Origin of the sequence: Proteus genomosp. 4 str. ATCC 51469, assembly GCF_003144375.1 — a bacterium.
GTDB lineage: Bacteria > Pseudomonadota > Gammaproteobacteria > Enterobacterales > Enterobacteriaceae > Proteus.
The window spans coordinates 1-115,343 of record NZ_PENV01000011.1 but is presented as its reverse complement, the minus strand read 5'-3'; the positions used below and the strand labels follow the sequence as shown (position 1 = coordinate 115,343).

The 115,343-nt window shown below is 38.3% G+C and carries 107 protein-coding genes and 1 tRNA gene (1 of these 108 running past the window's edge); 59 read left to right on the top strand and 49 right to left on the bottom strand.

The annotated features are described in order from the left end of the window. Nucleotides 1–1,228 carry the 3' portion of a glycosyltransferase family 39 protein gene (locus DK866_RS11370; protein WP_109408982.1) on the top strand. Its footprint begins 245 nt before the window's first position, so the window shows 1,228 of its 1,473 coding nt (coding positions 246–1,473); the start codon falls outside the window, past its left edge; its stop codon occupies nucleotides 1,226–1,228. 2 nt (nucleotides 1,229–1,230) lie between these two features. After that, nucleotides 1,231–1,779 carry a GNAT family N-acetyltransferase gene (locus DK866_RS11365; RefSeq protein ID WP_109408981.1) on the top strand — a complete coding sequence of 183 codons (549 nt, stop codon included), beginning with the start codon at nucleotides 1,231–1,233 and terminating at the stop codon, nucleotides 1,777–1,779. 49 nt (nucleotides 1,780–1,828) lie between these two features. Here the strand turns inward: DK866_RS11365 and DK866_RS11360 are convergent, their stop codons facing one another. Together DK866_RS11360 and DK866_RS11355 are read right to left on the bottom strand one after the other, a co-directional pair. Further along, complete coding sequence (locus DK866_RS11360; protein WP_109408980.1) at nucleotides 1,829–2,140, bottom strand: monooxygenase; 312 nt, start codon at nucleotides 2,138–2,140, stop codon at nucleotides 1,829–1,831. 80 nt (nucleotides 2,141–2,220) lie between these two features. Further along, on the bottom strand, nucleotides 2,221–3,579 hold the full coding sequence (locus DK866_RS11355) for an NCS2 family permease (RefSeq protein WP_075671246.1): 1,359 nt from the start codon (nucleotides 3,577–3,579) through the stop codon (nucleotides 2,221–2,223). Between the two features lie 303 nt (nucleotides 3,580–3,882). Here DK866_RS11355 and DK866_RS11350 point away from each other — a divergent pair, with 303 nt between their 5' ends. Further along, nucleotides 3,883–4,179: a DUF1778 domain-containing protein gene (locus tag DK866_RS11350; RefSeq protein WP_109408979.1), complete on the top strand. Its 297-nt coding sequence runs from the start codon at nucleotides 3,883–3,885 to the stop codon at nucleotides 4,177–4,179. Beyond that, nucleotides 4,157–4,669 carry a GNAT family N-acetyltransferase gene (locus DK866_RS11345; RefSeq protein WP_109408978.1) on the top strand — a complete coding sequence of 171 codons (513 nt, stop codon included), beginning with the start codon at nucleotides 4,157–4,159 and terminating at the stop codon, nucleotides 4,667–4,669. Before DK866_RS11350 ends, DK866_RS11345 begins: the two co-directional genes overlap by 23 nt. Nucleotides 4,670–4,725: 56 nt before the next feature. On the opposite strand, the gene DK866_RS11340 is transcribed toward DK866_RS11345, so the two are convergent. From DK866_RS11340 to greB, 11 genes are all read right to left on the bottom strand, one after another. Then, a complete protein-coding gene (locus DK866_RS11340) occupies nucleotides 4,726–5,478 on the bottom strand; it encodes an amino acid ABC transporter permease (RefSeq protein WP_109408977.1) in 753 nt (250 codons plus the stop codon). 1 nt (nucleotide 5,479) lies between these two features. Then, nucleotides 5,480–6,217 carry an amino acid ABC transporter permease gene (locus DK866_RS11335; protein ID WP_109408976.1) on the bottom strand — a complete coding sequence of 246 codons (738 nt, stop codon included), beginning with the start codon at nucleotides 6,215–6,217 and terminating at the stop codon, nucleotides 5,480–5,482. A 106-nt stretch (nucleotides 6,218–6,323) separates the two neighbouring features. Then, nucleotides 6,324–7,163: an ABC transporter substrate-binding protein gene (locus DK866_RS11330; RefSeq protein WP_036933789.1), complete on the bottom strand. Its 840-nt coding sequence runs from the start codon at nucleotides 7,161–7,163 to the stop codon at nucleotides 6,324–6,326. A gap of 215 nt (nucleotides 7,164–7,378) precedes the next feature. Beyond that, complete coding sequence (gene phoU, locus DK866_RS11325; RefSeq protein ID WP_109408975.1) at nucleotides 7,379–8,113, bottom strand: phosphate signaling complex protein PhoU; 735 nt, start codon at nucleotides 8,111–8,113, stop codon at nucleotides 7,379–7,381. Nucleotides 8,114–8,127: 14 nt separating this feature from the next. Further along, nucleotides 8,128–8,904, bottom strand: coding sequence for a phosphate ABC transporter ATP-binding protein PstB (gene pstB, locus DK866_RS11320; protein WP_006534565.1), 777 nt, complete (start codon nucleotides 8,902–8,904; stop codon nucleotides 8,128–8,130). Nucleotides 8,905–8,934: 30 nt separating this feature from the next. Next, entirely contained in the window at nucleotides 8,935–9,837 is a 903-nt protein-coding gene (gene pstA / locus DK866_RS11315) for a phosphate ABC transporter permease PstA (RefSeq protein WP_109408974.1), read from the bottom strand. Between the two features lies 1 nt (nucleotide 9,838). Continuing rightward, nucleotides 9,839–10,798, bottom strand: coding sequence for a phosphate ABC transporter permease PstC (gene pstC, locus DK866_RS11310; RefSeq protein ID WP_098941662.1), 960 nt, complete (start codon nucleotides 10,796–10,798; stop codon nucleotides 9,839–9,841). A 76-nt stretch (nucleotides 10,799–10,874) separates the two neighbouring features. Further along, nucleotides 10,875–11,915 (bottom strand): phosphate ABC transporter substrate-binding protein PstS, encoded by a 1,041-nt coding sequence (gene pstS / locus DK866_RS11305; RefSeq protein ID WP_109408973.1) that lies wholly within the window; start codon nucleotides 11,913–11,915, stop codon nucleotides 10,875–10,877. Nucleotides 11,916–12,124: 209 nt separating this feature from the next. Further along, nucleotides 12,125–13,465: a two-component system sensor histidine kinase EnvZ gene (envZ, locus tag DK866_RS11300; protein WP_109408972.1), complete on the bottom strand. Its 1,341-nt coding sequence runs from the start codon at nucleotides 13,463–13,465 to the stop codon at nucleotides 12,125–12,127. Then, nucleotides 13,462–14,184, bottom strand: a complete 723-nt coding sequence (gene ompR, locus DK866_RS11295) for an osmolarity response regulator transcription factor OmpR (RefSeq protein WP_036933800.1) — start codon at nucleotides 14,182–14,184, stop codon at nucleotides 13,462–13,464. The genes envZ and ompR overlap by 4 nt, the downstream gene beginning before the upstream one ends. A gap of 150 nt (nucleotides 14,185–14,334) precedes the next feature. Continuing rightward, a complete protein-coding gene (gene greB, locus DK866_RS11290) occupies nucleotides 14,335–14,814 on the bottom strand; it encodes a transcription elongation factor GreB (protein ID WP_006534574.1) in 480 nt (159 codons plus the stop codon). 180 nt (nucleotides 14,815–14,994) lie between these two features. Here greB and DK866_RS11285 point away from each other — a divergent pair, with 180 nt between their 5' ends. From DK866_RS11285 to hemN, 5 genes are all read left to right on the top strand, one after another. Further along, nucleotides 14,995–17,337: a Tex family protein gene (locus tag DK866_RS11285; protein ID WP_109408971.1), complete on the top strand. Its 2,343-nt coding sequence runs from the start codon at nucleotides 14,995–14,997 to the stop codon at nucleotides 17,335–17,337. A 479-nt stretch (nucleotides 17,338–17,816) separates the two neighbouring features. Further along, nucleotides 17,817–18,491, top strand: a complete 675-nt coding sequence (locus DK866_RS11280; RefSeq protein ID WP_109408970.1) for a CsgG/HfaB family protein — start codon at nucleotides 17,817–17,819, stop codon at nucleotides 18,489–18,491. An 18-nt stretch (nucleotides 18,492–18,509) separates the two neighbouring features. Beyond that, complete coding sequence (locus DK866_RS11275; RefSeq protein ID WP_409076896.1) at nucleotides 18,510–18,869, top strand: DUF4810 domain-containing protein; 360 nt, start codon at nucleotides 18,510–18,512, stop codon at nucleotides 18,867–18,869. Further along, on the top strand, nucleotides 18,866–19,522 hold the full coding sequence (locus tag DK866_RS11270) for a DUF799 domain-containing protein (RefSeq protein ID WP_109408968.1): 657 nt from the start codon (nucleotides 18,866–18,868) through the stop codon (nucleotides 19,520–19,522). The genes DK866_RS11275 and DK866_RS11270 overlap by 4 nt, the downstream gene beginning before the upstream one ends. 862 nt (nucleotides 19,523–20,384) lie before the next feature. Further along, nucleotides 20,385–21,758: an oxygen-independent coproporphyrinogen III oxidase gene (gene hemN, locus DK866_RS11265; protein WP_109408967.1), complete on the top strand. Its 1,374-nt coding sequence runs from the start codon at nucleotides 20,385–20,387 to the stop codon at nucleotides 21,756–21,758. Between the two features lie 19 nt (nucleotides 21,759–21,777). On the opposite strand, the gene glnG is transcribed toward hemN, so the two are convergent. The 3 genes from glnG to glnA all read right to left on the bottom strand — a co-directional run bounded on the left by glnG (nucleotide 21,778) and on the right by glnA (nucleotide 25,854). Next, nucleotides 21,778–23,202, bottom strand: a complete 1,425-nt coding sequence (gene glnG, locus DK866_RS11260) for a nitrogen regulation protein NR(I) (protein WP_109408966.1) — start codon at nucleotides 23,200–23,202, stop codon at nucleotides 21,778–21,780. Between the two features lie 10 nt (nucleotides 23,203–23,212). Continuing rightward, nucleotides 23,213–24,259, bottom strand: a complete 1,047-nt coding sequence (gene glnL, locus DK866_RS11255; protein ID WP_109408965.1) for a nitrogen regulation protein NR(II) — start codon at nucleotides 24,257–24,259, stop codon at nucleotides 23,213–23,215. A 185-nt stretch (nucleotides 24,260–24,444) separates the two neighbouring features. Continuing rightward, nucleotides 24,445–25,854, bottom strand: a complete 1,410-nt coding sequence (gene glnA, locus DK866_RS11250; protein WP_072068833.1) for a glutamate--ammonia ligase — start codon at nucleotides 25,852–25,854, stop codon at nucleotides 24,445–24,447. Nucleotides 25,855–26,213: 359 nt separating this feature from the next. Here glnA and typA point away from each other — a divergent pair, with 359 nt between their 5' ends. The 5 genes from typA to rluF all read left to right on the top strand — a co-directional run bounded on the left by typA (nucleotide 26,214) and on the right by rluF (nucleotide 31,713). Continuing rightward, nucleotides 26,214–28,049, top strand: coding sequence for a ribosome-dependent GTPase TypA (gene typA / locus DK866_RS11245; protein WP_072068832.1), 1,836 nt, complete (start codon nucleotides 26,214–26,216; stop codon nucleotides 28,047–28,049). 514 nt (nucleotides 28,050–28,563) lie between these two features. Next, the gene (gene yihX / locus DK866_RS11235; RefSeq protein ID WP_109408963.1) at nucleotides 28,564–29,181 is read left to right on the top strand and encodes a glucose-1-phosphatase; all 618 of its coding nucleotides are present in this window, start codon (nucleotides 28,564–28,566) and stop codon (nucleotides 29,179–29,181) included. A 67-nt stretch (nucleotides 29,182–29,248) separates the two neighbouring features. Further along, nucleotides 29,249–29,686 (top strand): D-aminoacyl-tRNA deacylase, encoded by a 438-nt coding sequence (dtd, locus tag DK866_RS11230; protein ID WP_072068830.1) that lies wholly within the window; start codon nucleotides 29,249–29,251, stop codon nucleotides 29,684–29,686. Between the two features lie 36 nt (nucleotides 29,687–29,722). Further along, complete coding sequence (fabY, locus tag DK866_RS11225; RefSeq protein ID WP_109408962.1) at nucleotides 29,723–30,637, top strand: fatty acid biosynthesis protein FabY; 915 nt, start codon at nucleotides 29,723–29,725, stop codon at nucleotides 30,635–30,637. A 194-nt stretch (nucleotides 30,638–30,831) separates the two neighbouring features. After that, complete coding sequence (rluF, locus tag DK866_RS11220) at nucleotides 30,832–31,713, top strand: 23S rRNA pseudouridine(2604) synthase RluF (RefSeq protein ID WP_109408961.1); 882 nt, start codon at nucleotides 30,832–30,834, stop codon at nucleotides 31,711–31,713. A gap of 81 nt (nucleotides 31,714–31,794) precedes the next feature. Here the strand turns inward: rluF and DK866_RS11215 are convergent, their stop codons facing one another. From DK866_RS11215 to DK866_RS11205, 3 genes are all read right to left on the bottom strand, one after another. After that, entirely contained in the window at nucleotides 31,795–32,034 is a 240-nt protein-coding gene (locus tag DK866_RS11215; protein WP_072068827.1) for a hypothetical protein, read from the bottom strand. Between the two features lie 87 nt (nucleotides 32,035–32,121). Further along, on the bottom strand, nucleotides 32,122–33,798 hold the full coding sequence (locus tag DK866_RS11210) for an AsmA family protein (RefSeq protein WP_109408960.1): 1,677 nt from the start codon (nucleotides 33,796–33,798) through the stop codon (nucleotides 32,122–32,124). Between the two features lie 201 nt (nucleotides 33,799–33,999). Further along, nucleotides 34,000–35,391, bottom strand: a complete 1,392-nt coding sequence (locus DK866_RS11205) for a uracil-xanthine permease family protein (protein WP_072068824.1) — start codon at nucleotides 35,389–35,391, stop codon at nucleotides 34,000–34,002. Nucleotides 35,392–35,632: 241 nt separating this feature from the next. Between DK866_RS11205 and gltS the strand changes: the two genes are divergently transcribed. Then, nucleotides 35,633–36,847, top strand: coding sequence for a sodium/glutamate symporter (gene gltS / locus DK866_RS11200; RefSeq protein ID WP_088494334.1), 1,215 nt, complete (start codon nucleotides 35,633–35,635; stop codon nucleotides 36,845–36,847). A 148-nt stretch (nucleotides 36,848–36,995) separates the two neighbouring features. Here gltS and recG read toward each other — a convergent pair whose 3' ends face one another. The 6 genes from recG to DK866_RS11170 all read right to left on the bottom strand — a co-directional run bounded on the left by recG (nucleotide 36,996) and on the right by DK866_RS11170 (nucleotide 43,845). Next, nucleotides 36,996–39,083, bottom strand: coding sequence for an ATP-dependent DNA helicase RecG (recG, locus tag DK866_RS11195; RefSeq protein ID WP_109408959.1), 2,088 nt, complete (start codon nucleotides 39,081–39,083; stop codon nucleotides 36,996–36,998). 4 nt (nucleotides 39,084–39,087) lie between these two features. After that, a complete protein-coding gene (trmH, locus tag DK866_RS11190; RefSeq protein WP_109408958.1) occupies nucleotides 39,088–39,810 on the bottom strand; it encodes a tRNA (guanosine(18)-2'-O)-methyltransferase TrmH in 723 nt (240 codons plus the stop codon). Nucleotides 39,811–39,812: 2 nt separating this feature from the next. Continuing rightward, nucleotides 39,813–41,939 carry a bifunctional GTP diphosphokinase/guanosine-3',5'-bis pyrophosphate 3'-pyrophosphohydrolase gene (gene spoT / locus DK866_RS11185; protein WP_109408957.1) on the bottom strand — a complete coding sequence of 709 codons (2,127 nt, stop codon included), beginning with the start codon at nucleotides 41,937–41,939 and terminating at the stop codon, nucleotides 39,813–39,815. Nucleotides 41,940–41,968: 29 nt separating this feature from the next. Further along, nucleotides 41,969–42,244, bottom strand: a complete 276-nt coding sequence (gene rpoZ, locus DK866_RS11180; protein WP_006534607.1) for a DNA-directed RNA polymerase subunit omega — start codon at nucleotides 42,242–42,244, stop codon at nucleotides 41,969–41,971. Between the two features lie 54 nt (nucleotides 42,245–42,298). Continuing rightward, complete coding sequence (gene gmk / locus DK866_RS11175) at nucleotides 42,299–42,922, bottom strand: guanylate kinase (RefSeq protein ID WP_006534608.1); 624 nt, start codon at nucleotides 42,920–42,922, stop codon at nucleotides 42,299–42,301. Nucleotides 42,923–43,227: 305 nt separating this feature from the next. Continuing rightward, nucleotides 43,228–43,845 carry a trimeric intracellular cation channel family protein gene (locus DK866_RS11170; protein ID WP_072068818.1) on the bottom strand — a complete coding sequence of 206 codons (618 nt, stop codon included), beginning with the start codon at nucleotides 43,843–43,845 and terminating at the stop codon, nucleotides 43,228–43,230. 136 nt (nucleotides 43,846–43,981) lie between these two features. Between DK866_RS11170 and DK866_RS11165 the strand changes: the two genes are divergently transcribed. From DK866_RS11165 to DK866_RS11155, 4 genes are all read left to right on the top strand, one after another. Further along, nucleotides 43,982–45,268, top strand: a complete 1,287-nt coding sequence (locus DK866_RS11165) for a DUF3748 domain-containing protein (RefSeq protein WP_109408956.1) — start codon at nucleotides 43,982–43,984, stop codon at nucleotides 45,266–45,268. A 164-nt stretch (nucleotides 45,269–45,432) separates the two neighbouring features. Next, nucleotides 45,433–45,807 carry a hypothetical protein gene (locus DK866_RS20165; RefSeq protein WP_244179692.1) on the top strand — a complete coding sequence of 125 codons (375 nt, stop codon included), beginning with the start codon at nucleotides 45,433–45,435 and terminating at the stop codon, nucleotides 45,805–45,807. Then, a complete protein-coding gene (locus DK866_RS20160; RefSeq protein ID WP_244179691.1) occupies nucleotides 45,776–46,321 on the top strand; it encodes a hypothetical protein in 546 nt (181 codons plus the stop codon). The genes DK866_RS20165 and DK866_RS20160 overlap by 32 nt, the downstream gene beginning before the upstream one ends. Further along, nucleotides 46,311–46,736 (top strand): hypothetical protein, encoded by a 426-nt coding sequence (locus DK866_RS11155; RefSeq protein WP_109408955.1) that lies wholly within the window; start codon nucleotides 46,311–46,313, stop codon nucleotides 46,734–46,736. The genes DK866_RS20160 and DK866_RS11155 overlap by 11 nt, the downstream gene beginning before the upstream one ends. 116 nt (nucleotides 46,737–46,852) lie before the next feature. On the opposite strand, the gene glyS is transcribed toward DK866_RS11155, so the two are convergent. Both glyS and glyQ read right to left on the bottom strand, forming a co-directional pair. Beyond that, nucleotides 46,853–48,925, bottom strand: a complete 2,073-nt coding sequence (glyS, locus tag DK866_RS11150) for a glycine--tRNA ligase subunit beta (protein WP_109408954.1) — start codon at nucleotides 48,923–48,925, stop codon at nucleotides 46,853–46,855. A gap of 9 nt (nucleotides 48,926–48,934) precedes the next feature. Next, nucleotides 48,935–49,840, bottom strand: coding sequence for a glycine--tRNA ligase subunit alpha (glyQ, locus tag DK866_RS11145; protein ID WP_004246832.1), 906 nt, complete (start codon nucleotides 49,838–49,840; stop codon nucleotides 48,935–48,937). 237 nt (nucleotides 49,841–50,077) lie between these two features. Between glyQ and DK866_RS11140 the strand changes: the two genes are divergently transcribed. Further along, nucleotides 50,078–50,662, top strand: coding sequence for a DNA-3-methyladenine glycosylase I (locus DK866_RS11140; RefSeq protein ID WP_109408953.1), 585 nt, complete (start codon nucleotides 50,078–50,080; stop codon nucleotides 50,660–50,662). 170 nt (nucleotides 50,663–50,832) lie between these two features. Beyond that, a complete protein-coding gene (locus DK866_RS11135; protein ID WP_109408952.1) occupies nucleotides 50,833–52,092 on the top strand; it encodes a valine--pyruvate transaminase in 1,260 nt (419 codons plus the stop codon). Nucleotides 52,093–52,357: 265 nt separating this feature from the next. Here DK866_RS11135 and DK866_RS11130 read toward each other — a convergent pair whose 3' ends face one another. Continuing rightward, entirely contained in the window at nucleotides 52,358–54,016 is a 1,659-nt protein-coding gene (locus DK866_RS11130) for a putative transporter (protein WP_109408951.1), read from the bottom strand. Nucleotides 54,017–54,403: 387 nt separating this feature from the next. Between DK866_RS11130 and DK866_RS11125 the strand changes: the two genes are divergently transcribed. Beyond that, nucleotides 54,404–54,739 (top strand): YceK/YidQ family lipoprotein, encoded by a 336-nt coding sequence (locus tag DK866_RS11125; protein ID WP_208105078.1) that lies wholly within the window; start codon nucleotides 54,404–54,406, stop codon nucleotides 54,737–54,739. Nucleotides 54,740–54,813: 74 nt separating this feature from the next. Here the strand turns inward: DK866_RS11125 and DK866_RS11120 are convergent, their stop codons facing one another. After that, entirely contained in the window at nucleotides 54,814–55,119 is a 306-nt protein-coding gene (locus tag DK866_RS11120) for a DUF5339 family protein (RefSeq protein WP_109408950.1), read from the bottom strand. A gap of 300 nt (nucleotides 55,120–55,419) precedes the next feature. Here DK866_RS11120 and DK866_RS11115 point away from each other — a divergent pair. The 8 genes from DK866_RS11115 to DK866_RS11080 all read left to right on the top strand — a co-directional run bounded on the left by DK866_RS11115 (nucleotide 55,420) and on the right by DK866_RS11080 (nucleotide 64,978). Next, a tRNA-Pro gene (locus DK866_RS11115) sits at nucleotides 55,420–55,496 on the top strand. Nucleotides 55,497–56,371: 875 nt separating this feature from the next. Continuing rightward, entirely contained in the window at nucleotides 56,372–57,979 is a 1,608-nt protein-coding gene (dppA, locus tag DK866_RS11110; protein ID WP_109408949.1) for a dipeptide ABC transporter periplasmic-binding protein DppA, read from the top strand. A 153-nt stretch (nucleotides 57,980–58,132) separates the two neighbouring features. Next, entirely contained in the window at nucleotides 58,133–59,152 is a 1,020-nt protein-coding gene (dppB, locus tag DK866_RS11105; protein WP_109408948.1) for a dipeptide ABC transporter permease DppB, read from the top strand. A 10-nt stretch (nucleotides 59,153–59,162) separates the two neighbouring features. Continuing rightward, nucleotides 59,163–60,065 carry a dipeptide ABC transporter permease DppC gene (gene dppC / locus DK866_RS11100; protein WP_072068807.1) on the top strand — a complete coding sequence of 301 codons (903 nt, stop codon included), beginning with the start codon at nucleotides 59,163–59,165 and terminating at the stop codon, nucleotides 60,063–60,065. A gap of 12 nt (nucleotides 60,066–60,077) precedes the next feature. After that, nucleotides 60,078–61,061 (top strand): dipeptide ABC transporter ATP-binding protein, encoded by a 984-nt coding sequence (gene dppD, locus DK866_RS11095; RefSeq protein ID WP_109408947.1) that lies wholly within the window; start codon nucleotides 60,078–60,080, stop codon nucleotides 61,059–61,061. Beyond that, complete coding sequence (gene dppF, locus DK866_RS11090; protein ID WP_109408946.1) at nucleotides 61,054–62,055, top strand: dipeptide ABC transporter ATP-binding subunit DppF; 1,002 nt, start codon at nucleotides 61,054–61,056, stop codon at nucleotides 62,053–62,055. The genes dppD and dppF overlap by 8 nt, the downstream gene beginning before the upstream one ends. A gap of 523 nt (nucleotides 62,056–62,578) precedes the next feature. Further along, nucleotides 62,579–63,289 carry a HAMP domain-containing protein gene (locus DK866_RS11085; protein WP_109409039.1) on the top strand — a complete coding sequence of 237 codons (711 nt, stop codon included), beginning with the start codon at nucleotides 62,579–62,581 and terminating at the stop codon, nucleotides 63,287–63,289. 174 nt (nucleotides 63,290–63,463) lie between these two features. Further along, nucleotides 63,464–64,978, top strand: a complete 1,515-nt coding sequence (locus DK866_RS11080) for an insulinase family protein (RefSeq protein WP_244179690.1) — start codon at nucleotides 63,464–63,466, stop codon at nucleotides 64,976–64,978. Between the two features lie 102 nt (nucleotides 64,979–65,080). Here the strand turns inward: DK866_RS11080 and DK866_RS11075 are convergent, their stop codons facing one another. From DK866_RS11075 to DK866_RS11060, 4 genes are all read right to left on the bottom strand, one after another. Continuing rightward, a complete protein-coding gene (locus DK866_RS11075; protein ID WP_109408945.1) occupies nucleotides 65,081–66,091 on the bottom strand; it encodes a serine hydrolase domain-containing protein in 1,011 nt (336 codons plus the stop codon). An 80-nt stretch (nucleotides 66,092–66,171) separates the two neighbouring features. After that, nucleotides 66,172–66,381 carry a 2-hydroxymuconate tautomerase family protein gene (locus DK866_RS11070; protein ID WP_109408944.1) on the bottom strand — a complete coding sequence of 70 codons (210 nt, stop codon included), beginning with the start codon at nucleotides 66,379–66,381 and terminating at the stop codon, nucleotides 66,172–66,174. Between the two features lie 70 nt (nucleotides 66,382–66,451). Continuing rightward, on the bottom strand, nucleotides 66,452–67,471 hold the full coding sequence (gene yhjD / locus DK866_RS11065; RefSeq protein ID WP_109408943.1) for an inner membrane protein YhjD: 1,020 nt from the start codon (nucleotides 67,469–67,471) through the stop codon (nucleotides 66,452–66,454). A gap of 327 nt (nucleotides 67,472–67,798) precedes the next feature. Beyond that, the gene (locus tag DK866_RS11060; RefSeq protein ID WP_109408942.1) at nucleotides 67,799–68,188 is read right to left on the bottom strand and encodes a DUF1090 domain-containing protein; all 390 of its coding nucleotides are present in this window, start codon (nucleotides 68,186–68,188) and stop codon (nucleotides 67,799–67,801) included. Nucleotides 68,189–68,368: 180 nt separating this feature from the next. Here DK866_RS11060 and DK866_RS11055 point away from each other — a divergent pair, with 180 nt between their 5' ends. From DK866_RS11055 to fic, 5 genes are all read left to right on the top strand, one after another. Further along, nucleotides 68,369–69,211 carry a 23S rRNA (adenine(2030)-N(6))-methyltransferase RlmJ gene (locus DK866_RS11055; protein WP_109408941.1) on the top strand — a complete coding sequence of 281 codons (843 nt, stop codon included), beginning with the start codon at nucleotides 68,369–68,371 and terminating at the stop codon, nucleotides 69,209–69,211. A 144-nt stretch (nucleotides 69,212–69,355) separates the two neighbouring features. Beyond that, nucleotides 69,356–70,711 carry a glutathione-disulfide reductase gene (gorA, locus tag DK866_RS11050; protein WP_109408940.1) on the top strand — a complete coding sequence of 452 codons (1,356 nt, stop codon included), beginning with the start codon at nucleotides 69,356–69,358 and terminating at the stop codon, nucleotides 70,709–70,711. Between the two features lie 608 nt (nucleotides 70,712–71,319). Continuing rightward, nucleotides 71,320–72,738: an NAD(P)/FAD-dependent oxidoreductase gene (locus DK866_RS11045; protein WP_109408939.1), complete on the top strand. Its 1,419-nt coding sequence runs from the start codon at nucleotides 71,320–71,322 to the stop codon at nucleotides 72,736–72,738. A 48-nt stretch (nucleotides 72,739–72,786) separates the two neighbouring features. Continuing rightward, nucleotides 72,787–73,284, top strand: a complete 498-nt coding sequence (locus DK866_RS11040; RefSeq protein WP_072068788.1) for a RidA family protein — start codon at nucleotides 72,787–72,789, stop codon at nucleotides 73,282–73,284. Between the two features lie 206 nt (nucleotides 73,285–73,490). After that, complete coding sequence (fic, locus tag DK866_RS11035) at nucleotides 73,491–74,567, top strand: protein adenylyltransferase Fic (protein WP_109408938.1); 1,077 nt, start codon at nucleotides 73,491–73,493, stop codon at nucleotides 74,565–74,567. Nucleotides 74,568–74,630: 63 nt separating this feature from the next. On the opposite strand, the gene DK866_RS11030 is transcribed toward fic, so the two are convergent. After that, nucleotides 74,631–75,611 carry a LacI family DNA-binding transcriptional regulator gene (locus tag DK866_RS11030; protein WP_109408937.1) on the bottom strand — a complete coding sequence of 327 codons (981 nt, stop codon included), beginning with the start codon at nucleotides 75,609–75,611 and terminating at the stop codon, nucleotides 74,631–74,633. 216 nt (nucleotides 75,612–75,827) lie between these two features. Here DK866_RS11030 and DK866_RS11025 point away from each other — a divergent pair, with 216 nt between their 5' ends. Further along, nucleotides 75,828–77,486 carry an alpha-glucosidase gene (locus DK866_RS11025; RefSeq protein ID WP_109408936.1) on the top strand — a complete coding sequence of 553 codons (1,659 nt, stop codon included), beginning with the start codon at nucleotides 75,828–75,830 and terminating at the stop codon, nucleotides 77,484–77,486. Nucleotides 77,487–77,544: 58 nt separating this feature from the next. Here DK866_RS11025 and mobB read toward each other — a convergent pair whose 3' ends face one another. Together mobB and mobA are read right to left on the bottom strand one after the other, a co-directional pair. Beyond that, nucleotides 77,545–78,063, bottom strand: a complete 519-nt coding sequence (mobB, locus tag DK866_RS11020; RefSeq protein ID WP_109409038.1) for a molybdopterin-guanine dinucleotide biosynthesis protein MobB — start codon at nucleotides 78,061–78,063, stop codon at nucleotides 77,545–77,547. Nucleotides 78,064–78,074: 11 nt separating this feature from the next. Next, nucleotides 78,075–78,659 (bottom strand): molybdenum cofactor guanylyltransferase MobA, encoded by a 585-nt coding sequence (gene mobA / locus DK866_RS11015; RefSeq protein ID WP_109408935.1) that lies wholly within the window; start codon nucleotides 78,657–78,659, stop codon nucleotides 78,075–78,077. Between the two features lie 220 nt (nucleotides 78,660–78,879). Between mobA and DK866_RS11010 the strand changes: the two genes are divergently transcribed. The 4 genes from DK866_RS11010 to polA all read left to right on the top strand — a co-directional run bounded on the left by DK866_RS11010 (nucleotide 78,880) and on the right by polA (nucleotide 84,242). Then, on the top strand, nucleotides 78,880–79,149 hold the full coding sequence (locus DK866_RS11010; RefSeq protein ID WP_109408934.1) for a YihD family protein: 270 nt from the start codon (nucleotides 78,880–78,882) through the stop codon (nucleotides 79,147–79,149). Between the two features lie 14 nt (nucleotides 79,150–79,163). Next, nucleotides 79,164–80,159, top strand: coding sequence for a serine/threonine protein kinase (locus DK866_RS11005; RefSeq protein ID WP_109408933.1), 996 nt, complete (start codon nucleotides 79,164–79,166; stop codon nucleotides 80,157–80,159). 20 nt (nucleotides 80,160–80,179) lie between these two features. Further along, complete coding sequence (gene dsbA, locus DK866_RS11000) at nucleotides 80,180–80,803, top strand: thiol:disulfide interchange protein DsbA (protein WP_109408932.1); 624 nt, start codon at nucleotides 80,180–80,182, stop codon at nucleotides 80,801–80,803. Nucleotides 80,804–81,443: 640 nt separating this feature from the next. Next, nucleotides 81,444–84,242, top strand: coding sequence for a DNA polymerase I (gene polA, locus DK866_RS10995; protein WP_109409037.1), 2,799 nt, complete (start codon nucleotides 81,444–81,446; stop codon nucleotides 84,240–84,242). 53 nt (nucleotides 84,243–84,295) lie between these two features. Here polA and DK866_RS10990 read toward each other — a convergent pair whose 3' ends face one another. The 3 genes from DK866_RS10990 to yihA form a co-directional block, all read right to left on the bottom strand. Beyond that, a complete protein-coding gene (locus DK866_RS10990) occupies nucleotides 84,296–84,754 on the bottom strand; it encodes a hypothetical protein (RefSeq protein WP_109408931.1) in 459 nt (152 codons plus the stop codon). Between the two features lie 167 nt (nucleotides 84,755–84,921). Beyond that, a complete protein-coding gene (gene def, locus DK866_RS10985) occupies nucleotides 84,922–85,440 on the bottom strand; it encodes a peptide deformylase (protein WP_109408930.1) in 519 nt (172 codons plus the stop codon). A gap of 483 nt (nucleotides 85,441–85,923) precedes the next feature. After that, on the bottom strand, nucleotides 85,924–86,556 hold the full coding sequence (yihA, locus tag DK866_RS10980; RefSeq protein WP_109408929.1) for a ribosome biogenesis GTP-binding protein YihA/YsxC: 633 nt from the start codon (nucleotides 86,554–86,556) through the stop codon (nucleotides 85,924–85,926). A gap of 270 nt (nucleotides 86,557–86,826) precedes the next feature. Between yihA and ppiA the strand changes: the two genes are divergently transcribed. The 3 genes from ppiA (at nucleotide 86,827) to argD (ending at nucleotide 89,679) form a co-directional block, all read left to right on the top strand. Beyond that, the gene (gene ppiA, locus DK866_RS10975) at nucleotides 86,827–87,396 is read left to right on the top strand and encodes a peptidylprolyl isomerase A (RefSeq protein ID WP_072068777.1); all 570 of its coding nucleotides are present in this window, start codon (nucleotides 86,827–86,829) and stop codon (nucleotides 87,394–87,396) included. A gap of 375 nt (nucleotides 87,397–87,771) precedes the next feature. Beyond that, on the top strand, nucleotides 87,772–88,347 hold the full coding sequence (locus tag DK866_RS10970) for an aminodeoxychorismate synthase component II (RefSeq protein WP_036933913.1): 576 nt from the start codon (nucleotides 87,772–87,774) through the stop codon (nucleotides 88,345–88,347). A 117-nt stretch (nucleotides 88,348–88,464) separates the two neighbouring features. Beyond that, nucleotides 88,465–89,679: a bifunctional acetylornithine/succinyldiaminopimelate transaminase gene (gene argD, locus DK866_RS10965; RefSeq protein WP_109408928.1), complete on the top strand. Its 1,215-nt coding sequence runs from the start codon at nucleotides 88,465–88,467 to the stop codon at nucleotides 89,677–89,679. A 95-nt stretch (nucleotides 89,680–89,774) separates the two neighbouring features. Here argD and crp read toward each other — a convergent pair whose 3' ends face one another. Then, on the bottom strand, nucleotides 89,775–90,407 hold the full coding sequence (gene crp / locus DK866_RS10960; protein ID WP_004246872.1) for a cAMP-activated global transcriptional regulator CRP: 633 nt from the start codon (nucleotides 90,405–90,407) through the stop codon (nucleotides 89,775–89,777). Nucleotides 90,408–90,720: 313 nt separating this feature from the next. On the opposite strand from crp, the gene DK866_RS10955 reads away from it, so the two are divergent. After that, nucleotides 90,721–91,128 (top strand): OsmC family protein, encoded by a 408-nt coding sequence (locus DK866_RS10955; protein ID WP_036933917.1) that lies wholly within the window; start codon nucleotides 90,721–90,723, stop codon nucleotides 91,126–91,128. Between the two features lie 88 nt (nucleotides 91,129–91,216). Here DK866_RS10955 and DK866_RS10950 read toward each other — a convergent pair whose 3' ends face one another. The 3 genes from DK866_RS10950 to DK866_RS10940 all read right to left on the bottom strand — a co-directional run bounded on the left by DK866_RS10950 (nucleotide 91,217) and on the right by DK866_RS10940 (nucleotide 93,347). Next, nucleotides 91,217–92,086 carry a phosphoribulokinase gene (locus DK866_RS10950; RefSeq protein WP_109408927.1) on the bottom strand — a complete coding sequence of 290 codons (870 nt, stop codon included), beginning with the start codon at nucleotides 92,084–92,086 and terminating at the stop codon, nucleotides 91,217–91,219. Between the two features lie 62 nt (nucleotides 92,087–92,148). Further along, nucleotides 92,149–92,370, bottom strand: a complete 222-nt coding sequence (locus tag DK866_RS10945; protein WP_109408926.1) for a YheU family protein — start codon at nucleotides 92,368–92,370, stop codon at nucleotides 92,149–92,151. Beyond that, a complete protein-coding gene (locus DK866_RS10940; RefSeq protein WP_072068773.1) occupies nucleotides 92,367–93,347 on the bottom strand; it encodes a hydrolase in 981 nt (326 codons plus the stop codon). Before DK866_RS10940 ends, DK866_RS10945 begins: the two co-directional genes overlap by 4 nt. Before the next feature lie 99 nt (nucleotides 93,348–93,446). On the opposite strand from DK866_RS10940, the gene DK866_RS10935 reads away from it, so the two are divergent. The 3 genes from DK866_RS10935 to DK866_RS10925 all read left to right on the top strand — a co-directional run bounded on the left by DK866_RS10935 (nucleotide 93,447) and on the right by DK866_RS10925 (nucleotide 97,315). Further along, complete coding sequence (locus tag DK866_RS10935) at nucleotides 93,447–94,052, top strand: LysE family translocator (protein ID WP_109408925.1); 606 nt, start codon at nucleotides 93,447–93,449, stop codon at nucleotides 94,050–94,052. 708 nt (nucleotides 94,053–94,760) lie between these two features. Continuing rightward, nucleotides 94,761–95,621, top strand: a complete 861-nt coding sequence (locus DK866_RS10930; RefSeq protein ID WP_109408924.1) for an SIS domain-containing protein — start codon at nucleotides 94,761–94,763, stop codon at nucleotides 95,619–95,621. A gap of 149 nt (nucleotides 95,622–95,770) precedes the next feature. Further along, on the top strand, nucleotides 95,771–97,315 hold the full coding sequence (locus DK866_RS10925) for a methyl-accepting chemotaxis protein (protein WP_109408923.1): 1,545 nt from the start codon (nucleotides 95,771–95,773) through the stop codon (nucleotides 97,313–97,315). A 97-nt stretch (nucleotides 97,316–97,412) separates the two neighbouring features. Here the strand turns inward: DK866_RS10925 and DK866_RS10920 are convergent, their stop codons facing one another. From DK866_RS10920 to DK866_RS10910, 3 genes are all read right to left on the bottom strand, one after another. Then, nucleotides 97,413–99,155: a methyl-accepting chemotaxis protein gene (locus DK866_RS10920; protein ID WP_109408922.1), complete on the bottom strand. Its 1,743-nt coding sequence runs from the start codon at nucleotides 99,153–99,155 to the stop codon at nucleotides 97,413–97,415. Nucleotides 99,156–99,692: 537 nt separating this feature from the next. Beyond that, nucleotides 99,693–101,375 carry a methyl-accepting chemotaxis protein gene (locus DK866_RS10915; RefSeq protein WP_109408921.1) on the bottom strand — a complete coding sequence of 561 codons (1,683 nt, stop codon included), beginning with the start codon at nucleotides 101,373–101,375 and terminating at the stop codon, nucleotides 99,693–99,695. 331 nt (nucleotides 101,376–101,706) lie between these two features. Further along, nucleotides 101,707–103,638, bottom strand: coding sequence for an ABC transporter ATP-binding protein (locus DK866_RS10910; protein WP_109408920.1), 1,932 nt, complete (start codon nucleotides 103,636–103,638; stop codon nucleotides 101,707–101,709). A 121-nt stretch (nucleotides 103,639–103,759) separates the two neighbouring features. On the opposite strand from DK866_RS10910, the gene kefG reads away from it, so the two are divergent. The 4 genes from kefG to slyD all read left to right on the top strand — a co-directional run bounded on the left by kefG (nucleotide 103,760) and on the right by slyD (nucleotide 107,109). Then, nucleotides 103,760–104,311 (top strand): glutathione-regulated potassium-efflux system ancillary protein KefG, encoded by a 552-nt coding sequence (kefG, locus tag DK866_RS10905; protein ID WP_109408919.1) that lies wholly within the window; start codon nucleotides 103,760–103,762, stop codon nucleotides 104,309–104,311. After that, a complete protein-coding gene (gene kefB / locus DK866_RS10900) occupies nucleotides 104,311–106,173 on the top strand; it encodes a glutathione-regulated potassium-efflux system protein KefB (protein ID WP_109408918.1) in 1,863 nt (620 codons plus the stop codon). The genes kefG and kefB overlap by 1 nt, the downstream gene beginning before the upstream one ends. Before the next feature lie 4 nt (nucleotides 106,174–106,177). Next, nucleotides 106,178–106,381: a YheV family putative zinc ribbon protein gene (locus tag DK866_RS10895; protein WP_109408917.1), complete on the top strand. Its 204-nt coding sequence runs from the start codon at nucleotides 106,178–106,180 to the stop codon at nucleotides 106,379–106,381. Between the two features lie 89 nt (nucleotides 106,382–106,470). Next, nucleotides 106,471–107,109, top strand: a complete 639-nt coding sequence (slyD, locus tag DK866_RS10890; protein WP_072068764.1) for a peptidylprolyl isomerase — start codon at nucleotides 106,471–106,473, stop codon at nucleotides 107,107–107,109. 81 nt (nucleotides 107,110–107,190) lie between these two features. Here slyD and DK866_RS10885 read toward each other — a convergent pair whose 3' ends face one another. Beyond that, the gene (locus DK866_RS10885; protein WP_109408916.1) at nucleotides 107,191–107,409 is read right to left on the bottom strand and encodes a SlyX family protein; all 219 of its coding nucleotides are present in this window, start codon (nucleotides 107,407–107,409) and stop codon (nucleotides 107,191–107,193) included. Nucleotides 107,410–107,824: 415 nt separating this feature from the next. On the opposite strand from DK866_RS10885, the gene fkpA reads away from it, so the two are divergent. Continuing rightward, nucleotides 107,825–108,574, top strand: a complete 750-nt coding sequence (gene fkpA / locus DK866_RS10880; protein ID WP_109408915.1) for an FKBP-type peptidyl-prolyl cis-trans isomerase — start codon at nucleotides 107,825–107,827, stop codon at nucleotides 108,572–108,574. Between the two features lie 97 nt (nucleotides 108,575–108,671). Here fkpA and DK866_RS10875 read toward each other — a convergent pair whose 3' ends face one another. Continuing rightward, nucleotides 108,672–109,553, bottom strand: a complete 882-nt coding sequence (locus DK866_RS10875) for a DMT family transporter (RefSeq protein WP_109408914.1) — start codon at nucleotides 109,551–109,553, stop codon at nucleotides 108,672–108,674. A gap of 144 nt (nucleotides 109,554–109,697) precedes the next feature. Further along, a complete protein-coding gene (locus tag DK866_RS19825) occupies nucleotides 109,698–109,856 on the bottom strand; it encodes a hypothetical protein (RefSeq protein ID WP_162557004.1) in 159 nt (52 codons plus the stop codon). A gap of 347 nt (nucleotides 109,857–110,203) precedes the next feature. On the opposite strand from DK866_RS19825, the gene DK866_RS10870 reads away from it, so the two are divergent. The 7 genes from DK866_RS10870 to fusA all read left to right on the top strand — a co-directional run bounded on the left by DK866_RS10870 (nucleotide 110,204) and on the right by fusA (nucleotide 115,274). Continuing rightward, nucleotides 110,204–110,908, top strand: a complete 705-nt coding sequence (locus DK866_RS10870; protein WP_023583301.1) for a helix-turn-helix transcriptional regulator — start codon at nucleotides 110,204–110,206, stop codon at nucleotides 110,906–110,908. Nucleotides 110,909–110,917: 9 nt separating this feature from the next. After that, nucleotides 110,918–111,313 carry a sulfurtransferase complex subunit TusD gene (gene tusD, locus DK866_RS10865; protein ID WP_109408913.1) on the top strand — a complete coding sequence of 132 codons (396 nt, stop codon included), beginning with the start codon at nucleotides 110,918–110,920 and terminating at the stop codon, nucleotides 111,311–111,313. Beyond that, on the top strand, nucleotides 111,313–111,681 hold the full coding sequence (gene tusC / locus DK866_RS10860) for a sulfurtransferase complex subunit TusC (protein WP_109408912.1): 369 nt from the start codon (nucleotides 111,313–111,315) through the stop codon (nucleotides 111,679–111,681). The genes tusD and tusC overlap by 1 nt, the downstream gene beginning before the upstream one ends. Before the next feature lie 31 nt (nucleotides 111,682–111,712). Further along, nucleotides 111,713–112,006: a sulfurtransferase complex subunit TusB gene (gene tusB / locus DK866_RS10855; protein WP_100159732.1), complete on the top strand. Its 294-nt coding sequence runs from the start codon at nucleotides 111,713–111,715 to the stop codon at nucleotides 112,004–112,006. A gap of 127 nt (nucleotides 112,007–112,133) precedes the next feature. Beyond that, a complete protein-coding gene (rpsL, locus tag DK866_RS10850) occupies nucleotides 112,134–112,508 on the top strand; it encodes a 30S ribosomal protein S12 (protein ID WP_004236497.1) in 375 nt (124 codons plus the stop codon). Between the two features lie 98 nt (nucleotides 112,509–112,606). Continuing rightward, entirely contained in the window at nucleotides 112,607–113,077 is a 471-nt protein-coding gene (gene rpsG, locus DK866_RS10845) for a 30S ribosomal protein S7 (protein ID WP_004246897.1), read from the top strand. A gap of 82 nt (nucleotides 113,078–113,159) precedes the next feature. After that, nucleotides 113,160–115,274 carry an elongation factor G gene (gene fusA, locus DK866_RS10840; protein WP_109408911.1) on the top strand — a complete coding sequence of 705 codons (2,115 nt, stop codon included), beginning with the start codon at nucleotides 113,160–113,162 and terminating at the stop codon, nucleotides 115,272–115,274. The last annotated feature ends 69 nt before the right edge of the window (nucleotides 115,275–115,343 follow it).

Genomic DNA, 115,343 nt, shown 5'->3' with positions numbered 1-115,343 from the left:
TATTGTGATTGCCATTGGGTTATTAGGTGTCTGGAATTTAGCTTATAAATTGACACGCAACACTAATCTTGCATGGTTTGCCATGTTAGGGCTTAATTTATCTGGCATTATTAACTTCGATATTATCCCTTATAACGATAACTATATTCTAGTCGGTTGCTGGGCTTGGGCTCTTTATTTTTTCCTCTGTGCAATCAATGACAATCAAAAATATTGGATTGGCTTTGCTATTGTTATGGGTATTGCCACAATGGGGAAATACTCATCACTAGCTTTTATGGGTTCTGTCTTCTTATTAAGCCTATTTGTACCTAAAGTACGAGTGAGCTATCGTTCTCCTTATTTTTATTTGGCGATTGCGATTTGGTTTGCTTTTGTTATCCCTAATTTTATTTGGTTATGGCAAACCGACTTTGCCGCGTTTAAATGGGTTGATTCTCAAATAGAGAGCCGTTTTAATTTGCGTACAACGCGTGCTGCACTGACGGTTTTTTATCCTATTATCTTGATGTGGGCAATATTACGTCTTTATGGTGGTCGATTAAGTTGGTCTGCATCTCCAGATAGCCAATTATTGAATTTTATTTTGTTATTCCCATTAGCAATTATTTTTACTTGGTTTAGCTTTCATGAAGGTGGCCGTATTACGGAGTGGTTACAGCCATTTATGTCGATAGCGACTGCACTTTTTGTGGGTTCAATTAGTGTCATGCCTAAGCGTTCATTGCGTGGTGTATTGTACGGTTTAGGTGTGTTTGGCATGTTGGTTGTTTCTGGCTATACCGTCGTACAAGCAGCTAATGTGCGTAATGCGGGTCAAAAATTTATTGGTATCAAAACATTTGTGCAAGAGGTTGAACAAGCTTGGCATCAACATTATCACACCCCGTTAGCGTATGTGGGTGGTGAATATATGCATGAATGGGTAACTTTTTATGGTAAAGATAGGCCTCTATCTTCACAGCCTTGGATATTAGAAGAAAATGTGCAACCACCTAATATCTATAATCGGCATATCACGCTTCAACAATTAGAAGAGAAAGGCGTCGTATTGATCAGCGAAGTGGGCTATTACTGTGAAAAAGCCTCTTTTGATAAAGGATTAAAATACTGGCCAAGTTTAAAAATAGTTGATACTCAAGAGATAATGTTTCGTTCTGAGCCAAATGCTATTGCAGAGCCCGTTTGTATTGCATTTGTAGCTCCAAGGACTCATAAGGAAAAGTAGAAATGCGTTACGCTGATATTCAGGTTGAAACACCAAGATTGATTTTACGTCCCTTTAAAATGGGAGACGCTGAAAATTGGTTTAATATTATGAGTTCACCTGAAGTCACTCGCTACTGGAGCCATCTTCCTTGGCAATCACTGCAAGAAGCGCAAGAAGATATCATTCAAGATATTACGCATATGGAAAGAAAAGAGTATCTGCGCTTAGCGGTCATAGAGAAAGAGACAAATACACTAATGGGAATGTGTGTTTTCTTTAATCATTATCCTAGCTCCCGACGAGGCGAAATAGGGTATTGCCTTGATACACCATATCAAGGGAAAGGGATCATGAAGGAAGCCATGGTTGCCTTTATCACGTACCTACAAACACATTTATCTGTTCGTCGTTTAGAAGCGGATATTCATCCGAATAATAAAGCATCAGCTGCTTTATTAGCGAAGTTAGGTTTTGAACAGGAAGGATATCTTAAACAGCGTTGGATAGTGGGTGATGAGGTTTCTGATTCTATTGTTTTTGGTTTGTTGTTGCCCACAAAAGCAGAGTAATTGCAGAAAATAGAAAGGCACAAGTGGCATATAACACTTGTGCTTTTAGCTACTTAGCCAAAAAATAGGCTTGATTTTTTAAGCTTAAAGCTTGGTTTACTGCAAAAATATCACCACGTATTTCTGGAATACCAAACGATTTTAACCGAGCACTATGTTTCTCTAAATAAGCTTGAGCATTTTCTTTTGAATCAAAAAGATAAATCCCACCTGCTTTTTGGGTTTCTTTATTTTCAGTCCAAATTTTCCAAATAAAGCCAGGCTCTTGATTGATTGATGCAGATAATGCATCCATAGCTTGTGTCATTCCATCTCCGAAAGGACCATGATAAGGGAAATCTACTTGTAAAAGTACGTGCATAATCACCTCTTTTCTTATAAAAAACGGCACGTTATTGGTGCCGTTTTATCTGTATCATGATGATCTTAATTTATTGAATATTAGAATAAAGAATTCAAATCAATCACATGAGTATCAATCAGCAATATTTTTAAAATAAATAGTAGTGAAACAATCACAACACATAGATTAATTTCTTTCCAGCGGAAAGTACCCACTTTCATAACACAATAAGCAATAAAGCCTAGTGCGATACCTTCTGTAATTGAGAAGCTAAATGGCATCATGACTGCGGTGATAAAAGCAGGAACAGATTCTGTTAAATCATCCCATTTCACGCGTGTAAGGCTGGATGTCATTAATACACCCACATAAATCAGTGCACCTGCTGTCGCATAGCTTGGCACCATACCTGCTAGTGGTGATAAGAAGATAGCGAGTAAGAACAAAATACCGACGACAACTGCAGTTAAACCTGTGCGACCGCCAACAGAAACACCAGAAGTACTTTCGATAAAGGCGGTTACGGAAGATGTTCCCATTGCAGAGCCTGCAACAGAACTTAAGCTATCGACGTATAACGCTTGTTTCATTCGTGGAAACTTACCTTTGTCATCAGTTAAACCTGCTTTATCAGTAACACCGATTAATGTGCCTGAAGAGTCAAATAGGTTCACCAACATAAAAGCAAAGATCACGCCAGAAAGACCGATATCTAAGGCGCCCATAATATCAACTTTACCAACAACGGTGGTGATAGAAGGAGGAACAGCGAAGATACCTTGATATTGAACATCACCTAAAAGAAGGCCAATTACAGTGGTGATAACAATTGAGATAAGAATAGCGGCATGAATATTACGAGCAGCAAGAATAGCGATAATAAAAAAGCCTAACGCACCTAATAATACGTTATGAGAAGCAAAATTACCGATAGTAACGATAGTGTCATTATTAGGAATAATAATACCGGAGTTTTTTAAGCCCATCATGGCGATAAAAAGACCGATACCGCTAGTAATACCAACACGTAAGCTCAGTGGAATATGGGCAATTATCCAGTAGCGAATACGAAAGAGAGTCAGTAAAAATAGCCCTACTGCACCCCAAAAGATCGCACCCATAGCGACTTCCCATGAGTAACCCATAGCACCAACGACGACGAAGGCAAAGAATGCGTTTAAGCCCATCGCAGGTGCAACGGCAATAGGTAAATTTGCCACTAATCCCATTAAAATACTGCCGAAAGCCGCAATTAAGCAGGTCGTCACGAAGACGGCTTTGATATCCATATTGGCAGCAGCAAGAATTTGAGGGTTAACGAAGATAATATAAACCATCGTTAAGAAAGTCGTGATACCCGCAATCAGTTCGGTGCGAGCGTTTGTGCCGTGTTCTTGTAGCTTAAACAGGCGTTGGAGCAAACCCTGTGATCCAGAATTTGGTGATGACATGCTCATAGACAAAAGATCCCAAAAAAAATGTTTTTCGCTTTATCCTACACAAATAAAACAATAACTGCACCTAAAAAAGTAATCGATTGCGTAGAGCGCTACAGCGAAGGCATTAAAAATAGATGGAGATATTTAATAAACTAAGTGTAGTTTAGTGCTAATAATTGTATGACGTCAAAATGGCACATTTTATTTACTTTGTTAAAATTTGATCATATTATTTTGCTTGAAAAGTGAGCTGTTTTGAAGTTTTACTAGTTTTATAAATAACAGCTATTCAATAAGTTTTAATAAAGAGGTGGAGGAATTATGCCTACTTTATCAAATGAAAGGATCACAACACGTATTAGCCCCGAAATGAAAATTTTGTTAGAAAAGGCTTTATCATTATCAGGTTATACGAGTTTAAATAGTTTTATTGTACAAGCAGCTATTGCTGAAGCTAAACGGCTAATCGAGCAAGACATGCGTATTAAACTTTGTCAGGAAGACGCTTTAGATTTTATTAATGCATTGGAAAAACCAATCGAAATAAATGATCGCTTCCTTCGTGCCGCGCGCAAGCATAAGGAAACAATTCTTGATGAAAATAAGTCCTCTGAATAGAAAAATACATGATAGAACATCTTTTGATTGTGGCGATAAAACACTTAATAACTACTTGAAAGCAATATCCAATCAACATCATGAAAAAGATTTAGCACGTACTTTTGTATTAACAAGTGAAATCGAGCCTACAAAAATTAAAGGATTTTATTCATTAGCATTGTGTACTATCGATTTAGATGAATTACCGCAAGAAATCGGGAAAAAATATCCCAAAGAGCTCTATTGCGTATTAATCGGGCGGTTAGCAATTAGTCAGCAGTATCAACGCCAAGGTTTAGGATCTATTTTATTAGTTGATGCTGTAAGAAAAGCAATAAATTCATCTGGTAATATTCCGATACCCATGATTATCGTAGATGCAAAGCATGATATTGCAAAAAGTATGTATCAAGGATTAGGTTTTTCTTCATTTAGCCAAAATGAATATCGTTTATTTATGACTATGGCGAATGCTAAAGCGGTAATCAGTCTAGTTGATAATGAATAAATCAATTATAAAGAGACTAACTTATTTTATTAAAACAATAAGTTAGTCTCTTTTGTTTATCCCATTTCTTTCTTAACAAATGATTGTTGTTTAAACGGCAACACTATCTGCCAAAAAGGGCGCTTTTCTTTTTGTGTGGAAAATAATTTCGCTACTCTATTGGCAATAATTTCCAATGAAAAACAGAGAATAAAATAGATAAAAGCAACGAATAGAAAAACTTCCATTGGATAAACCATACTGCGGTTATTAACTTGGGTCGCTAAGAATGAAAGTTCACCTACACCCACCACATAAGCTAATGAAGTATCTTTAATTAAGGCTATCCACTGATTAATAAACGAAGGCACCATCATGCGTAATGCTTGTGGTAATACGATATACCACAACACTTGCCAGCGATTAAAGCCTAACGATAATCCTGCCTGCCATTGCCCTTTTCCAATCGCTAAAATACCGGCTTTAACGCCATGCGCAATATAAGACGATGTAATTAAAGCCAATGCACAAATTACGGTGGTGATTTCAGGTATTTCCATTCCTAATACTACGGGCAATAAAAAATAGACCCAAAATATCAACATAATGACAGGAATAGCGCGGAAAAAGCCTAAAAAAGCTGCGAAAAGGTTAACCCAGATACCTCTGAGCATAGCCAAAGCAATGCCACCTAATGTACCCAAAATAATTGATGCAATACCTGCAATGATACTGATAAAGACGGTCAGGGCTGCACCTTCTAAAGGTCCATCAGGATAAGCACCAAAGAGTAAGTACTGCCAGTTATCAGCAATAACAGTAAAATCCATCTTAATATCCTTGTGCTAATTTACGTTGCTGATGCCATTGACCCCAAGCTTCCATCAATGCGATTGCTGCAATATAGAGAACCGTTGCAACACCAAAGGCTTCAAAGGTACGTAAAGACTCTGTTTCGACTTGTCTTGATGCGTAAGAAAGCTCTGCAACACCAATAGCCATAGTTAGTGATGAGTTTTTTATCACATTCATGTATTGACCCAGCAAAGGGGGCAGAGCAATACGAAAGGCTTGAGGTAGGATCACATAACGCATAGATTGCCATTGTGTTAAACCTAATGCCAAAGAAGCATATTTTTGCCCTTGTTTAACACCTTGAATACCAGCTCTTAGCTCTTCGGCAATAAATGGTGTTGAATAAAATGTCAGACCTACAATACCCGCTAAAAACTCAAAAGAAGGCCAAGAAAGCGTTACACCTAAAAATGCAATCTCATGAGATGTGTTTAACCATAACATGGCGCTTTGTGGCAGAATTTCTCCAGATGCGAAATACCAAAAAAATAGCTGTACTAACAGTGGAGTATTACGAAATAGCGATGTATAAGCCGTGGCTAACCAGCGTAATGGTGCAAAAGTGCTGTCTCTTGCAGCACTAAGGGCAAAGCTCATTAATGTTGCAATGACAATAGTCCAAAAAGAGATAAGCAAGGTGATTAAAAAACCACTCCAAAGCCAACTTAAATAATGTGGCTCAAGAAGGTAATGTGATAGAAATTGCTCAAACATATAATAGGCCTATTGTAGACACCAAACCCCGCAAAGGCGGGGTAGGTGTTTTAATAAAGGAATAACTTTATTTTGATGAAAGAAGAAAGTTATTACGCTTTAAAGATCAAGATTGTGGTGTTTGCTCTGATAGTGGGGCAAATTTAAAATCACCACGAGGTTGAGCTGATTTTGTTTCAGGGCCAAACCAACGATTGTAGATCTCGTCTGCTTTACCTTCCTTTTCCAATCTTAATAGGGTGTTATTGATTTCATTAATTAAACGCTCTTCACCTTTAGCTGCTGCAACTGCTTGGTATTCACGAGTGATACTAAATGATGACACTTCAAAATCTGCTTTTATGGCATCAGGAAGATTTGCTAATAAACCGACTAATTTTGCATCATCTTGTGTGATAGCTTGTACATTACCGTTACGTAATGCAGCGAAAGCCAGTGGTGTATCGTCATAAGAGATAACTTTGGTGTCGGGATAGCGTTCACGTAGCGTAATTTCTTGAACAGTACCTTTATCTGCACCAATACGTAGTGAGTGAATTTGTTCTGGGTTAGTTAAAACCCCTTTACGTGCAATAAATTTTTGTCCGGTTGCAAAGTAAGGAACAGAGAAGTCAACTTGCTTAGCGCGTTCGTCGGTAATGGTGAAGTTAGCTGCGATTAAATCGACTTTCTTAGAGCTTAACAGTGGGATACGGTTTGCTGGGTTTGTTGGACGCAGTTCCAGTTTTACACCTAGATCTTTGGCTATTTCATTGGCGATATCCGCATCATAACCTGCGAGCTTTTTGGTTTGAGGATCAATAAACCCAAAAGGAGGATTGCTGTCAAAAATCGCGATACGTACTACACCTGCTTTTTTTATATCATCAAGTTTATCTGCTTTTGCAATACCAGAGAAAAGCACAGAGCCTGCAATTAATGCGGTTGCCAAAACACGTAGTTTCATTATTCACCCCAAAGAAAAGAATTATCATCGTTATGTTGGATATCACGCTATCAAGTTGATCTAAGTTCATAAAATAATAAAAATTGATATGGATATACTTTTAAGGAATAAGGTGAGAAAAAGCGTTGAGCTAACATGGTATTAAATTTATGAGGGAATAAAAAAACAGCGACATAATTATCGCTGTTTGTAAGAAAAGAGAAGAAGAGAGAAATTTATTTGGTGGTATTGTTACCATCACTTTTTGTTAGCATTTTTTCTACTTGGTCGCCCCCTAAATGGCGGAAATCATGACCTTTTACGTAATAGAAAATAAACTCACAAATATTCTGACAACGGTCGCCAATGCGTTCAATAGAACGAGCACAAAATAAGGCGGTTAACACACTGGGAATAGTGCGAGGATCTTCCATCATATAAGTCATTAATTGACGAACGATACCTTCATATTCGTTATCAATTTTGGCGTCTTCACGATAGATACGCACTGCTTCATCCAAGTCCATACGCGCAAAGGCATCAAGAACATCGTGAAGCATTTGTATCGCATGTTGGCCTAAAGATTCTAAACTGACTAATAATGGCTGATGTTGATGTGAAAACTTTTCAAGTGCTGTTTTACAGATTTTTTCAGCAACATCACCAATACGTTCTAGCTCAGCGATCGTTTTTGATATCGCCATAATTAAACGTAAGTCACTCGCTGTTGGCTGGCGTTTAGCAATAATTCGCATACACGCATCATCAATGGCAACTTCCATCATATTGACGTTATGATCACCTTGAATAACTTCATTTGCCAGTGCTTGGTCTTGATTGTGCATTGCCATAATGGCTTTTTTCAGTTGTTCTTCAACAAGCCCACCCATAACCATCAGCTCAGTACGGATATGCTCTAACTCAGCATTAAATTGACCAGAAATATGCTTATTGTGATTTAAATTATCCATTTATTGCCTCGTTATCAGCCATAACGCCCAGTGATATAATCTTCAGTTTGTTTTTTCGCAGGACGCGTAAATAACGTATCCGTATCGCTAAATTCAATTAACTCGCCTAAATACATAAATGCAGTGTAATCAGAACAACGTGCTGCTTGTTGCATGTTATGTGTCACGATAACCACGGTATATTCTGATTTGAGCTCGCTGATAAGTTCTTCAATACGACCTGTAGAGATTGGATCAAGTGCTGAACAAGGCTCATCAAGCAATAATACTTCAGGGCGAATAGCGATACCGCGTGCAATACATAAACGCTGTTGCTGACCGCCTGATAAACTATATCCACTCTGATGTAATTTATCTTTGGTTTCGTTCCATAATGCGGCTTTTGTTAAAGCCCATTGAACACGTTCGTCCATATCAGCGCGAGATAACTTTTCGAATAAGCGTACACCAAAAGCGATATTGTCATAAATTGACATCGGGAAAGGAGTTGGTTTTTGGAACACCATACCGACTTTTGCACGTAATAGCGCGATATCTTGCTTATCAGTCAAGATGTTGTTGCCATCAAGCAGAATTTCGCCTTCTGCACGCTGTTCGCCATAAAGCTCATACATTTTATTAAAAGTACGCAGTAAGGTGGATTTACCACAGCCAGAAGGTCCGATAAAGGCGGTCACCTTATTTTTGGCAATATCTAAAGAGATATTTTTCAGCGCATGGAATTTACCGTAATAGAAGTTCAAGTCACGAACTTGGATTTTATTTCCTGCGTTATCATTAGCCATAATCATTCAACGTTCTCTCTTGCTTAACTTTCTGCGTTAACCGTGCTTGCGTTTAGCAAACAGCACGCGCGCGATAATATTGATAAATAGAACACAGAGGGTGATAAGTAATACGCCAGCCCAGGCAAGCTCTTGCCACTGTGCAAAAGGACTCATGGCGAACTTAAAGATAGTCACAGGTAAGTTAGCTATCGGTTCGTTTAAGTCTGTGCTCCAGAATTGGTTCGATAGTGAAGTAAATAACAGTGGTGCCGTTTCACCTGCAATACGTGCAATCGCTAATAACACACCTGTAATAATGCCTGATACCGAGGCTTTTAAGGTGATTTTAGAGATCATCTTCCACTTTGGTGTTCCTAATGCATAAGCAGCTTCGCGTAAACTATCAGGCACTAACTTCAACATATTTTCAGTGGTACGAATAACGATAGGAATTTGCAGTAAGGCAAGAGCAATAATACCTGCCCATCCTGAAAAGTGCTGCATCTGTGCGACCACAATGGTGTAGACAAAGAGCCCGACAACAATTGATGGCGCTGACAGCAAAATATCGTTAATAAAGCGGGTGGTTTCAGCAAGCCATGAGCGACGGCCATATTCTGCAAGATAAATCCCTGCAAGAATACCTAATGGTGTGCCAATCACTGTGGCCCAAAGAATGAGTAATCCACTACCGACAATGGCGTTCGCCAATCCACCACCATCAGTATTTGGCGGCGGTGTCATTTCGGTGAAAAGCGCAAGGGACATGCCATCAACGCCTTTTGTGATTGTTGAGAATAAAATCCACGTTAACCAGAAAAGACCAAATGCCATAGTAGATACAGATAAAAACAGTGCGATACGGTTTTTTTGACGACGCCAAAGTTGGCGTTTATGACGTACTTGCAGTTCGCTCTCTGTTTGAACTTGTAATGAAGAAGGGGATGTTTTAGACATATTAACGCGCTCCTTCATTCTTAGATAAACGTAATGTCATAAACTTAGAAATCGCAAGTACGATAAAGGTGATGACAAACAGGATAAGCCCTAATTCCATTAATGCCGCAGTATGTAATCCCGTTTCAGCTTCAGCAAACTCATTGGCTAATGCAGACGTGATACTGTTACCTGGCATAAATAGCGAGGCAGAATCTAATTGGTAGGTGTTACCGATGATAAAGGTCACCGCCATGGTTTCACCTAAGGCTCGACCTAATCCCAACATAACGCCACCGATGACACCGTTACGGGTATAAGGTAGAACGATATTCCAAATCACTTCCCATGTTGTACAGCCAATACCGTAGGCAGATTCCTTCATCATGACAGGCGTCTGTTCAAACACATCACGCATCACAGAGGCGATATAAGGAATGATCATGATAGCGAGGATAACCCCCGCTGCTAAGATACCAATACCAAAAGCAGGGCCTGAGAAAAGCTCACCAACGATAGGAATAGAAGAAAGCACATTGCCTACCGGCTCTTGGAAATAGGTTGCAAACAGTGGTGCGAAGACAAACAGTCCCCACATACCATAAACAATACTTGGGATAGCCGCGAGTAACTCAATTGCAATACCTAATGGGCGTTTTAGCCAATTAGGTGCTAATTCAGTGAGGAAAAGGGCAATACCAAAACTGACAGGAACAGCAATAACCAGTGCGATGATTGACGTTACAATGGTGCCGTAAATAGGCACTAATGCACCAAATTCCTGTGCTGGTGGGTCCCACTCTTTTGTCCATAAGAATGAAAGGCCAAACTGCTGAATACTTGGCCATGAGGCAAAAATCAGTGAAACAATGATACCTGTTAAAAGCAAAAGCGTAATCAACGCAGCTAGACGGACTAGTGCGCTGAAAATAACGTCCCCTCGTTTACTAGGGGCCTTTATTACCGTTGTGTGCTCGGCCATAAAGCCTCTTTTAATTTATTACCCCCTGTTAGCAGGGGGTGAACGTTAACTTATCTCTTAATGGTTACCGGTTTTATTAGTAAATCGGTTTGCCATTACTGTCTTTAATACTTGTTTTCCATGCAGCACGAATTTGTTCTACAACTTCTGCAGGTAATACTGCGTAATCTAGATTTTTCGCTTCTTGATTACCTTTGTCATAAGCCCAGTTGAAGAAATTCAGCACTTCTTTACCTTTTTCTGCATTTTGTTGTTTTTGATGCACTAAGATAAAGGTGGTTGAAGTAATCGGCCATGCGTTTTCACCTTTCTGATTAGTCAGGTCTTGTGCAAAGCTTTTGCTCCAATCAATTTTTCTTGCTGCGGCACTAAAGCTGTCTGCTGTTGGTGTGATTGCTTCGCCATCAGCTGTGACTAATTTAGTATAAGCAAGGTTGTTTTGTTTCGCGTAAGCATATTCAACATAACCAATTGAACCTGGTACACGTTGAACGAATGCAGCGATGCCATCATTTCCTTTACCACCTAAGCCTGTTGGCCATTTAACGGTAGAGCCCGCGCCTACTTCATCTTTCCATGCGCTATTTACTTTTGATAAGTAGCTAGTGAAAACGAAAGAAGTTCCAGAACCATCAGCACGACGAATAACCGCGATATTCTGGTCTGGTAATTTTACGCCTGGATTGAGTTTTGTGATGGCAGGGTCATTCCATTTTTGGATCTTGCCTAGATAGATATTACCGATAGTGTCGCCATCTAAGGTCAGTTCACCTGATTTGATACCAGGAATATTGACCGCCATAACAACGCCACCAATCACGGTTGGGAATTGAAATAAACCGTCAGCTTGTAACTTGTCATCCGCTAATGGAGCATCTGAAGCACCAAAATCAACGGTATTTGCAATAATCTGTTTTACACCACCAGAGGAGCCAATGCCTTGGTAGTTAATTTTGTTACCCGTTTCTTTCTGATAGGAATCTGCCCATTTAGCATAAACTGGGGCAGGGAACGTTGCGCCAGCACCAGTCAGCGAGGTCGTTGCCTGTGCAGAAAGAGCGGTCATTGAAAACGCAGCGGCAATGACACTAGTCAGGGTGGTACGCATCAGTTTCATAATCCCTCCTGTGGGATAGGTAGAATAATTTTCGACATCTATCAACTTCGGTTACGGTACGCACAGACAATAGGTCAGTTAGATGACAATTAAATGTCTTAATTGTGACAGTTTTATGACAAAGTAAAAAAATGATGAAATATTTAGAGGGAGAAGAAAAGATAGAGCAAAAGTAGCGGAATAAAAAAGGGTTTTATCAGAAAGAAAAATTAATCATCCTCATCATCACGCTCTTTTAATGGAAAATTAGCACGGATAAGTAATCCACCTTTAACGCTATCATCAAGTTCAACATAACCACCGTGAGCATCCATAATACGGCGAATAATGGATAACCCTAAACCTGCACCTGTTGAGCTACGCGCTTGTTCACCTTGAACAAAAGGTTGGAAAAGACGTTGTCGGTCTTCTTGTGGAATACCAGGGCCGTCATCTTCGACTTGAAACCATGCATATTCTTCATTTTTTCCACTTGAAACACTTATCCAGCCATGGCCATAGCGGGTCGCATTTACAATCATATTGGCAAGTGCTCGTTTCACAGCGATAGGATTAGCCGTAATATTAATGGGTTCAGGATGAAGATGATCTTCACTTATTTTACCTGAATTAGATTCAGCCGAAATCACTTCTTGTAATAGATTATTCATATCGCACAGTTCTAAAGACATTTCTTTACCTGTGCGCATATAGTCTAGAAACTGGCCAATAATGGCATCGCAATCTTCAATATCTTTATTGATAGAGTCAGCAAGATAGCTATCCTCTGGGCTCATCATTTCAGTGGCAAGGCGAATACGGGTAAGAGGTGTACGCAAGTCATGACTGACACCAGCCATAACGAGTGTTCTATCATTATCTAATGAACGAATACCCGATGACATCTGATTAAATGCGCGAATGATTGATCGCATTTCAGAGGAGCCAGATTCAGGAATAGGTGGTGGAATAACCCCTTTACCGATACGACGTGCAGCATATTCTACTTCATTGAGTGGGCGATTTTGAAAACGGTTATATAGCCAAAAAAAAGCGACAACGATGATAATAAAAATAATCGCTTGTCGATAAACTGGCAGTAGGAAATTTTGCCCTAACTCAGTGAGAGGAACGCGGATCCAAAGAGAGGGGGAAATATGTGTATTAACCCATAAAACAGGGTATTCCAGCGTGTTTTCAATCCAAATTTCAGTTTCGCCACCCAGATATTCAGACATCTGTTCACTTAAATCGTCATCGATTTTAGCCCAATAAAGTCCTTCCTCAAGCGCGCTCTCTTTATCAAAAAAAGAGATACCTAATTCGCTATAGATTTTATTGCGTAAAGCCGGGGAGATTTTGAGTGGAGTGCCATCAACTAAAATAAGTTCTTCAGGCATTAATGTGCGTATTTCATACGCTAAAACTTTATTAAATTGCTGAAGGCTTGGCCCAACAATAAGGTGCTGTACAACGATATAACTGGCTATCAAGCTAAAAAAAAGTAGCGAGATAACCAGAAATAACGAACGTGTCAGTTTATTGTGAGGGGAAAGCCTCAGCCTTCTCATTGAGCACTGGTTCCATCAGGAACAAAGACGTAACCAAGACCCCAAACCGTTTGAATATAGCGAGGATGTGTTGGGTCCTCTTCAATCATTCGGCGTAAACGAGAAATTTGAACGTCGATTGAACGTTCCATAGCACTGTATTCGCGACCACGAGCAAGGCTCATTAATTTGTCACGAGAAAGAGGCTCACGAGGGTGAGATACCAGTACTTTTAATACAGCAAATTCACCACTCGTTAGAGGCATATGCTCTTCTTCATGGAACATTTCGCGTGTACCAAGGTTTAGCTTGAATTTACCAAAGGAGATAATGGCATTATCTTGTGAAGGAGCACCCGGCAATTCGTTCGCTTGACGGCGAAGTACTGCGCGAATGCGAGCCAGTAATTCTCTTGGATTAAATGGTTTTGAGATGTAATCATCAGCACCAATTTCAAGCCCAACAATTCTATCAACCTCTTCCCCTTTTGCTGTAACCATAATAATAGGGATAGGGTTGTTTTGGCTTCTTAAGCGACGGCAAATGGATAAGCCATCTTCACCTGGAAGCATTAAGTCGAGCACGATAAGGTGGATAGATTCGCGAGTGAGCAGACGATCCATTTGATCAGCGTTTGCAGCAGTACGGATTTGAAAACCCTGCTCTGTCAAATAGCGCTCTAATAGTGAACGTAGACGTAAATCATCATCCACGATTAGCACTTTATAACTTTCTTGCATTTTTTTAAGCTCCCGAAGTGCAAATGCTTTTGTTAGCGAATTCTATCATCGTTAAGAATATTAAACCAAAACCAAAGAATAAATGTTAATAATTTATAGATAAAACTTGTTCTTTAGTGATAATAAAGGTAATAAATCTATATATTTGTCTTATTCCGAATGATATTTGATAGATAATACGCAGTAATTAACTTCACCACCTGGTGTTTGCACACTAATTTCATCATCAACTTGTTTACCAATGAGAGCTCGGGCAACAGGAGAATCTATAGAAATCCACTGTTTTGCCGGATCAAACTCATCAGGCCCCACAAGTCTGAAAGTTTTGACATTTTCGTCATCATCTTCAAGCGTGACCCAAGCACCAAAATAAACTTTTCCTTCTTGGCGAGGATCGGGATCAACAATTTTTAGCTCATCAAGACGTTTTGATAAAAAGCGAACACGTCTGTCAATTTCACGTAACCGCTTCTTTCCATAAATATATTCAGCATTTTCTGAACGGTCACCTTGTGCCGCTGCCTCTGAAACTGATTGTGTGACACGAGGACGTTCTTCTTTCCAAAGATATTTTAGCTCTTTGTCTAAGGCATACCAGCCATCACGAGTAATATAGTTACTTTTTGCCATTACGAATTAAAACTATCATCAACATTGAATTTCATAAAGATACTATAGCGTGAATGATAAATTAATCTGTTATTTTCCTCATAATTGTCGAGTGTAATCGGAAATTTGCCAAATTTTTTTAGTGTGGCGTGTGTATAATAGCCCTCTTTAAAATTATTCCTCTCGGTAGGTAAATATATTATGAATGAATCATTAAGCCGAATTATTGCAGAAGAGCTCACGGTTAAGCCTCAGCAAGTCCTTTCGGCCATAACGTTACTGGATGAAGGGAATACGGTGCCATTTGTTGCCCGTTACCGTAAAGAGGTCACTGGTGGGTTAGATGATACGCAACTACGTCAGTTAGAAACTCGCCTTAGTTATTTACGAGAACTCAATGATCGCCGCCAAACCATTTTAAAATCAATTGAAGAACAAGGAAAATTAACACCTGAGTTACGTTCTTCAATTAATGAAACGCAAAGTAAAACAGAGCTTGAAGATCTTTATCTTCCTTATAAGCCTAAACGCCGTACTCGTGGGCAAATCGCCATTGAAAATGGGTTAGAGCCCTTAGCAGACTTGTTGTGGAATGAGCCACAAAATAACCCAGAAGATGCAGCAACCGCTTATATCAACGCAGAAAAAGGCGTGAATGATACTAAAGCCGCTTTAGATGGTGCGCGTTATATTTTAATGGAGCGTTTTTCTGAAGATGCTGGATTATTGGCGAAAGTTCGTCAATATTTATGGAAAAATGCACATCTTGTTTCCAAAGTAGTGGAAGGAAAAGAAGCCGAAGGTGCGAAGTTTAGTGATTATTTTGACAGTCATGAGCCGATTGCCAATGTTCCTTCTCACCGTGCGTTAGCCATGTTTCGTGGTCGTAATGAAGGTATTTTACAATTATCACTTAATCCTGAGCCGCAATTTGAAGAAGCACCTAAAGAAAGCTACGGTGAACAACTTATCACAGAGCATTTAGGATTACGCTTAAACAACCAACCAGCAGATAGCTGGCGCAAAGCGGTTGTAAGCTGGACTTGGCGTATTAAAGTTTTAATGCATATTGAAACAGAATTGATGAGCCAATTACGAGAAAAGGCGGAAGAAGAAGCTATTAATGTTTTTGCTCGAAACCTAAATGATTTACTGATGGCGGCACCTGCGGGTATGCGAGCCACTATGGGGCTTGATCCTGGTTTACGTACCGGTGTGAAAGTTGCCGTTGTAGATAGCACTGGTAAGTTAATTGCAACCGATACGATTTATCCACATACAGGCCAAGCTGATAAAGCGGCTGCCAGTGTCGCGGAGTTATGTATTAAGCATAATGTTGAACTGGTGGCGATTGGTAATGGTACTGCTTCTCGTGAAACCGAACGCTTTTTTGCTGAAACAGTAAAACGTTACCCAGACGTCAAAGCACAAAAGGTAATTGTGAGCGAGGCGGGAGCGTCCGTATATTCCGCATCAGAGCTTGCTGCTAATGAGTTTCCTGATTTGGATGTGTCTATTCGTGGTGCGGTATCTATCGCTCGCCGTTTACAAGATCCGTTGGCTGAGCTTGTAAAAATTGATCCTAAATCAATTGGTGTTGGCCAATATCAGCATGATGTTAGCCAAACATTATTAGCCAGAAAACTTGATACTGTTGTTGAAGACTGTGTGAATGGTGTTGGTGTGGATTTAAATACAGCGTCAGTACCATTATTAACGCGAGTTGCGGGGCTTAGCCAATCTATCGCTCAAAATATTATTAATTGGCGTGATGAGAACGGCCGCTTTATTGATAGAAAACAGTTACTCAAAGTCGCACGCTTAGGGCCAAAAGCCTTTGAGCAATGTGCAGGATTCTTGCGTATTCGTGATGGTAAAAATCCGCTGGATGCGTCAACAGTTCACCCAGAAGCGTATCCAGTTGTTGAAAATATCCTGCAATCTACGCAGCAAAAGATTGACGATTTAATGGGAAATAGCGCTTTGATCTCACAGGTTGATGCAAGAGCGTTTATCACAGAGCAATTTGGTCTACCAACAATTAATGACATTTTAAAGGAGTTAGCAAAACCAGGGCGCGACCCTCGTCCTGAGTTTAAAACTGCGACTTTTGCTGAAGGTGTCGAAACAATGAATGACTTAGTTAGTGGCATGATCCTTGAAGGAACCGTGACTAATGTGACTAATTTCGGTGCATTCGTTGATATCGGTGTACACCAAGATGGCTTGGTTCATATCTCCTCTTTAGCTGACCGATTTATTGATGATCCGCATACTGTGGTAAAAACAGGTGATATTGTTAAAGTCAAAGTTCTTGAAGTTGATTTAGCTCGTAAGCGTATTGCATTAACTATGCGTTTAGATGAAGTTGCTGGTGATAGTGAAAATAGACAATCATCACCGAGTAATAGTAATAATCACCCTAGAAATAATAAAGGGCAGAAGCCAGCTCGTAATAACCGTCAATCAACAAATAGCGGTAATAATGCGGGAAATAGTGCAATGGGTGACGCGTTAGCCGCTGCATTTGGAAAAAAACGCTAATAACATATTTATGGTTATGGTGTTAATGAGCTAGGGGCTCTAACGTTGTTGAATGTGGTGTCATGAATATCGATGGCACCACATTTTTTATTTTGCCTTATTCAAGCTATTTTCTAATAACAAAACATTGATAAAGAAGAGCGCAAACTAAATATCCTCTCATTTACTTTTCATTTTTGCTCGGTTTAGTTTTAATCTGACTTAAGCGATATTAAAAAAATAATAAATAAAGTATTCTCTATTTCATCTCTATATTTATTTATTATTGTTTTTATCATCTATCTTCTATTCTCCCCATCGCTGATTACCTTTATATTATAAATATGAGTTGATCGTCTTATAACCTTATTACTAATAAGGTTTTTAAGTGAACTTCTATGAGCTAAAACTGAAAACCATTTTTTCTGTTTATATCAACTCTATTTTAATTAATAGAATGAATATCTATGGATTTATTTCACCTTTATTAGGTTATTAATATGAATTTAAATAAATTATCACTTGGCTTGATTTTAGTTTCTGCAACATTACTTGCAGGGTGTGCTTCAGAGTCTTCACGCTCTTTAGATGTTGCTAAAGTCGCAACCTATAACACGACTTATACAGGGACAAAAAGCGCTATTTCAATTGGTAAGTTTGATAACCGTTCTAGTTATATGAATGGAATATTCTCTGATGGTGTTGATAGATTAGGTAACCAATCCAAAACTATTTTAATGACACATTTACAACAGACTGGGCGTTTTAATGTATTAGATAGAGCTAACTTATCTGAATTAAAAGAAGAAGCGGGTATTAAAGGCCAAAATCAGCAATTAAAAGGTGCAACCTATGTTATTACTGGTGATGTCACTGAATTTGGTCGTAAAGAAGTGGGTGATCGCCAATTATTTGGTATTTTAGGTCGCGGTAAAACTCAAGTTGCTTATGCCAAAGTGAATTTAAACGTTGTGAATGTAAACACATCAGAAGTGGTGTTCTCATCTCAAGGTGCAGGTGAATATGAACTTTCTAACCGTGAAATCATCGGGTTTGGTGGAACAGCAAGCTATGACTCAACCCTTAACGGTAAAGTGCTTGATCTCGCTATTCGTGAAGCGGTTAATAATTTAGTAGCTGGTATTGAGAGCAATGCTTGGCAGCCTTCGAAATAATGCTCATTTTATAAGGATATAACAATGTTAAAATCATTAATGAGCCTTGCTTTTGGCGCGCTATTATTAACAGGGTGCGCAAGTGGCCCTAAACCGCTTTATAACTGGGATAGCTATCAACAAGTGGTTTATCAACACTATCAACAAAGTGAAAGTGACCCTCAAGCACAGATTGATGCATTAAAGAAAAGTATTGAACTTTCCCGCGCTAAATCATTAGGTATTCCTCCAGGATTACATGCGCATTTAGGCATGTTATATGGTGCAACAGGTGCATTAGATTTAGCGATGGCTGAATTTAATGAGGAAAAAGCACTTTACCCTGAATCAGCAGAATTTATGGATCGCCTGATGAAAAACAAAGGAATGCAAAAATGAGTCGTTTATTTGCTTTAATGTGTTTTGCGTTTGCGTTGGTATTAACGGGTTGTGCTCAACCTGTCAAAACAGATTACACCGCCTTTAAACAAAGTAAGCCAAAAAGTATTTTAGTTTTAGTGCCACAAAACCACACAACAGAGGTTGGTGCGGGGCATAGTTTCTTATCTCAAGTGACGTATCCTTTGGCTGAAGCGGGCTATTATGTTTTCCCGGTTGCGGTTGTTGAAGAGACATTTAAGCAAAATGGTCTATCAATGGCTGGAGATATTCACGCAGTAAGTCCGAATAAATTGCGTGAAATCTTTGGTGCTGATGCGGTTTTATACTTAGATATCACTGAATTCGGCACGTCATACCAAGTTATTTCCAGCGATACACGAGTCACTGTTAGCGCTAAACTTGTTGATCTCCGTAATGGTGGTGTGTTGTGGAGCAGTTCTGCAACCGCATCAAGTACAGAGACAGAAAGTTCATCAAGCAGCTTAGTGGGAATGTTGGTTTCTGCTGTTGTGAATCAAATCGTTAATACCGTTTCTGATAAGAGTTATCAAATTGCAGGAATAACCAGTGTGCGGTTACTTTCAGCAGGTAAAGCAAATGGTATTTTATACGGCCCTCGCTCACCTAATTATGGTAAAGAAGCAAAATAATTTAATGCTATAAATTAACCATAATAAAGAAAAAGGCTCTGTTTTATGTGTTCATAATAAACAGAGCCTTTCTATTTGTTATTATCAAATAATAATAATTCTTATTAGCCATTAAAGGAATGCAGATATTTTAATCAAAGAAATTAGATTAATAATAAAGAAAATAAAATAGAGGATTATTTTTATTGAAAAGAGAAACCATCCTTGGTTGCTAGTCCGTTTCCTTCCATGGTTAATAATCCATAATTCGGGTATATAAAAGAGACTGATAAAATAAGAGAATGGTCAATTAGAATAAGATAAGGTATGGGGGATGCTATCTTTCCTTGTAATATAGCGACCTTTATTCTTTAAATGACTCTCAAATTTAAATCAAAACACGACTGATTTGGATATTAATCAATGTTTTGTTCTAGGGTATGTAATATTATAATTTAGGTAAAGATATAATTATGGCTATTATTATAATCATCGAATTACGAGAGAATAAAAAAATAATAAAATTAATATAACGAGATATTTAATTAATTTAAATCGTATTTTGAGTAATATATCGTTTTAAACTCTGGGTAAAAGTTGATAAGCGTTATTTTAAAATAATAAACGTTAACTAACATATTGAATAAACTTAATTTATTCATGAATATCTTTTATGGGTAAGACTATTTTTGTGTAATGTGATTTATATCACATCCTGTGTTCGAGCAGGATAGCCTATCAATAAGAAGATAAGGGGATCTATACGATACCCTTTTCGATCATATTCAGTTATCGATTTATTGGTTACACTATTATTTCAGATATTCATAATGTCTGTTTGCTGGTATGAGATATCAGCGGTTCACTTTTGGAAGGTAGAGGCATGTCAGAACAAACAATTATTTGGGATCTTGACCTGATCCATAAGTATAACTATTCAGGTCCTCGCTATACATCATACCCAACAGCATTGGAATTTAATCAACAATATGGTGATGCTGATTTTATCAAAGCGACTCAACGTTATCCTGAGCGCCCTTTATCACTTTATATCCATATTCCTTTCTGCCATAAGCTGTGTTATTTCTGTGGTTGTAATAAAATTATTACGCGGCATAAACATAAAGCAGACGAGTATCTTGATGTTTTAGAAAAAGAAATTATTAATAGAGCTCGTTATTTTAAAGACCGAAAAGTAACTCAAATGCATTGGGGTGGGGGTACGCCTACTTTTCTGGATAAGCAACAAATTAGTCGATTGGTTTCGTTATTACGTCAGCATTTTCATTTTGTCGATAATGCAGAGCTTTCTATTGAAATTGACCCGCGTGAGATTGAATTAGATGTTATCGATCATTTGCGTAATGAAGGCTTTAACCGCCTGAGTATGGGCGTGCAAGATTTCAATAAAGAAGTACAACAAAAAGTAAATCGTGAGCAAGATGAAGCATTTATTTTTGCATTAGTAGAGCGTGCGCGTGAAGTGGGTTTTCACTCTACTAGTATTGATTTAATTTATGGCTTACCTAAGCAAACCAAAGAGAGTTTTGCCTTTACATTAAAACGTGTCATTGAATTATCGCCAGATAGATTAAGTGTATTTAATTATGCTCATTTGCCTAATTTATTTGCGGCTCAACGTAAAATTAAAGATGAAGATCTCCCTTTAGCGGAAGAAAAATTAGAAATATTACAAGAAACCATTTCTACGCTAACGACAAATGGCTATCAATTTATTGGAATGGATCATTTTGCTAAGCCTGATGATGAATTAGCCGTGGCTCAGCGCAAAGGTATTTTACATCGTAATTTCCAAGGATATACCACTCATGAAGAGTGTGATTTATTAGGTATGGGTGTTTCTGCAATTAGTATGTTAGGGGATAACTATGCGCAAAATGAGAAGGTATTGAAAGAGTATTATGCGCGTGTAAATAGTGAAGGTAATGCACTATGGCGAGGTTTATCACTGACTAGTGATGATTGTATTCGCCGTGATGTAATTAAGACCTTAATTTGTAATTTTAATTTGCATTTTTCTGATATTGAAAAAATGCACGATATTGTCTTCCATGACTATTTTAAAGAAGATTTAGAATTACTTGTGCCAATGAAAGATGATGGTTTAGTTGAAATAACAGCTGATAGCATTCAAGTGACACCAAGAGGACGTTTGCTTATTCGTAATATCTGCATGTGTTTTGATACCTATTTACGAAATCAAATGCGCCAACGCCAATTCTCTCGTGTTATTTAAATAAAAGAGGGGTAGAGGACTAATATTCTTCTATCCCTAATTCTTTTAATTTTCGGGTTAATGTATTTCTTCCCCAACCTAATAATCGTGCGGCATCTTGTTTATGGCCTTGTGTATAGGCTAGGGCGCTGAGTAAAAGTGTCCGTTCAAACTGAGGTAATGCATTCGTTAGGATATTGTCTTTTCCTTCAGCTAATGCTTCATCTGCCCATAATGAAAGATGTTGTGACCAATGTTGAGATGAAGCAATGCGACTGATATTTTTTGCTTTCTCATCGGGTTGGCGAATTTCTTGTGGTAAATCTTGAGGCATAATTTCTTGGCTTGCCGTCATTACCGTTAACCAGCGACACACATTCTCTAATTGTCTTACGTTACCTGACCAGTTGTATTCCATCATTATTTGCAAACTTTGCTGATGAAGAGCTTTGGCTTCGACGCCCAATTCTTTTGCTGTTTTTTGCAGAAAATAGCGCGCTAAGCTGGGAATATCTTCAGTTCTATCACGTAATGGTGGTAATTGAATACGTATTACATTAAGTCGATGATAGAGATCTTCACGAAAATCACCTGCTTGAACGCGTTTTTCTAAGTCTTGATGTGTAGCGGCAATAATACGCACATCAACTTTAACAGGAGCATAGCCGCCTACTCGGTAAAATTGTCCTTCAGCAAGCACTCGTAGTAACCGAGTCTGAATGTCGAGGGGCATATCACCAATTTCATCAAGAAAAAGAGAACCCCCATTTGCTTGTTCAAATCGCCCTTGGCGTACTTGAGACGCACCTGTAAATGCCCCTTTTTCATGACCAAAAAGCTCTGATTCAATTAAATCTTTAGGAATAGCTGCCATATTGAGAGCAATAAAAGGAGATGAAGCTCTTGGGCTGTGGCGATGTAATGCATGTGCGACTAGCTCTTTTCCGGTACCTGATTCACCATTAATAAGTACACTGATTGAGGAGCGAGAAAGTCGACCAATAATACGGTAAACCTCTTGCATTGCAGGCGCTTCACCAATCATATCAGAAACAGATTGCAGAGTAGGTTCAGTCGTATTGGGCTGTTTTTGCTCGCGATAATGCGTAATTGCACGATCAATTAATGCTAAGGTTTCATCAATATCAAAGGGTTTTGGTAAATAATCAAAAGCCCCTTGTTGATAAGCATTTACTGCGGCATCCAGATCAGAATGCGCAGTCATAATTATCACGGGTAAAGTAGGGTAGCTTTCTTTAATGATTTTAAGAAGAGATAAACCATCGATATCAGGCATACGAATATCAGATAGCAAGACATCTGGCATTTCTGTATTGAGGGCGTTAAGTACATCATTTGCATGTTCGAAAGTTTTACATACAAGGCCTTCACGAGAAATTGCACGTTCCAGTACCCAGCGAATAGAGCTGTCATCATCGACAACCCACACATTTCCTTTTTGCATTAGTTATCTCCTACTTAATTGGTAAATAAATAGAAAATTCGGTATTCCCAGGCCAACTGGTAAATTCAATTTTACCTGCATGCTGATCCACTAAATTACGCGCAATTGATAATCCCAATCCATTTCCTCCTTCTCTACCGCTTACCATGGGATAAAAAAGAGTATCTTGTAAGTGAGAAGGTATCCCATCGCCAGTATCAATTACATCAATACGAGCAACAAGGCGATGACGTTCACCATGGAGTGTGACTTGAAAAGCAGTACGGGTACGCAAGATAATCGTCCCTCCTGTTTTTTCAACGGCTTGTAAAGCATTGCGTGTAATATTTAGGAGTACTTGTTCTATTTGATCTGGGTAATGTGATAACTCAGGCAAACTAGGATCGTAATCTTTTAACAAGGTGACATTGTCAGGGCATTCAAGTGAAATAAGTTGAGCCACTCGCTCAACAACATGATGAATACTCTGATATGTTTTTGTTCCTGGGTGTTGTGGGCCAAGTAGTCTGTCCACCAGCACACGAAGGCGATCAGCTTGTTCAATAATAACTTGCGTATATTCTGTTAAGGCAGGATCGGGCAATGATTTTGCCAGCAATTGTGCCGCGCCCCTTAACCCACCTAACGGGTTTTTAATTTCATGTGCCAGCCCCCTAACCAATTCCCTCGCTGCCATTTGCTGTGCTTGTTGTATCTGCTCTTGGCTTAACCGGCGTTGACTATCCATAGGCGCCAGTTCCAGCAAAATGTGTTGCTCGGAAATAGGTTGGGCACTGAGCGACATTGTGTGTGATTGGTTATTAACAACCAATATCACTTCATTGTCAGTAAAGCTTTGTCCACTCGCTAACGTTTCACGCATTAAATCAGCATCAAAAGAGTAATAGCTGAATAAGGCAGTAAAAGGCGTTTCAAATAATTTTCGGCGGCTTTGTGCTAAAACCTGTAACGCAGAATGATTCGCATAACAAATAATAAACTCTTTGTTGATAACCAATACTGAGTGTATCAATGAGTCCAGAATTAATGTGTTATCAGGTAAGTCTGCCGTTTCCATATTGAATACCTCTTTGCACCATTTTAGTGCATCTTACCTTTATTGCATTAATGAACCAATGCGTAAGTGAATAGACGGACTCCTTAAGTGGGAGAAAAGTGCCCATCCGAAGATGGGCAAAATAGCTTCACGGCAAAAAAAACAGTTTTACATCTTGGCTTAAGTTTTTATCGGTAAAACTTATCTTAAGCGCTGTAATACATTTCAAATTCAAGAGGATGTGGAGCCATACGTACACGTTGAACATCTGCACGTAATAATTCTAAATAAGCATCAATAGCATCGTCGGTAAATACACCACCACGAGTTAAGAACTCACGATCAGCATTCAGTGTATTTAATGCTTCCTCTAGTGAACCTGCGACAGTTGGGATCTCTTTTGCTTCTTCTGGTGGTAAGTCATAGAGATTCTTATCCATAGCATCACCAGGGTGAATTTTATTGATAATTCCATCAAGACCAGCCATTAACTGAGCTGCAAACGCGAGATAAGGGTTTGCTAAAGGATCAGGGAAGCGTACTTCAATACGGCGTGCTTTCATGCTGGCAACCACTGGAATACGAATTGATGCCGAGCGGTTACGTGCGGAATAAGCCAACATAACAGGAGCTTCAAAACCCGGAACTAAACGTTTATAAGAGTTAGTTGTTGGGTTAGTAAACGCATTGAGTGCACGAGCATGTTTGATAATACCGCCGATGTAATACAGCGCCATTTCAGATAATCCGCCGTATTTATCGCCCGCGAACAGGTTTACACCGTTTTTAGACAGTGACATATGGCAGTGCATACCTGAACCGTTATCACCCACAAGAGGTTTTGGCATAAAGGTCGCTGTTTTACCAAATACGTGAGCTACATTTTGTACCACGTATTTATAAATTTGGGTTTCATCTGCTTTTTTGGTCATGGTATTGAAGCGAGTCGCCACTTCGTTTTGACCTGCTGTTGCCACTTCATGATGGTGTGCTTCAACCACTAAGCCCATTTCTTCCATAATGTTACACATGGTAGAACGAATATCTTGTGATGAATCAACAGGTGGCAGCGGGAAATAACCGCCTTTAACCATAGGGCGGTGCCCTTTGTTACCGTCTTCATATTTTGTGTTGGTGTTCCAAGCAGCTTCAATATCGTTGATAGCGTAAGAAGCACCTGAAATATCGTTTTTAAAACGAATATCATCAAACAGGAAGAATTCAGGTTCTGGCCCAAATAATACGGTGTCTGCAATACCACTTGATTTTAAATAATCTTCAGCACGTTTTGAGATAGAGCGTGGATCGCGGTCATAACCTTTCATTGTGCCCGGTTCTAGCACATCACAACGAATAATCAGGGTTGGATCTTGAAAGAATGGGTCGAGCATTGCGGTTGTTGCATCTGGCATCAGTACCATGTCTGATTCGTTAATGCCTTTCCAGCCACCAATAGAGGAACCATCGAACATTTTTCCTTCTTCAAAGAAATCATCGTTAACCTGATGAGCCGGAATAGTAAGATGTTGTTCTTTACCGCGGGTATCAGTGAAACGTAAGTCAATATATCTAACTTTATGTTCTTCAATCATGGATAACACATGTTCAAGGGACATAGGAACTCTCCTGGCGAATGGTTTTATTGAGTGCAGTGGCCTTACACATTTTTCGGTGAATTTTTTGCTCACCTAAATTCTATTGCGAAAAGCATGCCAACTTATCTAAAAAGGGATATATACTGTATTGATGAAGTTTAGTGTAGAATATCTCCTGTGATTTTTTAATTATTGCACAAAGTTGGTGCAAATTAAGCCTAATTAGTTGCACTATTTTGGTGCAATCGAACGGATGCTACTAAATTCTGAGGCGTGAAAAGGATCACAATTCAATTAATTGCATATTGTTAAGCAATCATTATTGTGATCTTGTTTAGTCTCTCGTCTAAAGCGTGTACAATACTGCGCTTATTTCTACAATGCCTGAGGCAAATTTTGTGATCGAAAACTTGCGTAATATCGCCATCATCGCCCACGTTGACCATGGTAAAACAACTATCGTCGATAAATTACTACAGCAATCTGGTACGTTCGGTGAACGTGAAACCGTTGCTGAGCGCGTGATGGACTCAAATGATCTCGAAAGAGAGCGCGGAATTACTATTCTTGCGAAAAATACAGCGATTAAATGGAATGACTATCGTATCAATATCGTAGATACCCCAGGACACGCCGACTTCGGTGGTGAGGTAGAACGCGTTATGTCTATGGTAGACTGCGTTCTATTGCTGGTTGACGCGATGGATGGCCCAATGCCACAAACTCGTTTTGTGACACAAAAAGCATTTGCTAACAACTTAAAACCTATTGTTGTTATCAATAAAGTTGACCGCCCTGGTGCGCGTCCAGACTGGGTTGTTGATCAGGTATTTGACCTGTTCGTAAACTTAGGTGCAACTGACGAACAACTTGATTTCCCAATTATCTATGCATCTGCATTAAATGGTATTGCGGGAACAGATTACAATGACATGGCTGAAGATATGACTCCGTTATATGAAGCTATTGTCAAATATGTAGAGCCACCAAAAGTGGATCTGGAAGGTACATTCCAGATGCAAATTTCTCAGTTGGACTACAACAACTACATGGGTGTTATCGGTATCGGTCGTATTAAGCGTGGTAAGGTTAAACCTAACCAACAAGTGACTATCATCGATAGCGAAGGTAATACCCGTAACGGTAAAGTCGGTAAAGTTTTAGGCCATTTAGGCTTAGAGCGTATCGAAGTTGATGTTGCTGAAGCTGGCGATATCATTGCAATCACTGGTTTAGGTGAACTGAATATCTCTGATACGATTTGTGAAGTCGGTGCTGTTGAAGCGCTACCTGCATTAGCCGTTGATGAACCAACTGTTAGCATGTATTTCTGTGTTAATACTTCACCATTCTGTGGTCGTGAAGGTAAATTCGTGACTTCTCGTCAGATTTTAGATCGTCTGAAAAAAGAGTTAGTCCATAACGTTGCATTACGTGTAGAAGAAACTGAAGATCCAGATGCATTCCGTGTATCAGGTCGTGGTGAGCTTCACCTGTCAGTTCTGATTGAAAATATGCGTCGTGAAGGTTACGAATTAGGTGTATCTCGTCCTAAAGTTATCTTCCGTGATATTGACGGCCGTAAACAAGAGCCTTTCGAACAAGTTACTATCGACATTGAAGAACAGCACCAAGGTGATGTGATGCAAGCGATGGGTGAGCGTAAAGGTGAAATGCGCGATATGCAACCAGATGGTAAAGGACGTGTACGTTTAGACTACATTATCCCTAGCCGTGGTCTGATTGGTTTCCGTACTGAATTTATGACCATGACATCAGGTACTGGTTTACTGTATGCAACATTCAGTCATTATGATGATGTTCGCCCTGGTGAAATCGGTCGCCGTAATAACGGTGTTATGATCTCTAATGGCCAAGGTAAAGCCGTTGCTTACGCACTGTATAGCTTACAAGACCGCGGTAAATTATTCGTTACTCATGGTGCAGAAGTTTATGAAGGCCAAGTAATTGGTATTCATACTCGCTCTAATGACTTAACAGTAAACTGCTTGACGGGTAAAAAGCTGACTAACATGCGTGCTTCTGGTACCGATGAGGCGACAACGCTGACTCCACACCTGAAACAAACATTAGAACAAGCATTAGAATTTATTGATGACGATGAGTTAGTTGAAGTAACTCCGCAGTCTATCCGTCTGCGTAAGCGTTATCTGTCAGAAAATGATCGTCGTCGTGCTTACCGTAGCAAAGACTAATTCATTATTCTGATAACATAATTCTTAGGGCGCGTTAGCGCCCTGAGTTTATACTCGTCATACTTTAAGTTACAGGGGTGTTGATTACACTCAACTAGTCGAGTTACATAGTTTATCTATGTTCCCCGCCTATCTGTAATTCAAATTATTTAGAGTATAGGTACTATCAGTACTATAAGACGAATGCGGTGGTTTATTTACCATCGCATAAGTTTTTCTTCCTCTCTTTTCTTGCCTTTTATTCTTCAAGTTAAATTTACAACTTAAGTGTTGTTTATCACTCAAAATACAACTTATAAGTTGTTTTCTGGTATCAATATCAAAAATCATCATCCACCTTATTATGCATTATAGATAATGATGCTTTTAGTCTCATTTTTCGTCTTTCACTATTCTGGTTTTATGTTTTACAAAAAAATTAAGTGTGATTATTGTACTTTTTTAGCGTTTAAGCCTGTTCAGTAAAGCGATTTATGATTAAAGTAAAATGAGTTTTCTATTATGGAGAGGATTTATGCTTTATATCTTTGATATGGGTAATGTGATTATTGATATCGATTTTAACCGGGTATTCGCAGTATGGAGTAAACTCAGTGGTGTTCCATTAGCGAACATAAAAAAGAACTTCACCACAGGAGAGATCTTTAAATTACACGAACGCGGCAATATTACAGACATCGAATTTGCAGAAGAAATCAGTTCAGAATTAGGCATGAATTTAAGCTTTGAACAGTTTGCTGAAGGATGGCAGGCTATTTTTATCGCAGTTCGCCCCGAAGTCATTGATATAATGAATAAATTAAGAGAGCAAGGACATCGGGTTGTGGTATTATCAAATACTAATCGCTTACACCAAGATTATTGGCCAGAACACTATCCTGAAATTGCAGCTTCCGCAGATTTTCTCTATCTATCTCAAGATATTGGAATGAGAAAGCCTGATCCTGAAATCTATAAATATGTTTTACAGTCTGAAGATATTGAAGCACAAGATGCTGTTTTCTTTGATGATGTAAAAGCCAACGTTGATGCTGCCATTGCTGTGGGAATAAAAGGTGTGCATGTCATTGATAAACAAACCATCATTGACTATTTTAAAGATTATGATTTTTCTCTCCCGGTAGAAGAATAATGCTATTGTAAGGATAACAATATATTGAATTTGTTATCCTTTTTTATTGATTCATTTTGGAGAGAGTATGATCGCGTTAATTCAACGAGTGACACAGGCAAACGTGGATATTGCTGGTGAAACAGTGGGCGCTATTAATCAAGGCTTATTGGTTTTATTAGGTGTAGAGAAAGACGACAACGAACAGAAAGCCAAAAGATTATGTGAAAAAGTGTGCGGTTATCGCATCTTTAGTGATGAAAACGACAAAATGAACCTAAATGTGCAACAAGCTGGTGGCAGTTTATTAGTTGTCTCTCAATTCACTCTTGCCGCAGAAACACAAAAAGGAATGCGCCCAGGATTTTCGAACGGCGCGCCTCCAGAATTAGCGAAAAATCTCTATCACTACTTTATTGAACAGTGCCAGCTGCAAGGCTTAGAAACGCAAACAGGCCAATTTGCCGCAGATATGCAAATCACACTGACTAATGATGGCCCTGTTACCTTCTGGTTGCAGGTATAACGTCAACCGTACCGTGATGTTAAAAGGAGCTCAGATATGTACCATTTACGAACCCCAAAAACAGAGGCCGAATTTGAGGCCTATTATGCTTTTCGTTGGGAAATGCTTCGTAAACCTCTACATCAACCTGAAGGCTCTGAAAAAGACGGGTATGATACCTTTGCTCATCACCAAATGGTTGTTGATGAAACCGGACAACCCGTTGCAATTGGGCGACTTTATATTAATGCGGATAACGAAGGGGCTATCCGCTTTATGGCGGTACGCACTGATGCGCAAGGTAAAGGCTTAGGTACTCTTGTTGCCATGGCACTAGAGTCATTGGCTCGCCAAGAAGGTATAAAACGGATCGTGTGCAGTGCAAGAGAAGAGTCTGTAAGCTTCTTTGAAAAATTGGGTTATGAAAATTGTGGCCTAGTTACAGGTCCACAAACAACACCCATAAAGCATTTCTTTATGAAAAAAAGTATTGAGTCCTTAGATGATATTCTTCATCGGCCTGATTGGTGTGCTGAATTACAAAAACAGTGGCATCAACATATCCCATTAAGTGAAAAAATGGGATTACGCATCACTCAATATACGGGAACTCGTTTTTATACCACTATCCCAGAAGCGGGAAATCAAAACCCCCATCACACCATTTTTGCTGGTAGTCAATTTTCACTTGCCACCTTAACAGGTTGGGGATTGATTTGGTTATTAATGCAAGAGCATAAATTACAAGGTGATATTGTGCTGGTGGATGCCCATATTCGTTATCGTAAACCTGTTTCAGGGCGTCCCGCTGCCGTTGCTGATATGGAAAATTTAAGTGGTGATTTAGGACGATTAGCAAAGGGAAGTAAGGCACGTATTAAGTTAGATGTCGATATTTGCGGTGATGAAGGAGTTGGTGCTGTTTTTAGTGGTACTTATATTGTTTTACCTGCACAAAACAAGCAATGTTAGGTGGTTAAAGTTAATTAATTGAATTTAATGATTTTTTATCTTTTTTGCGTTAAAGAATGTGGATAATTAATCTATACTTTAATGCTTATCTTATTAGGTGAGCCACAAAACTCTGTCCTTTAGGGCGAGGAGAATGGCAAAGTGTTTCTATCGCGATCCAATTGATGTATATTTCGCAGTTTACGGAGGGAAGCATGGACACCAATTTATCTACTCGTCTTAATAAATATATCAGTGAAAGCGGGATCTGCTCACGCCGTGAGGCTGACCGTTATATTGAGCAAGGACTTGTCCTTATTAATGGCAAACGCGCTAGTATCGGCGACCAAGTATTTGCTGGCGATGAAGTCAAAGTTAATGGTCGATTGATTGAAGCACAGGATAATTCTGAGCTGGTGCTGATTGCGCTGAATAAACCTGTGGGTATTGTCAGTACCACTGATGATGGCGAAAAAGATAATATTGTTGATTATGTTAACCACAGTACTCGTATTTTTCCAATTGGACGTTTAGATAAAGATTCACAGGGATTGATTTTCCTGACTAACCACGGTGATTTAGTTAATAAAATCTTACGTGCAGGTAACGATCACGAAAAAGAGTACCTTGTGACAGTGAATAAACCGATCACTGATGAGTTTATTCATGGAATGGGTGCAGGCGTTCCTATCATGGGACAAAAAACCAAGAAATGTAAGGTGAAGAAAGAAGCGCCGATGGTGTTTCGTATTACCTTAGTTCAAGGGCTAAATCGCCAAATTCGCCGTATGTGTGAGTATTTTGGTTATGAAGTCACTAAGCTTGAACGTATTCGTATTATGAATGTGAGCTTATCGGGATTGCCTGTTGGTGAATGGCGTGACCTGACCGATGATGAACTGATTACCTTATTTGACGCGATTGAAAAATCAACTTCTGAAGCACCACCAAAACCAAAGCAAAATAAGCCGAAAAAACAAGTCAGTAGTAATGCAAAAGCCTTGGGTATTCATATTCCTCAAACAAAAACCAAAGAAACGGAAAATAATTCCCGTAAGCGTTTTGTTCAGCCTGGTCGTAAAAAGAAAAAACGCTAAGTTTATTTTTGAAGATGCGATAAAAACAAAAAAACACCTGAAAGGGTGTTTTTTGTTTGTTCTATTTAGGCATCAATAAAATTAGTCTAAATTCAACTCATCTAATTTATTTTGGCGACGTTCAAGCACAATCGCTGCAAGTTCGGCATCCATAACCCGTTCAATTAAGGCGTCATAGTCTTCTTTAGAGAGGCAATAGAACAACGGAGTTTTGTTGTCATCGCACACAAGCAGTGTGCTGTTATCTTCAAGTGCAGTTAAAGGAGATTGTTGAAACGTGTTTAAAGATATTTTTTCAGGGGAAAAATCTTCGTCAGACATGAAAACTCCACAATAAAGAAAAGGGCAATAGCGCATTGTAACGCTTTTTATTAAGGGAGCAATCCGTGCTCCTGCGAAAGATCAATATTATAGATGATTAATTATTTCACCATTTTGTATTTCTGAATTGAGTATTTGTTGCTCACCTTTACTTCCAGTCAACGTACCATTGAGTGTTGATATTACTGGGCTCGCACGTAAATTACCTTTCAATTTTAGTGTAAATTGGCCTATTTCATCAGAGTAGGTTGTTTTTAAACCTAATGTATAAGGCGTTGATAAAGGCACATTGAGCCCATTAGCAATGAGTGAGAACTGACGTTGTTGGTTAGATTGCACTAAACCTGCTGAGCCTCGTACAATACCATCACCAATAAAGGCCGAATATTGCTCAACAATTGCATTATCTTGTTGAGTGACAAGGTGTAGATCAGGTCGACGTAATTCAATTCTATTTAATGTCCCACTATCTGCATTTAATATAGCTGAACCTTGCCATAATCCCCATTCACCTTCTTTTGCAATAATTAAATTTTGCAGTTTTCCTGTTAACCCTGTGAATTGGAAAGGAAACTCTGGTGTAATATCAATCAAAATTGATTGGTTTATGGATAACTGTTCGATAGTAATATTTTGAATATCACTGCTATTATCAATAGGTTTCGCTAAAAAAGTGAGCCAATTTTCAGGGAGTGTGTATAAAAGGCCTGAAAGTGTCGCTTCATGAATAGAGATAGTTTTCGAGTCTTTATTCCAATCACCTGCAAGTTTAATTAAGCCTTTCTCATAGCGTAGGCTGAGGTTATCTAGATTGAGCTGATTGTTTTGCTGATTCAGTTTTGCGATAAGATCAGTGAAATGTTCATCTTGAAAAACAACGTCATTTGCGTTGAGTTCACCCATTGTGAATGTGAGGTTTTTATCCCAATCAAATTGAGAAAATTGACCATCAAAACCACTTACGGCCCACTGTTTTCCTTCAGCCGTAAAATCAACAATATTAAGCGCTCTTATGCTAATGTGTGGGTATTTAGAGATTGATTGTATTAAATCACTGAAGGTTTGAGAGGATTGCCAACGTAGGCCATTCATATAAACTTCATCAAACTTCCATTGATTATCTTGATATTGACCACTTAATGAGAGTGAGCCATTAAGTAAACGCGTTCCTAGTTTTTCTATTTGAATATTATTTGGTTGATATTGACCAGAAATAATGAAGTTACTGAATTCATTATTATTTATTGCGCCATTAGCAATGGAAAATTGAAAATGGCCAGCTCCAATAAAATCTTCCGATGTAGGTGCCCAAGGTGTAATTCCCCCCGTGACTTTGTTTGCTTCGAAAGAAAAATCCGTATTGGTACTGTTTAAAATCATATTTTTAAATTGCAGAATATCAGCGCTTAACGGTATTGATGGAGCCTTATTGGTAAATTCAATATTGCCATTTTCTAATGTAATTTTTTGCAGGTGAGAAGGGGCAGTAAAAAATTGCCAATTAAATCGAATTTGTGCTGATTTTGCGAAGACAGTTGTTTTGTCTTGTTTAGGGTTAACAGAGAGATCATGAACAATAACTTGTTCTGGCTGCATGAGGTCATGTTCAATACCTGAGAAGCGAATATCGTAATCAGTATATTGTGTTAGCCATTCGCTTGTCTTTTGCGCTCCCCACTGAGTCTGAATAAAAGCGTAAATTATAATAATAAATAAAATAACGATAAGTATCAGAGATACCATACTTTTCATCAGCCAGCGCATTGCCCTTCTCCTGTTTTATACTCCATCAAAACATTATACAGTTATGCCTGAAAACTAAGCGATGCTCAAGTATTCATCGGGTAAATCTACGTTATTTCACCTGTTTATTAATGTAAGCGATATAAATAAGATAAAAATAAAACGCCATTTCTCAGTGAGAAAAATGGCGTTTATGTTTTTCCGCTGTTCCGTTTTTAAGATTTATTTTTCTGGAGGGAAAATTAGATTTAAAATAATTGCAGTTAATCCACCAGCAGCAATACCTGATGATAGCAATGTTTTTAGCCAATCAGGAGCAAACTGCAATATTTGAGGCTGTTGGGAAACTCCTAATCCTACGGCTAGTGAAATCGCAAGGATCATAATTGCTCGGCGATTTAGCGCTTCTTTCGAAACAATACGTACACCTGAGGCCGCTATGGTGCCGAACATAACAAGCGTAGCACCACCTAATACAGGCTCAGGAATTCGTTGTACAAATTCTGCAACGAAAGGAAATAAACCCAAAACAACCAACATGGCCGCCACAACATAACCCACATAACGACTGGCAACACCCGTTAATTGAATAACACCGTTATTTTGACCAAAACAGGAGTTTGGAAAGGTATTGAAAAATGCTGATACCATGGAGTTAATCCCATTAGCCAAGACTCCCCCTTTAATACGTTTCATATAAACAGGGCCGCTAACCGGTTGTTCAGAGACATCAGACGTGGCTGTGATATCGCCAATGGTTTCCAGTGAGGTGATCATAAACACGAGCATTAAGGGAATAAGCAGGTGCCAATCAAATGATAGCCCATAATAAAATGGTTCAGGGATCGTCATCATTGGCGTTTCTTGATGCTCCACTGGTGTTGGTAACATATCCAGAGCCCAAGCAAGAATATAACCCACAGCCATAGCTATGACTAAAGAGGCAACACGCAAATAAGGATTTTTTTGTCGATTCAGTAAAATAATAACAATGAGGACCGAGCCTGCTAATAATAAGTTCTGTGGCGAACCAAAAGTATTATTTTCAATAGCTGCATAGCCGCCACCAATAGAGGTTAATCCCACTTGAATTAATGAGAGACCAATAATCATCACGACCACACCAGATACTAAAGGCGTTATGATACGTCTTGCCAAATGAAGTACGCGTGAAAGAACGATTTCTGTTAATGAGGCGACCATTAATGTTCCAAAAAGGGCGGCCATCATTGTTGGGATATCAGCCCCTCCATTTTTCAGTGCTAATCCTCCCATAATTAAAGGAGCAACAAAGTTAAAACTAGTTCCTTGAATCGATAATAATCCTGAACCAATTGGTCCCCATGCACGAATTTGTATTAAAGAGGCAATTCCTGATGCAAATAAAGACATGCTGATAATGCGTTGGGTATCGTGTGCAGGTAATCCTAAGGCTTGGCAAATGAGGATCGCAGGTGTGATAACTGCGACAAACATGGCTAAAAGATGTTGGCAAGCGGCAAAAAGCGTTTGAGCTAATGGCGGTTTTTCTTCTAAAGCAAAAAGAAGCTCGCTATTTTTTTTAACTGAAACATCACTATCTTTAGGCAATTTTTGATTTTCTGAAGTAACCATGGTGTGAATTTCTTATTCGACAAAAACGGTATTTTAATGATCTACGCCACAAAAGCAATCGTTTGCGTGAAAATGATGTTATCAAAATGCATAAGAGGCGCTCACATTTTTATATGTTTTAACTTGTGTTTGTCGCCATTTTTTTTTCTAATCGGGGATACCTGCTTTTGGCGTTGTTTATGGATGAACTTAGCGTCGTAGTATTTTTATATAAAATTAACAAATAAGACGGGGTACATAAATGTATCATCTTGATGTTTATGGCACGCTGGTTGCGGCCACTTTGGTTCTCTTGATCGGACGTAAGTTAGTGAAATCTGTTCCTTTTTTAGAACGGTATACGATCCCAGAACCTGTTGCAGGTGGGCTACTTGTTGCAGTTCTTTTATTAGCATTTAAATCTTTTATGGATTGGGAAGTGAGTTTTGACCTCTCACTTAAAGATCCATTAATGCTAGCCTTCTTTGCAACGATCGGTTTAAACGCGAACCTCGCGAGCTTAAAAGCGGGAGGAAAAGCGCTTTTTATTTTCATCTTTGTTGTTGTTGGGTTGTTGCTAGTGCAAAACACAGTCGGTATTGCATTGGCGAAAATGTTAGGCCTTGATCCTTTGATGGGATTACTTGCAGGCTCGATTACATTATCGGGTGGTCATGGTACAGGGGCTGCTTGGGGTAAAACGTTCGTTGAAAGTTATGGCTTCATGAGTGCGTCTGAAGTCGCAATGGCGTGTGCAACCTTTGGTTTGGTTTTAGGTGGATTGATTGGTGGCCCAGTTGCACGTTACTTAATCAAGAATATTCCAACACCAGGACTTGGTGCTGATGATCATGAAATGCCAACGGCGTTTGAGAAACCCACTACAGGTAGAATGATTACTTCAATGGTATTGTTAGAAACTATTGCGATGATCTCTATCTGTTTAATGGCGGGCACATTCCTTTCTCAATTATTAGAAGGTACTGCATTCTCATTACCAACCTTTGTGTGTGTCCTGTTTATTGGTGTTATTTTAAGTAACAGCCTCTCAATGCTTGGGTTCTACCGTGTTTTTGATAGAGCTGTGTCAGTTTTAGGTAACGTGAGTTTATCGTTATTTTTAGCGATGGCATTAATGAGCCTAAAATTATGGGAACTGGCTTCACTGGCGATCCCAATGCTGGTTATTCTTGGTGTTCAGGCGGGTGTTATGGCGTTGTACGCTATTTTTGTGACATTCCGTGTGATGGGTAAAAACTACGATGCGGCGATTTTAGCGGCGGGTCACTGTGGTTTTGGTTTAGGGGCAACACCAACAGCGATTGCTAATATGCAAGCCGTTACAGATCGTTTTGGCCCTTCTCATCTTGCGTTCTTAGTCGTACCAATGGTAGGGGCATTCTTTATTGATATTGTGAATGCGATAGTGATCAAACTGTATCTATTGCTACCATTCTTTACACCGATAGCGGGATAGTTTTACCGTTATAACTTGAAAAATATCTCTGTATTAAATTGCACCCCAATGTTGTTTTTCAGCATTGGGGTGTTTTTTTATGGTGTTCTATTTCAATACTATGCTAAATCGCGTTTAACGGCATGCTAAGGCGATGCAAAGAGTGATCTTACGCTTGGCTATATTGAGTCTTAGCGGGTAGCCAGCGTTCGATTAAGGCTTGAGAATGCTTAGGGTAGTGTTGATGTAAGTAACGAGCAATACGTTGTACTTCAGGGATCAGTCCTTGGTCGCGTAATAAATCAGCCACTTTAAATTGCGCATTACCTGTTTGCTTAGTACCTAAAAGCTCACCAGGGCCACGAATTTCGAGATCTTTTTGGGCAATCACAAAGCCATCATTGCTATCTCTTAATACTTGTAATCGCAAACGTGCTGTTTGAGTGAGTGGTGTTTTATATAACAAGACACAATGGGAGGCGATTGCGCCTCGACCTACACGTCCACGTAGTTGGTGTAACTGTGCAAGGCCTAGTCGTTCTGGGTTATCAATAATCATCAAACTGGCATTAGGCACATCAACGCCAACTTCGATAACGGTTGTTGCGACCAGAAGATGTAATTCATTTTCTTTAAAAGCCGCCATAACAGCTTGTTTTTCAGTAGGTTTCATTCGACCGTGTACAAGCCCGACTTTAATTTCAGGAAGTGCGAGTGTAAGTTCATCATAAATGACTTGGGCTGCTTGTGCTTCAAGTACGTCGGAATCTTCAATTAATGTACAGACCCAATAAGCTTGGCGATCCTCTTCTGTACAGGCGAGCCTAATACGCTCAATAATATCATTACGACGAGTATCGGGGATGGCAACTGTGGTTACTGGTGTCCGTCCAGGAGGTAATTCGTCGATGATAGAGGTATCCATATCGGCGTAAGCAGTCATTGCGAGTGTTCGCGGGATTGGTGTTGCTGTCATCACCAATTGATGAGGATGAAAACCTTGCTCTTCACCTTTTTTCCATAAAGCAAGACGTTGATGCACTCCAAAACGGTGTTGCTCATCAATAATGACTAAGGCAAGGGAGTGAAACTTTACTTGTTCTTGGAAAATAGCATGAGTACCAATAATAATAGAAACTTCACCATTCGCAATGGCGTTTTGCTGTGCCTCGCGAGCTTTCCCTTTCTGCTTTCCAGCTAACCAACCCACTTGAATACCAAAAGGCTCAAACCATTTTCTAAACGTCAATGCATGTTGTTCTGCTAATAATTCTGTTGGGGCCATTAACGCTACTTGCTTACCATTTGCAATAGCACGTAATGCACTTAATGCTGCAACTAGTGTTTTTCCTGAACCGACATCTCCTTGGATAAGTCGCATCATCGGGTAGTTTTTTTCTAAATCATTTTCAATTTCATTGACGACACGTTGCTGAGCATTTGTGGGGGTAAAAGGTAGCATTGCGAGAAACTGTTGGCGTAATGTGGAAGTGCTTGGCATAAACAGTGGCTCTGCACGATAAGATTGCGCACCAGCTCTGGCATTCAGCATACCTAAATTATGAGCCAACAATTCTTCAAGGATAAGTCTTTTTTGTGCAGGGTGTTGCCCTTTTTCAAGCTCTGTGAAGGCAATATCAGGAGGCGGATTATGTAAAGTGCGCAATGCGGTGGCTAATGGGGGTAAACCATGAATAAATTGATCGGGCAATAATTCATTAATAGCACAGGTATCAAGCAATTCTAATGCTTGCTCTATTAATTTACGTAATGATGTTTGGCGTAAGCCTTCTGTAGTTGAATAGATGGGAGTGAGTGTTTCTTGCAGTTTAACTTCAGAGCCTGCAACTTTGATTTTATATTCAGGATGAATAATTTCAGGGCCCCGACTTCCTCGCTTAACTTCACCATAGGCGGTGACTTGTTTACCTTGAGCAAGGTTGTTTTTCATTGCTGCCGTAAAGTTAAAAAAGCGAAGCGTTAAAATACCTGAGCCATCAGATATTTGGCAGGTCATCATTTTTCGTCGACCAAAACTGACTTCGGTTCTTAATACTTCACCTGAAACAGTAGCAGGGATACCGGGAAGAAGATCACTAATAGCATAGAGGTGCGTTTGATCTTCATAACGCAAAGGAAGGTGGAGTAACAAATCCTCAATAGTCACAAGCCCTATTTTTGCCAGCTTGTCTGCCTGACTTGCACCTACGCCGTGAAGAGTGGTTAAGGGGATTGCATCAAGCAGTTTTCCTTTCATGGGATCAATACTCCGTCTTTTTTAATTTCCTAAGTTGCTTTTGTGTCATTTGCATTTCTGCCCACCATGAATCAGGTGCTTCAATTTCACCATGATCATTAATGTATGGGCGAGGCAGGCCTTTTCGACGAGAAACTTCTGCCAATACTGGGTATCCACCTTCAAATAGCAGAATTTGTTGTTCTTCTTCTGTTAAGGTGCTCTCTGTTCGATTATACATACCTGCTGCCTGACGCTGGCGTTGTGCTTCATATAAAATTAAAGCACTGGCAACCGAAACATTTAGTGATTGTACCATCCCCATCATAGGAACAATGATATCTTGATCGGCAAGCGCTATCGCATCTTGTGAGATACCTGTTTTTTCCTGTCCCATAATAATACAAGTTGGGCGAGTGTAATCAATCTCGCGAAAATCGACGGCTTTATCTGAGAGATGTGTCGCAAGAACTTGCATACCTTGAGTACGAAAAACACCTACTGCATCAGTGATAGTGGGGTGTGTTTCTACATTGACCCAACTGTTACTTCCTGCTGCTGGTGATACGAGCATTCGCATTTTTTCTTCAGGCCAAATAGCATGAATTTTAGGAATACCCACGGCATCAGCTGTTCTTATAACAGCCGCCACGTTATGGGATTTATGCACTTCTTCAAGGCAAACCGTCAGGTCAGGTTGCCGCATCGCCATCATTTGGCAGATGCGGGCATATCGAATTGAATTCATGACTAGTTTTTATTACGACTAACGCGCAGAACGTCTGGCATGATGCGAAGTTTACGCATGATATTGGCTAATTGAATCCTGTCTTTCGCAGTTAAGCGAATAAAAGCACAATACACACGACCATCTTTCTCTTCTGTATTCATACTTTGAATACTTGAGTTTGCATCGTTAATAGCTGCGGTTAAGTTTGCTAATGCACCTTGGTGGTTAATCATATCGACTTTAATTTCAGTAATGAAATCACTGTTGATCTCTTTATCCCACTCGACAGGCATGAATTTTTCAGGTTCTTTTTGGTAACCACGAATATTACGACAAGATTCATGGTGAATAACTAAGCCTTTACCTGGACTAATATGTGCCACGATAGGATCACCCGGAATAGGGCGACAACATTTAGCAAAGGAGATTAATACGCCATCAGCACCTTTAATTGGTAGTTTAGGTGTTTCATCATTAGTTGTATTTGTTTGTGCGTTATCATCTTGATTTTGAGTATCAATTAATAAATTACGCGCTACAACAACACTCATGGTGTTACCCAAACCAATCTCAGCCATTAAGTCATCAATGGAATGGAGCTTCATTCGCTTCAATTCACGCTCAATATTCTCGGCTGAAATATCAGCGAGTTTATGCTCACCTAAAGCGTGGTTCAATAAACGGCGACCTAAATTAATAGAGTCTTCGCGTTTTAGATTTTTCAGAAGTTGGCGAATTTTAGAACGAGCTCTTGAGCTGACGACAAAGTTTAGCCAAGCTGCGTTTGGTCGAGCACCTGGAGCAGTAATAATTTCAACGGTTTGTCCTGTGCGTAGCGATTGTGAAAGAGGATAAGGTTGTCTATCAACTCTTGCGCCCACACACGCATGACCAATATCAGTATGTACAGCATAAGCAAAATCGACAGGAGTCGCACCCGTTGGTAATTCAACAATGCGACCTTCTGGCGTGAAAACGTAGATTTCATCAGGAAAGAGGTCTGATTTTACGTTTTCGATAAATTCGAATGAGCTACCCGCGCTTTGTTGCAATTCAAGTAGACTTTGCATCCAGCGTTGAGCTCTTACTTGTGCAGTTGTGCCCGGTTGTTCACCTTGCTCTTTATAAGCCCAATGTGCTGCAACCCCCATTTCAGCCATTTGATCCATATCTTCAGTACGAATTTGCACTTCAACTGGTACCCCATGAGGACCAATAAGTGAGGTATGAAGAGACTGATAGCCATTGGCTTTAGGGATGGCAATATAGTCTTTAACTCGACCGGGGCGCGGTTTATAAAGACTGTGCATTTGACCTAAAACGCGATAACAGGTATCAACTTCTTTCACGATAACGCGAAAGGCGTAGATATCCATAATCGAGTGAAAACGTTGCTCTTTTAGCAACATTTTTCGATAAATAGAGTAAAGATGTTTTTCGCGACCGTTAACTTTGCATTCGATATGCGCTTCTGTCAGGCGACCTTCAATTTCAGAGAGGATTTTATTAATCATCTCTTTGCGGTTACCTCGAGCAGCCTTAACGACTTCTTTTATAACACGGTAACGATTAGGATGTAGTGCCTCGAAACCCAGCTCTTCAAGCTCTGTTTTGATATGATGTATACCTAAACGGTGGGCCAAAGGGCTATAGATTTCGAGTGTTTCGCGAGCAATACGGCGACGTTTATCTGGGCGCAATGAACCCAGTGTGCGCATATTGTGAGTGCGGTCTGCCAGTTTGATTAAAATGACGCGGATATCTTTCACCATCGCCATAATCATTTTACGGAAGTTTTCAGCCTGAGCCTCTTTTTTGTCCCTAAACTTTAATTTGTCCAGTTTAGAAACACCTTCAACAAGATCGGCCACCGTACTACCAAATAGGTTTTCGATATCTTGGAAGGTTGCAGGCGTATCTTCGATAACATCATGCAACAACGCCGCCATAAGCGTTTGGTGGTCTAATCGCATATCTGCGAGAATACACGCAACCGCAACAGGGTGAGTAATATAAGGCTCACCACTTGAACGAGTTTGTCCCTCGTGGGCATTTCGGGCGACGATAAAGGCTTTTTTAAGTTGTTCAACTTGCTCCGATGGCAAGTATTTTTGAACGATTTGATTCAGGCTTTCAAACAGGTACAAGGCAGACCTACCCCTATTTTATAAAACGATTAACGACGACCTTCCGCAATCGCTGAAACAGCTTGTAATTCCGCTGCTTCTTGCTCTTGCTGCTCTTGGCGTTCACGAGCATCAAGAATTTTACCGTTAATCAGGCCTTCTTCGATTTCACGTAGCGCGACAACAGTCATTTTATCATTTTCTTCTGGAACTAAAGGATCTTTAGCGCCAACTTGTAACTGACGCGCACGACGTGCTGCGACCAGAACGAGGTCAAAACGGTTACCAATTTTCTCTACAGCGTCTTGAACGGTTACGCGTGCCATATTTGTGTTACTCCACCATTAACGAAATGACTGGGCATAATACTGAAAGTTAACTCAGTCTGCCAATAATTTGCTGATTAAATCACCATGTCGTAGCGTTTGACGATCAAGGCGTAATTTTTCTGAACGAATAATTGATTGTAAATCAGCAAGCGCAGTATTGAAATCATCATTAATCAGCAAATAATCATACTCATTAAAATGTTCCATTTCCGATACAGCTTGCGACATACGTTTTGTAATCACTTCTTCGCTATCTTGCCCACGTCCACGAAGTCGGCGGTAAAGCTCTTCTTTTGACGGTGGCAGAATAAAAATACTGCGAGCTTCAGGCATCGCTTTACGCACTTGTTGTGCGCCTTGCCAATCAATATCTAAAAAAACATCAACACCACTGGCTAAGATTTCTTTAATAACTTTGCCGGATGTGCCGTAGTAATTACCAAAAACACAAGCATGTTCGAGGAAATCCCCGCTGTCTATCATGCTTTTGAATTCTTCTTCAGTGACAAAGAAGTAATGTTCACCATGGCTTTCTCCCGGTCGCATAGGACGAGTGGTATGGGAGACAGAAACCTGCGTGTCATATAAAGGCTGTGTTTTTAACAGCGCTTGAATAAGACTTGATTTACCCGCACCGCTTGGAGCGGAAACAATATAAAGAGTTCCTTGGATCATGATGACTTTCTGAATTTGACTGGAGAATTAAGTATAAATACATGTTTAGGGAGCAAATCCCCCATATAGTATACACATACAATGAATGACATACAGTGCCCATGTTTAATACAAGGCTATTTTTTTCTTATTAGGTTCTCTTTTTTAATTGGGAAAATAAGAGAAAAATTAAACTATGCCAATATTAACATACAATTAAAGGTTCAGTGATAGGAATTACCTTTTATCACAATAGTGAAAAGAGATTATATTTTGAGATACCCCACAGAATCAAAAATAACCGCTGTTGTTAAAACAGCGATTCGTTAATCTTGATTCTCGTAATTAAAGACTGGTAGGCCCAATTTATAACGAATAGCGAGAAGTCGAGCCGTTAACCCAGCAACAAGGGTAATGATGATAATAACGTCTCTTGGTAATGGTGTATAAAACAGTAATCCCATATAAAGCCACGCAGCACCAAAAGCGATACCGGCATAAATTTCTTTTTGGAAAACCAAAGGAATGGTATTACAGAGCATATCCCTTAATACACCACCAAAAGCCCCTGTAATCACCGCGGCAATAGCAGCAATAATTGGGCCATATTCCATATCGAGTGCGATTTGTGCACCGATAATAGAGAAAACCATTAGGCCGATGGCGTCTAGGATAAGAAAGAGTCGCTGTAGATGTTTCATCATGGGAGCAACCCACATGGTGATAACAGCAGCACATGCAACAGTGACGATATATTCAGGATGTTTTACCCAACCCAGTGGGTAATGGCCGAGTAGAATGTCTCTGACAGAGCCACCACCAATGGCAGTTGCAGAGGCGATAATAATGACGCCAAAAACATCCATTTTACGACGGCCAGCAGCAAGCGCACCCGTCATGGCTTCTGCAGTAATACCAATAATATAGAGAACACTAAGTAACATGATTTTCTAATTTTCTGACTATTTAGTGAGGATAGAGTAATTACCTTGCGAAAAAGTCTCGACTGAATTTTTTTAGTGCCAGGTAAAATTAATTAGTTTTTATAATGTGGAAATTTATTTCCCGATAAGGATAAATATGTCTTTTCAGGAACACCAGATTACGTTTGATAGCCGTCATCATCAGTTAACCAATATAAATGTTTGGACACCAGATAGCCAGTGGTTAGTCTATGATGTACGTCCCAATGGGGGATCTTTTACGGGTCTAACCATAGAAAAAATTCATGCGAAAACAAAACAGCAACAGATAATTTACACTGCTACACAAGGGGCACATGTTGGTGTGGCTACAGTATGTCCAACTGAGCCTGTGCGTTATGCTTTTATTCATGGGCCTGAAAACCCAGATGATGAATGGCATTATGATTTTCATCATCGTCGCGGAGTGATTGTTGATGAGTTAGAAAACAATCGTGCATTTAATATCGACGCTTGCTCGTTGACATCACCTTATCAAGCCGGTGCTTTACGTGGCGGAACGCATGTTCATGTCTTTAGTCCTGACGGTACGCGTTTAAGCTTTACATATAACGATCATATTATGCATGAACTGGGTGGCGAATATGATCAACGTAATGTGGCGGTTGCTGTGCCACTAAAGGCGGTAAATGTCGCTAAAAAACATCATCGTGAATATGATGGTGAATATTTTTGTACTGTAATAAGCCAAACTGTTGCTCATCCACAAAAGGGAAGTGACGAAATTAATAAAGCTTATGAAGAGTGTTGGGTTGGTACTCAGGGTTATACAAAGGCTGATGGTTCACAACAACGTTGGGCTATTGCATTTATCGGCGATACTGTGAGTGAAAATGGCGATAAAGTTTCTGATATTTTCTTAGTGGATTTACCTGATGATAATCAGGCTTTCAGTATTGAAGGTGATAAACCACTGGCAGGAACTGATACAACAATGCCAGCGGTGGCTAAAGGTATTCATCAAGTTCGCCTAACAAATACATCTAATAGAAAATATGCAGGTGTTTTAAATCAGCCTCGTCACTGGTTAAGAAGTTCCCCAAAAGGTGATGCGATTGCTTTCTTGATGAAAGATGATAACGGCATTGTGCAGTTATATACGGTATCGCCAAGTACGAAAGAGATAAAACAAGTCACCTCGCAGGATTGGGATATTCAATCAGCCTTTACATGGAATAGTAACGGACAATATCTCACTTTTATTTGTGATAACAGCGTGATGCTATGTAATGTGAAAACGGGTGAACTAACACGTTTAACAGAAAAAACAGCACAGCCACCAAGTAGTGATGCTGTCGTGTTCTCTCCGAATGACCAATATATTGCATTTATGCGTGATGTTGATGGTTATCGCCAGATATTTACAGTAGAGACTGGGCTGTAGTTTTTAATGTAAAAGGTATCAAGATAATATTGATACCTTTTTTCTAAATCTAATTAAAATTAATTGGATTTGAATACATAAGTTTTTAATTAATTTAGCTAATTTTATTTTTTTTATTTTTAGATTATAATTTTGGCTTTTAACTTTATAGATAGAAATATTAAATGGAAATAAAATTATGCTGGTGGAATATTGGCATATCACCACCAATAAAGAAAATTAAAAAAGAAAATAGTGAAACAATTAAATTAGCTAAAGACTATATAAAAGATATGGTTGAAAAAAGGAATCTTGATATTGTTGCACTTTGTGAGGTTTCTGAAGATGAAGCTATTGATTTTGAAGAGTTAGCAAATGAATTGGAAATGGATTACATTGATCTTTCTGGTAAGGTTGGCCGAGTAATTATTGATATATCGATAATGTATGAAATGAGTAAATTGGAGTTTGTTTCAAGTAAATTTTTAACTAAGTTACAGCCTGATAATAGAACTGTAAGAGTGGGGGGTGAGGATTGTATTCAAAGAAACAGAGTATAATAAATTTATAACTCTATTCTTATCACACTGGCCATCAGTACTCAGTGCTGATGATAAAGTGAGAAACTCTGCTGCTCAAGAATTGAGAATTAATATAGATAAAATCTTAAAAAAATACGGTAGTGATTCTCAATTTATTTGTATGGGAGACTATAATACCAATCCATATTCAGAAGCTATGGTAGATATACTCTACGCGACGAGAGATTATCATATTATAAAGAAAAAGAGAGAGTTACTTTTTAATCCCTTTTGGTATCTCCTATCAGATAAAAAAACAAATAATATAGGTACTTATTATTATAAGTCTGCACCCTCTAATCGATGGCATGTTTTTGATCAAATAATATTTTCTTCCTCATTTTTATATGGGGCAGATGATTGTTTTAAATTAGATGTTGATAAGCTTGATTTTCATAAAATTTTAAAAGATGATAACGAGTGTTTAGATAAAGTTTTTTTTGAAAAATTTGATCACTATCCAATATTTTGTGGGATTTTACATGAACGATGAAAATGAAATTTTTAATAGAATAAAAGCCTCTTTGGATAGAGCTTCTTCAGTTCTAGATATAAAGAATAAAATAGAAGAAGAAATATATAAAATAGTAAAAAAGCTAGAAGATTTTACTCATAATAAAATCGAAATTTTAATAAAAACAAACCGCTTTGAAGATATGGATTTTCAAAGTGGTAATAGTTTGGTTTGTATAAGTAAAACAAAATTAAATTTTAATTACGGATTCATATTATTTGGCTATAACATTGATGATGTAAGTGGGTTCCCTGTTGAAATAGAAACCGAACAAGAAGTATTCAATGCAAGTGATTTCAAAGAATTGTCTAATATTATTGCAAATATTATAGATAAAGCATCTATTAAAATAATGGAATTGGCATATAAAAATATAGAAGAATTGCCTTTTTAATTCATATTGAATTAGCTATAAAAACAATATATATCCCCAGTTTAGCTAGGGGGATATATACAAAAAAACCAGCATTGCTTTCACAATGCCGGTTTATGTTTTCTAAGGTTTACAACTTATTGTAAAACAGAAATATCCGCGACTTTTAAGAACAGTTCACGTAATTGGCTTAACATAGTTAAACGGTTGATACGAACTGCTTCGTCTTCATCCATTACCATGACTTTATCAAAGAAGTTATTGACCACATCACGTAATGAAGCCAGTTCAACTAAGGCTTCTTGGTATTTGCGCTCTGCAAATAAAGGTGCCAACTTATCTTGTAATACAGAAAGATTCGCTGCTAATTGAACTTCTTCTGGTGCTTTTAAGACGGAAGCTAAAACAGTGTCATTCAGTTTTACGTTAGCAGATTTTGCTAAGATATTAGAAACACGTTTATTAGCTTCTGCTAACGCAGAGGCTTCGTCTAATGTACGGAAATAAGTTACCGCTTTAACGCGAGCATTGAAGTCAGCAGGTTGTGTTGGGCGGCGTGCTAATACTGCTTGAATAGTATCAATGCTGTAACCCAATTCTTGATACCAAGAACGGAAACGACCTAACATAAATTCAACGACATCACTGACGACATTTTTATTCGTCAGTTTATCACCGTAAAGGTGAACAGCTTCTTGTGTCAGGTCTTCAATATCTAACGGTAAATCTTGCTCAACGATAATACGTAAAACACCCAATGATGCGCGACGTAGAGCAAATGGATCTTTATCCCCTTTCGGATGTTGACCAATACCGAAAATACCTGCAAGGGTATCCATTTTCTCTGCAATAGCGAGGGCGCTAGCAACAGGATTAGAAGGTAATTCATCACCTGCGAAACGAGGCTGATATTGTTCTTTCAATGCAACTGCGACTTCTTCAGCTTCACCATCATGACGCGCATAATGCATACCCATAACACCTTGGGTATCTGTGAATTCGAACACCATATTGGTCATTAAGTCACATTTTGACAGTAAACCTGCACGGGTTGCTTTATTAGCATCAGCACCCATTTCATCCGCAATAAAGCCAGCTAATGCTTGAATACGGTCTGTTTTATCACGCAGTGTGCCTAAATCTTTCTGGAATAATACGGTTTCAAGGCGTGGTAAGTTATCTTCTAAACGTTGTTTACGGTCAGTTTTAAAGAAGAACTCTGCATCAGCTAAGCGAGGACGTACCACTTTTTCGTTACCACTAATGATCTGTTGTGGATCAGAAGATTCAATATTAGTGACAAAAATAAAGTTAGGTAACAATTTGCCTTGCTTGTCATAAACAGGAAAATATTTTTGGTCACCTTTCATGGTGTAAACCAGTGCTTCAGCAGGAACTTCAAGGAATTTTTCCTCAAATTTTGCTGTTAGCACAACCGGCCATTCAACCAATGAAGTGACTTCTTCCACTAAGCTATCGCTTAAATCTGCGATACCGCCAAGTTTTTCAGCCGCAAGGCGAGCATCATGAAGAATAATTGATTTACGCGTTTCGTAATCAGCGATAACTTTTCCGCGTTCATAAAGAATTTCAGGATACTGATCTGCATTATCAATAGTGAACTCAGCTTCACCCATAAAGCGGTGACCACGAATAACGCGATCGCTTTGGATACCTAAAATTTCACCATCAATAACAGTATCACCTAATAATAAAGTGACAGTATGAACAGGACGTACAAAGTGAGTTTCTTTATCGCCCCAGCGCATTAATTTTGGAATTGGTAATTTTGATAATGCAGTGCTTACCATGCCAATCAGTAATTGGTTAACAGCTTCACCTTTTACTTCTGCACGATAAAATAACCATTCACCTTTATCTGTTGATAAGCGTTCTGCTTGGTCAACCGTAATGCCATTACCTCTTGCCCAACCTTCAGCCGCTTTTGTTGGTTTACCATCAGCATCAAATGCTTGAGCAATCGCAGGACCACGTTTTTCAATGGTTCTATCTGCTTGTGATTTTGCCATATTGGCCACTTTAATGGCTAAACGGCGAGGAGCTGCAAACCAAGATACATCACCATGAGTGATATTGGCGTTATCCAGCTCAGCAGTAAAATTAGCAGCAAAAGATTCGGCTAAAGAACGAAGCGCTTTCGGCGGTAATTCTTCCGTGCCGATTTCCACGAGGAAAGTCTCAGTTGTCATGATAGCCTCTTACTTTTTACACATAGGGAAACCAAGCGCTTCACGAGAAGCATAATATGCTTCAGCAACCGCTTTGGTTAAAGTACGGATACGTAAAATATAACGTTGACGTTCTGTCACTGAAATTGCTTTACGTGCATCCAATAGATTAAAGGTGTGTCCTGCTTTTAAGATACGTTCATAGGCAGGTAAAGGCAGAGGTTTTTCTAACTCTAACAACTCGCGGGCTTCTTTTTCATACTGTTCAAAGCAAGAGAACAAGAAGTCTACATCAGCATATTCAAAGTTATAAGTTGATTGCTCAACTTCATTTTGATGATAGATATCACCATAGGTGGTTTTACCTAATGGGCCATCACACCAAACTAAGTCATAGACACTATCTACGCCTTGAATATACATGGCAAGGCGCTCTAAGCCGTAAGTAATTTCGCCTGTAACAGGTTTACACTCTAATCCACCCACTTGTTGGAAGTAGGTAAATTGCGTGACTTCCATGCCGTTGAGCCAAACTTCCCAGCCTAAGCCCCAAGCACCCAGTGTTGGGTTTTCCCAGTTATCTTCTACAAAACGAATATCATGGATAGTTGGGTCTAAACCTAACTCTCTTAAAGAGCCAAGATACAGTTCTTGAATGTTATCCGGTGATGGCTTAATGATAACTTGGAATTGGTAATAGTGCTGTAAACGGTTAGGGTTTTCACCGTAGCGTCCGTCAGTAGGGCGACGTGAAGGTTGTACATAAGCCGCAGCAATAGGCTCTGGCCCTAATGCTCGTAAACAGGTCATTGGATGCGATGTGCCTGCACCCACTTCCATATCTAATGGTTGGACAATGGTACAGCCCTGGCGAGCCCAGTAATCCTGTAGTGTCAGGATAAGACCTTGAAAGGTTTTGGTATCAAACTTTTGCATGTTATATCCGCATGGCGATACATAGAATAAAAAGAAAGGTTTCAGTATACCTTCTAGACGAAAGATATACAGCAAGGAATGCGGGCAATTTTCCCTCGATCAAAAAAATAATCCTTTAATTGACTTTATGACTATGCTCAAAGAATTAGATTGAATTCTTTTTCACCTATTTACATGTGTATTTATACAGTATATAAGTGATTTTATTGAAAGTTATTGATAACAAGGAATGAGCGAATGATTAAACAACGTTGCGATTGGGTAACCAATGATCCTGAATATTTGGCATATCACGACGATGAATGGGGAAAACCTGAACGAGATAAATACAAACTTTTTGAAATGATTTGCCTCGAAGGCCAACAAGCCGGGCTATCTTGGTATACCGTACTCAAAAAAAGAGAAGGTTTTCGTCGCTGTTTTTTTAATTTTTCACCTGAAAAAATTGCTAAAATGACAGATAAGGATGTTGAAGCTTTATTGCAAGATCCTGCAATTATTCGTCATCAAGGAAAAATTAACGCCATTATTAATAACGCGCGTGTTTTTATGGCAATGGAAGAGCAAGGTGAAGATTTTAGTCAGTTTATTTGGCAATTTGTTGATAATAAACCAATTGTTAATCAGTGGGATGATATATCACAAGTACCTGCGTCCACTGAAATCTCAGATAAAATGGCAAAAACGTTAAAGAAAAAAGGTTTTAAATTTGTTGGTACAACAACTTGCTACGCTTTTATGCAAGCCGTTGGTATGGTGAATGACCATATTCTCTCTTGTTTTTGTCGCCAAGAAGAGAGTAAAAACACCAATAAAAAGTAAGATTTTGGTTGAGTTATCTTTAATTTAATAGGTTATTGGTTTTATATTTCAATATTTAAATCTGTATTAATATTCCTATTTTATCATTTCTATTATAACTATTGATGCAGATTAAAGCTCGCGGTATGGTATTTCTTAACGAGAAAGCAACATAGAAGATACCTGCAAAGATGACTCAACTATCACAATTCGGGCAAAAATTTGCTCAACATTCAGGCATTGCTCGCTTGATGCAAGATTTAAATGAAGGAATACGGACACCGGGTGCCGTGATGTTGGGAGGTGGTAATCCTGCGCATATTCCCGAAATGGACAACTATTTCCGCCAGTTACTTAAAGAGATGACAGAAAATGGCACGTTAAGTGATGCAGTTTGTAACTATGATGGCCCGCAAGGCAAAGATGCAATGTTACAAGCGTTGGCGGCATGTTTAAAAGAGAAGCTAGGCTGGAATATTTCGGCAAAAAATATTGCATTAACCAATGGTAGCCAAAGTGCTTTTTTCTATTTGTTCAATTTATTAGGTGGTACAACGCCTGAAGGCAAGAAACGTAAAATTCTTTTTCCTATAGCGCCTGAATATATCGGTTATGCCGATTCTGGATTAGAAGAAGATCTGTTTGTTGCAAATAAGCCAACTATAGAAATGTTGCCAAATGGGCAATTCAAATACCATGTTGATTTTGCTCATCTTGAAATTGGTGATGATATTGCGGCTATTTGTGTTTCTAGACCAACAAATCCAACTGGTAATGTTATTACTGATGACGAAGTTGAAAAGCTAGAGGACTTAGCTAAACGGCATAATATCCCTCTTATTATAGATAATGCTTATGGTGTTCCTTTTCCGGGTATCATTTTCACTCAAGCAACACCTCGTTGGAATGACAATACTATTCTATGTATGAGCTTGTCTAAATTAGGTCTACCCGGCGCACGTTGTGGCATTATTATCGCCAGTGAAGAGCTTATTTCAGCCATTACAAATGTGAATGGCATTATTAGTCTTGCACCTGGTGGAATTGGACCTGCAATGGCATTGGAAATGCTAAAACGTGATGATTTGATGCGATTATCTCAAGAGGTAATTGGGCCTTTTTATCATCAACGAGTGCTTGAAACTATTGATATTATTCGCCGTTACTTGCCTGAAGAACGTTGCCTTATTCATAAACCAGAAGGCGCTATTTTCTTGTGGTTGTGGTTTAAAGACTTACCTGTTTCTTGTGAAGAGCTATATCGTCGTTTGAAAAAACGCGGTGTATTAATGGTGCCGGGGCATTACTTTTTTCCGGGATTAGAAGATTCATGGGATCACGCTCATCAATGTATGCGTATGAATTACGTGCCTGAGCCTGAATTGATAGAGAAAGGAATAAAAATTCTGGCTGAAGAAATCGAGAATATCTATCAGCCAGTGAATATCTAATAAAAATGCCCCTTCAGCGAGAAGAAGGGGCAAAGACAATAACGAGGACTTTTGAGCATAAGTTTGACGGAAAGAAATTGATTACTAAATATTTAGCAATCCGTCTCAATCTAAATTTCTTAGCACGAGAACTATTAAAACAGACAATCATAAAATCTATGGCTTAAATAAGAGCCATTCATGGCCTTAATTATCCCTCTGCTAAGCAAAATGTGGATTTTAGTAACATATTAGGTTCAACTGATTAATATATTTATTATTTTTGCTACAAACTCCAGATAATAAGTGCCATTAATTGTGGTGTTATTATGCGTAAAAACATCGCTAAAGGATAAACGGTGGCATAAGAAAGTGCCGCAGCTCCACTAGAGCTATGTATTGAGTTGGCAAAGGCCAGTGCTGGTGGATCGGTCATTGAACCAGCTAACATTCCGCAAAGAGTTAAATAATTAAGTTTAAAGAAGATCCTGGCTATGATCCCCACAATTAATAACGGTAATAGTGTAATAAGAATGCCGTAGCCAATCCAACTCAGCCCTTGACCATAAATTAAGGTTTCAACAAATTCGCCACCAGAATTTAGCCCTACTACGGCTAGAAACATGACAATGCCCAATTCACGCAATGCTAAGTTTGCGCTTGGTGGCATAAACCAATAGAGCTTACCGAATGTTCCAATACGCCCTAAAATTAAGGCAACAACAAGAGGGCCACCGGCTAATCCCAGTTTAAGAGCTACGGGAATACCGGGAATGAAAATAGGAATAGAGCCAAGTAAAACCCCCAATCCAATACCAATAAAAACGGGTAGCATTTGAACTTGCTCTAATTTTTGACGAGCATTACCTAACAGGACAGTAATTGCTTCTATAGATTCAGGGCGACCAACAACATTAAGAATATCCCCGAACTGCAACATACTGTTATTGCTTGGAATTAGTTCGATACCTGCGCGGTTTAATCGAGTAACGACAACATCGTATTTTCTTTTAAGATCAAGATCTTTTAAACGCTTACTGAGTACGGAATCATTCGTGACAACGATCCGTACTGATTGTAGTAAATTGGTTGATGTTGAGAGTGAAGCGTCAACCTCTTCGCCTAATACAAGGCGTACTTTATTAAGATCTTCTTTCGAGCCAACAATATGCAGCAAATCCCCTAACTGAATAATCGTTGATGGCATCGGTACCATAATGTTATCACCACGTTTTAAACGAGAGCATACAATGGCATCTTCATTGAGTAGTGGGATATCTTGCATTAATAAACCATCTAAATTGGGGTTTTTAATGGCAATATTAATAGTATGTAGTGCCTCTTTAGTACTATTTTGCTGGTTACTAAAGGTTTTCGCTTCGTCATCAATGTTGATTTTAAAAAACACACGAATAAGCCACATAACTAACAAGATGCCACAAATTCCCATAGGATAAGCCATCGCATAGCCCATTCCCATTTGCCCGATTAAAGCAGGATCAATATGTAAATCAGTGAGTATCTGTTGCCCCGCGCCCAGAGACGGGGTATTGGTGACAGCACCAGAAAAAATACCCAAAATAATAGGTAAAGGAACATCAAATAAGCGATAAATTGAGGCGGTGATGATAGAACCAAGAAGAATAATGAAAATCGCAAAGGCGTTGAGTTTTAATCCAGAAACACGTAATGAAGAGAAAAAACCAGGGCCAACTTGAATACCAATGGTATAAACGAAAAGAATAAGACCGAATTCTTGAATAAAATGAAGAGTTTGTGCGTTGAGTGAAAGGTTATAGTGTTGAGCAAAATGCCCAATAATTATACCACCAAAAAGAACGCCACCTATTCCTAGGCTGACTCGATAGATTTTGATATTGCCAATCCAAAGACCTAGAGCGCCTGCTAATGACAACATCACCATTGTTAATGCAATATCACTCATAAAAAAGATCCTATACTCAAAAAATAAAAATTAAAAAATTGAGCTAAAACGATAAACCTATTTTGGCAAAGAACAAAGAAGGTCGCTGTGTCTTATCGCACAGATTCGGAATATATAAAGATCAAAAAAATAAGAAAGATAAATATAGAGTTAAAATGTTTTTTTAAAATAAAGAGGGTTGAATTTTAATATCAGAGAAACATAATAATTGATAATTTTATTATGTTTTTTTTAATTATATTAATAAGGTTTTTTGTGCATGCTTATTTATTTAATTATTGAAAAATTAAGCTATTTTATATCATCTTTCTCTTGTCCTATAAGAGAAAACAGGTTTAACTATATGATAAAAAGTGTTGACTCCTGATCTTGTTTTATAGGTGCCCTATGATATTTAGAAAGACGAGTAAAAATTTAACATTAATCACATTTTTAATGACCTTGTTGACGGGATGTTCTAGCGTTATGACACATGCTGGCCCCAATAAAGAGCTTTATTCAGGGACAAAAAATAATATGGCAATGCTAAAAGATGATGAAACAGGGTGGGCAATGAAACCCTTAGTTCTTTTAGATTTTCCTTTTAGTGCAGTATTAGATACTTTGTTACTGCCTTATGATTATTATACCAAGAGTGATGATAAAAGTGATAACTCACCAAAAGAACGAGTAAAAAGATTAGAAAGTACAACAGCAGATAATAATTATGAAAATAAGAATTAATATCAAAATAATGACTAAATAACGAATAAGTAATTCTATTTAGTCATTATCTGTTTATTTAACTATTTATAGGGCTATTTATTTAATACTGTTTCTTCTTTAGGGCCGAACATTTTATTAAGGCTATTAAGCTCTTGCATTTCTTTATCACATATTACTTTTTGTTCTGTTAGCGATGCTGCCATTATCTGTTTTTTGCTTTGCTCAAAATTTCCTTTAATTTCAGGTATATTATGCTTTAGATCCTCACGTTGAGAAATATACTGAATAAATTTGTCTGCTTCTTTAAAGTACACTCGGCAAGCATGTGCCGTGGATGCTTGGGCTGGAAGTGTGGTTAACAACAGGAGTATTGCGAGGCTCCACCAACATTGTTTCATTCTCTAAACTACCCACCTTATTTGACATAAGTAAATTATATAAAAAGCATATAAAATAAACGATAGTATTAGCGAATAAATTTGTTATTTTTTCTTGTTTTTTATCAGCAATGTAAAGAAAAACAGAATTTGCAGAGAATATAGAAGAAGCCGATTGTTATAGTTACGCTAAAAGTGGGTGGATTTTATGATAAAAAAGTTAAAAATCAAGCGTTTTGGTTGAAAACCATACGAACAGTCAGGAGATACTAAAAAAGTATTGACGCAGTGGGTTTCTGGCAGTAAGATGCACCTCGTTTTCGGCGAGTAGCGCAGCCTGGTAGCGCAACTGGTTTGGGACCAGTGGGTCGGAGGTTCGAATCCTCTCTCGCCGACCATATTAAGAAACCCCGCTTTTTTAAAGCGGGGTTTTGTCGTTTTAGCCCTTCCCAAGTAAGTGTGATACACACAAGATGTGTCAGTCCTCACCTCAGTTTTTCGCCATAATGGTATTTTCTCTCTTGCTTATCTTTAGTCTGACACTCCATTTTCTTATTAAGCGCAAGAATAAAAACACGTGGAAGTATTTTCCATAATGAAGAGTAATACTTAATAGGTTCAGCTTTTGATTTAGTAAGGATAATAAAGCCGTTCAGTTATCAGGCTTATTGAAAATAGTTTTATTAACTATTAATGAGAAATCTAAAAACCACTAGCTCAATTCACTTTTATATGGGCAATGGAACGTCTGATAATTATCAAAAAATGTGAATTTTCTACTATTAAAGAATCAAAACTATTAATAACACACTGAACTTAATGCACTTATCTAGTTGAGTGATTTGTTGAGTGCGTTGCTTTGGGATTTTTCACTCTAATGACCTTATTTGTGCCAAAGCCAAGATCCTCTGATCGTATGATTATTTTTCTTCTATAACAGAATAAAGCACCAAGTTCTTTGTTTCATTTCAAAATATTCGTTCAATATTTAAGCGGTTAATCACAAATTATAGCTTTTTTTAAAACAGTCATTTCACTTAAGGATTTCTTAATGTGTGGTTTTATTGACTAGATATTAGTCAGAGACTTATTTTTTTATTCTGAGTTTGTTCGATATTCGTTTCATTTGTGTTTATAACTTGTTCTTTTTACGGAGTAGACCCTTATTGACGTAAGGGGATACAGTTGGTTAATTGAACAATGACAAAATAAAAAGGCATTCCGTTTTTAAACAGGAAGCCAAAACACAACAGAACAATTTCGGAGAGTAATGATGAAAAGCTCCAAAAAACAGACAGGAATTTTAACCGCAACAATCGGGCTACTTGCATTAGCTGTTTCTGCGGGTGTGCAGGCAAAAACATTAGTATATTGCTCCGAAGGTTCACCTGAAGGATTTAACCCTCAGCTATTTACCTCAGGAACAACCTATGACGCAAGTTCGGTACCTATTTATGATCGTTTAGTTGAATTTAAATTGGGTACAACGGAAATCATTCCAGGACTCGCTGAAAGTTGGGATGTGAGTGATGACGGTAAGGTGTATACCTTCCATTTACGTAAAGGCGTGAATTGGCATAGTAGTAAAACCTTTAAGCCAACCCGTGAATTTAACGCAGATGACGTAATGTATACGTTTATGCGTCAAATGGACCCACAACATCCTTACCATAAAGTGTCTGGCGGAAGTTACGAATACTTCTCAGGAATGGACATGAACAACATGATCGAGAAAATCGAAAAAGTTGATGATCATACCGTTCGTTTCGTTTTAACACGTTCAGAAGCGCCTTTTATTGCTGATATGGCAATGGACTTTGCATCCATATTATCTGCGGAATATGCCGACAATATGATGAAAGCAGGAACACCTGAAAAAGTAGATTTAGATCCTATTGGTACAGGGCCTTTCCAATTACAACAATATCAAAAAGATTCTCGTATTCTTTATAAAGCAAATGACCAATATTGGGGTAAAAAGCCAGACATTGATCGCTTAGTTTTCTCTATTACACCTGATGCTTCTGTGCGTTATGCTAAATTGCAAAAAGGTGAGTGTCAGGCGATGCCTTTCCCAAATCCTGCTGATATTGCGAAAATGAAACAAAATAGCGATATCAATCTGTTAGAACAGCCGGGCTTAAACGTGGGTTATATTTCGTTTAACGTTGAGAAGAAACCTCTAGATAACCAAAAAGTTCGCCAAGCATTAAGTATGGCTGTGAACAAAGACGCGATTATTGAAGCGGTTTACCAAGGTGCAGGCCAAAAAGCAAAAAATCTTATTCCACCAACAATGTGGGGTTATAACGATGATATTGTTGATTATGAATATAACCCTGAAAAAGCCAAGGCACTGCTAAAAGAAGCGGGTCTTGCTGATGGTTTTACTATCGATTTATGGGCAATGCCAGTACAACGCCCTTATAACCCAAATGCACGTCGTATGGCTGAAATGGTACAAGCGGATTGGGAAAAAATTGGCGTTAAAACCAAAATTGTAAGTTACGAGTGGGGTGAATATCTCAAACGTGCTAAATCCGGCGAACACCAAGCGGTAATGATGGGTTGGACTGGGGATAATGGGGACCCAGATAACTTCTTTGCGACATTATTTAGCTGTGCTGCGAAAGAGCAAGGTTCAAACTATTCTAAGTGGTGCTATAAGCCATTTGAAGATCTGATCCAACCTGCGCGAGTAGCGTCAGATCATGAAAAACGTGTCGAGCTTTATAAACAAGCTCAAGTCGTTATGCACGATCAAGCTCCTGCACTAATTATTGCTCACTCTACGGTATATGAGCCAGTGAGTAAAAAAGTGGAGAACTATGTGGTTGATCCATTAGGTAAACATCACTTCGAGAATGTCTCTCTGAAATAATAGCAATACCTTACTTAAGTACGGTGTCTTTCTTCATGAAAGGCACCGCTATTCCATAATAAAGAATACATTCAGTACACTGTGGGCGCAGGGGATTTTCTCCTGATTTATCAGCGCTATCTTTTAGCTGATGTTTGAAAAGAGAACTAGGATATGCTGCAATTTATCCTTCAACGTTTGGGACTTGTGATCCCTACGTTTATCGGAATTACATTACTTACGTTTATTTTCGTACATCTTATTCCCGGCGATCCGGTAATGATTATGGCGGGTGAGCGTGGTCTATCTCCAGAGCGCCATGCTTATTTAATGGCAGAGTTAGGGTTGGATAAGCCGTTATGGCAACAATACCTCAATTACCTAAATGGTATTCTTCATGGTGATTTGGGTATTTCATTAAAAAGCCGCATTCCTGTCTGGGATGAATTTTTACCTCGTTTTAAAGCTACTTTAGAACTTGGCGTTTGTGCCATGATCTTTGCGGTTTCAGTCGGTATTCCTGTGGGCGTTTTAGCTGCGGTGAAACGTGGCTCTATCTTTGATCATACTGCGATTAGTGTGTCATTAGCAGGTTATTCCATGCCAATTTTCTGGTGGGGGATCATGTTAATCATGCTGGTGTCTGTAAAGTTAGACCTAACGCCAGTATCTGGACGTCTCGCCGATAGTGTCTTTTTAGATGACAGTAATCCTCTTACTGGATTTATGCTAATCGATACCTTTATTTGGGGTGAAGAAGGGGATTTCATTGATGCTATCCATCATATTATTTTACCTGCAATTGTATTAGGAACCATTCCTCTAGCGGTTATCGTACGTATGACGCGCTCTTCAATGCTTGAAGTATTAGGGGAGGATTATATTCGTACAGCAAGAGCAAAAGGCTTAAGCCGTGCTCGCGTGATTCTTATTCACGCATTACGTAATGCGATGTTGCCTGTTGTCACTGTTATTGGATTACAAGTTGGGACAATGCTGGCTGGCGCAATCTTAACAGAAACCATCTTCTCATGGCCGGGATTAGGACGCTGGTTAATTGATGCCTTACAACGACGAGACTACCCCGTAGTTCAAGGTGGTGTGCTGTTAATTGCAACGATGATTATTTTTGTCAATCTGTTGGTTGATGTTCTTTATGGCATTGTGAATCCACGTATTCGCCATAAAAAATAAGGAATGCATAATGACTGAAAATAAAGTTACACCGGTCATCAATGCACCGGCTCCCATGACACCTTTCCAAGAGTTTTGGCACTATTTTAAACAAAATAAGGGCGCAGTTGTTGGATTAATTTATATCGTAATTATGTTGCTGATTGCGTTATTTGCAGGCTTTCTTGCACCTCACGCACCGAATGAGCAATTTCGTGATTTCTTATTAGCGCCTCCTGTTTGGCAAGAAGGGGGAAGTTGGCAATTTATTCTAGGTACTGATGATGTTGGCAGAGATATTCTTTCTCGCTTAATGTTTGGTGCTCGTCTTTCATTATTAGTTGGCTGTATCGTTGTCGTACTGTCACTTATCTTAGGAATTATTCTAGGGCTAGCAGCAGGTTATTTTGGTGGTCTTGTGGATATCGGCATTATGCGAGTGGTCGATATTATGCTGGCATTACCCAGTTTATTATTGGCATTAGTGCTGGTAGCAATTTTTGGGCCTTCTATCGTTAATGCATCTATTGCACTGACTTTTGTTGCTTTACCTCATTATGTCCGATTAACACGAGCTGCTGTTTTAATTGAAGTAAACCGTGACTATGTTATTGCGTCTCGCGTTGCTGGTGCGGGGTCAATGCGCCAAATGTTTATCAATATCTTACCTAACTGTCTTGCGCCTTTAATTGTTCAAGCTTCTTTAGGTTTTTCTAATGCAATCTTAGATATGGCAGCATTGGGCTTTTTAGGTATGGGCGCTCAGCCTCCAACTCCTGAGTGGGGAACTATGTTATCTGACGTGTTGCAGTTTACACAAAGTGCATGGTGGGTTGTGACGTTCCCTGGTCTTGCTATTTTGTTTACTGTGCTTGCCTTTAATTTAATGGGTGACGGTTTACGAGATGCGCTTGATCCGAAATTAAAGCAGTAACGGAGTAAGAAGATGGCATTATTAAATATTAATCAATTATCGGTTCACTTTGGTGATGAAGATACTCCGTTTAAAGCGGTAGACAGAATTAGCTATCAAGTTGAAGAAGGGCAGGTCGTTGGTATTGTTGGAGAGTCTGGTTCAGGTAAATCTGTGAGCTCACTGGCTATTATGGGGCTGATTGATTTTCCGGGGCGAGTAAGTGCTCAAGAGCTTTATTTTGATGGTAGAGATTTAATGAAAATTTCTGAATCAGAGCGACGTAATTTGGTGGGAGCCGATGTCGCAATGATTTTCCAAGATCCAATGACCAGCCTAAACCCCTGTTTTACGGTTGGCTATCAAATCATGGAAGCATTGAAAGTTCATCAAGGTGGAAGCCGAAAAACACGTAAACAACGTGCTATTGACCTTTTAACGTTGGTGGGTATTCCTGATCCTGCTTCACGTTTAGATGTGTATCCACATCAACTTTCTGGCGGTATGAGCCAGCGAGTGATGATTGCAATGGCGATTGCTTGTCGCCCTAAATTATTGATTGCTGATGAACCAACAACGGCTCTGGATGTAACTATTCAGGCGCAGATCATCGAACTATTGTTGGATTTACAAAAGCAAGAAAATATGGCGCTAGTGCTTATCACTCACGATTTAGCATTAGTGGCAGAAGCCGCCGACACCATTATTGTGATGTATGCAGGGCAAGTTGTGGAATCAGGAAAGGCATCAGAAATTTTTAAATCGCCTCGTCATCCTTATACACAGGCACTATTAAGAGCATTACCTGAATTTGCCAGCAACAAAGCGCGATTAGCTTCATTATCTGGGGTTGTACCGGGTCGTTATGATAGACCAACGGGATGTTTACTTAATCCTCGTTGTCCTTATGCTCATGATGAATGCTATAAAACAGAACCTGCTTTAAGAGAATTGGGAACACATCGCGTGAAATGCCATACACCGTTAGATAATACAGGGAGACCTACTCATGGCTGAAGTTAATCCAAATGTCACTACTCCCTTATTAAAGGCGGTCAATTTAGCCAAGTATTACAATGTTAAAGGAGGGCTGTTTTCAAAAGAGAAAACAGTGAAAGCGCTCGATGGTGTTTCGTTTGAGTTAGAGCGTGGTAAAACCTTGGCGGTTGTTGGCGAATCAGGCTGTGGAAAATCGACATTAGGTCGATTATTAACCATGATTGAGATCCCCACTTCAGGGGAGCTTTCTTATCGTGGGCAGAATCTGTTGATCAAAGATAAATCAGCAGAGAAATTGCGTCGCCAAAAGATCCAAATTGTATTTCAAAATCCTTATGGATCATTAAACCCCCGTAAAAAGGTGGGGCAAATTCTAGAAGAGCCACTTTTGATCAATACGACACTTAACGTATCTGAACGTAAAGAAAAAGTACTATCAATGATGGCAAAAGTGGGATTGAAAACAGAGCATTATAGCCGATATCCTCATATGTTTTCTGGTGGTCAACGTCAGCGTATTGCTATTGCTCGTGGTTTAATGCTTGAGCCGGATATTGTGGTGGCGGATGAACCCGTTTCTGCTCTCGATGTTTCAGTGCGTGCTCAAGTGCTAAATTTAATGATGGATCTTCAACAGGATATGGGGCTTTCTTATGTCTTTATTTCTCATGACCTTTCCGTTGTTGAGCATATTGCAGACGAAGTTATTGTGATGTATTTAGGCCGTTGTGTAGAAAAAGGTACTAAGGCTCAAATTTTTGAAAACCCTCAGCATCCTTATACACAAGCCTTGTTATCAGCAACGCCAAGATTAACACCTGAATTAAGACGCGAACGCATTAAATTAACAGGAGAATTGCCAAGCCCGTTAAATCCACCACCAGGGTGTGCTTTTGCAGCACGTTGCCGCCGTGCATTTGGGACATGCAGTCAATTACAGCCAACTTTAAAAGATTATAATGGCCAACTTATTGCTTGTTTTGCTGTTGAGCAAGATAACATAGCACCTTAAATAAAAAAGAATATATTTAATCAAAGAGGAGCAATATATTAAAATATATTGTTCCTTTTTTTAATTATATTAAGCTAATCTAAATGAAACAATCCTATTATGATTCAGTAAATATTAAATGTTATTTCATGTGAATTTCTTAAAATATTAAGTGGTGCTGGTATTAAAAATAAAAAATATTTATATATTAAAATATTATTATTCTTTTATTTTTGTTTTTAACATCTTAATAAGATTTTTATAGATTTAAATTTACATGGTATTGTATTTTTTAGTGAAATATATTCTATAATCAAAATAATATGGCAATATTGCGGTTAAAAAAGTGAAACCCAGTATTTATCTCATTTTACTATTTTTATCTTACAACTATACTCAAATAATAATAATTATATATTTATCTACTTTAGTTTTAATGGATAGACAGTTTTTATCGCGCTATTTTCTTTATTGAGGGTGATACATAATCTAAAAAATACAGTATAATCACTCTGTTCAAGTATGTATATTGGAAATAGCAATGATGAAACCTCATCTTAAACATTCATTAACAATAAAACAGATGGCCGCAGTTGCGGGCGTTACGTTGGTGACTATTGCTATTTTTATCAGTATCCAACTTGTCTATTTGATAGATCAACGCCGTGAAGATTATCAAAATCAGCTTTTTAATGCGGGTGTCAGTATCCAGCAACCACTTGCTGATGCATTGTTACGATCAGATTTAAATGATGCCAAAAAACAGATAATTGGGTTAAAAGCAACGGGTATCCTCGGTAAAGCGATAGTGATGCAACCTGAGAATATTCAAGTGATGAACTTAGATTTTGCACCCAAAAAAGACGTATCTGATTTCTCAAGCTGGCTTTTTGGTATCCCTGTTGAGGCTGTTATTCCATTACAGCCATTAGGTATTACTTCAACAGATGATAAGTCTTATACCGGCTATCTTATTTTACAGGCTGACACAAACCGTTTTTATCGTTTTGCCAGCAACACTGTCGCACTAATGTTAACCACATATCTGTTAATGGGACTTATTCTAACGGTTGCGATTAGCTGGTGTATCAATCGTATTGTGGTGAAACCTTTACGCCAAATAGCCGTTACTCTTAATAAAGATAGCCAAGTTTCTGCTTTATCTTGTCCAGAATCACATCGTGATGATGAGATTGGTTTGCTGGTTAAAGGATATAATCATCAAAAATCTGATCAAAAATTGCCGAAGGTCTGAACCTTCTTACGCCATAATGAGTCTAATCACTATAGTGATTTCATTTCATGTTTCTGTGGTGACAAAGAATGATAATACAAAAAATAGACATCAAACATCTAACATGTCTTTTGACGCTTATTGTTAAACCTCATAAGTGGTTTAATACCAAGGATTAATAAAACAGAGGTTCACATGCAGGGTGTAATGACACGAATTTTATTGGGAAGCGTTATGTTTGGCGCTGTTGTTTGCCAAGTTCAGGCCGAAGCTTTACAGCCTGATCCTGCTTGGCAAGAAGGGCGACTAGCAAATGGTTTTCAGTGGCAAATCTTACAAACACCGCAACGCCCTAATGATAGAATACAAATTCGTTTATTAGTGAATACAGGTTCTTTATCAGAGAAAAGCAGTGAAACGGGTTTTTCATCCTTGGTGTCTAAACTCAATGTATTAGAAAATACAGGCCTGACACCAGAGAAGCGCGATAACTTATGGAAAAATGCGTTAGATCCAGATTATCCGTTACCGCCAATGATCGTTTCATACGATTTTACGGTTTATAATTTAAGTCTGCCAAATAACCAGCCTGAACTATTAAAAGATGCTTTTGCATTGCTTGCGGGAATTGCTAAACCAGCGCAATATACTGAAAATGCAGTCCGTAACGCTGTTCAGTCCCCACTTCCTATTGCCACATTTCCACTTAATATTGAAGATCCTATTTGGCGCTCACGTCTTGAAGGATCTAATCTAAAAGGCCACAATCCTGGTAAGCCAGTTAATCAGTCAGTTAATACAAAAGAATTATCAGATTATCAACAGCGTTGGTATACCCCTGATATGATGACGCTTTATATTGCTGGCAATGTTGATAATCGAGTATTGACCGAAAGTATTAATCAGGCCTTTTCATCTCTATCTGGAAAGCGAGTTACCCCTGTTCCAGTACCGATGTTGGCAGATATGAAGCCTGAAACATTATATGTACAAGAGCCCATGCGAGCTAAAGATCAAATTTCTTTAATTTGGGATCTAGATTGGTCGCCAGTAAAAGACTCTGATGCGTTAAATAAATATTGGTTAAGTGATTTAGCACGCGAAGTGATCTTTGTTCATTTAGGCCGTAGCCTTGAACAACGTAAAGAAAATGACAGTACGCAAGTTAACATTGATTGCAGAGTACAATATCAGCGCGCCAGTTGTTCTTTGAATGTTGATACTGCGACGGCAAATATTCCATCGTTAGCATCATGGGTGGGTGAAGAGTTAGGTCGTTTGCGTAATCAAGGCATTAGCGATGAGTTATATAAAGAGCTTCAACAAGAGAAACAACTTCAGTTAACACAGCTTTTTGCCCGCTATGCAAAAACAAGCACGGCTATTTTAATTAATCAGCGTTTGCTATCACAACAAAGTAATATTATTGATATTCCTCCTGAGCAATATCAACGTTTACGCCAAGCATTTTTAGCTGGTTTAACTAAAGAAACCTTAAATCAGGAGCTTTCAAGAGTATTGTCTGAAGATATTACTTTTGTATTAACGCAAAGTGGTGAAACACCGACCGTAAATTTAGGTGAATTGCGTATTCAATTTGAAAAGCAAGTTCATCCAGAAGTAGTAAACACACCAGCTTCAGAACCCGCTAATACGGCACCAAATAAAACGGTGGAAACACCTACAGTGACAACCCCGGTGAAGAAATAGCCAGAAAATAATTCGTTGTGCTGATATAAAAAATTAGCGTTTATACAATTAAAAAAGCCAAAAGTGTTATTAATACATTTTTGGCTTTTTGCTTTTTTAATATTAAAGGCGTTTAAACGCTTCTTTAATTATCTCAGTTAATGCTTCACGGTTATTTTTTTGAGTTGTAAAGCCTGCAATAGCAATTTGTTTTTCAGGCAAATAACAAGCAACAGAACCCCAATAACCTAGATGATAATAAAGAGTCCCTAAGTTCGTCTCTTCAGCCATCAACCCTAAACGATAATTTGCAGCACCAGTATGTGAGCCTTGCCATTTCATCTCTTTTAAGGTGGATGGATGTGCATACACTCTATCTTCAAAAAGATCTGCTGTGAATTTAGCTAATTCAAGCGTTGTCATCACAAGACCTCCACCACCAAAAGTATCCATTGAGGCATCAATGTGAGTACCTTCATGTTCACCGGCAAATTGTCTAGCGCGAATTTTCTTGGATATAGGTTGTGGCTCCAGACCTTCCCACCATGTTTGGGGTAAATCTAAGTCTTGAAAATGTAATAATTCACGAACTGCTGTAGCCATATTTTTTCTCATAAATTGAGAAAGAATATCGCCTAGTAAGATGTATCCAGTATCTGAATAAATAAAGCGTTTTCCAGCAGGGATAATGGGAAAACCTTGGTGAGCATAATGCGCGATCTGTTCTTCTCGAGTCCACTGATGGGTGGGATTATTTATAACCTTTTCAAGGTAAGCTTCATTTGCGTGATCAAATAAACCACTGCTGTGGCTTAATAAATGGCGCAATGTGATAGTGTTAAGATCATACCCAAGTTCTGATAATGTTTGTTGATAATGGGTACTTAGATATTTTGTTATCTTATCATCAAGAGACAAGGCATCTTGTTCCCATAAACGTAAAAAAGCGGCTGCGAGAAAGGTTTTTGTATTGCTTGCGATCCGAAAAGGAGTATCTACAGTTAATTTTTTCTGGGTACTTTCATCGGCAAATCCATGTGCCATACCAAAAGGGTATTGGATGCCGGCACCTGTAATATAAATAGCACTCGCTGAGGGTAAGGCATGAAAAGCATCAGTCATTGATTGAACCATAGTTACTTCCTTATCTATCAGGAAAATAAATCAGTAAAAAGGGTGTACTTGGCACCCTTTATTTATTCTGCAATTATTCTTTATTTATTTTTTGCCACTGCTCGTAATTCTGTTACGGTTTTACCGCCTATTCCCCAGTTATCCGTTTCTACTTCATCGATCACAACGACTGTGGTTGCAGGGTTTTTGCCTAAGACATCAACCAAAAGTTGTGTTGCACCCGCAATAAGTTGTTCTTTTTGTTCGGCAGTTGCACCTTCGCGTGTGATTTTAATATTAACGTATGGCATTTTTTTTCCTTATTACGTTATTGATAGACGGTTAATGCAGGGAATTAACCATTGTAGTTTTATCATAAAATTAAGATGTTGATTGCGTTTCAGTCAGCTGTTCTTTACGCATATTTGGACCATCAGTGGCGATCCACGCGGCACAAAAGAGTGTTAATCGGGCAAAAAAGTAGAAGAAAGCCATTAAGCCTATTACCGAACCAAATGCGGCACCTGAAGGTGAGCTTGCTATTCTTGGTAGCATCCATGTCATTACGGATTTTAAAATTTCAAAGCCAATGGCGGCGATAAGCGTACCTTTCATAAGAGAAATACGTTTAGGTTGATGGCGAGGTAAAATCCATAATATCCACAAAAATAGTAAATAGTTTGCAGTAATGGAGATTGTTAGGCCGATGGTTGTCCATGCTGGCGTTAACCATTCAATGCCATCTAATCCTAAGGTATGAACAATCATTCTTTGTGCTGATCCGGCAACAGAAGTGAGCGTTATAGTGACAATTAATGCAAAGAGTAAGCCAATCAGCGCTAAGAAATCACGGAAATAGCGGAAATAGATTTTTTCTTGCTCTTCTTTATTTCTTTCCCAAACAAGTCGTGATTGCGCCAAAATGGCCTGACGTAAGTTACCAACCCAATTAACACCAGAATAAAGTGCAATTGCTAAACCCGTTAAACCGACAGTTGTACGTTGACGAACAGCGGTATCAATACTTTGTTGAACGGTTGCAGCCAATGTTGGATCGTCGATACTATTTGCTACACCAGTAATTAATTTAGCGAGCAAATCGGGATTTGAGGCTAAAACAAAACCGGCACAGGCAAAGGAAAGCATTAATACAGGGATTAATGATAAAAATGAGAAATAAGTGATAGCGGCACCAAACTGATTTCCCATTCTATCAGTGAAGCGCTCTGCGGCACGAATAAGATGTGCAATAAAAGGAATATTGGTAATGAAATTACTAATTTTTATCCCAATACCGATGGCTTTTTTTCCACCATGTAATCCTTTTTCCAGCCCTTTTTTTAGTGGCTGAGTCAGTTGAGTTTTTTCATCTGCTGTTTTTTGTTGCTGCTCTTCTGACATATATCCTCTTTAATTAAATCAGTCCATTTTTAATAAATTAGTGGTATTACTATAGTTTCTACTCAAAAATAGCATAGCTTAATTTCTATTACATACCTTATGCTTATTGTAATTAGCCTCTGATTTAGATGATGTAATTGTTTGTTCTGGTTTAAGTGTAGATGATGAACTATTAAAAGGCGTGATCACCTTGTACTTAATTAAGAATACAAAACCAATACAGTAATTCTGAATTGGTTGAGTTTAATTAGAAAATGACTACTCGCGTATTGTTCTATTCTGTATTTCATAGATAAATAAGGAGTAGGCATTGATTTATGATGATAATTATTTTGTCAGTAGATTTAATTCATCTTCAATAGCTTTTAATTCTGCTTTTTCTTCAGCCAATTTTCTTTCTTGTTTGGCGATTTTATCTGTATCACCTTTGAGTTGAGCTTCTTTTAATTCAAGTTCGCGCTCTTTGACATCAAGTTGTTTTTCACGTAATTCAAGGCGCGTGTTTTCAACCACTTTTTCTGGTGTGCAATAACGCTCAACATTTTGTAATGCTCGTTCTAAGCCTTGTAGGCGGTATTGATTACCGTGTGCTTTTGCATATTCCATCTGTTTTTGGATATTTTGTTTTTTAATCTCGCAGCCATTGATTGAGGTGTTGGCATACGCACTGCTGACAGACAGTGTTAATGCAATTGCGGTAAAGAGTACTTTTTTCATTTTAATATCCTATCTAATCTTAAGTGAAATATAGGATTATCATAACGACTGAACACTAAGACACAACGTTTCTTTCGCTTTCAATGAAGAAGTTCGGCTTTTTCTGATACACTGAACTTAATCAAGCTTTCAGAGTAAATTCACTACTAAGCTATACTTATTTCTAACGGAAGATAAAGAATGCTGAGCTATCGCCATAGTTTTCATGCTGGCAACCACGCCGATGTTTTAAAACATATTGTTCAAACACTCATCATTGAGTCTTTAAAAGAGAAAGAAAAACCATTTCTTTATCTTGATACTCATGCTGGCGCTGGACGTTATCAATTAACCAATGCTCATGCGACTCGCACTGGCGAATATCTAGAAGGTATTGCACGCTTATGGCAACAAGATGAGGTACCAGAGCTTATTTTACCTTACCTTGAAGCCGTTGGAGAATTAAACTCAAGTGGTGAACTGCGTTATTATCCTGGTTCTCCTTTATTAGCGGGAAAACTATTAAGAGAACAAGATTCTTTGGTGTTAACGGAATTACACCCAACAGATTACCCTCTATTACGCACAGAATTTTCTCGTGATCCGCGAGTGAGAGTTTCTCGCGAAGATGGTTTTGGCCAATTGAAATCTAAACTACCACCCGCAAGTCGTCGTGGATTCGCATTAATTGATCCTCCTTATGAACTTAAACAGGATTATTCTGCTGTAGTGAAAGGTGTTGTGGAAGGTCATAAACGCTTTGCAACGGGAACATATGCGATTTGGTATCCAGTGGTTCATCGTCAGCAAATTAAGCGTATGCTAAAAGAGCTTGAAGCAACTGGCATTCGTAAAATTTTACAAATTGAATTAGCAGTAAAACCTGATAGTGATCAATTAGGTATGACGGCATCAGGTATGATTGTGATTAACCCACCTTGGAAGCTAGAGTCACAAATGAAATCAATATTACCTTGGTTACATAAAACATTAGTTCCTGAAGGTATTGGTCATACATCAGTTGAATGGGTTGTACCAGAATAAGCATCCTTATTATTGTTTTTGCCTATTACTGTAAAAGCTAAAATCTGACGTGCTATGTATTAAATTTTGTCATAATAGACTTTATGACATGAAAGACTTAGCCTGTGAGTTACCTATTTTTCTACAGATAAATGGATCAGAGAAATGACGAGCAAACATTACGATTATATCGCCATTGGTGGCGGTAGTGGCGGTATCGCATCAATTAATAGAGCAGCAATGTATGGTCAAAAATGTGCATTAATTGAAGCGAAAGCATTAGGTGGCACTTGTGTTAATGTGGGCTGTGTACCTAAAAAAGTGATGTGGCATGCAGCGCAAATTGCCGAAGCTATTCATCAATATGGCCCTGATTATGGTTTTGATACGACGGTTAATCGTTTTGATTGGGATACTCTTATTAGTAGCCGTTCTGCTTATATTGACCGTATTCATCAGTCTTATGACCGTGTATTAGGTAATAATAAAGTTGATGTTATTCAGGGGTTTGCTCGTTTTGTTGATGCGAATACGATTGAAGTCAACGGTGAGAAAATCACAGCCGATAATATTCTGATTGCAACAGGCGGGCGTCCTGTTCAACCTAATATTCCAGGCGCCGAATATGGCATTAATTCTGACGGCTTCTTTGAGTTAAAAGCATTACCAAAACGTGTTGCTGTCGTTGGTGCTGGTTATATTGCAGTAGAACTTGCAGGTGTGTTAAATGCTTTAGGAAGTGAAACGCATCTATTTGTACGCAAACATGCCCCACTGCGTAATTTCGATCCATTAATTGTTGAAACTCTGCTTGAAGTGATGGAGAGCGAAGGGCCTAAGCTACATACTCACGCGATCCCTAAAGCTGTGATCAAAAATTCAGATGGCAGTTTAACGCTACAGCTGGAAAACGGCACAGAACAGACCGTCGATACTTTAATTTGGGCAATTGGCCGCGAGCCTGCAACCGATAACCTTAATCTGGCAGTAACAGGCGTTGAGTTAAACGAAAAAGGTTATATCAAAGTTGATAAATTCCAAAATACCAATATAAAGGGAATTTATGCTGTGGGCGATAACACCGGTGCGGTTGAATTAACCCCGGTCGCTGTTGCTGCAGGCCGTCGTCTATCAGAGCGTTTATTTAACAATAAACCTAATGAGCACTTAGATTATTCGAATATCCCTACGGTTGTCTTTAGCCATCCAGCTATTGGTACTGTTGGTTTAACAGAGCCTCAAGCAGTTGAGCAATATGGTGCTGATCAGGTCAAAGTATATAAATCTTCTTTCACAGCAATGTATAGTGCAGTGACTCGTCATCGCCAACCTTGCCGTATGAAACTTGTTTGTGTGGGAGCTGACGAAAAAATTGTCGGTATTCACGGTATTGGTTTTGGTATGGATGAAATGCTACAAGGTTTTGCAGTTGCACTGAAAATGGGGGCAACGAAGAAAGACTTTGATGACACTGTGGCAATTCACCCAACGGCAGCCGAAGAATTTGTTACCATGAGATAAGCGCATAATATCGCTTACTTTGAAATTAACATGCAAAAGCTAGAGTTTATACTCTGGCTTTTTTATTGAAAATTTGTACTTATTCCTACTTTATTTTTAGTCCAAACCCTTTCTTTTCTATTTTTTCCTAAAAGCATATTCGTCTACTTATTGACCATTAAACCAGTCATTAAGTGAAATAACTTATTTTGTAAAAAAAAGGTTATTACTCCGTCAATATCGACTTTTTATTTTATGCAATTGTGCGATAGGTTTTGCTCGTTTTGTAAACAAAAATTGACAGCTTTACATGTTATTTTGTATCAAAATGTTAATTAAAGAAACAATCATCTTTTTTATCAAAAATCTTATAATTTATAATTATATTCTTATATATCAATGTATAACCATCTTACTCTCAGAGAATGAATGTCTTTAATTGATGTTTTTTTATGAGAAAAAACGATTGAAGTAACCATATTGTATCTGTGGATATTGTTGTTGGTGGAAATGATTAACAAATAATTATAATTATTAACAATATAATGAACTATGATAATATCCAATTTTAAAGATACAAATTAATAACATTATAAATATAAATGGTAAATCCATTACTGAGGTAGAAGATGAAAATTTCAAGGAGAAAGCTGCTTTTAGGTGTTGGTGCTGCGGGCGTTTTGGCTGGCGGTGCTGCGTTAGTTCCAATGGTTCGTCGTGATGGCAAATTCGTTGAAACTAAATCTAGAGTATCATTTGTCGAAGGGACAGAAGGTGCTCTACCTAAAGAGTCTGATGCAGTGATTATCGGGGCTGGTATCCAAGGTATCATGACCGCTATCAACCTTGCAGAACGTGGCATGAGTGTCACTATTTTAGAAAAAGGCGAGATTGGCGGTGAACAATCGGGCCGAGCATACAGCCAAATTATTAGCTATCAAACATCACCAGAAATTTTCCCATTACATCATTACGGGAAAATTTTATGGCGTGGTATGAACGAGAAAATTGGTGCAGACACCAGTTATCGTACACAAGGTCGCGTAGAAGCACTTGCTGATGAAAAAGCGTTTGATAAAGCCCAAGCATGGATCAAAACAGCAAAAGAATCTGCAGGATTTGATACGCCATTAAATACTCGCATTATTAAAGGTGACGAGTTATCAAACCGTCTTGTTGGTGCGCAAACGCCGTGGACTGTTGCAGCTTTCGAAGAAGACTCAGGTTCTGTTGATCCAGAAACAGGTACACCAGCATTAGCACGTTATGCTAAGCAAATTGGTGTAAAAATCTACACCAACTGTGCAGTAAGAGGCATTGAAACTGCTGGTGGCAAAATTTCTGATGTTGTAACAGAAAAAGGTGCAATTAGAACATCTCATGTTGTTCTTGCTGGTGGTATTTGGTCACGCCTATTTATGGGTAACATGGGCATTGATATTCCAACGCTGAATGTTTACTTATCACAGCAACGTGTATCAGGTGTTCCTGGCGCACCTCGTGGTAACGTGCATTTACCAAACGGCATTCACTTCCGTGAGCAAGCGGATGGTACTTACGCTGTCGCACCACGCATTTTCACAAGTTCTATTGTGAAAGATAGCTTCTTATTAGGACCTAAGTTCATGCACCTATTAGGTGGTGGTGAGCTACCATTAGAATTCTCTATCGGTGAAGACTTATTTAATTCATTTAAGATGGCAACATCTTGGAAATTAGATGAAAAAACACCGTTCGAACAATATCGCATTGCAACAGCAACACAAAATACTGAGCACTTAGATGCCGTGTTCCAAAGAATGAAAACTGAATTCCCTGTATTTGAAAAATCTCAAGTTGTTGAGCGTTGGGGTGCAGTTGTTAGTCCAACATTTGATGAATTACCTATTATTTCTGAGGTCAAAGAATACCCAGGCCTAGTTATTAATACCGCTACAGTTTGGGGAATGACTGAAAGCCCCGCAGCTGGTGAATTAACGGCTGATATTGTAACAGGTAAAAAACCAGTTATTGATCCAACACCATTTAGAATGGATCGTTTTAAGTAGTAATTAACCCCTTGTTTTACTGTAGATTAAACATTTTAAGGAGTTTTCATGCGCTATAAAAGTTTACTTGTTGCCCTGCCTTTTATTTTTGGTGTAGCAAGCGCAAATGCAGCGGAGAATGTTGTGCATCATAAATTAGACGGTATGCCTATTTCAGAAGCAGTTGAAATTAATGCAGGCAACAATCTGGTTTTCTTAAGTGGTAAAGTTCCTACTAAGAAATCAGCAAATGCACCAGAAGGTGAATTAGCTTCTTATGGTAATACAGAAGAACAAACCATTAATGTTCTAGAGCAAATCAAAACTAACTTGAATAATCTTGGTCTTGATATGAAAGACGTTGTTAAGATGCAAGTATTCTTAGTTGGTGGTGAAGAAAATAATGGCACTATGGACTTTAAAGGTTTCATGAACGGTTACTCTAAGTTCTATGATGCTTCAAAGACTGATCAACTACCAGCACGCTCAGCGTTCCAAGTTTATAAACTGGCGAACCCTGCATGGCGTGTGGAAATTGAAGTTATCGCTGTTCGTCCTGCAAAATAAGAACGAGAGCTTTTACTCAATTTCGACGTAAAACATCATCAAATAAAACGCCAAAGAAGGGTAACTTTCTTTGGCGTTTTTTTATGATATCGATATGTTATGGCGATGTGTCGATAAAATGTGTTTTTATAAACATAATGGCGAAACATGTTTATGGTATCGACATATTATAGCTATATGTCGATATAAATGAGTTTTATAAACATATGAGTTGGTCTCCTAAAACACCCTATAACGATCTATCACTGTTACCAGCAGATCTGGAACTCATTGAAACACGTGAAATATTAAAAGCGGGCATCAATGCGCGCTCAGCAATTGCTGAATTAAAAACAGCAGGAGAGTTAATTCCTGATCAGGAGTTATTGATAAATATCCTTCCAATATTGGAAGCAAAAGACTCTTCACGTATTGAAAACATTGTAACAACCAGTGATCAGCTTTTTCAGTATATTGATCATCAAGTCGGTGCTGATCCTGTAACTAAAGAAGCACTTCGTTATCGTACTGCTCTTTATGATGGTTATACTCATCTTGAAACTTATCCACTTTGTACCAACACAGCGATAGCAATTTGCACCAAATTACGCGCAATACAAACTGATATAAGAAAAACCCCTGGTACCGTATTACGTGATCAGGATAATCATGTGGTGTATACGCCACCAGAGGGTGAAGAGTCTATTCGTAATTTGCTGTCAAATTGGGAGCGTTTTATACACAATGAAGATGATTTAGACCCATTAGTAAAAATGGCTATTGCACATTATCAGTTTGAATGCATTCATCCATTCCCTGATGGGAACGGTAGAACAGGGCGAATACTTAGTATTTTGTATTTAATTCAAAGCGGATTACTTACATTACCTATTCTTTATTTATCACGCTTTATCTTGGAAAAGCGTGATGATTACTACATGCTTTTACGTAAAGTAACCGAAGAAGGTGATTGGGGATCTTGGATACTATTTATGTTAAAGGCTGTTGAAAGTACATCTCAATGGACAACAAGTAAAATATTATCTATACGTCAACTTATGGAAGAAACAACTGATTATGTGTGTGAGAATCTTCCTAAAATATATACTTACGAGCTAATCCAAATTCTTTTTATGCAGCCATATTGCCGGATTGATAATCTTGTTCAACATGGTGTAGCTAAGCGGCAAACAGCATCGATATATCTTAAACAGCTAGTTGAAATTGGTGTGTTGGAAGAAATGAGTGTTGGTCGTGAAAAGTTGTATCTCAATACCAAATTATTACAAGAGTTGAATCAATAATGTTTTTTATTGCCTCGATAACTTAGAGGCAATAAAGGAATAATTGATTTTATAATATATGCTTTAACTACTTTCACCTTGAATAAACTTCACTGGAATAACAGAGACTTTATCTGTTATTTCTTTATTCTCAATTAATGCACTAATCACTTCTACGCTTTTTTCAGCCAGTTGTTCAAAGGGCTGTTCAATACAAGTTAATTGTCGCAGTGTCTGATTTAGCCAAGGACTTCCATCGTAAGCAACGATTTTTAATTGTTCTGGAATGGTTATATTTCGTCTGGTTGCTTCATTAAATAATGCCATCGCAGGAATATCAGCAGCGAAAATAGCATCAATATTGGGATGCTGCGTCAGTATTCTTGTTGCAAAAGTATGGAAGTAATCTTTCTCTTCTTCTTTCCAATTTACTTTGCAGGGAATAGGTATAATACCTGATTGAAGAAGTGTTTCTTTAAAAGCTAAACAGCTTTGATAAGAAGGTGTTGAAGATAAATAGCTGGAATTATCTTCGATGTAGAGGATTTTTTTGCAACTTTTTTGAATAAGGTGTTCTGCTGCTAATCGGCCACCAGTATAGTGATCAGAACAAACCAACGGAATATCACGAAGATGGCGGTCAAGTGTGACTACTGGTTTTTGAATATGCTGATATTCATTGTCATCCAATAGTAGATATTCTGCAATAATACCGTCAATCTGGCCTCGTTTGAGCATATCAAAAAATATACGTTCGCGTACTTTGCTATTTTGTGTAGCACATAACATCATGCTATAACCCTTTTCGGCGAGTTTATTTTCGATAAAACGAGTCACTGTCGCAAAATAAGGGTACTCAAGGCTATTAATAATGACGCCAACAACTGCACTCTTTTGTTGATATAAATTTCTTAGCCAAGTATCTGGAATATAATCTAATTCCTCTACTGCTTTCTTTATTTTTTCTCGTGCAGCTTGAGACACATAACCACTGTTATTTAGTGCTCTTGATACAGTGCTTGCGGCGACATTAGCTTTTTTTGCGACATCACGGATCCCGGCCATTGAATATGCTGTTGCTCCTTTCAATTAGTTGATTGTCTAATATATCTTAATCTGATTAAGACAAACCCCTCTTTAATGAGGTAATTGTGTTTTTTTAGTATGAGCTATTTCACATTTTAGTATGTTAATTACCTTATCCGCTATTTTAGTGCCTATAGTATCTTATATTAAATATGGAACAGTTCCATATATATTAATTACCTTAGTGAGGTGAATATGTCTAATAATTGGTGGAAAGAAGCTGTGGTCTATCAAATTTATCCCAAAAGCTATTACGATAGTAATGGTGATGGTATTGGGGATTTAGCAGGGATCACTGAAAAGTTAGATTATATTAAATCACTAGGCACAAATGTTATTTGGCTATGCCCTATTTTTAAATCGCCTATGAAAGACAACGGTTATGATATTGCTGATTATTCCGTTGTTGATCCTATTTTTGGTGATAACAAGGCATTGGATAAATTGATCAGTGAGGCTAAAAAACGTGATATTAAAATTCTATTAGATTTAGTATTAAATCACTCTTCAGATGAACATCCTTGGTTTAAATCGGCAATCGAAGATCCTAATAGCCCTTATGCGGATTATTATATTTTTAAACAATGGAATAAACCGACTCCGCCTAATAATTTACGTACTTATTTTGACTGCTCTGTTTGGAGCCGAGTAGGAAATACTGACCGATGGTATTTTAATTCGTTTGGTCCAGAGCAACCGGACTTAAATTGGGAAAATCCACAATTGCGTAAAGATATTATCGATATGATAAATGCCTGGATAAAAAAAGGTGTTGCTGGATTTCGTATTGATGCAATTGGTAATTTAAAAAAATCCCCTGAAGCCTTATCTGAATATCAATTTGAACCTGATAAAGATGATGGTTCCGCTTCTTTAGTGCCTTGGGTTTTGAATCAACCAGGAATTGATAAGTTTTTAACTGAATTAGTTGAGAATACTTTTAAGCCTGCGAACAGTATGACAGTTGCAGAAATTGATGTGCCAGAAAAAGATTTACGTGCTTATGTCGGCGAGAATGGTTATTTCTCTATGGTATTTGATTTTAGCATTGCCGATTTGGATATTCGCAATGAAAAGCCATTTACAATTAACCCAATTACCGGTGAAAGATTAAAACCTGTATTTATCAAAAGCCAATTAGATACTCAAAGAGTAGGGTGGGGAGCGCCTTATTTAGAAAATCACGATCAACCTCGTTCATTAAATAAATTTCTCCCTAAAGGTGCTATTAACCCCATTAGTGCCAAAATGTTAGCAACATTTTTATTAACGCAACGGGGCACGCCTTTTATTTATCAAGGGCAAGAGATTGGCATGACAAATTGCTCGATGACATTGGAAGAACATGACGATTTACATGTATTTAAATTACATGAATGGGGCAAGAAATTAGGTTATAGCGATGAGCAAATTATTGAATATTTTAATGAACGCAGTCGTGATAATTCAAGAACGCCTTTCCAATGGAATAGTGAGATCAATGGGGGCTTTAGTACAGGCAAACCATGGTTAAAAGTTAATCCTAACTATACGCAGATTAATGCAGAGCAAGAGACTAAAGATAAGCACTCTCTTTTCGCTTATTACCAACAATTAATTGCATTAAGACGACATTCAAAGATCAGCGATATTTTGATTTATGGAAAGTTTTTACCATTAAATTCACCAGAAAATGTGATTGCTTTTAAGCGTACTTATGAAGGCAACTCCGTCAATATTTACTGTAATTTTAATGGTGAGAAAAAGTCATTAACACTTAAAGTAAAACAGGCATATCTGCATAACAGCCCAATAGTTGAAGATGAAAAAGGAAATCTTATTCTTCAACCTTATCAGGCTATTATTTTTGCTTAATTTTCTTTATCTAATTGAAAAAAAGCGCCTTTATAGGGCGCTTTATTATTTGTGATTTTTATTTTGTGCTCTTTAGCCAATCTGCAATAAATTCTGCGATAGCCTCAGGTGCGTTGATATCTAGTAATGGAAAATCTACGCTTAAATTACAATCACTGGCAACAGCAATAACGTGCTCATCGAGTAAATCATTAAAGTTACGTTCATTGATATGGCGATAAAGAGCAATTTTAGGAATAGTTTCGCCTTTAAAACCTTCAACCAAAATTAAATCTAGCTTACTTTCATCAAAGCGAGAAGCGAGGTAATATAAATCTAATTCTGGCAAATCAGGGGTTTCTGTCATCAATGCCCAGCGTTGTTGGCTTGCAACTAATGTTTGGTCAGCACCTGCTTTTCTGAGTTCATAGCTGTCTTTTCCAGGCTTATCCACATCCATATCATGATGAGTGTGTTTTATCATCCCCACACGTATCCCTCTTTTACGTAATTGTGGGATCAGCTGTTTTAGTAACGTTGTTTTACCAGTTCCACTCCATGCAGTGATCCCTAAAAGAGGTAAATCGAGCTGTGCCATATTTTTCATTCCTATCTTTTTAATTGGTTGGCTTTTGCAATATCGTCAGGGGTGTTTAAGTTGATAAAAGCACTGGCTTGATCTGCAAATAAAACGGGGTGTGCATTTATCTGTTTCATAAACAGCATTAATTTTCGATCACCTTGTGCTAAATAGGCTTCTAGCATAGGAATAATGCTACGATTTAATAGTGCTAGTGTAGGGTGCTCTCTTTCACCATCATCAACATAAACAGCCAAAGACTCTCCTTTTTGTTCATAGAGAGTCTCAACCAAATTGAGTGGAAAATAAGGCACATCACAAGGCACAAAGGCAACCCATGGTGTGGATGCTTGTTTTAATAGTGTTAGCATACCGGCCAAAGGGCCGGAAAACCCTTCTATTTCATCAGTAATAACAGGATATTGGCTTTGGCGATATTGTTCTAGATTTCGATTAGCACTAATCAATATGCTATCAACTTGAGGTGCTAGTTTTTGGGCAATATGGAGGTATAAAGGTTGTCCATGTAGAATTTGTAGCCCTTTATCCGCGCCACCCATTCGAGTTGCTTGGCCTCCAGCGAGTATACCACCTGTAATATTCTTCTTTTTCATATTCAATATTTGTGAATAAATTGGCTAAAATTTACGAACGATTTTTATCAAGCAAAGACGATATACTAATAAAAAGTCTCGGCTTAGTGAGATTTCATGTAAAGCAACAGCAATTTTTATCAAAAAAGCGTAATCTTTACGCATATTGACAGAGGTTTCCTTTTTCTATCAGATAATAATTGGTACTTTGTTGTTGTCATTAATAATAAGGATTTTTTGTATGAAATGTCACCGTCTTAATGAAGTTATGGAATTACTGCATCCAGTTTGGGAAGAGAATTCTGATTTAAACTTAATTCAATTATTGCAGAAACTGGCTAATGAAGCGGGTTTTAAAGGTCAATTATCTGATCTGACTGATGATATTTTGATTTACCATCTGAAAATGCGAGGTTCAGCGCCGACAGATGTTATACCTGGGCTAAAAAAAGATTACGAAGAAGATTTTAAAACCGCTATTTTACGCGCCCGCGGTGTAATTAAAGATTAAGTTCAGGATAGAAAATGGAAATATCTGCCTCATTTAATTTTCAGGGACTTTCACCTGATAACATTTGGGATGCACTAGTTAAAATTGGTTTTTATCCTGAATCAGGGTTAACTGAATTAAATAGTTATGAAAATCGTGTTTTTCAATTTATGGATGAACATAGACAACGTTATGTGGTGAAATTTTATCGCCCTCAGCGTTGGTCATATGAGCAAATAAAAGAAGAACATGAATTTGTTTTAGCATTAAAGGAAGCTCAAGTATCAGTTGCAGCCCCTTTAATCATACATAATGAGACAGTCCATCTTTCTGATGACGGGTTTTATTTTGCATTATTTCCTAGTATTGGTGGAAGGGCATATGAAACGGATAACTTATTTCAACTAGAAGAAGTAGGACGCACATTAGGGCGCATTCATCAAATAGGTAGAAAAAAGAGTTATCAGTATCGCCCAACCCTTTCTATTGCAGAATATCTGATGGCACCAAAATTAGAATTTGAAAATAGTGCATTAATTCCTAATAGCCTCAGGCCTCAGTTTATTGAGGTGATTGATAAACTTATTCATGAAGTGAGTCCTCGAATAGAAGACTCCACATGGCAAATATTACGACTACATGGGGATTGCCATCCCGGTAATATATTGTGGCGTGATGAAGTTGTAATGGTTGATTTTGATGACTCTCGAATGGGAGCCGCAATACAAGACTTCTGGATGTTATTAAATGGTTCAAAGCAAGAGCAAATTATACAATTAGATACAATCCTTGAGTCTTATTATGAATACCAAGATTTTGATTTACGAGAATTGTCATTAATTGAACCACTAAGAGCGATGAGAATGGTGCATTATCTCGCATGGGTATTAAAGCGCTGGAATGATCCGGCCTTTCCAAGAGCTTTTATTTGGTTTCAAGAACAAGATTTTTGGTTTAAACAATTAGCCTTATTCAAGGGACAAGTGGAGCAGTTAAATGAGCCTCCTTTACAACTTAGCCCAATGTATTAATTCTTAGGAGACGATGAAACATGAAAAAGATTTGGTTGGCGTTAGCAAGTATGGTGTTAGCATTCAGTGTGTCTGCTGCAGATATTTCTGAAGGAAAACAATATACTAATCTTTCCAAAACTGTCAATGCAGCGCCGGATGTTGTTGAGTTTTTCTCTTTTTATTGCCCACATTGTTACCAATTTTCTGAAGTCTATAAAGTCAATAGCACTGTTGAAAAGAACGCACCAGAAAATACCAACATTGTTCGTTATCATGTTGATTTTTTAGGGCCTTTAGGTAAAGATTTGACCCGTTCTTGGGCTGTAGCAATGGCATTAGGTGTTGAAGATCAAGTTTCTCCTGCTTTATTTAAAGGTATCCAAGAAACTCAATCTATTCGTTCTGTTGATGATATCCGCAATACTTTTATTAATGCAGGCGTTAAAGGTGAAGACTACGATGCGGCAATGAATAGCTTCGTCGTCAATTCCTTAGTGAGCCAACAACAAAATGCTGTTGCTGATTTCCAAATTAATGGTGTGCCAGCCATGATCGTCGGTGGTAAATACAAGATGAAAAATGATGGCATTAGCGCTAAATCACCAGAAGAATATGCGAAAACATATTCTGATATTGTGAATCAGTTATTGTTAAAAAAATAATATAGGCTTAATTCTTTCTTATATGGATTAAGTAAAAATATATAGTTTTTATATGAAAAATAGCACTCAGTAAATAAGAGTGCTATTTTTTTTGCTTTCATAAAATTGTCATAATATAACTATCCACATTAATGAAAAATGTTTTTATTAATTTATAATATCTTAATGAATTCGCTAAGTGATTGATTTTTTAATTGTGTTAATAAAGTGAAAAGAAAGGTAACTTATTAATATAGAGAGAATTAAAAAACTACTCACAGAGTTATCCACAGGTTATTGTGAGGTTCGTTGGATAGTTGAAATCTTAATGGGAAAAAAGTGACACTAATATGAACGTTAATATTAATGATGAATCAATGATACTATCCTAAATCGTTTTTAAACAAAGTTATAAATGTGATTTTTAGCCTTTATTTTTAATTAAGAATAGATTAACAGAAAAGGTTTTTGCTTAAAGTTTGTTTTAATTAATATTAAGTTATCACTATCACTTATTCTTTTCGGTTAAGTTCTGCTAACAATAAATAATTGACTCTTTACGCCGAATTTCCACATTAAAGAACAGGTAATATTCGTCTATTGGGCTGTGATGTGGCATTCTAGTCATATCAACGAACCTCAGAACAATGATGAACAGATTATGGTCCAGATAGCAGAAAACCCCTTTATCCTTGTAGATGGCTCCTCATATCTTTATCGTGCCTATCATGCTTTTCCACCGCTAACTAATAGCCAAGGTGAACCAACTGGTGCGATGTATGGTGTGTTGAACATGTTACGTAGTTTGATAATACAGTATAAGCCAAGCCATGTTGCGGTTGTGTTTGACGCTAAAGGTAAAACATTCCGTGATGAATTGTATGAGGAATATAAATCTAACCGTCCTCCAATGCCGGATGATTTACGTGAGCAAATAGCACCTTTACATGAAATGGTACAGGCAATGGGTTTACCCTTGCTATCTATTTCAGGTGTGGAAGCAGATGATGTCATTGGAACACTGGCACTAAAAGCAGCTGCTGACGGGCGTGATGTCCTAATAAGTACAGGTGATAAAGATATGGCGCAGTTAGTGACGCCAAAGATCACGCTTATTAACACTATGACTAACGTTATTTTAGGCCCTGATGAAGTCAAAGAAAAATATGGCGTTCCTCCTGAACTGATTATTGATTTCCTCGCATTAATGGGAGATTCATCAGATAACATTCCAGGTGTTCCTGGTGTCGGTGAGAAAACAGCATTAGGGCTTTTACAAGGAATTGGGAGTTTAGACGATATTTATCAACAGCTTGATAATATTGCAACGTTAAGTTTCCGTGGTGCTAAAACACTTGGCGCTAAAATGGCAGAGCATGAGAAAGTGGCAAAACTTTCTTATAAACTGGCAACGATTAAAACGGATGTCGAACTCGATAAAACGTTTGATGATTTAGTGGTTAATGAGCCAAATTTAGATCAATTATTAGAGATGTTCACGCGTTATGAATTTAAACGCTGGATAAGTGATCTTCAAAATGGTGGTTGGTTAGCACAGCGTAGCACTCAAAAAGTTGCGGTGCCTTATACCTCTGAAGTCGCAAAACCCAAAGAAGCATCTATATCGGCTAATTTCCCTGTGATCACACAAGAAAATTATGAGGCGATATTAACGCATGAAAGCTTAGCACACTGGGTTGAGCTTCTTAAAAAAGCCCCCGCATTTGCATTCGATACAGAAACTGACAGCTTAAATAATATTGATGCACGTTTAATTGGCATGTCGTTTGCGATTGAACCAGGCAAAGCAGCTTATATTCCGTTACGTCATGAGTATTTAGATGCGCCAGACCAACTTCCTGTGGATGATGTTTTGGCGGCATTAAAGCCTATTTTAGAAGATAAAAATATCTTAAAGATTGGGCAAAACTTGAAATTTGACCGTGGCATTATGGAAAATGAAGGTATCGAATTAAATGGTATCCATTTTGATACGATGTTGGAATCTTATGTATTAAATAGTGTCAGTAATCGACATGATATGGATACGTTGGCCGAAAAACATTTAAACCATAAAACTACCACGTTTGAAGAAATTGCGGGTAAAGGTAAAGGGCAACTGACTTTCAATCAAATTGAAGTTGAACAAGCAACGCTATATGCAGCTGAAGATGCCGATATCACTTTATTACTTCATCAAGCTCTGTATCCTCAAATAGAAGCTATTGAACCAATTAAACATGTTTACCGCGATATTGAAATGCCATTAGTCCCTGTGCTTTCTAGAATGGAACGCAAAGGAGTATTAATTGATGCTCAAGTTTTAGCAGTTCAATCTCAAGAAATTACACAACGTTTAGTTGAAATTGAAAAAGAGACGTTTGCGTTAGCTGGGCAAGAATTTAATCTCTCTTCACCTAAACAGTTACAAGAAATATTATTTGATAAACTGCAATTACCTGTTATCAAGAAAACCCCGAAAGGAGCGCCATCGACTAATGAAGAAGTATTAGAAGAGTTAGCGCATAGTCATGAATTACCACGTTTAATTTTAGAACATCGCGGACTTGCGAAACTAAAATCTACCTATACTGATAAATTGCCATTAATGGTGAATAGTAAGACAAAGCGTGTACATACTTCTTATCATCAAGCAGTGACCGCAACAGGTCGTTTGTCATCACGGGAGCCTAATCTTCAAAATATTCCAGTGAGAAATGAAGAAGGACGCCGTATTCGCCAAGCCTTTATTGCGCGTGAAGGATTTAAAATTGTTGCAGCCGACTATTCACAGATTGAATTGCGGATTATGGCGCATTTATCGCAAGATAAAGGTTTGTTAGATGCTTTTGCTCAAGGTAAAGATATTCACCGTGCAACCGCATCTGAAGTGTTTGGCATACCTTTAGAGGAAGTAACCTCAGAACAGCGTCGTAGTGCGAAAGCGATCAACTTTGGTCTTATTTATGGCATGAGTGCATTTGGCTTATCTCAACAAATTGGTGTTGAGAGAAAAGAAGCTCAACGCTATATGGATCTCTATTTTGAGCGTTATCCAGGCGTATTGGATTATATGGAGCGCACACGTAAACAAGCTTCTGAGCAAGGCTATGTTGAAACGTTAGATGGTCGTCGCCTCTATTTACCAGAAATTAATTCGAAGAATGCAATTCGTCGTAAAGCTTCAGAACGTGAGGCTATTAATGCACCAATGCAAGGTACAGCTGCTGATATCATCAAAAAAGCGATGATTGCAGTAGATCATTGGATTTGTAATGAATGTCCTGATTATGTGCATATGATCATGCAAGTACACGATGAATTAGTGTTTGAAGTGCGAGAGTCTTATTTAGAGAAAGCAAACACCATGATCCACAAGTTGATGGAAGGTAGTATGGAATTAGCTATCCCATTAAAAGTCGAAGTGGGTGTGGGTAATAACTGGGATGAAGCACATTAATTTTTAAATATTATTCTTCAATAGAAAGGGCACAGGATTGTGCCCTTTCTTGTTTAAGCGTTAGTGTCAGAAGTTAGCTCTGACTCTTCAAATTCAATAAAATCTTCGTGTAAACCTTGGATCAGCCTGTCTGTTGTTGTGCCTTTGTCATCAAGTTCCATCAAAGACCAACCTACGTTGTCATTAACATCATAAAGATAGCCTTCATCAAGCATATCAATTACCTTGCCAATAATTGATTTACCATAGGAATGGAATAATTCCTTAAGTTCTTGTTTATCAAGTTGGGAGGCTAGTTTTTGATATACATCGTTGGCTTTATCAGAGTAAATATCCATTTCATTGATATTTCCCTCAACATCACGATAGATATCGGTGAGTCCTTTTAACATAAGGAAGCGTGCAAACTGTGGAATGTTTTCTTGTAATTCACTATTTGCCCATGATTTGGGATTTGTTGCACCAGCTGCTTTGAGTTGTTCACATAAATCCATAAATCGACTATTTTCCATTTTTACCTCAATTGATGTGCTAATAAGCTTTATATTTATTGTATAAGTGATGGTGAGAAAACAGCGATAATTTATCTGTATTAGGTAGAAAAAAGAAAAGCTCGGTTAATTACCGAGCTTTTTTATGTCAAAACTTATCAAAATGTGAAAAAGAGATAAGTGAATAATTAAGCAACTTGTGAATCGATCAGTTTGCTTAATTTCTTCTGTTTTTTCTCAATACGTTGACGTTTTAACGGAGACAAATGGTCAATAAAGAGTTTGCCATCAAGATGGTCTAACTCATGTTGAATACAGCCTGCAAATAAATCAGAGGCTTCAAGTTCAATTTCATCACCATTTCTATCTAATGCTTTCACCTTTAAGAAGCGGTAACGCTCTGTTGGGGCAAAAGAATCAGGAATAGATAGACACCCATCCATCATATCCATCACTTCATCTTCAGTGCTGATAATTTCAGGATTGATTAGGGCAATCGGTTGATCTCGGTTTTCAGAAACATCAATAACAACAATGCGTTTAGATACATTAACCTGAGGTGCCGCTAAGCCAATACCTCGTTCTGCGTACATGGTTTCAATCATGTCGTCGATTAATGTGCGTATTTCGTTATCTACTTTTTCCACTGGTGCTGCAACTCTGCGCAGACGCTCATCAGGAAAACGCAGCAGCGTTAATACAGCCATGGATACCTCATTTTATCGCTAATTACATATTTACTACGGTCTCGCGGTAAGCGTATCACAAAATCATTAAGGATAAACCGCACCTTTTGTGTGATTTGTTCTATTTTTAATCATATTCATGTAAGTGATTAAAGTCTCATAATTATGTAATTAAACTACATTTATTTATGGTTTGAATACATAAACACATAGCTGAATCGTGTCTGCATGTGAAAAAAAATTACAAAAGGGCTTTTATTAACCAATAAAATAGAGTACATTATCTCTCGTAGGGTACAGAGGTAAGATGTTCTATCTTTCAGACCTTTTACTTCACGTAATCGGATTTAGCTGAATATTAGCTGCCCCAGTCGACTTTATTTCGACTGGGGCATTTTTTTGTCTAAAATTTGCTGAAGTGGTTTGTGCTAGAAGTGAAAGGGGAAAGGTGATTTTCCCCTAATCAATAAAAGATCAGTCAGTTTTGGGTGAGAAAAGAAGAGATTAAACGTTATTGTCGTTTACAGGCGCTTCTTCTTTGCCTGAATACCATTCATTAAGTGTGTTACGTAGCTTATCAATACCAATTTTTTTCAATGATGAAAAATATTCGATACGAATATCACCGACTTTACTTGCAAGTGCATCACGTACACTCATCAATTGTTGTTTACGGGCACCAGATGCCAGCTTATCGGCTTTAGTCAGTAAGACGAGCGTAGGGAGTTCAGACTCAACAGCCCAGTCAATCATTTGCATATCGAGGTCTTTTAATGGATGACGAATATCCATTAAAATAACTACGCCTTTTAAACACTCTCTTTTTTGTAAGTACTCACCTAAAGAACGTTGCCATTTGCGCTTCATTTCTTCAGGAACTTGAGCATAACCGTAGCCAGGTAAATCCACTAAGCGTAAACCCTCTTCAATTTGAAAGAGGTTGATTAATTGAGTACGGCCTGGGGTTTTACTGGTTCTTGCTAACCCATTTTGTTGGGTTAAGGCATTTAAAGCACTGGATTTACCGGCATTAGAGCGACCCGCAAAGGCAATTTCAATCCCTGTATCTGGTGGTAAATGGCGGATATCAGGCGCACTGATGATGAAATGTGCTTTTTGGTAATTAAATTGGGCCATTATGGTATAAACCTCTCTGAAATAATGCGGCTTCTCATGCATACTCATTTCAATTCCGCATGAGAAAGAATATCTAAAATATCTATTTGCTCTATTTTGGCGCAATTTAATGACTTATAACAGAGCTTAAAAATTAAAATTTACTCTGTTATGACGTAATTAGACTTATTGAGCGTAAATAAAGGTAAATGATTGGCACTATTTACCTCAGCGAATTAGAATCGCTGCATATTAAGTAAGTTGTAGACTATTAAAGTAAAGGATCCCTGCATGTTAAAACGTTTTCTTGTCACCTTCGTTACCGCTTGCACTTTAACAACAGCGACTTTTGCAATGGCAACGGGAGAAACCTTCGTTAAATTAGTCACCTCTGAAGGCAATATTGAAATATCACTGGATAATAAAAAAGCCCCAATAACAACGAAAAATTTTATTCAGTATGTCGAAGATGGATACTATAACGGCACAACTTTTCATCGTGTTATCCCCGGTTTTATGGTTCAAGGTGGTGGTTTCACTGCTGATTTGCAACAAAAGCAGACCAGAGCGCCAATTAAAAATGAAGCAGATAATGGGTTACGTAATGTAAAAGGCTCTATCGCTATGGCACGTACGTCGGATAAAGACAGTGCAACCAGTCAATTCTTTATTAATGTGGCTGATAATGCCTTTTTAGATCATGGTCAACGTGATTTTGGTTATGCCGTATTTGGTAAAGTGGTAAAGGGTATGGATGTGGTTGATAAAATTTCACAAGCTCAAACCCGCAATATTGGTCCTTACCAAAATGTGCCAGTAAAAACGGTTACTATTTTATCTGCTGAAGTCGTAAAAGAATAAACGCATTATTAGGGTAGGGTATTTACGTATTCTGATAAGATAAAATACATATAAACCGGAGTGAAAGTATTCATTCCGGGGTTTTTTAGTACGAAAAAAATATTTTATATCGTCTATTTTTTCGTGTGATCTCCCGCAGTAAGTATTCATTACACTATTAATCACTGTATTCATCATCAATTACCGTCATTATTGTTATTGCGCAATAAATCAGCAGATTTTCTTGCTTACTATTCATATTTTATACCTGTGCTATGATAATCGGCTTTGTTGTACCCAAGTCGGTTAAACAACGAGCTATTTTGGCAAATATACACTCGCTTTAAAATAGTAATAAAATAGATAATGATAAGAAAATCAGTCGGATAGGCTAATATGCTGTTACTTATTGATAATTACGACTCGTTTACCTACAACCTCTATCAGTATTTCTGTGAATTGGGTGCTGAGGTTGTTGTTAAGCGTAACGATGAGATTGGACTTAAAGAGATAGAAAAGATGATGCCAGCACATCTTGTTATCTCGCCAGGACCTTGTACTCCTGATGAAGCCGGGATCTCTCTTGAGGCTATACAGCGGTTTGCAGGTGAAATTCCTATTCTTGGCGTTTGTCTTGGACATCAAGCAATAGGGCAAGCTTTTGGTGCATCTGTTATTAGAGCACGAGAAGTTATGCATGGTAAAAATTCATTGATACATCATAACCAACAAGGTGTTTTTAAAGGACTTAATCGTCCTTTAAGTGTAACGCGCTATCACTCTTTAGTGATAGATGCTACGACGTTACCTGTGCCTTTTGAAGTAACGGCATGGAGCCAACATGATGGAAATGTTGATGAAATTATGGGAATTCGCCATCGTACACTTCCAATTGAAGGGGTTCAATTTCACCCAGAAAGTATTTTAAGTGAACAAGGGCATGAGTTATTAAATAATTTTCTTAAATATTAATAAGATAGTATTTAAATAGCGAAATAACGCCTTTTTATACAAAACCACATTTGATTTTTTATTCATATTTAGTGATTATATTTTCACATTGAAGATGAATAACGATCAGGTGGGGTAATGACAAAGCAAAGCATCAACCGGGCAACTTACGATCAAGTAATGTTGCCAATTTATTCACCCGCAGAATTTATTCCTGTTAAAGGGGTGGGAAGTCGAGTTTGGGATCAGCAAGGAAAATCTTATATTGATTTTGCTGGTGGTATTGCTGTATTGGCATTAGGACATGCTCATCCTGCACTGAATCAAGCCTTGAAAGAACAAAGTGAGCAACTCTGGCATGTGAGTAATATTTTTACAAATGAGCCTGCACTGCGTTTAGCACAAAAATTAATTGATAATACATTTGCAGAGCGTGTCTTTTTTGCTAATTCAGGCGCTGAAGCGAATGAAGCTGCATTTAAATTAGCTCGCCATTATGCGATCACTCGTCATAGTCCTTATAAAACCAAAATTATTGCTTTTCACCATGCCTTCCATGGTCGAACTCTGTTCACTGTATCTGTAGGAGGACAGCCTAAATATGCAGATGGGTTTGGCCCAAAACCTGCCGATATCGTACACGTTCCTTTTAATGATTTAGATGCCGTGAAAGCGGTTATTGATGATCATACATGTGCCGTTGTACTAGAACCAGTACAAGGTGAAGGCGGTGTAACAGCTGCTACTCCTGAATTTATGAGGGGGCTACGTGAGTTGTGCGATAAACATCAAGCATTACTTGTTCTTGATGAGGTACAAACGGGTATGGGGCGTACAGGTAAGCTTTTTGCTTATATGAATTACGATGTAACTCCCGATATTATTACTACGGCAAAGGCGCTAGGAAGTGGTTTTCCACTCAGTGCGATGTTAACGACACAAGAGATAGCGTCGGTAATGGGAGTAGGAACTCATGGTACAACTTATGGTGGTAATCCATTAGCGTGTGCAGTGGGTAATGTTGCATTTGATTTAATCAATACACCAGAGGTACTTGAGGGTGTAGAAAAGCGCTATCAGTGGATTGTAGACGAGCTCATGGCAATAAACCAAACCTACAACGTCTTTTCGCAAATCCGTGGACAAGGATTATTGATTGGTGCGCAACTTGCACCACAATATGAAGGCAAAGCGAAAATACTATTAGGGTTAGCTGCAAAACATGGATTAATGATGTTAAATGCAGGGGCTGATGTTATGCGTTTTACGCCATCATTAATTATTACCCAAGAAGAATTACAAGAAGGAATGGCGGCATTAAAAGCAGCTATTGCGGAGTTTGTAAAAGAGTAGTCCTTATTATAAACCCCATCACAAGAATGGGGTTTATACAGATTTTTTATCAATAGCCCTTTGTATCGGGCTATTGTTTGTTCGGGCAGGGAAACTTAGCGAGTCCCATAAACGACGATTGTTTTACCGTGTGCAGAGATCAGATTTTGATCTTCTAGCATTTTAAGAATACGGCCTACAGTTTCGCGTGAACAACCAACAATTTGACCGATTTCCTGACGTGTAATTTTAATTTGCATGCCATCAGGATGCGTCATAGCATCGGGTTGTTTTGCTAAGTTTAGTAAGGTTTGTGCAATACGACCTGTTACATCAAGGAAAGCAAGGTTACCTACTTTTTCTGATGTGGTTTGTAATCTGTTCGCCATTTGAGCTGACAGGCGCATCAGAATATCAGGGTTGACCTGAATTAATTGGCGGAATTTTTTATAGGAAATTTCTGCTACTTCACAGGCTGTTTTTGCTCTAACCCATGCACTACGTTCTTGATCTTCTTCAAATAATCCAAGTTCACCGATGAAATCCCCCTGATTCAGGTAGGAGAGGATCATTTCTTTCCCTTCTTCATCTTTAATAAGAACAGCCACGGAACCTTTAACAATATAATAAAGTGTTTCCGCTTTCTCACCTTGGTGGATCAGCGTGCTCTTGGATGGATATTTGTGAATATGGCAGTGTGACAAAAACCATTCAAGAGTCGGGTCTGTTTGCGGCTTGCCGAGAACCATTCGCGTTATCCTCTGTACGTTAAATGCAGCCTTTCAAAACGGATAGACTCCCTTTTGAGACAGCGTGCTTAAAAATCCTATCTTGACCTATTAACTTCCTGAGAACACGGTAAGTTAATATGGAGTAGATTATAATAAATGAGAAAATAATGCATTGATCTTAACCACTATCATCAAGCAGATATTGTTTTTAACACAATTAGTGCATTAAGTCTCGTTTTACGCAGTCAGCATAATAAACCTATTTGCTAATTGCTAGTTGAATTATGAGAATGTACTCTTTTAGTTTCTGTCATGTTTAGGGGGAAAATAAATGGAAGCACGAGTTAAGTGGGTTGAAGATTTATCTTTTGTTGGTGAGTCTTCATCAGGTCATCAAATAATGATGGATGGGAACTCTGGCGATAAAGCACCAAGCCCAATGGAAATGGTCTTAATTGCTGCGGGTGGATGCAGTGCGATTGATGTCGTTAGTATTTTACGCAAAGGGCGACATCAAGTCACTGATTGTGAAGTGAAATTAACATCAGAGCGTCGTGAAGAAGCTCCACGTTTATTTACTGATATCAATTTACATTTTATTGTTTCAGGTAAAGAACTCACAGATAAAATTGTTGAACGAGCAGTTCAATTATCTGCAGAAAAATATTGTTCCGTCTCTTTAATGTTAGGAAAAGCAGCTAATATTACACATTCATTCGAAATAAAAGACGCTGAATAAATTTGATATTTTAAAATAAAGTTTAATTTGGAAATAATATCCCTTAATAAAGGGGATATTATTTTTATGAAAATAGATTTTATTTTTGTTAACTGATCTTTTCGCCATTTAATAATTTTTTGACTAATGGCGCCATAATTAACTCCATCGCTAATCCTAATTTTCCACCAGGCACCACAATTGTATTTATTGTTGACATAAATGAGCCATGCAACATTGCCAGTAAATAAGGAAAATCAATATCCGTTAAGCCTCTAAAGCGAATAACAATAAAACTTTCATCAAGAGTTGGGATAGCTTTAGCTGAGAATGGGTTTGATGTATCGACAGTAGGAACTCGTTGAAAGTTGATGTGAGTACGCGAAAATTGCGGAATGATATAGTTAATATAATCATCCATAGAACGCACCACTGAATCTCTTACGGCTTCTTGTGAGTGACCCCGTTCGGTTGTGTCTCGGATAAGTTTTTGTATCCACTCAAGGTTAACGATAGGAACTACACCCACTAGTAAATCAACATGCTGTGCCACATCATGTTCATCAGTGACAACACCTCCGTGTAATCCTTCATAAAAGAGTACATCGGTATTATTGGGTAATGATTCCCATGGTGTAAAAGTCCCTGGTAATTGGTTGTAGGGCGTTGCTTCATCATAAGAGTGCAAATATTTACGTGATTGGCCTTGTCCTGTTTCACTATAATGGCTGAATGTGGAACTCAGTAGGCTAAAATCATTTGCTTCAGGGCCAAAATAGCTAATATGTCGCCCTTGTTCTTTGGCTTTTCTTATCGCCATGTCCATTTCAGGGCGAGTATAGCGATGAAAACTATCCCCATCAATTAAAGCAGAATGTGCATTAAGTTGCTGGAATATCTTACGAAAAGCTTGGCTCGTGGTAGTCGTTCCTGCTCCACTTGAGCCAGTAATCGCGATGATAGGATGTTTGACTGACATAGGTTATCCTTTTGCAAAATAAGGTTAGCCCTTATTGGTGGCGATATTTCGCTCTGGAGTGATTAATCAGAGCGAAATTGCGATGCAGGCATAATATTGACGCTTTCATGAAGTTCTGACCAAACTAATACGGCTTCACCGGATTTAAGTTGTTTTTTTACGTCGGCGACTTTTTGTTCAAGCGTCTTCTCTTGGATACCATAATCAGTGCCCTCTCGTAAAACGAAACTTTCAATAAGATTGTCTAGAGTCTCTGAGGAAAGTTCGTTCCAAGGTATTATCATTTGGTTTTCTCCAAATAAGCGGATAACCAATCAGGTATCCTATTTTCAAGCCACATCACGGGTTTAGAAAGCTTGCCACTGACAAAACCTACATGCCCGCCAAATTCAGTAAGTTGATACTCAATATTATTGGGTAGTGTTGTGATATCAGGAATAACATCCGCAGACATAAAAGGATCATCTTTAGCGTGAATGATCAGTGTCGTTTTCTTTATTTTATTTAATAAAGGCAAAGCACTACATTGACGATAGTAATCTAGGGCATCTTTGAATCCATGAATTTTAGAGGTAATTAGATCGTCAAATTGGCGTAGCTTTTTGATGGACTTTATCGTCAACAAACTAATTGGCAATGATTCAGGATAGCGGATCAACTTGCGTGTCGCGTTATTTTTTAGTCCTTTTAATAGATACCATTGATAAAAACGGGAAAAGCCATGCTCAATTTTAGCTGAACAAGGCTCTAACATTAATGGTGCTGATACAATAACAGCGGCATCTACAACGGCATTTTCACCACTTTCAGCAAGGTAATAAGCGAGCATGTTACCTCCAAGAGAGTAGCCGACAGCAGCTGTTGGCTGTTCACCAAATTCCTTTTTTAGCCAATTTAAAAAGTAGCGAGCATCTTCGGTTTCACCTGAGTGATAGATGCGTTTTTGTCTATTGGGCTCACCACTACATCCTCTAAAATGCATTACAACACTTAACCAGCCTCTCTCTTTTGCTGCTGATAACATGCCATGAACATAAGGACTGCTAAAGCTTCCTTCTAAACCATGAAAGATCACTAACCTTGGCTTATCGAGCGCCATTTTAGGATCTTCACTCCATGCCAAATCGACAAAATCATTATCAGGAAGGTTGAGTCGTTGCCAGTAAGGCGTTAATAGTGGTGTTCTACGCACTATTCTTGGTAAAAGCGTTTGTAAATGTGGATTTTTAGCCCAACGCATTGGATTAAAGTATTGAGACATATTTTCCGTCTATCAAAATGAATTAACACTTGTTTGCTAAATAACATACTGCTATTTTCGGTGAAAATAAAACATCTGTCACATCTTTGAGCACTCGCCATGACAATTAGCCTTATTTTTTCTTTAACTATTTTCCTGTTTATTGCCGCTATCACACCAGGGCCCAATAACTTATTACTTACTTCATCAGGTGCTAATGTTGGTTTTAAAGGCTCATTAAAGCTTATGGCGGGTATTATGCTGGGAATGCAATGTGTTTTACTTAGCTCGGCATTTGGTGTGGCTGCATTACTGATTATTTATCCTGCATTGCATATAGGATTAAAGATAATCGGAAGTGCATACTTACTTTGGCTTGCTTGGAAAACAGCGACGTCATCTTATCAGCGTTTAGATATCCCAGCAAAAACGCCACAAGCAGTAAGTTGGTTTCAAGGTGGATTATTACAATTTCTCAATCCTAAAGCGTGGATGATGGGATTAGGGGCAGTTGGAAGTTTTAGTTTATCTGGTGATGCCTATTTTAGTTCAATTATTGCGATGAGCATTGTGATGGTGATAGTGAATTTTGTCGCAGGGATTGTTTGGATTTTAGGGGGAACCTTAATCAGCTTATTTTTACAAAGCAGAAGATCCTGGTTTGTTTTTAATATTTCAATGGGATTATTAACAGCGCTCTGTGTTCCTTTGATTTGGGTTGAATAATTAATAAATAACTATAAATCAATAAGTAACTTAATTAGTTTGATTTAAATAATGATTTTTTAAGTTTAGTTGATATGATTGTTCTAAATTTTCATCCAAAAAAGAGTATTAATCTAGTGAAAGAGAGATCTATGATCGCCTGTTATCATAGGTATTTATGTTAAAGTGCTCTTTTATATAAGGTGAGAATAAGAATTCCTCATTTCATATAAACGTGGTTATTTAACGTTTTCATTTATCTGAATTTATACTTTAAAATGAAAAATAATTCTCTCGACTAGGAATTATTTATTCCTGTTTACTGTTTGTAATTAAAGAGAATTTTATTGTACATATGTTTTTAGTGTGTTCTTTAATTGTTATAACTTAATAAAAGCGTTTAAAAACGCAATATTATTGAATATATATAGATTGAATTTATATTCTCTTATTGACCAAAAAGAATAAATTATTATTAAAGATTGGAAAAAAATAAATTAATTATTATAGAATATCGTGGTTAATGAACAAATGCAGATAGAAAAGATAATTATAAAACTATTATAAGAGTAAGTATTTTAATAATAACATTATTTTTTGTAATTTATTGTTTATGTTCTTTTTTTTATTGATTTTAATCTGAAAACCTAAATAACTTTAGGTATCAAACTCTTTATCAAGAATGATCCCAAATATAACGATATAGTACTCGAAGTGGATATTGTCATTATGCCAACATTAACAAAAATTGCTTGGATCAAGCCAGGTATGGCTACAAATCAGCGTAAAATAGCAGATTATATTTTAGATAACCCTGAAAAAACGGTGACACTTTCATCACAGCAATTAGCTGTAATTACAGGCGTCAGTCAGTCTGCGATTGTTAAGTTTAGTCAAAAAATAGGATTCAAAGGTTTTCCATCTTTGAAACTTGCAATAAGTGAAGAGCTAGGTCGAAAAAATGCAGGTACAGGGCAAAACGCTAGTATATTACATAATCAAATAGGTTCTGATGATAGTTTAGTTGTTATTGCACAAAAACTGGCACAAGAAAAAAATAATTCTATTAGTGATACAACTCGCCAAATTAATTATTTTCATTTTGAAAAGGTGATCCAGCTTATTGATGAAGCTCAACGCGTTCAAATTATAGGTATTGGCGGTTCTGGGTTGGTGGCTAGAGATTTAAGTTATAAATTACAAAAAATCGGTATCACTACACTTATTGAAACGGATCATCATGTCCAAATATCTGTTGCCCAAATGTTAAGTCCAAAAGACTTACAAATAGTTATTTCTTATAGTGGAAAAAGAAAAGACATGTTAGTGGCAGCCTCTGTTGCTAAAAAACAGGGGGCAAAAATTATTGCTATTACAGGAGAAAAACACTCCCCATTAGGAAAGATCTCTGATTATATATTAGAAACAATTGCGGATGAGGGGGAATGGAGGAGTGCTTCAATCTCATCTCGTACTGCACAAAATACAATAACAGATCTTATTTTCATGGCGTTATTAAAGAAACGTGATGAATGTGCGAAGACATTAGTGTTAAGTTCTCAGGCATTAATTAACAGTCTGGATAATTAAAAATTTTGAACTGATTCAAAAAATTAATATTTAAAGGTAGGTATTTACACTTATTACTAAAGTTATTCTCCCAACGGCCGAAACGATAGTTATTTAGGCAGTGTTTTTTTGTTGAGATGTTTTAATTTCAATGTCGAGGAGAGTAACTAATGCGTAACAATCAACCGGTGACACAGCGAGAATACCCGGTATCTGAAAACGCAACACTGATGTCGACGACAGATCTTGATGGCAATATTATTTATGCCAACGAGGACTTCGTCGAGGCCAGTGGGTTTTCAGTCGAGGAACTGGTGGGAAAACCCCATAACATTGTCCGGCATCCCGATATCCCTTCAGACGTTTTTAAGGATATGTGGAAAACCTTAAAACAAGGCGAAGTTTGGACAGGGATCGTTAAAAATAGACGTAAAAATGGCGATCACTATTGGGTAAGGGCCAATATCACGCCTATTATTCGTCAAGGCAAAATTCAAAGTTTTATGTCAGTCAGAACCTGTGCACAAAAAGAGGAAATAGCACAAGCCTCAGCACTTTATGATGCATTTAATCAAGGTAAATATCCTTCTCACACCTTTTTAAAAGGTGCTTTTGTTTATAAAGGATGGCAACGTTGGCGCTCATGGAATCAAACTATTTCATTAAAAAAACGCCTTCGCCTTTTTATTCTATTCCCTCTACCGTTTATGTTGTTAAGTGCATGGTTTTCTGGCTTATCTGGCTATGCTCTTTTGATGCATGTTGTCGTTTTACTATTATTACTCATGGCAAATGAACGTATTTTGTATTTTCAAATTGTTAAACCCATCATTCAATTAAATAAACATGCTAATCGAGTTGCAACAGGAGATGAACATAACGTTGCTTACCTTAATCGTATTGATGAAATCGGGATGACTCAGCGTTCAGTTAATCAGTTAGGCCGAATGTTCCGTTGGTTAGTGAATGATGTAAGTCATCAAATTCATCAAGTCGATATTTCTTGTGATCAATTAGCTGCGGGTAATCGTGATTTATATGTAAGAACGGAACAGACAGCCAGTAATGTTGAAGCAACAGCATCTACGATGAATGAGCTGACTACGGCGGTAAGTAGTAATAGTGAAACTGCGGGGCAGGCAAATAACCTTTCTAATATCACCTGTGATGCAGCGATAAAGGGGGGTAATGCAATGGATAATATTGCCAATACTATGAATGATATTGCGAAAAGTTCAGAGCGGATCAGCAATATCATTGGTGTAATTGATAGTATTGCTTTTCAAACCAACATCCTTGCATTGAATGCATCAGTAGAAGCCGCTAGAGCTGGTGAGCAAGGTCGAGGATTTTCTGTGGTAGCAAGTGAAGTGAGAGAATTGGCACAACGCAGTGCGGAAGCGGCAAAAGAGATCAAAAAATTGATTAGTGCTTCAAGTAGTAATATCAAAGTTGGTTCAAAACAAGTCAATGAGACGGTCTGTACGATGGAGGATATTGTTGTACATGTCAAAAATGTGACCGATTTAATTGGTGAAATTAGCCTTGCTTCATCAGAACAAAGTGCGGGATTAAAGGAGCTAGGCCGCGCAGTTGAAAAACTGGAATCAATTACGCATGAAAATGCTAATTATGTTTCTAAGGCTTCAATGATTTCAGGTGAAATGAAAGTACAAACTAATTACTTAGTCAGTGCAATTAATGTATTTCATTAAGTTGTAATTATTAGAAAATAAAAGAAAAAGACACCTACTAAAAATAGGTGTCTTTGTGTTTATCTAAATTCTATTTTAATCATGATAAAACGGTGATTTAAAAGCTTGTCCAATCATCGTCTTCATCATTTTTGACAGATGTTCCTTTCACGAAACTCTTCTCTTTTATGTCATCCTTGGTGGTGTTTTTTATTTTTTCTTCTTTGGGGGGCTGTGACTTTTCAGAAGAGAATGATTTTTCGATTATGTTATGTTGTGATTTTTTATTGTATTGCTCACTTTCAGCGGTTTTAAATTGCTCAACGATCTGTTCAAGATTGCCTGCTTCTTCGGTTAGTAAACTGGCAACAGAGGAGGATTGTTCAACCATAGCAGCATTTTGTTGGGTGGCTTTATCCATTTCAGTAACTGCAAGAGATACTTGGGTTATACCGCGCGTTTGTTCTTCAGATGCCGATAAAATTTCTGTCATTGAGTCTTCAACATGTTTTACAGATGTCAGTATTTCACCCATAGAAATGCTAACTTGTTCAACAAGATCATTACCATGACGAACTCGACTTATTGAGGCATCAATTAATTCTTTAATTTCCTTCGCTGCTTCAGCACTACGCTGTGCCAATTCTCTCACTTCAGTCGCCACCACAGAAAAACCACGCCCTTGTTCACCGGCTCTAGCAGCCTCAACGGCCGCATTTAAGGAGAGAATATTGGTTTGAAAGGCAATACTGTTGATAACGGCGGTGATCTCGCCAATCTTTTGTGAGCTGTCGGCAATATCCGTCATGGTTTTCACCATTCGATTAGTGACATCGCCCCCTTTACTGGCAATATTTGATGTTTGATTGATGAGATGTGAAACTTCACGTGCGCTTTCTGTATTGTTTCTCACTGTTGCTGTGAGTTGTTCCATACTAGATGCAGTTTCTTCTAATGCGCTAGCTTGTTCTTCAGTACGGCAAGAAAGATCGGTATTTCCTGCCGATAATTCTTGAACACCCGTGTAAATATGATGACTTGTTCCTCGAATAGCATTCACAATTAATGAGAGTTCAGTGCGCATATACTGAATACCCGTAATTAATTGGTCAATTTCATTATTTCCTTTTGCTGTGATGTCTTTATTTTCTAATAAGTTTCCTTGTGAAATTTCTGACATATAATCCACGATTTGATTGATACGTAAAACAATATTTCGACGTATCCAAAGTACAACAAGAACCGTAAAAAGAATAAAAATAAACATAAAAACAAACGCTAAAATTAACGTACGTTCGTAATTACCTTGCGCAGCTTGTGTTGCATGAGTCACCACGTTATCACTGAGGTAATCTGTTGCTTCATAGAGGGATTGAGTAAAACGCTCATTGGTATTATGAGCATAAAGGGATTGAAAGCCGTAGTAATCTCGAATTTCTAAGCATGAGACAAGCTGATCAAGATCGTAAATAACACGATTAAAAAGCTTTTTCATATTTTCTATTTTTTCAGGATCAAAGTTGGCATTGGTTGCAGAAGCAAAATACGAGGTAATAATACGTGTAATTTCTTGTTTTCGTTGTGGGTAAGTGGAAAGAAAGTGGGTAATTTTATCTTCTGCAATGTCAGGAGTGAGATGAGCTTCAAACATAACATTAAGCATATCTTCACGTAATTTATTTAACTCCGCATAACCATAATCCATCGTTTTTATCTGTTCAAAGCCATTTGCTAATTGTGAGATCCGCTTATTTGTTAAACTCGCATCACGGATACTCATTGCACCAGAGAAAAGTTGAATAGTGCAAAACAGTATTAAAATAAACATTAAGCCATTAGATATTTTTATTCGTTTCAGCATAGCCTTACCTATTTAATTGATTTGTAGGACACACAGCAAGGAGCGATAACTATTTATCAATTAAACTTATTCGGCTTAATATTTAAAAACTTTATTGTTTCTACTCTATTTAATAGTAAAGACGACTTATATTTCTTTTTTTAGCTTTGTTTGTCAGCTAATACCTAAAATATTCTAATGATATATATAAAAGACTGTAGGTATATTATCTTACTTATTTTTTATGTTAATTAGTGGAGTAATAAGGTTTTGTAATGATTTTGTTGAATAAGAGAGCAATAATAAGCAATATTTTTCTTTATTTATCGATTTGTCTTATGATAAGTGAAATAAACGTATTGATTTCGAAAATGCTCTTAATATTTCTTAAAAATTGCTCTTTGTTTGTATGAAAAACGATCGTTTTTTATGTTTATGTGTGGGGGAATTGAAATACTCCCAGAAATTAACTGGGAGTATGGTAGGTAGAGGTTTTGTTATATGTAATTGACTACTTATTATACCGAGCGGTTACTTTCTTTTGTATAAGAGCTCAACTTAAAAACTTTCCCAATTATCATCGGTGTCATGGTGGTTTGCCTTTATTGTCGGCGTTTTAATCGCTTCTTTTTCTGGCGATTTTGCTGAGAATGTAGGCAGTTTCGTTGGGGCTGGTTTTTCATGTTCAACTTTAAATGTATTGACGATGATATCTAACATGCTGGCTTGTTCACTTAATGTGGCAGAAGCCGCAGTTGATTGTTCAACCATAGCCGCATTTTGTTGAGTTGCTTTATCCATCTCATTAACAGCAAGGCTAATTTGTGCAATACCACGAGTTTGTTCTTCTGATGCAGATAGAATTTCTTTCATTGAACCCGAAACGTGATTAACGGATGTTACAATTTCACCCATTGATAAACTGACTTGTTCAACAAGATCATTACCTTGTCTTACCCGTAAAATTGTGGATTCAATAAGCTCTTTGATTTCTTTAGCTGCTTCTGCACTTCGTTGTGCCAAGTTGCGCACTTCACTTGCTACCACAGAAAATCCTCGACCTTGCTCGCCAGCTCTTGCTGCTTCAACGGCTGCGTTAAGGGCTAAGATATTTGTTTGGAATGCAATATCATCAATAACAGCCGTAATTTCACCAATCTTTTGTGAGCGATCGGCAATATCTGTCATTGTCATAACCATCTTATTACTGTGTTCGCCACCTTGAACGGCAATATCTGCAGTACTCATCACCAACTCTGTGACTTCACGAGCGCTCTCTGTGTTATTGCGAATGGTTGCGGTCATTTGCTCCATACTGGATGCTGTTTCTTCTAGTGCGCTAGCTTGTTCTTCAGTTCGGCTTGATAAGTCATTATTGCCTGCAGCAATCTCTTGTACACCTGTATAAATAGCTGCACTACTATTTCGGATAGAGCTTACCATCTCTTTTAATTGTGCGCGCATTTGCTGTAATCCCAGCATTAGCTGGTCTATTTCAGTATTACCTGAAATGTCACTGTCTACACGACTGACTAAATCACCTTTAGCAATTGTTTCTTGATAGGTGATCATTTGATTAATACGAGCAATGATGTATTTACGTATCCAAATAAGCACTAGCGTGGTGAAAATAAGGAAAATGCCCATAAAGGTAGACGCTATCCACAGCATACTGTAGTAGTTCTTTTCCGCTTCGGTCACTGAGGGATTAACCACTTCATCTGTAATAAAGTCTGTGGCTTCATACAGTGAGTTAGTAAAGTTAGTATTCGCCGGGCTTTTTAAGATCAATCGAACAGCATTAGTATTTCGCTCACTTAAATATTGCGCCAATAAATCAAGATCAGCTCGGCTTTTTTGATAAAGCTGTTTGATCTGAGCCATACGTTGCTGATCGAAACCTGTTTGCGCAGATAGCTCAACATACTCATTCATCAAAGCATCAACTTGTGCTTTACGTGCTGGCATAGTTTGCATAAATGCGGTGATGTTTGCATCTTCTGCTTGAGGGTTTGATATATAGCTAAATGCTTGCGCAATAATATCTGTACGTAATGTATTCAACTCCGCATAAGTATTATCCATTGTGCGTAGTTGGTCGAAACTGTATGAGATTTGCTTGAGTTTATTTTGAGTCTGGTAGGCATCGTGAATGCTTTGTACTCCAGAAATGATCTGAATAATACAAAACAGAGTCAGGACACACATTAAACCTTGAGAGATTTTAATTCGTTTTAACATAACCCTACCTATTAGCTTTGCCTTTTCGTCGGTAAGTGGGAGGTCCACTTAGCAGAATGATTAATTCGGCTGGAATGTTAGAAACTTTAGTGCGAAAGGATTTATTTCTCTTACTTAATATGAATAGTCAGAAAATAAACGTTAGACTGTTATTTTTACTGGGATATTGTCAGATAGGGAGAGATTATATTTTGTGTAAATAGTGCTACTGTAAAATGATATAAATCCCCTAAGTAAAATGAATTGTATAAATTTTAAGAATGAATGATGGGATAAAAATAAAGGAACTATTTCACTTAAAACAGTTCCTTTTTTAATGAATGACAGGTTATTACTGAGAGTCAAATGTATTTGTCATCTCTTCCAATGTTTCTTGTAATTCCATCCATTCCATTTCAACTTCTTCAAGTGCTGACTTTGCGATACCTTGTCGGTTTAAACAATCTGAAAGCTCATTTTTACGGCTGATATCGTAAATACCACTGTCAGAAAGTGCTGTTTCAATGAGAGTAAGCTCTTGGCTGAGTTTATCCATTTTACTTTCTAAGGTAGTCAGTTTTTTACGTAGCGGTTGAGTTTGCTGCCTAAATTCTGCTTCTTTACGTTTTTGCTCTTTTTTGTCTTGCGCACTTAAATTTGTTGTCGTGGTATTATCTTTGTCTTGCTGATTTTTATTGGCCTGTGTTTCTTGGCGGTTTTGATCAACTAACCATTGTTGATAATCATCCAGATCGCCATCAAAAGGCTCAACTTGCCCATCGTGAACAAGATAAAGGTCGTCAGTGGTTGAACGCAATAAATGCCTATCATGCGATACCACAACAATTGCCCCTTCAAAGCTAATTAACGCTTGAGTCAACGCTTGACGCATATCTAAATCGAGGTGGTTAGTTGGTTCATCCATTAACAGCAAATTAGGGCGTTGCCAGACTAAAAGAGATAACACTAAACGAGCTTTTTCACCGCCAGAAAATTGACCACACGCATCAGTCACCTTATCGCCATGAAAACCAAAACCCCCAAGATAGTCACGTAATTTTTGTTCAGTCTCTTTAGGAGCCAAGCGCGTTAGATGTTGTAGTGCAGACTCATCGGAGCGTAGAAACTCTAATTGATGCTGTGCAAAGTAACCCAATTTAATGCCTTTTGAGAGAGCCATTTTTCCTTGTAATGGCTCAAGCTCTCCTGCAAGTAATTTGATTAGAGTTGATTTACCTGCACCATTTCGTCCTAATAACCCAATACGTGATCCAGGAATTAAATTTAGCTTAATATCATTAAGAATAATTTTTTCGCCATAACCAGCACTGACTTTTTCCATCGATAGCAGTGGATTAGGCAAACTCTCTGGTTGGCGGAAACTAAATTGGAATGGGTTATCAGAATGAGCTGGAGCAACGCGCTCCATTCGCTCAAGCATTTTCACGCGGCTTTGTGCTTGTTTTGCTTTAGTGGCTTTCGCTTTAAATCTATCGATAAAACTTTGTAAGTGTGCAATTTTTGATTGTTGGTTTTCAAACAAGGCTTGTTGCTGAGCGAGTTTTGTTGCTCGTTGCATTTCAAACGAAGAGTAGTTACCTGAATATTCGAAGATTTTTTCTTGTTCGATATGCAAGATTTTATCCACGATCGGATCAAGGAAATCACGGTCATGGGAAATCAAAATTAAGGTGCCAGTATAGCTTTTTAGCCATTTTTCAAGCCAAATAACAGCATCTAAATCTAAGTGGTTGGTTGGCTCATCGAGTAATAGTAAATCAGAGCGACAAATTAACGCTTGTGCCAAGTTTAAGCGCATTCTCCAACCACCTGAAAATGATTTTACAGGCTCGTTTAGTTGTTGTTGGCTAAAACCAAGGCCATTTAGTAAGGTTGCCGCACGAGATTGAATTGTCCATGCATTAATTGTATCTAATTGCCCGTGAATAAGTGCAATTGCGTGACCATCATTTATCTCGTTAGCTTTTTGTAATCGTTGTTCTAACTGGCGATATTCTCTATCACCATCAATAACATAATCAATTGCTGGTACATCAAGTGCAGGTGTTTCTTGGTTAACCCACGCCATAGCCCAAGTACTGGGAAAGGTGACATTCCCCGCTTCCGCTTGAAGCTCACCTTTTAATAAAGAAAGTAATGTGGTTTTACCACAACCATTCTTGCCGACTAGACCAATTTTTTGCCCTGGATTAATGGTTGCACTGGCATTATCCAGTAACACTCTGACGCCACGGCGAATTTGCAAAGAAGAAAAAACAATCATAAATATCGTCTATTAAGAGTATGTAAATTAATATATAGAGTAAGTTGTTCGTAACAGTTGGTCACAATGCGTGCATGGTAACGGAAAAAATGGTTTCTGACACGTTTTGTAAGGAGGAATGATGTCAAACGCATCAAATGTATTACTGGTGTATGTTCATCCCGAGCCGCGCCAATCCATTGCTAATAAAGCATTAATCAAGGCGGTGAGGGATCTAGAGAATATAACTATTCATGATTTATATGCTACTTATCCTGATTTTTTTATTGATATACACCATGAGCAATCCTTGTTGTGCAAACATCAAGTGATCATTTTTCAATTTCCGTTACAAACATATAGTTGCCCAGCATTATTAAAAGAGTGGCAAGACAGGGTACTAACACGTCCTTTTGCAAATGAAAGTGGGCGGTCACATTTAAAAGGGAAAGCATTCCGCTGTGTTGTGACCACAGGTGAACCTGAATATGCTTACCAACATAATGGAAAAAATCACTACACACTCACAGAATTATTACGTCCTTTTGAATTAATGGCAGAAATGTGTGGTATGCGTTGGTTATCACCCATGATTGTGTATTCAGCAAGGCAACAGTCTAAAACGACATTGACACATATTGGAGAAGCTTATCGCCATTGGTTAAGTTCACCACTTGAAGGGGAGCATGTCTAATGGAAGATAACTGGATGATTAAAGCGGTTCTCTTTTTCCTTTGTGCAGCGGTGATCATGGTGCCGATTGCACAACGCCTTAAAATTGGTGCCGTACTGGGTTACTTAATTGCGGGTATTGCCATTGGGCCTTGGGGGTTAGGGCTGTTTAAAGATGTCGATTACATCTTACATTTTGCTGAACTTGGTGTGGTCTTTTTGATGTTTATTATTGGATTGGAGCTAAATCCAGCCAAGTTGTGGGAATTAAGACGCGCTATTTTTGGTGTCGGTTCAATGCAGGTGGTTTTTACTGCTTCTATTTTCTCAGGACTTATTCTCGTTTTAACCTCTTTTTCATGGCAGGCCGCCATTATTGGCGGATTAGGTATTGCGATGTCTTCAACGGCTATGGCATTACAGCTTATGAGTGAAAAAGGGATGAATCATAATGAAGGCGGGCAGTTAGGTTTTGCAGTTCTGTTATTCCAAGATATGGCAGTGATCCCTATTCTCGCCGTTATTCCGCTACTTGCAGGGGAAACGGCTAGCAGTGATTGGTATCGTATTGGATTAAAAGTTGCCTCTTTTGCTGCGTTATTGGTTTGTGGGCGTTATTTATTACGTCCTCTGTTTCGTTTAGTTGTCAAATCGGGTGTAAGAGAAGTCTTTACTGCTGCCGCGTTATTAGTGGTGCTAGGTGCGGCTATTTTTATGGAAACACTCGGTTTTTCAATGGCAATGGGAACCTTTATTGCAGGCGTATTATTAGCTGATACAGAATATCGGCATGAATTAGAAATTTCCATTGAGCCTTTTAAGGGCTTGTTACTGGGCCTCTTTTTTATTTCTGTCGGCATGTCTTTAGATATAGGCATCTTATGGCGCTATTTACCTGAGGTTTTACTGGGTGTGCTTATTCTCGTCATTGTTAAAGCACTGATACTTTATGGTATTGCATGGTTAGCTGGATTACGCTTTTCTACACGTTTACAGTTTTCGTCAGTATTAAGTCAAGGTGGTGAGTTTGCGTTTGTTGTTTTTTCAACATCAATGACAATGGGCGTATTAGATAGTCAGCAAATGGCATTATTGCTGGTGGTTGTCACGCTTTCTATGATGACAACGCCACTTGTGATGCAAATGACAGACGCTGTATTATCTCGCCGTTATAATGAGCCTAAAACAGATGAACAGCCTTTTGTTGAAAACAATCATCCAGAAGTCATTCTTGTTGGTTTTGGTCGAATGGGACAGGTTGTAGGGCGCTTATTGATGGCTAACAAGATTAACGTCACCGTCTTAGAGCATGATGTGGGAAGTTTAAGCACTATGCGTAAATATGGTTATAAAGTTTATTATGGTGATGCTACTGATCTCAATTTATTACGAGCGGCGGGTGCGGAACACGCAAAAACGATTGTAATCACTAGTAATGAACCTGAAGCGACGATGGAAATTGTTCACCTCTGTCAGCGACACTTCCCTAATTTGCATATTATTTCCAGAGCAAGAGGGCGTGTTGAGGCTCATGAATTACTTAAAGCAGGTGTAACAGATTTTAGCAGAGAAACATTTTCTAGTGCTTTAGAACTAGGGCGTAAGACATTAATTGAATTAGGTATGCATCCTCATCAAGCTTATCGAGCACAACAGCATTTTCGTCGTTTGGATATGCAATTGCTTAGAAAGCTGATGGATGAATCACCTGAAGAAGTTTCCAATGTTTCTCGTGTAAAAGAAGCAAGGCGAGAGCTTGAAGAACTTTTTAGTGAAGAAATTCGTCAAGAACATCACCAACCGGATATTTGGGATGAATCTTTAACAGAGGAAATTCCTCAAATAAGTAAAGAAAAAAGATCTATTGATAAACAGGAGAACTGACCCCATGTCTGCAACCCGTAAACGCTTTATCGCTGGTGCTGTGTGTCCACACTGTCAAGCTCAAGACACACTCAAAATGTGGCGCGAAGATAAAGTTGATATTGTGGAATGTGCTCAATGTGGCCATCAGCAACGGCAAACAGAGGATGAAGTTAATTCACTTGTTCGTGAAAATGAACAGGTCATCGGGATCTTTACACCACAATAATTGTAGGTTTTTTTGATATAACCCGATACAGAAGATTTATTTTTCGTTACAATCGGGAAAATTTTGCCCACGGGTATGTAGGAGATGTCATGAAAGTAGCAAACGACTTGGTAGTTAGTCTGGCTTATCAAGTAAGATCAGAAGACGGTGTTTTAGTTGATGAGTCCACGGTGAGCGCGCCGTTAGACTATCTGCATGGCCGTGGTTCTTTAATCAGTGGTTTAGAAAATGCATTAACAGGTCGCGAAGTCGGTGAGAAATTCGACGTAGAAGTGGCTTCTGATGATGCTTATGGCCAATACGATGAAAACTTAGTTCAACGCGTACCAAAAGATGTTTTTGTTGGTGTTGATGAGTTAGAAGTTGGCATGCGTTTTCTTGCTGATACCGATCAAGGTCCAGTACCAGTAGAAATTACAGGTATTGAAGGTGACGAAGTTATCGTTGATGGTAACCACATGTTAGCAGGCCAAAACCTGAAATTTCATGTTGAAATCGTTGCAATTCGTGAAGCGACTGAAGAAGAATTAGCACACGGTCACGTACACGGTGAAGAAGAAGAGCACGAATGTTGTGGTGGCCATGGTCACGGTGAAGAAGGCGGATGCTGTGGCGGTGGTCATGGTCATGGCCATTCTCACGGTGAAGAAGGTGGATGCTGTGGTGGCGAAGGTCATGGTCACGGTGGTCACGGCCACGGTCATGGCGGTTGCGGTTGCCAACACTAATCTTTCTTTAGAAAGATCAAAAGGAGCGTTTAAGCGCTCCTTTTTTGTTTTTTCTGATTACGCTAAAAAGAAAATTATCACTTAATAGTGTGGGGGCGGTGTTTCATCTTCAGGTCTTGCAATTATTGAGGATTGAGATGTTTTTAAGCGTTCAGTGACAATTTTTAATGCTTCTTTAAAACGACTAATTTCAATTTGTTGCTGTGTGACCACCTGATTTAACTCTTCAATAGTCGCATCTTGGAAAGCAACTTTGCTTTCTAATTGTATGAGCAATTGCTCTACTTCCTTAATATCCATTGTGTTTTTCCTCCTTTAAAATGTCGAATTACGACGAATGAGACTAACGAAATCGTGAAATTTAATCTTATTTACTGATATATACACAGGAAGACATAAATCTGGTTTGAGATAAAAGACTATTTTGTTAATGTGATAACACTCTGTGCTGACAAAAATCCTAACATTAACTGTTAAGAGTGTCGGCAAATTTTTTAAATTCATATAAAATTGCTACCTGCGGATAGATCTTACTCTAAATATTTCGAGGTGCAGCTAAGCGACAAGTGAATGGGTCATTAGACGCATATATAACTTGAAGTATGGCGAGTTCATACCGCAATGACAGCAAGATGTGATGCAAAACGTTTCAGTGAAGATCTATGATCTTCGTTTGTAAAACGTAGCGACTCACTAACATATACTGGAGAATGGGATGAAATCTTTATTAAAAACGACGTTGCTGGCAACAAGTTTAGCTTTCGCATTCAGCGCACCTCAAGCATTTGCTGAAGAAACCGCTAAAGTGCCAACATTAAATAGCGCATTTAAAACTCAAAATGAGCAAAATGCCTATGCGTTAGGCGCGTCGATGGGTCGCTACATGGAAGCTGCATTACAAGAGCAAAAAAATATTGGTATTACTTTAGATTCTAAACAACTGCTGGCAGGTGTTCAGGATGCATTTAACAGTAAATCAAAATTATCAGATGCTGAGATTGAGTTAACCTTAGCGGCTTTTGAAGATCAAGTTCGTACAGCTGCTACAGCGAAAATGGAAAAAGAAGCAACAGAGAATAAAACAGCAGGTGATAAATTCCGTACAGAATTTGCTGCTGAAAAAGGTGTAGTCAAAACAAAATCAGGTTTACTGTATTTAGTTGAAAACCCTGGTAAAGGTAAAACACCAACAGATGCTGATCGCGTTACTGTACACTACAAAGGTATGTTAATTGATGGCAAACAATTTGATAGCTCTTATGATCGTAATGAGCCTCTGACAATTAGCCTAAAAAGTGTTATTCCAGGCTGGACTGAAGGCATGAAATACATCAAAGAAGGCGGTAAAATCAAGTTAGTTATTCCACCAGAATTAGGCTATGGCCAACGCGCAACAAGTGGTATTCCAGCTAACTCAACATTAGTATTTGAAGTTGAATTACTGAGTGTTGAAAGCGATAAGTAATTCACTTATCACGAAAGAAAAAATGCTGACATTAATGTCAGCATTTTTATTTCTATTAAAAAGTTCATTAATATACATAGCTTACGAATGGATAATATTAATCTACTTGTTCTTCAACAAGAATAGCTTTTGGTTTTTTAAAGACAAATAGCAAACCCACAATGATTGCGCCCATCCCAGCTAAGCTGAGTAAAGACATTGTATTACCCAAGAAGATGTAATCCATTAATGCTGTCACTCCCGGTACTAAATAAAATAAGCTAGTCACGTTAACTAAATTACCCGTTGTGAGTAAGCGATATAACAGTAACTGAGCAACAACAGAAATGATAATAGCCAACCAAAGAACAGGAATGATAAAGCCAATATCGAATGAAGCATCAAATGATTGAAATGGCACAAATAACAAACACAGCACCAGACTAACAACATATTGCAGAGGCAAAGCATCCATTGGTGCTAATTGTAATTTTTTTTGTGAAATCGCACCAAAGCTCATACAAAGCAGTGCAACTAACGCATAAATCATCCCTGTCAATGAGAGGGCTGTATTAAATAAACTTTGGGCAACCACTAACACTAATCCAGCCAAAGCGATTAAAAGCCCTAATAGTCGTGTTGCTGTAAAATTACGTTCTATTATCCATAATGTAATAATCGGCTGAACACCCATAATAGTGGCCAACATTCCTGGTGTAATGCTATTAGCGAGTGCTAAAAGATAACAAATAGAATAACCACCAATAATTAATAAACCTACCCACGCTGTTTTTAAGCGGCTTCCTTTCGGTGGCAAAAAGCGATGGCGCTGAATACACAAAAAAGAAAGAAATGCCAAAGCGATAATAAAACGCCAAGTCAAAATAGCAAATGAGCTACCATTATCTAATCCCCAGCGAGAAAAGATAGCACCGCTACTCCATAATAAAACAAATAATGTCGTTGGGCCGAATTTCGCCCAATATTGACGTAAATACATGATGATACACCTGTAAAATGAGCAGTAAGATAGCTTGATTATTTTTAGTCATGGTTGGCGATTGATAAAACATCAATAAATAAACGTAAATAACACATCAATCTAGCCTGTTGGTTAAATACGCGATTAAGCCGATTAAATAGATCAAGCGATGTAAGTTGCAACAATAACCGTTGTATTGACTACAACCACTTTCACAGGTGGAGGTGGTGGAGAGAGAGTTTCAATAGGCATAGAAGCAACAGAAATTAACCCCATTATTGATGAAGTTTGCTGAGATTGGCATATCATCAGTATATTCATGGGATTAATCACTCGTTAAAATAACAATAACTTGGAATATAGGTAATCTATCTAATAGTGTCAATCTTTATCCAGACCCCTGTTTAAAAATGGAATTTTCAAAAATATAGAGGGCGTTGATACAAAAAGATAAAGAAAAATGAAAAAAGCTGTGACCTATGACAAAGCTCTTATTCTAAGGCACTTGACGTAGATCTTTTGACGATCTAACGTCAGAATTGTGCCCTAATTCAGTTTTTATATTTAAAATTTTTTAATATTAAATTGATTCGCAGTGACGAATCGTTATAAAAAATAGAACCTCAAGTCATTATCATAATTAAAGCCTTTAAGGATTATATAATCAAATGTCTAGCCCGTTATTTAATGGTGACAGCAGCGAGTTTGAAAAACTAGATAGCCGACCTTTTACTCAAACTGATCACGAAATATTGAAGTCCTATGAAGCAGCCGTGGATGGTCTGGCTATGCTCATCGGCAACCATTGCGAAATCGTATTGCACTCTCTGGAAGATTTGAAATGTTCAGCGGTTAAAATCGCGAATGGAGAACATACTGGTCGTAAGATTGGTTCTCCAATTACCGATTTGGCATTACAAATGTTACATGATATCACAGATGAAGATTCAAGTTTTTCAAAGGCTTATTTTACTAGAGCGAAAAGTGGTGCATTGATGAAATCGATCACGATTGCGATTCGTAATCGTGAACGTCGAGTCATAGGTTTATTGTGTATTAATATGAACCTTGATGTTCCATTCTCTGAAATAATCAAAACCTTTATTCCTGAAGAAACGCATGAAGTTGCTTCTGATGTTAACTTTGCTTCATCTGTTGATGATTTAGTGGCTCAAACATTAGAGTTCACCATTGAAGAAGTGAATAATGATCGTGAAGTAGCCAACAACGCAAAAAATAAACAAGTGGTGTTGAGTCTTTATGAAAAAGGTATTTTTGATATCAAAGACGCCATTAACCAAGTTGCTGATCGACTGAATATCTCAAAACATACTGTTTATCTCTATATTCGCCAGTTTAAAAATGGCGAGTAAGGCAACATTATGAGCTCCTTGACATATTGTTTAGTGGTAACAGGGCCTCATTATGGCACTGAACAATCTTCAAGTGCCTATTTATTCGCCAATGCCCTTCTTGAAAAAGGGCATCAAATCACGCAAATTTTCTTTTATCGGGAAGGGGTGGTAAATGCTAATAAATTGGTGTCACCCGCAAATGATGAATTCGATCTTCCCAAAGCGTGGATAGCATTGGCGAAAAAACACCAAATTCCTTTACATGTTTGTGTTGCAGCTGCGCTACGTCGAGGAATTATTGATGAGGAACAGGCAAAAGAGCAGGGAATTGATAATCATAATATGGCAACGGAATTTGAACTCAGTGGGTTGGGTTCGCTTGCTCAAGCGATGTTGACTTGTTCGCGTGTGGTGCAATTTTAATGAAAAAAATGAATTCAATCGCATTTCTTTTTACACAGGCACCGCACGGTAATAGTGCTGGACGAGAAGGTTTGGACGCTTTACTCGCAACCTCTGCGTTAACAGAAGATATTGGTGTTTTTTTTATCTCAGATGGTGTGTTTCAATTAGTTGAAAATCAACAGCCTGAGGGAGTGTTATCACGCCATCATGCGGCAACTTTTAAAGTGCTCCCCTTGTATGATGTGACAAATGTCTATATATCACACCAAGACGTGGCTCATCGTGGATTATCCTCTCAAACTTCTTTTGTGTTGGATGCACAAGTGATATCACATCAAGATATTGCTCAAAAATTGAGTGAATATGATGTGGTATTACGCTTTTAATACAGAAGTTAGGCAGGAAGGTTGAACGGTTATGTTGTATACTTATTCCGTCTCTATTTATCAAAGTGATTTAGAGGCTTTTTTATCTTTATTGACAAAAGAAGATGATGTTTTGTTAATACAAGATGGTGTACTGGCAGTTCTTGAGGACAATCCTTTATTAAAATATTGTCTTCAACAGCAAATTTCAGTTTACGCATTAATTGATGATGTTTTAGCTAGAGGTTTAAAAGATCAAGTATCTCATCATATTAAACTCATCAGTTATGGTGATTTTGTCGATTTAACGGTAAAACACCCCCAACAAATTCATTGGGGAGCGTAGAATTGCTGTATAATTCTTGACACATGAGCCCGTCAGCAATAAAATTCTGCGTCCTCATGTTTTGTCTTGTTGACAAGACAGAGTTCAAATCCGTGTTTACGAAGCAAAAACCAGGAGCTTTTTTTAAATGGCAACTATTAACCAGCTGGTGCGCAAATCTCGTAGCTCGAAAGTTGTTAAAAGCAACGTTCCAGCTCTGGAAGCTTGCCCGCAAAAACGTGGCGTATGTACTCGTGTATATACTACCACTCCAAAAAAACCAAACTCAGCACTGCGTAAAGTATGTCGTGTGCGTTTGACTAACGGTTTCGAAGTTTCTTCCTACATCGGTGGTGAAGGCCACAACTTGCAGGAGCACTCCGTAATCTTAATCCGTGGTGGTCGTGTTAAAGACTTACCAGGTGTGCGTTACCACACTGTTCGCGGCGCGCTGGACTGTTCCGGTGTTAAAGACCGTAAACAAGCTCGTTCTAAGTACGGTGTGAAGAAGCCAAAGGCTTAATGGTTCTCCGTTAAGTAAGGCCAAACATTTTTTCACTATTAATGTCAAAATAAACTCATTGAGTTTTGGACAACCCTGAATTTAAACGGAGTATTTCCATGCCACGTCGTCGTGTAATTGGTCAACGTAAAATTCTGCCAGATCCTAAGTTCGGATCAGAACTGCTGGCCAAATTTGTAAACATTCTGATGGTAGACGGTAAAAAATCTACTGCAGAATCTATCGTATATAATGCGCTTGAGACCCTGGCTCAGCGTTCAGGCAAAACTGAACTGGAAGCGTTCGAAATCGCATTAGATAACGTACGTCCTACTGTGGAAGTTAAATCCCGCCGTGTTGGTGGTTCAACTTACCAAGTTCCAGTTGAAGTACGTCCAGTTCGTCGTAATGCATTAGCAATGCGTTGGATTGTTGAAGCTGCTCGTAAACGCGGTGATAAATCCATGGCTCTTCGCCTGGCAAATGAATTATCTGATGCGGCTGAAAACAAAGGCGCTGCTGTTAAGAAACGTGAAGACGTTCACCGTATGGCAGATGCAAACAAGGCGTTCGCACACTACCGTTGGTAATCCACGAAGTAGTTGTCGCAACTCTTTTCAGGACAGCTCTGCTGTCCTTTACCTGAATTGAACGCCCACGAGAGAGGAAAAAATGGCTCGTCAAACCCCCATAGCACGTTACCGTAATATCGGTATCAGTGCGCACATCGATGCCGGTAAAACCACTACAAGTGAACGTATTCTGTTTTATACCGGTGTAAACCATAAAATTGGTGAAACTCACGAAGGTTCAGCAACAATGGACTGGATGGAGCAGGAGCAGGAACGTGGTATTACTATCACATCCGCAGCAACTACTGCATTCTGGTCTGGTATGGCTAAACAGTTTGAGCCTCACCGTGTAAACATCATCGACACCCCAGGACACGTTGACTTCACAATCGAAGTAGAACGTTCTATGCGTGTTCTTGATGGCGCGGTTATGGTTTACTGTGCAGTTGGTGGTGTTCAGCCTCAGTCAGAAACAGTATGGCGCCAGGCTAACAAATATCATGTACCACGTATCGCGTTCGTTAACAAAATGGACCGTATGGGTGCAAACTTCCTGCGTGTTGTTGAACAAATCAAAACACGTCTGGCAGCAAACCCAGTTCCACTGCAAATTCCAGTAGGCGCTGAAGAACATTTCACCGGTGTTGTTGATTTAATTAAAATGAAATCAATCCGTTGGAATGAAGAAGACCAAGGTGTTACTTTCGAATACGAAGACATTCCTGCAAATCTGCAAGATTTAGCTGAAGAATGGCACAACAACCTAATCGAATCAGCTGCTGAAGCATCAGAAGAATTGATGGACAAATATCTGGGCGGTGAAGAGCTGACAGAAGCAGAAATTAAAGCTGCTCTGCGTAAACGCGTTCTAGATAACGAAATTATCCTGGTTACCTGTGGTTCTGCATTTAAGAACAAAGGTGTTCAGGCAATGCTGGATGCGGTAATTGAATACCTGCCAGCACCAACAGATGTTCCTGCTATTAACGGTATGTTACCAGACGGTAAAGATACTCCAGCAGAACGTCATTCAAGCGACGATGAGCCATTCGCTGCACTGGCATTCAAAATCGCAACTGACCCATTTGTTGGTAACTTAACATTCTTCCGTGTGTACTCTGGTGTTGTAAACTCAGGTGACACAGTTCTGAACCCGGTTAAAGACAAAAAAGAACGTTTTGGCCGTATTGTTCAGATGCATGCTAACAAGCGTGAAGAAATTAAAGAAGTTCGTGCGGGCGACATCGCTGCTGCTATCGGTCTGAAAGACGTAACTACAGGTGATACTTTATGTGCAATTGATGCACCAATCATCTTAGAACGTATGGAATTCCCAGAGCCAGTAATCTCTGTTGCTATCGAACCTAAGACTAAAGCTGACCAAGAAAAAATGGGTATCGCTCTGAACCGTTTGGCTCAAGAAGATCCATCTTTCCGCGTATCAAGCGACGAAGAAACTGGTCAGACTATCATTGCTGGTATGGGTGAGCTGCACTTAGACGTGTTAGTTGACCGTATGCGTCGTGAATTTAAAGTTGAAGCGAACGTAGGTAAACCACAGGTTGCTTACCGTGAAACTATTCGTGATACAGTAACTGATATCGAAGGTAAGCACGCGAAACAATCTGGTGGTCGTGGTCAGTACGGTCATGTTGTTATCGACCTGTCTCCATTACCAGCAGGTGGTGAAGAGAACTACGTATTTATCAACGATATCGTTGGTGGTGTAATTCCTAAAGAATTCATCCCAGCTGTTGATAAAGGTATTCAAGAACAGCTGAAATCTGGTCCATTAGCAGGTTACCCTGTTGTGGATATTCAGGCTCGTTTACATTACGGTTCTTACCATGATGTTGACTCCTCAGAAATCGCGTTTAAAATTGCCGCATCAATGGCATTTAAAGACGGCTTCATGAAAGCTAAGCCAATTCTGCTTGAGCCAGTCATGAAAGTTGAGATTGAAACGCCAGAAGATTACATGGGCGACGTTATCGGTGACTTAAACCGTCGTCGTGGTATGGTTGAAGGTATGGACGATCTGCCTACCGGTAAGATCATCCGTGCTCAAGTACCACTGGCTGAAATGTTCGGTTATGCAACTGACCTGCGTTCACAAACTCAGGGTCGTGCTTCATACTCTATGGAGTTCTTGAAGTACAACGAAGCGCCTAGCAACGTCGCTCAGGCTATTATCGAAGCTCGTAAAGCGAAATAAGATCCTTTCGAGTTCAATTTAGTTTACGCTCCCTCTAATAAGAGGGAGCGATATTAAGGAATATAGTCG

Coding starts and splice junctions, on each gene's coding strand:
- DK866_RS11120 (WP_109408950.1), bottom strand. CDS start 55,119: ATGAAACAATGTTGGTGGAGCCTCGCAATACTCCTGTTGTTAACCACA.
- DK866_RS11060 (WP_109408942.1), bottom strand. CDS start 68,188: ATGAAAAAAGTACTCTTTACCGCAATTGCATTAACACTGTCTGTCAGC.
- glyS (WP_109408954.1), bottom strand. CDS start 48,925: ATGACAACTGAGACTTTCCTCGTGGAAATCGGCACGGAAGAATTACCG.
- pstA (WP_109408974.1), bottom strand. CDS start 9,837: ATGTCTAAAACATCCCCTTCTTCATTACAAGTTCAAACAGAGAGCGAA.
- DK866_RS10920 (WP_109408922.1), bottom strand. CDS start 99,155: ATGCTGAAACGAATAAAAATATCTAATGGCTTAATGTTTATTTTAATA.
- DK866_RS11355 (WP_075671246.1), bottom strand. CDS start 3,579: ATGAGCATGTCATCACCAAATTCTGGATCACAGGGTTTGCTCCAACGC.
- DK866_RS11045 (WP_109408939.1), top strand. CDS start 71,320: ATGAAAATTTCAAGGAGAAAGCTGCTTTTAGGTGTTGGTGCTGCGGGC.
- gmk (WP_006534608.1), bottom strand. CDS start 42,922: ATGATCCAAGGAACTCTTTATATTGTTTCCGCTCCAAGCGGTGCGGGT.
- glnL (WP_109408965.1), bottom strand. CDS start 24,259: ATGGAAACGGCAGACTTACCTGATAACACATTAATTCTGGACTCATTG.
- kefG (WP_109408919.1), top strand. CDS start 103,760: ATGTCAAACGCATCAAATGTATTACTGGTGTATGTTCATCCCGAGCCG.
- DK866_RS11135 (WP_109408952.1), top strand. CDS start 50,833: ATGACTCAACTATCACAATTCGGGCAAAAATTTGCTCAACATTCAGGC.
- yihX (WP_109408963.1), top strand. CDS start 28,564: ATGCTTTATATCTTTGATATGGGTAATGTGATTATTGATATCGATTTT.
- DK866_RS10940 (WP_072068773.1), bottom strand. CDS start 93,347: ATGTCTCAATACTTTAATCCAATGCGTTGGGCTAAAAATCCACATTTA.
- fusA (WP_109408911.1), top strand. CDS start 113,160: ATGGCTCGTCAAACCCCCATAGCACGTTACCGTAATATCGGTATCAGT.
- glyQ (WP_004246832.1), bottom strand. CDS start 49,840: ATGCAAAAGTTTGATACCAAAACCTTTCAAGGTCTTATCCTGACACTA.
- pstC (WP_098941662.1), bottom strand. CDS start 10,798: ATGGCCGAGCACACAACGGTAATAAAGGCCCCTAGTAAACGAGGGGAC.
- gltS (WP_088494334.1), top strand. CDS start 35,633: ATGTATCATCTTGATGTTTATGGCACGCTGGTTGCGGCCACTTTGGTT.
- fabY (WP_109408962.1), top strand. CDS start 29,723: ATGTACCATTTACGAACCCCAAAAACAGAGGCCGAATTTGAGGCCTAT.
- tusB (WP_100159732.1), top strand. CDS start 111,713: ATGTTGTATACTTATTCCGTCTCTATTTATCAAAGTGATTTAGAGGCT.
- dppF (WP_109408946.1), top strand. CDS start 61,054: ATGGCTGAAGTTAATCCAAATGTCACTACTCCCTTATTAAAGGCGGTC.
- DK866_RS11165 (WP_109408956.1), top strand. CDS start 43,982: ATGTCTTTTCAGGAACACCAGATTACGTTTGATAGCCGTCATCATCAG.
- DK866_RS11285 (WP_109408971.1), top strand. CDS start 14,995: ATGAATGAATCATTAAGCCGAATTATTGCAGAAGAGCTCACGGTTAAG.
- DK866_RS11205 (WP_072068824.1), bottom strand. CDS start 35,391: ATGGTTACTTCAGAAAATCAAAAATTGCCTAAAGATAGTGATGTTTCA.
- recG (WP_109408959.1), bottom strand. CDS start 39,083: ATGAAAGGAAAACTGCTTGATGCAATCCCCTTAACCACTCTTCACGGC.
- dppB (WP_109408948.1), top strand. CDS start 58,133: ATGCTGCAATTTATCCTTCAACGTTTGGGACTTGTGATCCCTACGTTT.
- DK866_RS11215 (WP_072068827.1), bottom strand. CDS start 32,034: ATGTCTGACGAAGATTTTTCCCCTGAAAAAATATCTTTAAACACGTTT.
- DK866_RS11330 (WP_036933789.1), bottom strand. CDS start 7,163: ATGAAACTACGTGTTTTGGCAACCGCATTAATTGCAGGCTCTGTGCTT.
- hemN (WP_109408967.1), top strand. CDS start 20,385: ATGTCAGAACAAACAATTATTTGGGATCTTGACCTGATCCATAAGTAT.
- trmH (WP_109408958.1), bottom strand. CDS start 39,810: ATGAATTCAATTCGATATGCCCGCATCTGCCAAATGATGGCGATGCGG.
- DK866_RS11080 (WP_244179690.1), top strand. CDS start 63,464: ATGCAGGGTGTAATGACACGAATTTTATTGGGAAGCGTTATGTTTGGC.
- DK866_RS10885 (WP_109408916.1), bottom strand. CDS start 107,409: ATGGATATTAAGGAAGTAGAGCAATTGCTCATACAATTAGAAAGCAAA.
- DK866_RS11170 (WP_072068818.1), bottom strand. CDS start 43,845: ATGTTACTTAGTGTTCTCTATATTATTGGTATTACTGCAGAAGCCATG.
- DK866_RS11155 (WP_109408955.1), top strand. CDS start 46,311: ATGAACGATGAAAATGAAATTTTTAATAGAATAAAAGCCTCTTTGGAT.
- DK866_RS10870 (WP_023583301.1), top strand. CDS start 110,204: ATGTCTAGCCCGTTATTTAATGGTGACAGCAGCGAGTTTGAAAAACTA.
- DK866_RS11345 (WP_109408978.1), top strand. CDS start 4,157: ATGAAAATAAGTCCTCTGAATAGAAAAATACATGATAGAACATCTTTT.
- rpoZ (WP_006534607.1), bottom strand. CDS start 42,244: ATGGCACGCGTAACCGTTCAAGACGCTGTAGAGAAAATTGGTAACCGT.
- rluF (WP_109408961.1), top strand. CDS start 30,832: ATGGACACCAATTTATCTACTCGTCTTAATAAATATATCAGTGAAAGC.
- yihA (WP_109408929.1), bottom strand. CDS start 86,556: ATGGCCCAATTTAATTACCAAAAAGCACATTTCATCATCAGTGCGCCT.
- fkpA (WP_109408915.1), top strand. CDS start 107,825: ATGAAATCTTTATTAAAAACGACGTTGCTGGCAACAAGTTTAGCTTTC.
- DK866_RS20165 (WP_244179692.1), top strand. CDS start 45,433: ATGGAAATAAAATTATGCTGGTGGAATATTGGCATATCACCACCAATA.
- crp (WP_004246872.1), bottom strand. CDS start 90,407: ATGGTTCTCGGCAAGCCGCAAACAGACCCGACTCTTGAATGGTTTTTG.
- typA (WP_072068832.1), top strand. CDS start 26,214: ATGCCTGAGGCAAATTTTGTGATCGAAAACTTGCGTAATATCGCCATC.
- DK866_RS11075 (WP_109408945.1), bottom strand. CDS start 66,091: ATGGTTCAATCAATGACTGATGCTTTTCATGCCTTACCCTCAGCGAGT.
- ompR (WP_036933800.1), bottom strand. CDS start 14,184: ATGCAAGAAAGTTATAAAGTGCTAATCGTGGATGATGATTTACGTCTA.
- DK866_RS11335 (WP_109408976.1), bottom strand. CDS start 6,217: ATGTTTGAGCAATTTCTATCACATTACCTTCTTGAGCCACATTATTTA.
- rpsG (WP_004246897.1), top strand. CDS start 112,607: ATGCCACGTCGTCGTGTAATTGGTCAACGTAAAATTCTGCCAGATCCT.
- DK866_RS10930 (WP_109408924.1), top strand. CDS start 94,761: ATGCCAACATTAACAAAAATTGCTTGGATCAAGCCAGGTATGGCTACA.
- fic (WP_109408938.1), top strand. CDS start 73,491: ATGAGTTGGTCTCCTAAAACACCCTATAACGATCTATCACTGTTACCA.
- DK866_RS11030 (WP_109408937.1), bottom strand. CDS start 75,611: ATGGCCGGGATCCGTGATGTCGCAAAAAAAGCTAATGTCGCCGCAAGC.
- DK866_RS11005 (WP_109408933.1), top strand. CDS start 79,164: ATGGAAATATCTGCCTCATTTAATTTTCAGGGACTTTCACCTGATAAC.
- dppA (WP_109408949.1), top strand. CDS start 56,372: ATGAAAAGCTCCAAAAAACAGACAGGAATTTTAACCGCAACAATCGGG.
- DK866_RS10875 (WP_109408914.1), bottom strand. CDS start 109,553: ATGTATTTACGTCAATATTGGGCGAAATTCGGCCCAACGACATTATTT.
- DK866_RS11360 (WP_109408980.1), bottom strand. CDS start 2,140: ATGCACGTACTTTTACAAGTAGATTTCCCTTATCATGGTCCTTTCGGA.
- DK866_RS10970 (WP_036933913.1), top strand. CDS start 87,772: ATGCTGTTACTTATTGATAATTACGACTCGTTTACCTACAACCTCTAT.
- DK866_RS11040 (WP_072068788.1), top strand. CDS start 72,787: ATGCGCTATAAAAGTTTACTTGTTGCCCTGCCTTTTATTTTTGGTGTA.
- tusC (WP_109408912.1), top strand. CDS start 111,313: ATGAAAAAAATGAATTCAATCGCATTTCTTTTTACACAGGCACCGCAC.
- DK866_RS10925 (WP_109408923.1), top strand. CDS start 95,771: ATGCGTAACAATCAACCGGTGACACAGCGAGAATACCCGGTATCTGAA.
- polA (WP_109409037.1), top strand. CDS start 81,444: ATGGTCCAGATAGCAGAAAACCCCTTTATCCTTGTAGATGGCTCCTCA.
- DK866_RS11140 (WP_109408953.1), top strand. CDS start 50,078: ATGATTAAACAACGTTGCGATTGGGTAACCAATGATCCTGAATATTTG.
- mobB (WP_109409038.1), bottom strand. CDS start 78,063: ATGGCACAGCTCGATTTACCTCTTTTAGGGATCACTGCATGGAGTGGA.
- ppiA (WP_072068777.1), top strand. CDS start 86,827: ATGTTAAAACGTTTTCTTGTCACCTTCGTTACCGCTTGCACTTTAACA.
- DK866_RS11055 (WP_109408941.1), top strand. CDS start 68,369: ATGCTGAGCTATCGCCATAGTTTTCATGCTGGCAACCACGCCGATGTT.
- glnA (WP_072068833.1), bottom strand. CDS start 25,854: ATGTCCCTTGAACATGTGTTATCCATGATTGAAGAACATAAAGTTAGA.
- yhjD (WP_109408943.1), bottom strand. CDS start 67,471: ATGTCAGAAGAGCAGCAACAAAAAACAGCAGATGAAAAAACTCAACTG.
- DK866_RS10910 (WP_109408920.1), bottom strand. CDS start 103,638: ATGATTGTTTTTTCTTCTTTGCAAATTCGCCGTGGCGTCAGAGTGTTA.
- DK866_RS10955 (WP_036933917.1), top strand. CDS start 90,721: ATGGAAGCACGAGTTAAGTGGGTTGAAGATTTATCTTTTGTTGGTGAG.
- slyD (WP_072068764.1), top strand. CDS start 106,471: ATGAAAGTAGCAAACGACTTGGTAGTTAGTCTGGCTTATCAAGTAAGA.
- DK866_RS11270 (WP_109408968.1), top strand. CDS start 18,866: ATGAGTCGTTTATTTGCTTTAATGTGTTTTGCGTTTGCGTTGGTATTA.
- tusD (WP_109408913.1), top strand. CDS start 110,918: ATGAGCTCCTTGACATATTGTTTAGTGGTAACAGGGCCTCATTATGGC.
- DK866_RS11070 (WP_109408944.1), bottom strand. CDS start 66,381: ATGCCATACGTTAATATTAAAATCACACGCGAAGGTGCAACTGCCGAA.
- DK866_RS10945 (WP_109408926.1), bottom strand. CDS start 92,370: ATGATAATACCTTGGAACGAACTTTCCTCAGAGACTCTAGACAATCTT.
- DK866_RS11125 (WP_208105078.1), top strand. CDS start 54,404: ATGATATTTAGAAAGACGAGTAAAAATTTAACATTAATCACATTTTTA.
- DK866_RS11280 (WP_109408970.1), top strand. CDS start 17,817: ATGAATTTAAATAAATTATCACTTGGCTTGATTTTAGTTTCTGCAACA.
- DK866_RS19825 (WP_162557004.1), bottom strand. CDS start 109,856: ATGAATATACTGATGATATGCCAATCTCAGCAAACTTCATCAATAATG.
- greB (WP_006534574.1), bottom strand. CDS start 14,814: ATGGCAAAAAGTAACTATATTACTCGTGATGGCTGGTATGCCTTAGAC.
- DK866_RS11025 (WP_109408936.1), top strand. CDS start 75,828: ATGTCTAATAATTGGTGGAAAGAAGCTGTGGTCTATCAAATTTATCCC.
- dppC (WP_072068807.1), top strand. CDS start 59,163: ATGACTGAAAATAAAGTTACACCGGTCATCAATGCACCGGCTCCCATG.
- DK866_RS10950 (WP_109408927.1), bottom strand. CDS start 92,086: ATGTCAGTCAAACATCCTATCATCGCGATTACTGGCTCAAGTGGAGCA.
- def (WP_109408930.1), bottom strand. CDS start 85,440: ATGGCTGTATTAACGCTGCTGCGTTTTCCTGATGAGCGTCTGCGCAGA.
- pstB (WP_006534565.1), bottom strand. CDS start 8,904: ATGATTATGGCTAATGATAACGCAGGAAATAAAATCCAAGTTCGTGAC.
- argD (WP_109408928.1), top strand. CDS start 88,465: ATGACAAAGCAAAGCATCAACCGGGCAACTTACGATCAAGTAATGTTG.
- mobA (WP_109408935.1), bottom strand. CDS start 78,659: ATGAAAAAGAAGAATATTACAGGTGGTATACTCGCTGGAGGCCAAGCA.
- DK866_RS11210 (WP_109408960.1), bottom strand. CDS start 33,798: ATGCGCTGGCTGATGAAAAGTATGGTATCTCTGATACTTATCGTTATT.
- envZ (WP_109408972.1), bottom strand. CDS start 13,465: ATGAGAAGGCTGAGGCTTTCCCCTCACAATAAACTGACACGTTCGTTA.
- dppD (WP_109408947.1), top strand. CDS start 60,078: ATGGCATTATTAAATATTAATCAATTATCGGTTCACTTTGGTGATGAA.
- DK866_RS11365 (WP_109408981.1), top strand. CDS start 1,231: ATGCGTTACGCTGATATTCAGGTTGAAACACCAAGATTGATTTTACGT.
- gorA (WP_109408940.1), top strand. CDS start 69,356: ATGACGAGCAAACATTACGATTATATCGCCATTGGTGGCGGTAGTGGC.
- DK866_RS11130 (WP_109408951.1), bottom strand. CDS start 54,016: ATGAGTGATATTGCATTAACAATGGTGATGTTGTCATTAGCAGGCGCT.
- kefB (WP_109408918.1), top strand. CDS start 104,311: ATGGAAGATAACTGGATGATTAAAGCGGTTCTCTTTTTCCTTTGTGCA.
- DK866_RS10915 (WP_109408921.1), bottom strand. CDS start 101,375: ATGTTAAAACGAATTAAAATCTCTCAAGGTTTAATGTGTGTCCTGACT.
- DK866_RS11340 (WP_109408977.1), bottom strand. CDS start 5,478: ATGGATTTTACTGTTATTGCTGATAACTGGCAGTACTTACTCTTTGGT.
- dsbA (WP_109408932.1), top strand. CDS start 80,180: ATGAAAAAGATTTGGTTGGCGTTAGCAAGTATGGTGTTAGCATTCAGT.
- phoU (WP_109408975.1), bottom strand. CDS start 8,113: ATGGATAATTTAAATCACAATAAGCATATTTCTGGTCAATTTAATGCT.
- rpsL (WP_004236497.1), top strand. CDS start 112,134: ATGGCAACTATTAACCAGCTGGTGCGCAAATCTCGTAGCTCGAAAGTT.
- DK866_RS10895 (WP_109408917.1), top strand. CDS start 106,178: ATGTCTGCAACCCGTAAACGCTTTATCGCTGGTGCTGTGTGTCCACAC.
- DK866_RS11010 (WP_109408934.1), top strand. CDS start 78,880: ATGAAATGTCACCGTCTTAATGAAGTTATGGAATTACTGCATCCAGTT.
- DK866_RS10935 (WP_109408925.1), top strand. CDS start 93,447: ATGACAATTAGCCTTATTTTTTCTTTAACTATTTTCCTGTTTATTGCC.
- DK866_RS10990 (WP_109408931.1), bottom strand. CDS start 84,754: ATGGAAAATAGTCGATTTATGGATTTATGTGAACAACTCAAAGCAGCT.
- dtd (WP_072068830.1), top strand. CDS start 29,249: ATGATCGCGTTAATTCAACGAGTGACACAGGCAAACGTGGATATTGCT.
- glnG (WP_109408966.1), bottom strand. CDS start 23,202: ATGCAAAAAGGAAATGTGTGGGTTGTCGATGATGACAGCTCTATTCGC.
- DK866_RS11350 (WP_109408979.1), top strand. CDS start 3,883: ATGCCTACTTTATCAAATGAAAGGATCACAACACGTATTAGCCCCGAA.
- DK866_RS11085 (WP_109409039.1), top strand. CDS start 62,579: ATGAAACCTCATCTTAAACATTCATTAACAATAAAACAGATGGCCGCA.
- pstS (WP_109408973.1), bottom strand. CDS start 11,915: ATGAAACTGATGCGTACCACCCTGACTAGTGTCATTGCCGCTGCGTTT.